Genomic DNA, 113,765 nt, shown 5'->3' on the forward strand with positions numbered 1-113,765 from the left:
TTTTGGATGCCCTGTGTGCCGGTTGGGATGCGGTGAACAGCGATGCCGATCTGCTTGTGGTCGGTGAAATGGGCATCGCCAACACCACGTCCGCCGCCGCTTTGGCCAGCGCGCTGTTGGGCGGGGGAAGCAGGTTCTGGACAGGGCGTGGCACTGGCGTCGATGACGCGGGCCTCTTGTTGAAAACCAAGGTTGTGGACGAAGGTGTCGCGCTTCATGCCGACCACGGTGATGGGCTGGAAACACTGCGCCGGTTGGGGGGGCGTGAGCTGGCGGCGATGGCCGGGGCCATGGCCCGCGCGCGTCAGTTGCGCATTCCTGTGATCCTTGACGGGTTCATCTGTTGTGCTGCCGCGCTTTGCCTTGTGCGCACAGCACCCGGCGCGCTTGATCACTGCGTGGCGGGCCACCTCAGCGCCGAAAGCGGCCACCGCCGACTGTTGGGCGCGATGGACAAAGAACCGCTGCTGGAGTTGAATCTGCGGCTTGGCGAAGGGTCCGGTGCAGGGCTGGCGATTGGCATCCTAAAGGCCGCGCTTGCCTGCCACGCGGGCATGGCGACCTTTGCCGAAGCAGGCGTAAGCGACGCATAAGACGGCGCAGAACGGCCCCGAAGGAAGGGGCAGTTTGCTTAGGTGCTTTCGTCTGCTTTTTCTCCGCCGAGGTTCAGAAAGGCCGTCTCAAGGTCTTTTTGCAGTTCCTTGGCGCGGGCGACGTAGGCGGCGTTCTGCGAGGGCGGCACATCCGGTCGCCAAAGCGCTGCCAATTCGCGCACAGACGAACGGTCATGCGCGTAAAAAAGCTTTTGCGCCTCATTGGCCTCAAAGTTGGAAAGCCCCATGTTTTCCAAGACATAGCGCCCGGCGCGCAGGGAACTGTCGAACATTTCCCGAACGATGTCATTGGACCCTGCTTGATAGTGGCGGTAGACCTCTTCGCGGTCCCGCGCGCGGCTGACGATATGCAAGGAAGGGTTCTCCTTGCGTGCGTAGGAAATTAGCGAAACCGCCGCTTTGGGGTCATCAAGGGCCACCACCAGCACGCTGGCGTCTGGCAGTCCAGCCTTGCGCAGGATGTCAGGACGGGTCGGATCGCCAAGAAACCCTTTAAAACCAAAGCGCCGCATGACGGCGATGGTTTCGGGGTTGTGATCAAGCACGACGGTTTCGAACCCGCTAGCCTGTACCATGCGGTTCACCATTTGGCCAAATCGCCCCACGCCCGCGATGATTACCGGGCCGCTGCTGTCGATCTCATCCGCTATCACAGGGCTGCTGTCATCCATGCGTTTGCTGATCAGGTCGTATAGGATGAACAGCAGCGGCGTGATCAACATCGTCAACGCCACGACCAACAGCAGCGTTTCGGCAATTGGGTCGGGCATGACACCGGTGGCGATGGAGAAGCTGACCAGCACAAAGCCAAATTCACCCGCCTGCGCCAGTGCCAGCGTGAACAGCCACCCATCGCGTCCCTTGAGGCGAAAGAGGCGGCCCAGCACCAGCAGGATCAGCGCTTTGACGATGATCACCAAAAGCGCCATACAGATCAGGATCAGCGGCTTTTCGAACAGCAGGACAAAGTTAATCCCCGCGCCCACGGTGATAAAGAACAGCCCCAGCAGCAGACCTTTGAACGGCTCAAGGTCGGTTTCCAGTTCATGGCGAAACTCGCTGCTGGCCAGCACCACACCAGCAAGGAAGGCGCCAAGCGCAGGCGACAGCCCGACCACCGTCATGAGCGATGAAATCCCCACGACGATCAGCAGGGCCAGCGCCGTATACATCTCGCGCAGTTTAGCAAGGTGGATATAGCGAAACACCGGGCGGGTTAGGTAGATGCCGACCAGAATGATCGCTGCCACGGCCCCGATAGTGACCAGTGTCACGCCCCAACCCGGCAGGCTTTGGACGAAAGTCTGCGCCGCATGTGCCGCGTCATGCGCCTCGGTGCTGAGATGCGCGTTCTCGACCTCTTGCGCGTTGAGAGAGATGGAGCCATCGGGCAGAAGCCCGCCAGAGACACCCGCCGCCAAAAGCGGGAGGAAAGCGAGTATGGGGATCACCGCGATATCTTGGGTGAGCAGTACGGAAAAGACCGACCTGCCGCCTTGGGTCCGCATTAACCCCTTTTCCGAAAGGGTTTGCAGCACGATCGCAGTCGACGAGAGCGCCAGCGTAAGGCCGATCGCCAGCGCCACGCGCCACGGCTGATCATATGCCATCGCGATTGCCATCAGCGCTGCTGTCGACAATAACACCTGTAAACCGCCCAAGCCCAATAGCCGATGCCGCATGTCCCACAAGGCGCGGGGTTCCAGTTCTAAGCCGATAAGGAACAACATCATCACCACGCCGAATTCTGCGAAATGCTGCACGTCTTTCGTCTCGGACCCGACCAAGCCCAGCACCGGGCCAATCAGGATACCAGCGGCGAGATAGCCCAAAACCGACCCCAGCCCCAATCGAGCGGCGATCGGCACGGCGATCACGGCGGCGGCCAGATAAACGGAAGCTTGGAACAGGAAACCTTCCATTGCGGTCCTCTCTTAGGGTCAGGTGGGCAGCGGCCCGTCCTGTTTCAGTTGATCCATGACGATCTGGCTATGCACCCGGCTGACGGCCTGATGTGGCAGAAGGACATCGTGAATAAGCCTGTTAAGGCTCGGCAGATCGTCACAATATACTCTCAAAAGATAGTCCGCATCCCCTGTCATCGTCCACGCGCTCACAATCTCAGGACGGGTGGCCATGAGGCGGGCAAAGCTGGCCGAATGTTCCGGCCCATGAGTGCCCAGATGGACTTGAATAAACCCCTGAACGTTCAGCCCCATCTGCACCGGATCAAGCCGCGCATGATAGCCGCGAATATAGCCTTCGGCCTCAAGCCGTTGCCGCCGCCGCCCCGCTTGGCTGGGGGAAAGGTTAAGCTGCTCACCAAGTTCCTGTGCGGTGAGATGGGCATTTTTCTGTAGCGCCGTAAGCAGCCGCCGATCAATATCATCCAGCATGATGCGTGGTTTCCGCGTGGTTTCACTTCAGTATGCGGCACTTCAGCATATTTGACCATAGTGACGCCGCAATACGCGCAACCTACGCAAAGATGAGGGCGTAGGATGTAGGAAATCCCAAAGCAGAGGAGATCAGACATGGGTCCTTTCCCACATGACGCCCCTAAATCGACCATCACGCCCGAGAACCCAGCAGGCACCGACGGTTTTGAGTTTGTCGAATTTGCCAGCCCCGATCCGCAGGCGCTGCGCGATGTCTTTACCAAGATGGGCTATGCCCATGTCGCCAATCACAAAACCAAAAAGATCGAGCTTTGGCAGCAGGGCGACATTACCTATGTGCTGAATTACGACACGGACAGCTTTGCCGCACGTTTTGTGGATGAACACGGCCCCTGCGCACCTTCGATGGGCTGGCGTGTTGTGGACGCGCAAAAGGCGCTGGACCATGCGGTGGCTAAGGGCGCCGAGGAATATAAAGGCGACGGCAAGGTGCTGGACGTACCCGCGATCATGGGTATTGGCGGGTCGCTGATTTACTTCGTCGACCAGTATTACGACACTTCGCCCTATAACTGGGAATACGACTGGATCGCCACTTCCAAGCCCGAGGGTGTTGGGTTCTACTACCTCGATCACCTCACGCATAATGTCCACAAGGGCAATATGGACGTCTGGTTCAAGTTCTACGGCGATTTGTTCAATTTCCGTGAGATTCGCTTCTTTGACATCGAAGGCAAGTTTACCGGGCTGACCAGCCGTGCGCTGACCTCGCCCTGTGGCCGCATTCGCATCCCGATCAACGAAGACCGCGGCGAGACCGGGCAGATCGTGGCCTATCTGAAGAAATACAACGGCGAGGGCATCCAGCACATCGCCGTGGGCGCGCGCGATATCTATAACGCGACCGATGTGATCGCCGACAACGGTCTAAAGTTCATGCCCGGCCCGCCAGAGACTTACTACAAGATGAGCAAGGACCGCGTGACCGGCCATGAAGAACCGCTGGACCGGATGCAAAAACACGGCATCTTGATTGACGGCGAAGGTGTCGTCGACGGGGGCGAGACGCGCATCCTGTTGCAGATTTTCTCGAAAACCGTGATTGGCCCGATCTTTTTCGAATTCATCGAACGCAAGGGCGATGACGGTTTCGGGGAGGGGAACTTCAAGGCGCTGTTTGAATCGATCGAGCAAGAGCAGATCGACAATGGCGAGCTTGAGGCCTCATAGAACATTCAGGGTGGTTGTGAGATCAAGGGGCGCTTTGGCGCCCCTTTTTGCTGATTGCGCGCCGTTGAGACGTAACCTTAGTTCGGCATCCTCAGCACGACATTTCGGCCCCGGCGGACATAACGCAATTCACTGTCGCCGATTGCCGAAACGCGGCCCCCATCAATGCGGTCGCCCACTTCGACTTTCTGGTAGCGTCCGTTGCTCAGCCGGATCAGTGCCCGGCGGTTCGACGGTTTGCCATAGACCCCGATCAGATTGACATCCCGCAGGTTGATCGCGTTTTTCACCGTGGCCTGTTTCGCGACCGACGTTTTCGACGGGAAGCGGGGCTGCACCGCTTTGGGGGCCACGCTGGCAACCTGCGCAGGTTCGGGACTGCGTGCAGCGCGTTTCACGATACGGTCAAAGTTGCGGGGCCGCGTATCAGGACGGCGCGACTGGGTGGTGGCCTGTTTCGTGGCATTCTGGATCGCTGGTAGCGGGGCAAGGGCGGCGGCAACCGCATCGCTGGTGTCGATCGGGTCAATCGCCACTTCGGGCGCGGCGGCGGCAAGCGCTTCTTCGGCCTCTTCCTGAACCGATTTGGGCCGCAACTGCGGCCGCAGACCTGCAAGTTCAGTGCGCGTCAGCCCATCAAGCTGCGCGCGTTCGTTGGTTTCTTCCAGATCGTCGGGGCGCGTGCGGGGGCGCGTCTCTGCCAAGGTGTTGTCGACCTCTGGAGCGGTCGGCGCAACCTCTGGCCGGGTTAATGTCGCGGGGGGCTCTACGGCGGGGCGCCCGAGGTAGACAAGATGCCCATCGGGGCTCATCGCGCCTTGGGCCGTGGGCTTAACCAGACCTTGGGCATCCAGCGCAAAAACTGTTCCGGCAGCGGCAGGAGAGCTTACCGTGCCGGGTGCCGTGTCCGTGCCAAAACCGCTGGCGGGTGGCAGGGCCACAGCGTCGGTCGTGGTGCTGATCGGGTCAATGCTGGTGAGGTAAAGATCATCAATGTCGATGGCTGCGGCAGGGGCCGGGGGCACATCTGGGGCACGCGCCCAAATGCCGGTTGTGGCATATTTGGCGTCAATCTCGGCCTCTGTCATCTCGGTGATGGGGCGCGGTTGGGGGTCGCGCAGCGCGTCGAGCACGGCCCCGTCTTCATCGGTCAGGCCTGCGTCCAATGCGGCGGTTTCGATTGCATCGGGTTCTGTAGGCTCAGGAGGAAGCGCTGTGATCGCGTCTTCGCTTGTCGGTGTATCAGCCGGGGCCAAAGCTTCGGCGGTACTGCGCGGGCTGCGATCACCGAAAAGCCGCGAAAGCGCGTTGCCTTCATCAAGGAAAATCGACGCCCACGCCGCCACGCCAGCAAGAAATACCAAAAGCGCCGCTGTCAGGATCAGCCCAAGGAAACGCGGTTTGCCACCCACCTCGTTACGTCGGCGCGCGCCAAAGACGGTCATCCGCTCGGCTTCAGAGGAGGGCGAGGCCGCGTTGGGGGCGGTGGCTGCTGACCGTCTGTCTTTTGATGGTTTGGGCTTGCGACGGCTTAGGAACCCGCCGACCGAAGACTGGGCATTGGGGGTCAGCGAACTGCTGTCAGGTGCGGGCGCTGCGGCCTCTGTGGCGGCCTCGACGGTGGCAGGCTCAACCGGCATCTGCGGCGCCAGTGGGGCGGCAGCGGGGGATGGCGCACCGACTGGCAGTGAGGCTGTGCTGGGCGCAGGAGTTGAATTGGGAGCCGTGTTCGGCCCCGCATTCGGTTTGGTGTCTGGTTTGGCAGCAGGCGGGGGCGGCGGTGTGGCCCGGCTCGCGCCGCCAAGGTTCGGAGCATTGTCCGTTCCGCCGCGACGGCTTGCAAAACCCGCAGCCGGGGCGCTGCGCGACGGCGGGGCCGAGAAATCCACCTTGCGCGAAGGCTCCGGCCGAGCGGTCGGCGGTGCGGGGGTTTCACTTTCGCCCTTAGCAGCCGCAGCGAGGGGCGCTGCGGATGCCGCAACGCTTCCGATCGCGGGCGGAGACGTTTCCTCGGGCTCTTCGGGCGTATCAGCCGCGGCCCCCGTCGTAGGGGCGTCAAGCTCTGGCAAATCCTCTTCCAGCGGTGGTGGTGTTTCCGCTGGCGTTGGAGCCAATTCAGGCCCTTTCGAACCGGCTGACGCCTCAGCTGTTTCTACCGGCGCATCCAGATCGGGCAGGTCTTCAACAAGGGGCGGGGGCACGTCATCTGGGGTCGCCTCTAGCTCGGCTGGATGCGAGGGGTCTGGCGCTTGTTCGGGCGCGGCCAATTCAGGCAGGTCTTCTTCAACCGGCGGAGGGGTGTCTTCGGGCGTGGGGGCAAGCTCCGGCTCCGGCTGCTGTGCTGCGGGCACGTCTGCGACGGCGGTCGTTGCATTCGTGTCGGCAATCGGTCCCTCTGGCGCGCTCATCACGCCGGTGATCACGATAGCGGCGGCTTCAGGTTCTACGGATTCGCCAGGCTCCAAAAGCTCTGATGCAGCTTTGGTCGCACCGAAATGGGGCGCACCGTCAAAGGGGTGGGCGGCAGGGGCGGCGGCAAAGCTGACGGGATGGAAACGATGCTCCACCGCGAAGGCTTCGGCCTCCTCCAAGGTTTCGCGCGCCACGGCGGCCACATGGGTTTGCGTGCCATCGGCGCTGACATCAAAGACCAGATCGGCCACAGCATAGGGCGTGGCCCCTTCGAGCGCAGCCGCTGCTGCGGCCCGGCGCGCGGCGCTGTCCGCGCCGGGCGTGTCGATGGTCAGATATTTGATCTGCGCGTCGGGGATCAGCAGCAGACTGCGCAGCCCACCGGAATCAAGCGCCGTGGCGGTTTTGCGCAAAACGGCGAGTTCAGAGGGCAAATCCGTACTGTCGAGCGCCACTTCACCAACAAGCCGCCAGCCGCCCGCCGTGCGGTGGAGCAAACGAATGCCGTCGAACGACAGGGAAAGGGTAAAATTCGGCTTCATCGTAGATGACTTTAGCATGGGGTCGGGCGCACTTACAGGCGCACCGCAGTCAATGCAAAGGATAGAGCAGGAGTTCGCCCAAGGGAAGGGTGTGCGCTGCTTGGGTGCTTGTCAGTGGCGGTATGGGGTGGGCAAATGGCGGCGCATAAAAGCACGGAAAGGGATGAACATGCGACTGATGAACTGGGTGGCGCTTGCGTGGATGGCGGGGGCGGGTATGGTCTCGGCCCAGCAAGGGCCAGAAGAGGGCATTATCGTTACCGGACAAGGCAGTATCGCCGCCGCACCCGATATGGCCACGATCACATTGGGCGTTACCGAAGAGGCCACCACCGCCAAGGCTGCGATGGACAAGGTGACCGAAGCCGTCGCTGCGATTCTCACCCAGCTTGATGCGCAGGGTGTGGCCGCGAGGGACCGTCAGACCAGTCGGTTCTATTTGCGCCCGGTGCATGACCGCCGCCCCGTTGAAGACGGCCAACCGCCCCGTATCACTGGCTATCAAGCGGGTAACTCGGTCACGGTCAAGGTGCGCGATCTGGACCGTCTTGGCGCAATGATGGATGCGGTGATCGACGAGGGCGCGAACGATTTCAACGGCTTGGACTTCGGTCTTCAAGATCCCAAGGATGCGCTGGCCGAAGCGCGCAAAGCCGCTGTTGCGGATGCCTCTGAACGCGCCCGGCAATTGGCGGAGGCTGCGGGGGTGAAGCTTGGTACGCTGATCCGCATGACCGAAAATTCACACTCCCAGCCCAAAATGTTCGAGGCAGCCCGCATGGGCATGGCGATGGATAGTGCCATTGCCGAAGGTGAGGTCGAGGTGCAGGCCGAGGTCTCAATGACCTTTGCGATTGCGCCGGGGCAGTAGGCCGCCTTGGATGAAAGTTCCCCCGCCAAGGTGATCGGCGGGGGGAGATGATTTAGCTGGTTGCTTTTGTCAGCGCTTGATCCAGATCGGCGATCAGATCGTCGGCATCTTCTGTCCCGATAGAAATTCGCACAACACCGGGTCCGGCGCCTGCCGCTTCCTGCTGCTCTTCTGTGAGCTGGCGGTGGGTGGTGGAGGCCGAGTGGATGATCAGCGAGCGCGTGTCGCCCAGGTTCGCCACATGGCTAAAGATATCAAGGCTGTTCACCAGCTTCACGCAGGCATCATAACCGCCTTTAACCGCAAAGGTGAAAAGTCCGCCCGCGCCTTTGGGGCAGACCTTTTGCATCCGCTCGTGATAGGGCGAGGATTTCAACCCGGCATAGGTGACGTAATCAACGCGGTCGTCCTGTTCGAGCCATTCGGCGACCTTTACCGCGTTTTGCACATGCCGATCCATCCGCAGTGACAGGGTCTCGATCCCCATAAGCGTGTAATGCGCCGCCTGTGGGTTCATCGTCATCCCCAGATCACGCAGCCCGATGGCGATGCCGTGGAAGGTGAAGGCCATCGCGCCGAAAGTCTCGTGGAACTTCATCCCGTGATAGGCTTCCTCGGGCTGGCTGAGCGAGGGGAATTTGTCATTCGCGGACCAGTCGAATTTGCCCGAATCCACGACGCAGCCGCCCATGACGGTGCCATTGCCGGTGAGGTATTTTGTTGTGGAATGCACCACCAGCGTGGCCCCATGCTCAATCGGGCGGCAGAGGTAGGGCGTGGCGCTGGTGTTGTCGATGATGAGCGGAATGCCCGCCGCATCGGCCACGTCGGCGATGGCACGTACATCCATGATATAGCCGCCGGGGTTGGCGATGGCTTCGCCAAAGACCGCGCGGGTGTCATCGTCGATGGCATCGGCCACGGCCTGCGGATCGTCGAAGTCGACAAACTTGCAGGACCAGCCAAAGCGCTTGATCGTATGGCTGAACTGCGTGACCGTGCCGCCATAAAGACGGGTGGAGGCGACGATATTCTTGCCCGGTCCCATCAGCGGGAACAGCGCCATGATCTGCGCCGCGTGGCCCGATGAGCAGCAGACAGCGCCGACACCGCCTTCGAGCGTGGCAATCCGCTCTTGCAGAACGGCATTGGTGGGGTTGGTCAGGCGCGAATAGATGTAACCCACCTCTTGGAGGTTAAAGAGCGCCGCCGCGTGGTCGGCATCGCGAAAGACATAGGCCGTGGTCTGGTAAATCGGCGTCTGCCGCGCACCGGTGGCCGGGTCGGGTGTGGCGCCTGCGTGAATCTGCAACGTATCAAATTGATGTTTGGGGCTGTCGGCCATTGGTCTGTCCTCTCAGAAAAATGGATTTCGCGCAGCCTAGGCGCAAAGAACCATCCAGACAACGGGGGACGCAGCCCTCAGCGCATCCAAAAGCCGTTGGATTTGATCCGGTTGCGGATCGCCTGCTCGCGCCGGGGCAGGTTGTCTTGATCAAAAAGCACGCGCACCTTGGCCCCGCGCCCTTGGTACACCATCCGCTTGATCGCATCGCGTTCTTTCAGCAGCTTTTTCATCCGGTTGGGGGCGGTTACGGCCTCTAGCACCTTAATGGCACGGTCGCTTTCACGGGCGTAGAGTAGCGGCAGAAAACGGTAGTGGCAGGACACCGTCCCATCCAGCAGGCCAGAGGGGAGGGCGTCACGCCCGCCGCCGAGGGCGTGGATCACCAGCGGCAGCACGATCTGGTCGAGCCATGGGTCAAAGCTCTGCGCGCAAAGCTCAACCGGAGGGTCGTCACGCACCGCAAGCGCGTAGCGCAAGAAAAGCTCCCCAAATTCGCGGGGGCAGCGGTAGTAGAAGAAGCCCGCGTTAAAATAGAGATAACGGCGCCAATATTCGTCCGGCTGGCTCAGGTCGAGGCTGCTTGCAAAGTCGAGGTCGAACTTGTCGTAAAGTGATTTCCACAGTCCGGTATAGCCCGGCCCGTACAACTGCGGCTCTGGCCATGTCCCCTCGCGCCGCAAAGAGGCGGAGGGGCGGTCAAAGTCGAAAGGCACGTCGTTAAGATCACCGGTGATCAAAGTGTCCGTGTCAAAGAAAACAAAGGGTTCGCCCGCAGGAAGGGCGCTGAGCATCTCGATTTTGTTGCCATAGGGGTAGGCGCTGCCGAAATGCTGGCTCTGGAAAGGGATGAACTCTGCCCCGAGGTCTATAAGTGCATCGCGCAGAGTGTCATTGGCGAGGCGCGGGTCGCCGTCCCAAAGCGGGCCGGGCTGCGGCTCCGCTATCAACAAACGCCCTTTGAAGTCGGGGCAGGAGTGCCTCAGGGAGGCCGCGAAAAGCAGCGCCTCATAGGCCAGACGCCCCTGCTGAGCCACGATGACGACGTTGAAAATTTGCGGGGTACGCGAATTGCGTGTCATACTTGGGCGCGGCCTCATGGTTTTGAACAGTATAGGGGCAAGCTTCTATCGGCAAAAGGTGGCAATTTACGCGGTGTTTTGGGGGGTGGCATGTTAGATTTCTTCTTCGCGGTGGTCGCAATCAGCATTGGGGTGCCTGCCGCGCCATTGGACGGGGTAGGTCGGCCCGGCGTCCTTCTAAGGGCGGAAGCACCAGCAAGCCCTGCAGCCCCGGCGCGACCTGCCGCCCCATCCTCCACCCGCCGCTCCGGCGCAGGGGTTGTATATGGATGTCGTGCCCACGGGATTGGTGGCCGAAGATCAAACGCCCACGGGGCGCTTTACCACTGCAACAGAGGTCAGGCCGATCCTGAACGCTACAAGGGGCAATTGGATTGCCGTGCGAGAGTATAACGGGAAAGATTACGTCTACGTTACCCATCTTTGGAGTTGGCGTTGCGGGTTGGCGGCGATTGCCATCGCCGTGAATGACACACCGTTTCGAGATTGGCCCATGCCGCCCTGCCACGAGGCGCTCTCAACCCCCAACGCGATTCTTCATGATGATCCGCAACCGTATCTGACCTTTGAGGCGGGGGCGGTTCAATCGGTTCGCGTGCAGCTGATCTATGACGATTTAGGTATGGATGCTGCAGGTTTTGCGCGGGGGGACGTGCTGATCCCGTGAGGGAGCAGAAATGCGAGGCAACGCTATCGACGATGGGGGTAAAGTGGTGGGCGACCCTGGAATCGAACCAGGCGTGCGTCTCCGCGAGGGAGTTACAGTCCCCTGCCACACCTTGCGGCCTGTCGCCCACTTTGCCCTGTGCATTGCACCTGACGTGGGGGCGTGATTACAAGCGACCCAAAGGACCGTCAAGGCGAATTCCCGAGAAATCTTGGGGAAATCGTGCGAAAGGATAAAGAGATGAAGAAACCCAAATGGGTCGTGCAAAAAGAGCAGGACAAAAAGGCCGACGCGGCGCAGACAGTTTGGCTTTTTGGCCTGCATGCGGTGCGCGATGCGTTGATGAACCCCAACCGCGAAAAACTGCAGTTGATGGTCACGCCGAATGCCCAAGCAAAGCTGGAAGATGCCATTGCGGAAGCGGGAATCACGCCGCAGGTCGTCGATCCGCGCAAGTTCCGTCCGCCGCTTGATCCGAATTCCGTTCACCAGGGTGCGGTGCTGGAAGTGAAGCCGCTGAACTGGGGGCGGCTAGAGGATGTAGCCATCGGCGATACCGCACCGCGCTTATTGCTGCTCGACCGAGTGACCGATCCGCACAACGTCGGCGCGATTCTCCGCTCGGCTGAAGTTTTGGGGGCGTCGGCGGTGATAGGCACGAAACATCACTCGGCGCCCGAGACGGGCGCACTGGCAAAGACCGCCAGCGGCGCGCTGGAGCGCCAACCCTATCTGCGGGTGCGCAACCTCGCCGATGCGATCCGCGCCCTGCAGGATATGGGGTATCTGGTGTTGGGGCTGGATGGGGAGGCTACGCAGACCATCGAAGGCGCGGTAGAAGGCCGCCGGGACCGCCCTGTGGCGCTTGTCTTGGGGGCCGAGGGGCCGGGGCTGCGTGAAAAGACCCGCGAGACCGTGGATGCGCTGGTGCGGATCGATGCGGCGGGCGGATTTGGGTCACTCAATGTCTCTAACGCCGCGGCGATTGCGCTATATGCCAGCCGAGTGGGGGGCTGAGAATCGGCAAGAACTGGCTCAAAACCGGGCAGGAGGCGGGGCGGCAGGACCCGGCCCCTTTGAAACCGGCTAAGGGTTCCTAAATTTAAAGGTGACCGCAGGCCCGGAACGCCTGCCGGCCACCTACTGTCCCTCGTTCCGTACCTTACGCCCCGTGTTCGTCATGGGGCGTTTTTTTATGTGGGGGCAAGATACACAAAAGCCGCCCCGAGGGGCGGCTTTGCGTTTCCTACGGGGTGGTAGGATCAACCTGGAGCGGGCGAGGCGATTCGAACGCCCGACCCTAACCTTGGCAAGGTTATGCTCTACCCCTGAGCTACGCCCGCATCCGGTTGGTGAGGGGGGAATACCCATTCGCGCGGGGGGCTGCAAGAGGTAAAATGCGGCGGCTTGGCCGGTTGCATGCGATTTTTTGGGCATTCGTCCCGGGCCTGAAAAACACAAAGGGCCGCATCCGAAGATGCGACCCTGTGAAGACCAGATGGAGCGGGCGAGGCGATTCGAACGCCCGACCCTAACCTTGGCAAGGTTATGCTCTACCCCTGAGCTACGCCCGCTTACCGTCTGGTGAGGGCGAAATACCCATTGGGGCAGGGGGCTTCAAGAGGGAAATGTGGTTTTTGGCGGAAAAATTTGCGCAGGGCGGGGGCGCTGCCCCCGGACCCCCGCGGGTATTTGAAAAAGGATGAATTAGAAGAGGGCGTGAACCAGTAAACCGAGGGCCGAGACGGCGATCATGGCGAGGGTCAGAACCATACCGACCTGACGCAGGATGAATTTTTGCGGGGTGGCGGAAAAGCCTAGAGGATGCAGGATGCGGCCCGTCAGCAACGCGAGGCCAAGGGCGTGGACAGCCAGTGCGGGGGCGCCATTGGCTTCTGTCAGCGCCAGCAAGATCAGCGCGATGGGCATGTATTCTGCCGCATTCGCCTGTGCGCGCATGCGTTTGAGCAGCGCTTTGTCTCCGGTATCGCCGAGAGAGATGCGATTGGCGCGCCGGTAGGCAATCACATGCCAGCTGAGGCCGAGGAAGACCAGCGCGCAAAGGGCTGCGTAGATCGGGGTGAGGGTGAGAGGCATGGGGTGACCTTTGTCTAGGGCTTTCGCCGAGTGCGACAGTGCAGCGGTGCAAAAGAAAAGGCCCCGCGTGTGGCGGGGCCTTTGAAATTGTGACGCAGCGCTTAGTGGCTGTGCTGTTTGTCCCAGTCTTCCTGTTTTGGAAGCTGCTCGAACGTGTGTTCGGGCGGCGGGCTGGGCAGGGTCCATTCCAGCGTGTCCGCGAACTCGTTCCACGGGTTGTTCGCGGTGGAGCGGGCGCCGCGTGTCAGCGTGTAGGCCATGATCCCGAAGAAGAACAGGAAGGAGGCGAAGCTGAGGAAGGCACCGATCGAAGACCATTGGTTCCAGTAGGCGAAGGCCTCAGGATAGTCGATGTAGCGGCGTGGCATGCCCTGACGGCCCAAGAAGTGCTGGGGGAAGAAGGTCAGGTTGGCGCCGATGAACATCGCCCAGAAGTGCAGTTTGCCTGCCCATTCGGGGTACATGCGGCCTGTCATCTTGGGCAGGTAGAAGTAGATACCCGCGAAGATGGCAAAGACGGCACCGAGCGACATCACGTAGTGGAAGTGTGCCACGACGTAGTAGGTGTCGTGATAGGCGCGGTCCACGGCAGCTTGGCTCAGCACGATGCCGGTGACGCCACCGACGGTGAAGAGGAACAGGAAGCCGAAGGCCCAAAGCATCGGTGTTTTGAACTCGATCGAGCCGCCCCACATGGTGGCGATCCAGCTAAACACCTTCACCCCTGTCGGCACCGCGATGACCATGGTGGCCAGCATGAAGTAGGCCTGCTGGTTCAGGGTCATGCCCACGGTGTACATGTGGTGCGCCCAAACGACGAAGCCCAGAGCGCCAATCGCGATGATCGCCCAGACCATCGGCAGGTAGCCGAAGACCGGTTTGCGCGAGAAGGTCGCAATCACGTGGGAGATGATGCCAAAGCCGGGCAAGATGATGATGTAAACTTCGGGGTGACCAAAGAACCACAGGATGTGCTGGTAAAGGATCGGGTCACCACCGCCTGCGGGGTCAAAGAAGGCAAAGCCGAAGTTGCGGTCCATCAGCAGCATGGTGATCGCGCCCGCCAGAACCGGCAGGGACAGAAGGATCAGCCAGCTTGTGACGAAGATCGACCATGCGAACAGCGGCACTTTGAACAGGGTCATACCGGGGGCACGCATGTTCAGGAACGTGGTGATCATGTTAATCGCGCCGAGGATCGACGAGGCACCCGAGACGTGGACCGCGAAGATCGCGAAGTCCATCGACATGCCTGCTTCGCGCACCGAGAGCGGCGGGTAGAGAACCCAGCCCACGCCAGAGCCCAATTGGCCGTTGCCGCCCGGTGTAAGCAGCGAGCAGACCGCCAGTGTCGTACCAGCGATATAGAGCCAGAAGCTGAGGTTGTTCATCCGTGGGAACGCCATGTCCGGCGCGCCGATTTGCAGCGGCATGAAGTAGTTGCCGAAACCCCCAAACAGGGCAGGAATCACAACAAAGAACATCATCAGGATGCCGTGGCCGGTGATCAGCACGTTCCACAAATGACCGTTTGGCGTACAGGCCGCAGCACTATCCGCGATGAAACGCGCGCCTTCCATACACATGTATTGAACGCCGGGATCCATGAGCTCGAGGCGCATGTAAACGGTGAATGCCACCGAGATAAGACCCACGAAGGCCGAGACAATCAGGTACAAAATACCGATGTCTTTGTGGTTGGTGGACATGAACCACCGGGTAAAGAACCCCCGGTCGTCGTGGTGATCTTGGCCGTGAATGGCTGCGTCTGCCATGCGGTGCCTCCTGCAAATGAATTGGACACATGGCGCCATAGGCGGCGCATGCGTAGTCGCGCCCGTTTTAGAGCGCTCGCTTCGCGGGGGCAATGGGCGCGATGGTCGCAGGGAGGGTATTTTTTGTGCTGTTGTTGTCGCGGCCAAAATGGGCTGTGGGGCCGTTTGAGGCGCAGGTTCGCGTGGTCAGGGGGCGGTATCGCAGCTGCCTGCCGGGTCGTGGGCAAAGACATCATCGAACGTGGCACGCAGTGCGAGATCTACATCATCCATTGTAACAGGCAGGCCAAGATCGACCAGTGAGGTCACCCCGTGATCGGCAATACCACAGGGAACGATCCCACCAAAATGGCTGAGGTCCGGCTCGACGTTGATACTGATGCCATGGAAGCTAACCCATTTGCGCAGCCTAATACCAATCGCTGCGATCTTGTCTTCGGCGGGGCTGCCATCCACCTGTGCGGGCTTTTCAGGCCGTTGCACCCAAACACCGACGCGACCGGGGCGAATCTCTCCGCGCAGGTTGAATTGATCGAGGGTGGCGATCACCCAATTCTCAAGCTGGCGCACAAAGCAGCGCACATCTCGCCCTCGCGCGGCTACGTTCAGCATCACATAGGCCACGCGCTGCCCCGGCCCGTGATAGGTATACTGCCCGCCGCGCCGGGTGGGGTAGACGGGGAAGCGATCAGGCTCTGTCAGGTCTGCGGCCCGCGCCGAGGTGCCAGCGGTGTAGAGCGGCGGATGCTCCACCAGCCAGATACATTCTTCGGCCTCGCCTGCCGCGATGGCGCTCGCGCGCGCCTCCATCCACGCCTCGGCGGTGCGGTAATCAGTCAAGCCGTCGGTGATAATCCATTCAACCATGGGGATGCCTTAGCAAGACCTGTGCCGCACCGCCAGAGGCGGCGCTTAGGCCGCCGAGTCGCGCTCTTGGAGAACCTTGCGCAGCATCTGCGCGTAATTATCGGCGCCCTGCGCACCGGTGACGAGGTATTTGCCCTCAAATACCATGGAGGGGACACCGGAAATGCCGCGTGAGGTCCAGAATTCCTGCGCTTCGCGGGTTTGTTCGCCCAAGCTGCCGCTGTTCAGAACCTCCAAGGCCTCGTCGCGGTCCAAACCGACGAGCGCGGCGACATCCACCAGCACGTCGGTATCATTTACATTGCGGCCTTGGGTGAAGTGCGCATCAAAAAGGGCCATTTTGAGCGGGTGCTGCAAGCCCTTGGACTGCGCCCATGTCAGCAATTGATGCGCGGCAAATGTGTTTTGCATCCGAGTTTCATCAGAAAAGTTGAAAGTGAAGCCCAGATCACGGCCCATATCCGAGAGGCGCTTGCGATTCTCGACGGATTGCGCGGGGGTGGAGCCATATTTCTCGGCCAGATGTTCGGCCATGTTCTGACCCTCGGCGGGCATCTGCGGGTTCAGCTCGAAAGGATGCCAACGGATGTAAGCGCCGACACCCACGGCACCAAGCGCTTGTTCTAGCTGCTTGTAGCCAACGATACACCATGGGCACATGACATCCGACACGATATCGATCTGCACGGTGGGAGCATCGGCTGGATTGGCTTGGGCGTTGGCGTGATCGGGGGCGGCGGCGTCTGCGGGCATGATGAAATCCTTTTTGCTTGCCCTATCAAATGGCCTGCCGGGCGCGGTGTTTCAACGGTTGAGGTACGAGATTGCGGCGCCCTAAAGGATTTGTGAATGGGGATGCGTTTTCTGGGAGATGGCCGAAGGTGCTGGGAAACTTATCGCCAACGGCGCGGGGGTAAGGGGTGCCAAACGGCCAAATAAGCGGTTCGGAAAAAGACTGAAGAAATTTGCCGATTGCCTCTTCACAAGCCTCTGGTCTTTGGCTAAACCCCGCCCACCAACCATGGCGTGCGGTCGTGGCGGAATGGTAGACGCGCAGCGTTGAGGTCGCTGTGGGGTAACACCCGTGAGAGTTCGAGTCTCTCCGACCGCACCACCTTATTTTGCGTTTGCAAAATGATGTTGGAAAAATCCTGATAAAATTTGCTCCTTTGGCTCGCTTATATCGGCGCGCAGCCTATCCTTGTGCTGCGCGGTATTTTGCCTGTTTTGCTGTAAATACGGCAAATGGGCATGGGAAACGCTGTTCACATCCGGGCAAGGCACCCCCAGAGTGTTTGCAGCCTAGGCGGTGATGCCGTTTAAAGGTGAGAGAATAATGCCCGTGTGCGGCGGGCAGAGCAGAACCGGCACGGAAACCGGGGCGACGGGATGCAGGAGGGTAGCGCGTGGCGCATCAAGGGCAGACTCAAGGGGCGGCGATTTATCTCGTTCTTGGACTACTTCTTGGCGGGGGCGCTGCTGCGCAAGCCGCAGAGCTGGCACTCACAGGGGTGGCTGAGGATTCAGAGCTTTATGCCACGCTGCGCGGTGGGTCCCTGTTGGCCGAGCAGACGGATCAGGATGAAGATGCCGAACCGGCTACGCCGCAGGAACTGGTCGCAGCGGCACAGGCCGACTACGGCAGGCTTTTGGCCCTTCTTTATGACAATGGGTACTTTGGGCCGACCCTGAAAATCACGCTTGATGGCATTGATGCCTCGGCAATTCCGCCAGTTCAGCCGCCGCGCCGAATTGATCGGGCGGTAATCACCGTCGATCCGGGGCCGAAATTCCGCTTTGGCTTGACCCGCATCGCCCCCGTCGCGCCAGAGACCGAATTGCCAGACGGCTTTGCCACCGGGGAAACCGCAAGCCTCGGCGTGCTGAAAGAGACCGTTTCCACCGGGATCAGCGGGTGGCGCGCCGTGGGCCATGCCAAGGCCGAATTGGCCGAGCAGGATTTGACCGCCAAACATCGGGAGCGTCTGATCGACGCTGATCTGCGCCTCGCTCCCGGCCCAAAGCTGCGCTTTGGCGCGCTTACCGTGACCGGAAACGAAGATGTCCGCACCCAACGTTTGCTCGAAATTGCAGGCCTGCCGGAGGGGGAGGTGTTCTCTCCCGAAGAGTTGGACCTGGCGACCGAACGTCTGCGCCGCACTGGCGCTTTCGACGCTGTAGCATTGATCGAAGCCGATCGGATCGGCCCCAATAACACGCTGCCGATCACTGCTCAGATCACAGAAGCGCCCAAACGCCGATTGGGCTTTGGTGCGGAACTGTCTTCGCTTGAGGGGCTGACGCTTAGCACCTTTTGGCTGCATCGCAATCTGTTGGGCGGGGCCGAACGGCTGCGCCTTTCGGCAGAGATTGAAGGCATTGGCGGGAACTCGGGGGGCGAAGACTATACGCTTTCGGCGCGTTTTGAACGGCCCGCGACCTTCAACGAAGATACAAATTTCTATGCGCTGGCGACGTTGGAGCAGTTGGACGAGGTGAATTACTTCTCTCGCCAATTGGACCTTGAAGCGGGGATCGAGCGGATCGCGAATGAAAACCGTACCTATTCCGCGGGCCTTGGTCTGCGCGTGGCGGAAACGGAAGACGCGTTTGGCACCAATAACTATACCTTGTTAACCCTACCGCTGGGCGCCGAATTTGACTATCGTGACAAAGAGTTAGACGCGACCGAAGGGTATTACATTGATGCCAGCATCATGCCCTTTGTTGCTGTCTCCGGCTCTGCAAGCGGGCTGCGAACCTATTTCGACGCGCGCTATTATCGGACCTTTGGGACTGAGCGTCCGGTCACCTTAGCCTTCCGTGGTCAACTGGGTTCTGTAGCCGGGCCAGACCTGTCAGAGGCGCCTGCGGATTACCTCTTTTATTCTGGTGGGGGCGGCAGCGTGCGCGGGCAACCCTATCAATCGCTGGGTGTTGATCTGGCCAGTGGCGACACCGTTGGCGGGCGCAGCTTCGCGGGCGTTTCGGCCGAGGCACGTGTTAAACTGACCGAGAAGATCGGCGTCGTGGGCTTTGCCGACGCGGGCTATATCGGTTCAGAAGAGTTCTATGATGGATCGGGCACTTGGCATTCCGGTGCGGGGCTTGGCCTGCGCTATGCAACGGGGATTGGCCCCATTCGGCTGGATGTGGCGGTGCCAACGTCGGGGCCGGAAGTGGATGAAGATTTCCAAGTCTATATCGGGATCGGGCAGGCGTTTTAATGCGACAGTTTCTCCAATTTCTCACCGCCAGCTTTGTCTACCTTGCCTGTCTCTCTCCGGCTTTCGCGCAGGATGATGACAAGGGCTTTTTGACGCGCACCATTCAGGACGCGCTTAGCGGGGCTGGGCGTACGGTCAGCATTGATGGTTTTGCCGGGGCGCTCAGCTCGGCTGCTTCTTTTGATCGGATGACCATTTCCGATGATGATGGCATCTGGCTGACGCTGGAGGACGTGGTGCTGGATTGGAACCGATCGGCCCTGCTGCGCGGTCGGTTAGAGGTCGAACAATTGACCGCCGGGCGGTTGGATGTTGAACGCCTGCCTGTCAGTGATGAGGTCGATCTGCCGGAAGCCGAAGCCAAACCCTTCGCACTGCCCGATCTGCCAGTATCCATTGAAATTGCGGACTTTTCCGTGGATGAGATTAACCTGGGTGAGCCGATCTTGGGGGAGGCGGCGCAGTTGTCGGTCAAGGCCAATGCACGCCTGACCGATCAGGTCGGTATCGTCGATTTTCAGGCCCGCCGCACGGACGGCACACGGGGTGAGTTTAACATTCAGGCTGATTTCGACCGCACGGAAAGTGTCCTTGATCTGCTGTTGGAACTTACCGAAGACCCCGAAGGCATCGCCTCCAAGCTGCTGAATCTGCCGGGTCAACCGTCTGTGCAGATGTCGGTTAAAGGCGCAGGGCCATTGGATGATTTCGCCACCGATGTGACAATCGCCACCGATGGCGAAGAACGTCTAGCAGGGCAGGTGACGCTAGGCGCGCAAAGCTCTGAGCGTACGGGCGACGGACCGGACCGTCGAATTCAGGCCGACATCGGCGGTGACATCACCGCACTGCTGGCCCCGCGCTATCGTGAATTTTTTGGCGAAGATGTGCGTCTGGCGCTGGATGCGCTGTTGCAAAGTAATGGTGCTGTTGATGTCAGCAGCTTCACCCTTGCGGCGAATTCCGTTGATCTTGAGGGTAAGGTCACGCTGAACCAAGAGAAATGGCCGACACTGATCGACATTTCCGGCCGTATTGCCAACCCCGATGGCACCTCGACGTTGTTGCCCGTGTCGGGTGATGGCACGCGGGTTGAGGCCGTGACCCTGCGGGTGGACTACGATGCCGCGGATGGGGACCGGTTTGAGAGTGCCTTTGACATTACCGGGCTGGACACTGGCGCGGTGCAAATTGCCGAAACCAAACTTGCCCTTGATGGGATCCTTGAGGGCGATCTGGGCAGCTTGGGGCAGTTTCTTGGCGATGTGACCTTTGCCACCGAGGGGCTGACGCTGACCGATCCGGCCAGTTCAGCGGCCATTGGTGACGCGATCACCGGCAGCGCCGAGATCCGTTTTGTCGAGGGAGAGTCGATTGAGATCAACGGTCTGACGCTTGCGGGCGAAGATTACGGTCTTACCGGTGAAGCGGCGATTGATGGTGTGGATGCCGGGCTGTTGACCCAGTTGAAGATGACCCTCGAAGCCAAGGATATCAGCCGCTTTTCCGCGCTTGCGGGCCGCGATATTTCTGGTGCCACGGCGCTTGCGCTGAATGGGACCGTGACCCCCTTGGGCGGTATGTTTGATCTGGCAATTGCAGGTGGTACGGATGACCTGCAAATCGGTATTGAACAGGCTGATGCGGTTTTGGCGGGGCGTACCAGCCTAAGCATGGTGGCAAAACGTAATGAAACCGGTACCTTCCTGCGCGAGCTTGATCTGAAGAATGACGCACTTGAGTTGACCGGCGATGTCGAACTGCGCAGTGAAGACAGCCGCGCCGCGCTCGATTTCGCATTGGCCGATATCGGTCTGGTGCTGCCACAATACGAAGGTCCAGTTTCAGTTAAGGCAACTGCGGTGCAAGAGGCGCGCGGTTGGGTTGTAGATGCTGTGACCGATGGCCCCTATGACGCCGTACTAACTGTCTCGGGCTTGGCCACGGGCGATAGTGCGCAGATTGATTTTACCGCTGATATCCCCCGAATCGAAGATTTTGTGCCGGATGCGGACATTACCGGGCCGGTCAGGGCCAAGGGCGATCTGCGCCAAACGCCGCAAGGCTGGCAGATCAATACAGACGCCAGTGGCCCGCTGAATGCGCAGGCGTCTGTCAGAGGGCTGGTTTCGCCCCGTGTTGATGTGGCCTTTGATCTGGCGCTTCCAGATATTCAGCCCCTCGTCCCGCAGGTTAACGGCGGGGTAGAGGCCAGCGGCACGGTGGAGCAAACCGATCAGGGGTTTGTCGTCGACACAATCGCGAGTGGCCCTTACGGCAGTCGCGTGTCGGTGGAAGGTTTGGCAACAGGCCCCGATATGGCGCTGAGTTTCGATCTTTCCGTGCCTGATGTCAGCCCGCTTGCCCCCGGCGTGAACGGCCCGCTATCGGCCAAGGGCAATGTCCGTCAAACAACTGACGGGATTGCCGTGGATGTAGATGCAAACGGCCCATATGGCAGTAGTGCCATGGTCGAGGGGCTGGTGACGGGAGAAGTGTCGCTGAAGTTCGACGTCTCTGTGCCGAACGTTAATCCATTGGTGCCAAGTGTCTCAGGGTCTTTCGCGGCCAATGGCACGGCGCGTAAGACGGATGCAGGTGTTGTGCTTGATGCCAGCGCAAGCGGCCCTTACGGCGCGCAGGCAACTGTCGAAGGGCTGGTGACCGGCCCCAACGCCGATGTCGACTTCCAGTTGAACGTGCCCGACATCGGCGCGCTGGTCGACCAAGTGAACGGCCCACTCAGTGTCGCAGGCTCGGCCCGGCGTGAGGGGGAGGCATGGCGGATCGACACCAATGCCAACGGCCCTGCTGGTACGCAGGCCAGCGTTGCTGGATTGGTGAATGCCGATGGCTCGCTAAACATTGAGATTGCAGGCAATGCTCCGCTTGGGCTGTCGCGGCCCTTCCTCGCGCCGCGCAACCTGCAAGGGCAGGCGCAATTTGATTTGCAGATCAATGGACCAGCGGCGTTGTCTTCGGTCAGCGGGCGTATCTCTACGAATAATGCGACATTCACTGCGCCGAACCTGCGGGTCGCCTTGAAGGGGATCGACGCTGACATTCAGCTTGGTAACAACCGCGCACAGTTAAATGTGACAGGCCAAGCGGTGGATGGCGGGCAGCTTAACGTGGCCGGAGCGGTCACCCTGACGCCTGCCTTGCCCGCGGATATCAACATCGCTGTGCGCAACCTCGTCTATGCGGACCCAAGCCTTTATAGCACCACGTTGAACGGGGATTTGCGTCTCGCTGGCCCGCTGAGCGGCGGGGCGCAGATTACCGGTGTGATCAACGCGGGCGAGACGAATATTCAGGTGCCCGCGACGGGGTTGACCTCGATCGGGGACATCCCGCAGATCACCCAGGTCAACGCGCCAGCCGATGTTTTGGCGACGCGCCGCAAGGCGGGGCTCGATGGCGCCAATGCGGGTGACGATCCGACCGAGACATCCTCTGGCGCTGGTTTTGGGCTCAATCTGCAGATCAATGCGCCGAACCGCATCTTTGTGCGTGGCCGCGGGCTGGATGCGGAACTAGGCGGCGCGTTGAACCTCAGCGGCACCACCAACCGCATTATCTCTGCCGGGCGGTTTGAGTTGATCCGGGGGCGGCTGGATATCTTGGGCAAACGTTTCTTGCTGGATGAGGGGTCGGTTCAGTTTCAGGGTGATTTCATTCCTTACATCCGGTTCGTTACCTCAACCGATACCGAGGCGGGAGAGGTGCGTGTGATTGTCAGTGGCCCCGCGAATGAGCCGGAGGTTACCTTTGAATCAACCCCCGCCGCGCCACAGGATGAAGTGCTGTCGCAATTGCTTTTCGGGCGTAACATCTCGGAAATCTCGGCCTTTCAGGCGCTGCAACTTGCCAGCGCCGTGGCGACCCTTGCAGGCCGTGGGGGCGACGGGATAATCGGCAACCTGCGCGAAGGCTTTGGATTGGATGATCTTGATGTGACCACCACCGACGATGGCGCCACGGCGCTGCGGTTGGGGAAATATCTGACGGACAATGTCTATACCGATGTCACGGCGGCCTCTGACGGGACCGGCGAGGTCTCCCTCAACCTCGACATCAGCGAAAGCCTGACGGCCAAGGGCACGCTCGGCTCCGATGGCGACAGCAGCATCGGGATTTTCTTTGAGCGGGATTATTAAGAACGAGGGCGCCTAGCGGGGCGCCCTTGGTTTCAGCGGCGCTTAAGCTTCGTCGCGTGGGGTAAAGCGGCCATAACGGCCTTGGTCAAACATCAACCCCGAGGCGCCGTCCTCGCGCAGCGCGGCCTGTCGGACATGGCCCAGGATCAGCGAATGATCGCCCGCTGCGTGCACCGCGTAGGTATTGCAGTGAAACCGCGCAAGGCAGCCTGCAAAAGTGGGCACGCCTGCTGCATCCTCGGTCCAGTCGAACCCGGCAAAGTCATGGCCCTGTGTGGCGAAACGCTGGGCCAATTCCTCTTGATCCGCGCCAAGTACATGAATGCAAAATGACGCCGCTGCGGTGAAACTATCGTGCCGCTTGGATGAAATCGCAGGCGACCACAGCACCAAAGGCGGATCAAGCGAGACAGAGGCGAAAGAATTCGCCGTCATCCCCATCGGGCCCTGCGTAGTTTTAACGGTGACCACAGTCACACCGGTGCCAAAACGTCCAAAGGCGCGGCGCAGAGCCGTGGCATCGCCGCTGTCGGGGGAGAAGGGGATCAGATCATCGTTCATAGCGACAAGCGGTGCCATGTGGACGCCGATTTGTCCAGCGGTGCCGGCGCGTTGTATCGCCATCTTACTGCGCGGATATCCGTTGTTTGCGAAACCCAAAGGAACCCTTTCTGGGGGCGGGCGTTGTGTCTGCGATGAGAGGCAACATCAGGGTCCAAGTGGCGTTGATGCTGGCTGTCGGAAGAAAGCGGTGCGCGTGATGTGTACCGTTCTACCGGGCACCCGAATGCCGTTCACAACAGATAGGTGCGCAAGATTGCACCGGAAAGTGACAGACAATGATGAATGCAACCAAACTGACCCTCGGCGCCGCCCTGTTGAGCGCCACCGCCTTTGGCTCCACCGCGATGGCCGATGACAATGAGACAGTCGATCACGCCGAAATCGGGTCGCTGTCTTGCGATGTGGGCGATGGTACCGGCTTTGTCTTTGGTTCTACCCGTGAACTGACATGTACCTTTAACCCCATCGAAGAAGGGCTCGAAGATGAGACCTATGTCGGTGAGATCAACCGTTGGGGCGTCGACATCGGCAAAACCCAGAACGGCCAAATGTCTTGGCTGGTGTTGGCCCCGACCGAGCAGGAGTATTCCGAAGGCGGCCTGAACGGCAGCTATAAAGGTGTGTCCGCAGAAGCAACCGTGGGTGTGGGCGCCGGCGCAAACCTGATGACGGGTGGGTCCGAGAACACGCTGGCGCTTCAGCCGCTTAGCGTGAACACCCAGACTGGCGTGAACTTTGCCGTGGGCGTGGGTGAGATCAATCTGCAGCGCGTCGAAGGTTGAGCCTGAGCGAAAGCGTTTGAAATGACGATCTGGGCCGTCCCTTGGGGGCGGCCCATTTGCATGTGCGAGACGTCAGAGCTTGGTCAGCCGGTCCCCACGCCGAACGGTGCCGTCCTGTACGATTTTGCACAGGACACCGCGCAACCGATGCGGGCGGTTTTCCTTTCGGTTGATCCAGCGCAGGCTATCTTGGCCATAGCGGTCGCGCCATTTGATGCAGCCGTTGTTGAACTTATCGCTCACCTCCAGCACCGCCGATCCAGCCTGTAGCCGTGTGCCGACGGGCAGGTTCTCGTGGCCGAGGTCCATGTCCACGATCATCGTATCGCCCGGGTGGACCGTATGGTCGCGATCACGCCAGCAGAGATCTATCACTCTTTTAGACAGGATCGACACTTGTATGCGCGGGTCTGGGCTGCCGTCGGGCAGGGTCAGCCAAGGTTTCTCGGTCCAACGTTCGCCAAGGATGCCTTGGGCCACGGTCAGCTCCAGTTCATCACGGAAATCCCGCTCCCCATAGTCGGGGCGAAAGCAAAGCTCTTCGATCACGGCGCCATCCTTGGGCGCGGCGAGGATATCCGGCAGGGCGGCGTCACATTCCGCAGCGGAGGCGGGCGGCGGCACTTGGGGGGCGGTTTGGTCCATGTCTCTCTTTCTCATGCAACGCGGCGCGGGGGCAGGTAGCCGCTCGCGCCGCGCAGCGTGTCAGCGATTCATGCGGTTGTCGATTAGATCGTCCACCACGGTGGGATCCGCCAGCGTCGATGTATCCCCCAAGGCGCCATAGTCGTTTTCGGCGATTTTGCGCAGGATGCGGCGCATGATCTTGCCCGAGCGGGTTTTCGGCAGGCCGGGCGCCCATTGGATCAGATCGGGCGAGGCGATGGGACCGATTTCCTGCCGCACCCAGTTGCGCAGTTCGCTGCGCAGATCATCGGAAGGCTCTTCACCGCTCATCAAGGTGACATAGCAATAGATGCCCTGACCTTTGACGTCATGCGGGTAGCCGACCACGGCGGCTTCGGCGACTTTGTCATGGGCGACCAGCGCGCTTTCGACCTCGGCGGTGCCCATGCGGTGGCCTGAGACGTTGATCACATCATCCACGCGGCCCGTGATCCAATAGTCGCCGTCGGCATCGCGCTTGCAGCCGTCACCGGTGAAGTAATAACCGGGGTAATCCGCGAAATAGGTTTTCTCGAACCGTTCATGATCCCCCCAAACCGTGCGCATCTGACCCGGCCAACTGTCGGCGATGCAAAGCACGCCCTCGGCAGGGTTGCCCTCGATCTCTTTGCCCGAGGTCGGGTCCAGCACCACCGGCTTGATGCCAAAGAAGGGCTTCATCGCCGCGCCGGGCTTCATGTCATGGGCGCCGGGCAGGGGGGTCATCAGATGGCCGCCGGTCTCGGTCTGCCACCATGTATCGACGATCGGGCAGCGGCCGTGGCCGACGACCTCGTGATACCAGTTCCACGCCTCGGGATTGATCGGCTCACCAACGGTGCCAAGGATGCGCAGCGACGACAGATCGCTTTTGGTGACGAATTCTTTGCCTTGCCCCATCAGGGCGCGGATTGCTGTGGGGGCGGTGTAGAACTGGGTGACCTTGTGCTTTTCACAGACCTGCCAGAAACGGCTGGCATCGGGGTAGGTGGGCACGCCTTCGAACATCAGGGTGGTGGCGCCATTGGCCAGCGGGCCATAGACGATATAGCTGTGCCCGGTGACCCAGCCCACATCCGCCGTGCACCAATAGATGTCGCCGTCGTGGTAGTCGAAGGTGACTTCGTGGGTCAGCGCCGCATAGGTGATATAGCCGCCGGTGGTGTGGACGACGCCCTTGGGCTGGCCGGTGGAGCCGGAGGTGTAGAGAATAAACAGCGGGTCTTCGGCACCGACTGCGGTGGGCTCGCAGGTGTCGGCGGCATCCTTGATCAGCGCGTTGTAATCGCGGTCGCGGGCGTCGTCCCACGCGACGTCTCCACCCGTGCGGCGCACGACAAGGCATTGAACGCTGGCATCACATTGCGCCAACGCCTTGTCGGCATTGGCTTTGAGCGGTGTGGCTTTGCCGCCGCGCGGCGCTTCGTCGGCGGTGATAACGACCTTGGCTTCGCAGCCGTTGACGCGGGCGGCCAGCGCATCCGGGGAGAACCCGGCAAAGACGATGGAATGGATCGCGCCGATCCGCGCGCAGGCCAGCATGGCATAGGCGGCCTCGGGGATCATCGGCATGTAGATGATGACGCGGTCGCCTTTATCGACGCCCAGATCGCGCAGCACATTGGCCATACGGCAGGTGGCGCTGTGCAGCTCGCGGTAGCTGATGTGTTTGGCGTCATCCTCGGGGCTATCCGGCTCCCAAATGATCGCGGTCTGATCGCCGCGCCTTTCTAGATGGCGGTCGATGCAATTGGCGCTGACGTTCAACTCACCATCCGCGAACCAGTTGATGCTGACCGACCCAAGGTCAAAGTTCACATCGCGCACTTGGGTGAAGGGTTTGATCCAGTCGATCCGCTGGGCCTGTTCGCGCCAGAAACCGTCGGTGTCGGTGACCGAGGCTTGGTACATCTTGTCGTAGGTCTGCGCATCCACATGGGCGCGGGCGGCCATGTCGGCGGATGGCGGATAGGTCTTGGCGGTGGCGTCGGACATGGTGGTTCCTCCCTAGATGTACGCGTCTTGCCACGGGGCGCGGGTCTCCCCTGCTTTCCGTGGCCTCCTCCTGAGCTGGATCATAACGGCCCGTGAAAAGAAGTGAATAAGCAACTGGATTACAAGGGCTTGCCTGTAAAGGTTTTTCCCGTCTGCCGGGATGTTTGTAAATTTTCTTTGGCGAAGAAGCGATTAGGAATATTTTTCAAAGCCTTGCCAGTCAAACTTGGCGCTACTGTCTTGCGGCTGTCGTATTTGCGCGGCATGACGGGGTTGGCAGGCCAGCCCCCGCGGGGTAGCCTGTGCGCCAATCCGCCCATCCAAGGGCGGCAACTATGGGAGAGAGCCATCATGAAAAAACTGCTGAGCGGTGCTGCCGCATGTGCGCTGAGCGTAGCTTTTGTAAGCGAAGCTGCCGCGACCGAATGGAACGCCTCGGTCTGGGGCAAGCGCCGCGCCTTCACCGAACATGTGGAAAAGATCGCCGAGCTGGTTTCGGAGAAGACCGACGGCGAATTCACCATCAACGTCAGCTACGGCGGCCTGTCCAAGAACCGTGAGAACCTCGATGGTATCTCCATCGGTGCTTTCGAGATGGCCCAGTTCTGCGCCGGCTACCACGCCGACAAGAACCGCGCGATCACCGTACTGGAACTGCCGTTTCTGGGTGTAAGCAACCTCGAAGAAGAAGTCGCGGTTTCCAAAGCGGTCTATGACCACCCCGCCGTCGCCAAAGAAATGGCACAGTGGAATGCGAAAATGCTCATGACTTCGCCCATGCCACAGTACAACCTTGTCGGCACCGGCGATCCGCGCACCACGTTGGAAGATTTCGACGGCATGCGCGTCCGCGCCACCGGCGGTCTTGGCAAAGCCTTTGAAGCTGTCGGCGCCGTGCCCACATCCGTGACCGCGACCGAAGCCTATAACGCGATGGAATCCGGTGTCGTTGACACCGTGGCCTTCGCCCAGCACGCGCATCTGTCCTTCGGCACCATTAACAAAGCCGACTGGTGGACCGCAAACCTCAACCCCGGGACCGTGAACTGCCCCGTCGTGGTGAACATCGACGCCTATGAAATGCTGAGCGACGAAGAGCGTGAAGCGCTCGACAGCTCGGTCGATGAGGCGCTGGATCACTACCTCGCCAACTACGCGGAACTGCTGGAGCGTTGGGATACCGTTCTTGAGGAAAAGGGCGTTGAGAAGGTCGAATTCACCCCAGAGGTAATCGCCGAGTTCAAAGCCAAAGCGGCTGACCCTGCGCGTGAAGCATGGATCAAAGACATGGAAGCCCAAGGCATTCCGGGTCAGGAACTTTACGATCTCGTGATCGAAACGCTGGAAAAAGAGCAGGCGTCGAACTAAACCCTGCTACGCATGACTGTGAGGGCCGTGCGGCAAACCGCGCGGCCCTTTCGACTTCTGAAACGAAACAATCAGACTTTCTGAAAAGGAGAGCCGATGGCCGGATCATCCGCCGTGCTGGAGGACAGCAGCCTCCTCAGCCGCCTCGACCGGGGCCTGCTGAAGCTAGAGACCATCTTTGCCCTGATCTCGGGGATTGCCGTTTTCATGTTGATGGTGCTGGCCGTTTGGTCCGTGGGGGGGCGCAAGTTCTTTGCCACGCCGCTGGCGGGGTATGTCGACTGGATCGAAGCGGCCATGCCCTTCATCGCCATCATGGGCATTGCCTATACCCAACGTATGGGCGGGCATGTGCGCATGGATATCCTGATCGGGCAGTTAAAGGGCCGTGCGCTTTGGGCGGCGGAACTGTTGTCGGTGGTGCTGATCCTTTTGTTGATGCTGGCACTCACGTGGGGCGCTTGGGCGCATTTTGACCGCAGCTTTGATATGGCCGCCCCGATGTGGAGCCGCGACAGCTCGATCGACATCGGCCTGCCGATCTGGCCCAGCAAACTGGTGGTGCCCGTGGCCTTTGCCGTGATCTCCTTGCGGCTTTGCCTGCAAATCTGGGGCTATGGCCGGGCCTTGGTGCTGGGGCTGGACCGCCCCGTGGCCGTGCCGCTGGTGCAATCGGCGGCAGAACAAGCAATGGCCGAGGCCGAACAACTGGATGGACGTGACTGATGGATCCTATTGAAATCGGCCTTTGGGTCTCGGGCGGCATGCTGCTCATGGTGGTGCTTGGCATGCGGGTGGCCTTTGCCGCCGCCATGGCCGGGCTTATCGGTCTTATCTGGATTTTCTGGGCCAAGAAGGGCATGGAGTGGGACCAGCTTGGCTGGGCATTGACCGTGGCAATCAAGACCGCCGGGCAGGTGCCGCACTCGAAAGTCTCGAGCCAGACACTCTCGCTCATCCCGACCTTCATCCTGATCGGTTTTCTGGCCTATTACGCAGGTCTCACCAAGGCGATCTTTGAATCCGCGAAACGTTGGTTCGCTTGGGTGCCGGGCGGTTTGGCGGTTTCGACCGTCTTCGCCACGGCAGGCTTCGCGGCCGTGTCGGGTGCTTCGGTTGCGACGGCAGCGGTCTTTGCCCGCATCGCCATCCCCGAAATGCTCAAGATCGGCTATAACAAGCAATTCGCCGCGGGTGTCGTGGCGGCAGGGGGCACGCTGGCCTCGCTGATTCCGCCCTCGGCGATCCTCGTGATTTATGCGATCATCGTTGAGCAGGACGTGGGCAAACTGCTGCTGGCGGGCTTCATCCCCGGTGCTTTTTCGGCGGTGGTCTATGCGGTGTTAATCATCGGCATCGCCATGATCTGGAAGAACGTCGGCCCGCCGGTGACCGGCTTTACATGGCGCGAACGCTTTGCCGCGTTGCCTGCCGCTCTGCCGATTGTCGCGGTGGTCGTGATCATCATCTTCTTCGTCTACAACCCCTTTGGCGACGCTTGGGGCACCCCGACTGAAGGTGGCGCCGTGGGTGCGTTTATCGTCTTCTGTATGGCCGTCTTCCGTGGGATGCGTTTGGCCGAGTTGAAGGACGCGCTGTTGGAGACCGCCAAGCTGACAGTGATGATCTTCACCATCATCTGGGGCGTCTTGATCTATGTACGCTTCCTCGGTTTCGCCGATCTGCCGGGCGCATTCGCCGATTGGATCTCATCGCTCGAAACCTCGCCTATGCTGATCCTGATCTGCATCCTCCTGGCCTATGCCGTGCTGGGCATGTTCATGGATGCGATCGGAATGTTGCTGCTGACGCTGCCCGTGGTTTACCCGGCGGTGATGGCGCTTAACGGTGGCGAATTCGTCTCGGCGGCGGACAGTGCCTTTGGCATGTCCGGCCCGATGTGCGCGATCTGGTTCGGTATTCTGGTGGTGAAGATGGCGGAGTTCTGTTTGATCACGCCACCCATCGGCCTCAACTGCTTTGTCGTCGCGGGCGTGCGCCCCGACCTCAGCGTGCAGGACGTGTTCCGCGGCGTAATGCCCTTCTTCGTTGCTGACGCGGTGACCATCGGCTTGCTGGTGGCCTTCCCGCAGATCGTGCTCTGGCTGCCGTCCCTCGCGGGCTAGGCAGGCTTAAGCAACAGGCTTGTCCGCGGCGGTTTCATCTGCCGCGGATGCGCCAAGTTCGGGGTTGGATTTATCCAGAAAATTCCCGACCATATTAAGGGCTGTGACATTCTCACAGATCACCTTGAACACCACGAGGAAGGGCACCGCCACCAGTGCGCCCGCAATCCCCCACAGCCAGCCCCAAAAGACCACGGTAAGGAACACGGCAACCGTGTTAATCTCTAGCCGTCGACCGACGAGGTAGGGGGTGACGAACTGGCCTTCGATCCCGGTTAGGATTTGATACCCGATTGGGGCAAGGATCGCGTAGCCAACGCTGTCAAATGTAGCAATGGCATAGGCGCCAACCAGCACGGCACCGATTACGCCGCCGATATAGGGCAAGAAGTTCAGCAAGAATGCGGCCATGCCCCAGACATAAGGCACCGGCAGGCCAAGCGCGAAAAGGTAAAGCCCGACAGAGATGCCCAAGCCCGCATTAATGACAGTGATGGTCAGCAAGTAGCGCGAGACGCGGCGCTCAACGTCATAGACCGCTTTCAATGCGCGTTTCTTGCCCGTGAAGGTCTGGAAAGATTGCACCAATTTGAGGTAGAACAAATCGCCAGAGGCCAGCAAGAACAGGGCCAATACCAAGGCCACGGCCACTGTACCACCGATCCTCGCACCTGTGTTCATGGCGTTGTTCAGCAGACCCGGCTGCTTCATTACCACCTCGTCGGGACTGCCGCCGCCATCTTCTGTGGTGATCTGTTCCACCTGTTCGGTCGCCGAGCGGACGTTCTCCACCGTTTGAACCCAGCCCTGTAGCTTGCGTCGGATTTCATTTCCCAAGGATGGAATTTCATCAGCCCAAGTGGCGACAGTACCCGCCGAGAGCCCTGCCAACAGGAAGATGATCAATCCGACAAAGCCAATCAACAGCACTGCACCCAGCGGGGCCGCGATGCCAAGTCTTTCCAGCGAGCGGATCAACGGGCTAAGTGTGAGAGCGAGGAGGAAGCCAAGCAAGATCGGCAGCAGTAGATCCTTGGCGAAATAGGCAGTTACGAAGAGGGCTATGAGTACCAACACTTCCAACAGCCGTCTGATCGCGGCGATATCGCTCAAAGTCTTCTCCCCAAATGCCCTGCGCAGGTGCTATCAAGGCAACGCGTGACAAAGGGAAAGGTTCATTCGACCCTAATAATAAACGCTCCGGTTGCGCGGGCAGTAGGCTGGGTGACTATTCCTTGACCATTTGCAGGCGCAAAGCCTGCCCCCCGAGCGCACGAAACGCCCGCTGTCGGCAGGTCAGTACGATGATCTGCATATCGCCCGCTTGTCGGTGAAGCGCGTCGAACATCCGCTCAATCCGGTCGTCATCGGTAAAGACCAGCGCATCATCCAAGATCACCGGCACGATGCGCCCCGCGCGGGCCAGCATTCGGGCAAAGGCAAGCCGCACCAGCAGCGCCACCTGTTCCTGCGTGCCGCCGGAAAGAACATCAATCGGCTCCTCCCGCCCACCACGGATAAGGGCATGAGGCAGCAGAGATTCTTCGCCCCACGTCAGTTCGGCGTCCGGCCAAAGCAGTTGCAGCAAGGGTTTGAGTTCTTTGACAATCGGGGTGAAATAGCGCTCGCGTGCCTCGTTGCGCGCATCCTGCAAGGCGGCCTCTAGCCGGGTGAGCACGGCGACCTCATGCGTGATCCGTGCAAGTTTATCTTCTGCGGCCTGCAATTGCTCTTGGGTCTCCGCCAGTCGCTCTTCTACCGCGTCGCCGGATGCGCGGGTGATCCGTTCGCTGAGCCGGGCGAGCAGGGGGCGCAGGCGGGCAATCTCATCGCGGGCTTGGGTTTCTACCGATTCCGCACGGGTAAGGGCGGCCTGAAGGCTGGCCGCATCGGGTGCGTCTTTTGCCTTTTCGGCATGGGCAAGCCGAGCAGCCTCTAGCGCTGCCGCAGCGGTGACGGTTTGGGTGGCAAGGTCTTCTTCGGCGACGTCACCCAGTTTCGCCTGCTGCGCCTCTGCGCGCTGCAGACGGTCGGTAAGCGAGGTTAGCAGCGCGTCACTCCGCGCGGCGTCGGCCTTGGCATCGGCCAGCGCTTCGGCTGCAGTTTCTCGGATTATGCGGCAGGCCTCGTGGTGGCTCTGCGCGGCTTGCAGGGCATTTTCGGCTGTTTCAATATCGGGTGCGTCGGTCTCGGTCGTTGGGGTCGGAATGGCGGCAAGCTCTTGGTGCAGCGCATAAATGCCGTTGGGCGCGAGGCTGGCCAACACGGCCTTTGCTTCCCCTTGTCGCGCGGCGGCTTCAGCGCGGGCGGCGGTGGCGGCGCGGGCCTCGGTAAGATTAGCCGCGCCGATTTGATCGAGGGCGGTTTGCAATTTCGCCGTTGCAGCCTCAACCGAGCCGTCCTCTTGCCCGGATGCCGCAGGGTGGATTTCCAAACTGCCGATCCCGTCGATCCGCAGCGTCGTGCTGCGCGGCAGGGGCAGGGCCGTCCCATCGGCTAGAGGGCCGTCATCGCCGTGGATCACCCCCGAGCTGCCGGACGCATAATGCACGATCACTTGGGTGGCGGTGGCATCGCGGGCGGCGCGGCTGGCGGAAAGTTCGGCAGACAGGGCTTCAAGCCGTTGCAGGGCGGCAGTATCGGGGCCGGAGCGGGCTGCGGCTGCTGCGGTCTCCATCCGGCGGCGCGCCTCTTCGGCCTCTTTGATCCGTGCCTCTAACGCGCGGCGGCGGTCTGCCCCTTCCCGTGCGGCGACTGCACGTTGGGCGCGCCTGCGCTGGTCTTCGGCCGTCTGTAGGGCGGTGCGCGCCTCTTGTGCGGATACTTCAGCGGCCTCAAGTGCGGTGCGTCGCTCCGCCAACGCAGAACGCGCGGCGTCGGTCGCTTGTCGGGCACGGGTTTCTTCCGAGAGGGCGGCTTTTTGTTCTGCCTCTGCGGCGCGGTAGCTGTCCAGCCGCGTGGTGGCGCTTTCGGCGTTAAGCCGGGCAAGGTCCATGGCGCGAGCGAGGGTTTCGACCTCTTCGGCGTGGCGTGTGGCTGCGGCATGGGCGGCACGCGTCATTTCAAGTTTTTGGCGGCGCTCTTCTACGACATCGGGGGCTTCCAACTCTGCCAAGGCACGGCGGGCGCGTTGCCGTTCGGCCAAGGCGTCATGCAACTCTCGCGCAGTGCTGGCGAGGTGATCGTGTTCGGCGCTGAGTTCCTCAACCTGATCTTGCGCCTCTTTCCATGGCCCGCCTGTGCGGGGACGCCCCGTAGCAGTGGCATAATGCGCAAGCTCGTCCCGGCATTGGGCCAAGGCTTTGTCCATGCGCCGCCCGCCGGTCATCGCCTCTACCTCGGCTCCGACCGAGGTCATGAGGTCACGGCGCGCCTCCAGCGCCAGTTTCTCTTCTTTGCCGGAGCCGCCAGTAAGCGCGGTCATCCCTTGCCGCACCCAGATCAACCCCGATGGTCCACTCGCATCGCCGCCCAAAAGCTGCGCAATCCATGCCTCGGCTTCGTCTGCCTGCGCAATCAGGGTGCCGCTGCGGTGGACAGTGGCGAGAGGTTTTTGAAACCAGCGCTTAAAAATCGAAAAACGACCCTCGTCGGTTTCGACCTCAACGGTCACCTCTGGTGCGCCGCCCGCATGGGGGCGCAACGCAGCGACATCTTTGTCGCGCGAGCCGAAGGGTTTGAAAAATAGTGCCTGTATCGCGTCAAAGAGCGTGGATTTGCCGTGTTCATTCGGCTCGCTCAGCACATTGATACCGTCGCCAATGCCCACCACCTGCGCAGGGTCGGTGAAACGGCGCACGTTATTGAGGGTGATGGCGCGGATTTTCATGTTTTTGCCCCCTGCACATAGGCATGCAACCGGGCAAGCGCATCGGCGGCCACGTCACGCTCTGCTTGCGAGAGGGTCTCTGATTCCGCTTCGGACACCAGTGCTTCTGCCGCCAGACGCAACGCGCCACCGCGGTCGATCTCATCAAGGTCGCCCGCCTCATATTGTGTGGCCAGCGCATCTGTCACCAGATCGAAATGCGCGAAATCCGGGGCGCAGGTTTCGGCTGCGCGGGCAAGGTCGGCGCGATCCGGCAGGCCCGCCCAGCCACGCGCCGTGACGCGCAGCAGGTGATCCCGGCGGCCCGTCGTGGGCAACAGGGCGTTCAGGGCCGCAGCGGCGTCTTGCCTCGGGTGGAGCGCAAGCTCGGCCTCTGACCAAAGAAAACTCCCGGTCTCTATCTCTTCGACCTTTGGTATGGCCCCCGGGCCTGCGATATCGACGGTAAGGCAGACACCACGTTGCCCATGTTTGAACCGATCCTGTTCGGGCGTGCCGCAATAGTGCACCCGTTCAGACACCGCCATGCGCCCATGCCAGTCGCCAAGCGCCAGATAGTCCAAACCCGCGCGGCGATCCCGGTCAGGCGCAATTGCGTCGCCGCTTTCGGTGAAATCTGTGACCCCACCATGGGCCAAGCCGATCCGTAGGTGGCCTTCGGGGCTCTGCATATGATCTAGGGGCGCGCTTGGATCACTGGCCCCGGCGCGATACGCTACGGGGCAGGGCAGCAGCGTGATGCCCTCGGCCATCTCAATAGCGGCAGCGTCGGTCAGGGCGCGCAGGTTGGTGGGTGCGTCACGGCTGATCACATCCCACAGGGGTTCGGCATCGCGCAGATTATCGTGGTTGCCAGGCAGGATCCACCATGTCACCTCTGGCGCTTCGCCCATTGCGGTCAGGGCCTGCCGCACCACGGCGGGCGAGGGGGTGGCGGTATCGAATGTATCCCCTGCCAGCAAGACATGCGCGGCACCGCGATCACGGGCGGCTTGGGCAAGCTTTGTGATCGCCCCATGCCGTGCCTCCATCAAACGTCCGCGAATATTGCCATCGGGTGGCTGCGGGATATTCGCGAATTTGCGCCCAATGTGCAGATCAGACGCGTGGATGAAGCGGAATGTCATACGGTTGTCCTGAATTGCTTAGGGCAGCACTCTGTCAATATGCGGCGAATGGCAAAGGTTTTTCAGATGCGAGGCAGCATCGGGCAGAGGAACTCCCCGGTCCATTCATCGCAAACTGAGCGCGGAGTTCAAGACGTTGTAAAATGCGTATCGAAGGCTGGTGCGGCCCTGCGTTCGGGCTATATGATATGGACCCGCGTTCAAAAGGCAGTGGATTTGCTCTGCCATGATCCGAATGTATCTGAGCTTTGTTAACATGCATAACGCCACCCGAGAGTCGCCGACGCGGCATTGTCATTGGTCTGTGCCACCCTCGGCGCGTGGGCTGACAACGGTTCTTGCCTGCCACCACAAAGCAGGATTGAATGCGCAGCAACGGTCTCCAACCCATATTTCCTATTTAGAAATGTAGATTTACACGCGATGAACCACGATTTTGAAAAGATTCTCCAAGCCGCGCCTTCGCCCTTTGTGCTGCTGGATCATGAACTGCGGGTGGTTTGGGCGAACGATGCTTATCTACAGGTCACAGACCGTCAGGCAGACAAGCTATTTGGCAAGATCCTGACCGAAGAATTCCCCTCTGACCCAGACAGCGAGTCAGGGCGTATGCTGCGCGGGTCTTTTGAACGCGTGTTCCGCGATGGTATCGCGGACCATCTTCCTGTCATCCCCTATCCGATTTCCGACGCTGATGGCAAAAGCGAAGACCGCTATTGGAGCGCGACGCATACTCCGATTTTGGGCGCTGGCGGCGAGGTTGAGTTCATCTTGCAGCACACGCAAGACATCACCGACATCTACAACGCCGAAGCGCTGTCGGACGGAAATTCAAATTTGGCTCAAACAGATGTGCTGCGCCGCGCCCATCTGGTCACACGCCAGAACCTTGAACTTGATTCAGGCATTAGTCTTTTCAAGATGATCTTTGAACAAGCGCCGAACTTCATGGTCACCCTGATGGGGCCGAACCATGTGTTCCGCACAGCCAATGCGGCCTATATGAAACTGGTCGGTCAGCGTGATTTGATTGGCAAACCACTGAACGAGGCCTTGCCGGAACTCAGGGGGCAAGGCTTTCCCGAAATGCTTGATGAGGTTTACCGCAGCGGCAAGGCCGTAACCCAACGCGGGGCCGAAGCGTGGTTGCAGCGTAGCGCCGAGGGGCCGCCAGAACGCGCCTTTGTGGATTTTGTGTTCCAGCCGCTCGACAATGTGCGCGGCGAAACCATCGGCATTATGGTGCAAGGCCATGATGTCACAGCTCAAAAGATGGCCGAAATGCATCTACGCGAAGCGGAAGAACGCTTTCGGACCATGGCGCATACCATGCCTGTGCATGTCTGGACTGCTACGGCCGACGGGCATTTGGATTGGATCAGCGAACAGCTTTATGCCTACTCCGGGGCGGAAAAAGGCAGCTTGGCGGGGGACGCTTGGCCGACTATCATACACCCCGAAGACCGCGCGGCCTCAATCGCCGCATGGGCCGATGCGATCAGATCCGAAACCATCTATGAGACAGAGTTCCGTCTGCGCCGCGCGGATGGGGCCTATTGCTGGCATCTGGTACGGGCAGCACCGATTATGGATGCGCAGGGCAATCTATTGCGCTGGGTCGGGACAAACTCAGATATCCACGAGCAGAAAGAGATGGCACGCGAACTCGCCAATCTGAACAGCACGCTGGAAGAACGGGTGGAGAAGCGCAACCGCGAGTTGGAAGAGCTTCATGACCGTTTGGCGCAAAGCCAGCGGGTCGAGGCAGTCGGCAATCTTGCCGGGGGCATTGCTCATGATTTCAATAATTTGCTGCAAGTTATGACCGGTAGCCTAACGATGGCCACGCGTGAACTCCCCGCCGAAGCCCCCGCACGCGGGCGGATAGATGCTGCCATGCGGGCGGTCGAACGCGGGGCGTCGCTGTCATCGCAACTGCTGGCCTTCAGCCGCCGTCAACCGCTGCAACCCCGATCAATCGATTTGCGCGACCTGTTGACCGATATCGATGACATCATCCGCAGCGCCTTGGGCGAAGGGATGGCGGTCGAAATAGACGCAGCCGACACGCTTTGGCCCGCCTATGTCGACGCCGCCAGCACTCAGAACGCCGTGCTGAACCTTTTGATAAACGCGCGCGACGCGATGGAGGGGCGCGGCAAGTTGAAGATCGCAATCGCGAACCGCCATTTCGGTCCAAAAGACCTGTTGGGAGAGCCTGACATGATGGCCGGCGATTACGTCGAGGTCAAAGTCATCGACCAGGGGCCCGGCATTCCTGCTGAAACACTGCCCAAGGTCTTTGATCCATTCTTTACCACCAAGCCCGTGGGTAAAGGCACCGGGCTGGGGCTGTCCACGGTCTATGGATTTGCACGGCAATCGGGGGGGCGGGTCACCATTAACAGTCGACCCGACATCGGCACCTCTGTGGTGCTGTTGCTGCCACGCGCAAAATCCGCGGCAGAGCCTGTGCAATGGCATGACCCATCAGATATCGCCGGCGGAACCGAGACGGTGCTGTTGGTCGAAGATGACGCCGAGGTGCGCGATGCCACAGCTGCCTTGCTGTCTGATCTGGGGTATCAAGTCCGCACCGCCGAAGACCCGTCCGCCGCGCTGAAAACCGTGCGGCAAGAGCCAAAGTTCGACCTTCTGGTCTCTGATGTGGTGATGCCCGGTGAGCTAAGCAGCCGCGATATGGCCGAAACCCTTCAAGCCGAACGGCCCGATCTGCCCATCCTATTCATCTCAGGCTATTCGCGCGATTCGATTGTGCGCGATGGCAAAGTGGATGCGGGGGTGCAGTTCCTTGCCAAGCCTTTCACCAAGGATGCTTTGGCGATCAAGGTGCGCGATGCGCTCTCTTCTGTGCCAGCGGCAGCAACCGCGCGTGGTGAAGCGCGGCCTAACAATGCCTGCCATGTGCTGCTTTGCGAAGATGACGCGCTGATCCGGCTTGATCTGGCCGATATACTTCAAGGCTTGGGCACTGAGGTGACCGAAACCGCCTTTGGTCAGGAAACATTGGACAAGCTGGAAACGGAACAGTTTGACGTGTTGCTAATCGACGTGGGCCTGCCTGATATCTCTGGCGAAGAGGTCGCCACCCGCGTGCGCAAGCAGCACCCCGATATGCCGATCGTCTTTGCCACGGGCCAAGCCGAAGTGCCCGTCGCTGAGACTTTGGGCCGCTGCGCCGTTGTGCAAAAGCCTTTCGGAGACCGCGACCTTGCCCGCGCTTTTGCGAGTTTGGGGATTTTGCCTCAAACGGAAGCGGCCGACGCGATGTAGTGCCATGCTGTTAAGGGGGTGCAGCACATCTGGCTCACATCGATTTTTCGATCGCGGAACCCTCTTAAACGAACTGATCGAAAGAAACATGCGTGGGAGGAGACAGAAGGGGGGACCTAAACATCGTGCAAAAGGTCCCATCTTCTCACCCTTCAAAAGTCGCCCGGCGCACATTGTAGGCACACCAGCCCTTCGCCGCGCCATGCGTCGACCACAGAGCTCCGGTCGTCGATCACCAGCCAAGGCTCGAAACCGTCCGCGTTCATCTCTTTTAATGCGCGGCGCTTTACTTCGGGGTCGGTGGCTTCGTCTTGATCTTCGGCACGCAGGTATATGCCGTCGAAGGGCAGGTCGTGTTTGCGCAGCCATGCGATTGTATGGTCAGCCCAACCCTTTGGTCGGCCAGAGCAAATCAGAATGGTCTCACCGCTTTCTTTCAACCGGCGCATCAATTTTGCGACCGGGCCAATCAGTGCAGCATCTGCCATTGCAAGGTGAAAGTCATCCCAGTGCTTTTCGACGCCATGAACAAGATGGCCCAGCCGCTCTGCGTCGAACTCGGCAAGGGTGCCATCGACATCGAAAACCACACATGGGGTCGCTTCTGCTGCTTGGGTCATAGGGTCTTCTCCATCATTTGTTCGCCTGTTTTTTCAAACAAAAGCGGTATTGCGTTGGGGGGGCGTTGGCCCACGTCGCCTGTTGTCCAGAGCACGCGCGCGGCGCGGATGATGCCGGAGTGGCAGACCAAAACAGGCAATGCCGCCGGAGACGCCGCGCAAATCTCTAGGATCGTTGTGTGCACGCGCATCAGCATGTCGGGCCAGCTTTCGCCTTGGTCTGGCGTGTCTTCTCTGACGGGTTGCTCGCTCAAGGATTGCCCTTCGAACACCCCCCAGTCACGCTCGCGCAAACCGTCGTTTAGCTCAACCGCTCGGCCCGGAAAGGCGAGTTCTGCGCTGTGCTGGGCGCGTGACATCGGGCTGGCGAAGATCGCTATCGGTTCTGACCATGTCCTGTGTGATAGGGCGTGCGCCTGATCGCGGCCCAACTGGGTGAGCGGCACATCCGTTACCCCGGCGATGATCTCGTCTGCGTTTGCCGTCGTCTCGCCGTGGCGGATCAGGCAAAAGCTGCGGGATGGTAAAGTCGTGGCGGTCATAGGCGCACCCGGTCGTGAAAGAACACCTCAGCATCGAGCCCTTCAATCAGGTAATCTTCAGGCTGGGTGCAGAACGCGGGGGCAAAGCGTTTGGCACCAAGGCGGTTAAGCATTTTGACTTGATCGCGCAGCGGTGGGTGGACATTCCAACGCTGGAAATACCCGCCCGGTACGCTGCAAATGCCCCGCGCATGGGCTGTCATGTGGCCGGTGAACACGACATGCGCGTCGCGCCCAAGACGCCCGCTTTCGTGCCATGCCCGTACATAGCCCCAAGCAGCGCCGCCATCGGCATTAGGGGTGTCGCAGATCAGAAACCGTGCCTGCTCCATCGGGCCGCGGTCCAACAGCGGGGCGATCAGATGGGCGTCGGCGCTGACGGCACCGCTGCTGAGTGCTCCGCGCAGCGTGTCTTGGCATTCAGGGTCCAGCATCACGCTTTCACAGCCGTAGCGCCGCACCAGATGCAGCGCCATTTCGCCCGCGCGGCCAGAGGGGGGGACGGGCAAAAGTACCTGACCCTCGACTCTATCCAACAGGGCATTCAGCGCCTCGAACCGATCCGATTGTGGCACGTCATCAAGGTGATAAGAGCAATCCAAAATCGCGGTCGCCGCAGGGGGTGGCACATCAAAGGTGAACCAATCGGATTCCTCTGACCAGTCGCCAGAATAAAACAGCCCTTCGCCCAGATCAAAGTGGAACCAGACGCCGCCCATCGCATGGCCGTTGCGCCCGGTGGTCAGGGTGACGCCATTGATCGCCGTCTGCCCCTGGTCGGGCAGCAGATGCACATTGGCCGCAGGGGGCAAGGCTTTGGCCGTTTGTGCCGTGGCATAGATCGGCAAGCCCGCCTCAACCGCATGAGACGCGCCGCCGATGTGATCGATGTGATCGTGGGTGATGAACACCGCCTCGGCCCCTTCGAGCCATGCAGGATCGAAATGCGCATTGGCTTCGGGGCCAAAACCGCAATCAAGCAGCCAGATCCGATCATCCACGGTCAATTGCATGCACGCAGGGCCTTTGTCCCCGATGCCGGAAAGTAGTCGTATGCTTTGCATTTAATCCTCTGAAAAGGCCCAAGGGGTGGTGATTGTCAGGCCCAATTGTGCGCCAACGTCAAAGCGGGCGCGGGTTTCTGCAAACAGGCGCGCGCCGCAGTCGGTGACTGTTTCCAACAGGTATTTGCCGCCCATATAGGTGACCCGCGCGACCTTGCTGCGCAGATCGCCACTCTCAGAAATGGTCAGGTTTTCGGGGCGCAAGCAGACATGGCTGACCTGCTTCTCGGCGCGTGCTGATTGCACCGCAACTTCGGCCCCCAGTATCCGCGCCTGCCTCGCCCCTCCGGCATGCGTGACCTCTTGCACGGGCACCACAGTCCCGCGCCCGACAAATTCGGCAACAAAGCGGTTTTTGGGCCGTTCATAGAGGGTTTGCGGCGTGTCGAACTGCTGAATGCGGCCCTGATCCATCACGGCGATCCGGTCGGCCATCGCCATGGCTTCGGCTTGGTCATGGGTGACATAGACCATCGTGGCCCCGGTGCGTTTGTGAAAATCGGTAAAGACGCCCTGCATCGTGGCCCGCAGCGCCACATCAAGGTTGGCCAAGGGTTCATCCAGCAGCACCGCGCAGGGATCAGAGACCAGACACCGTGCCAAGGCCACCCGCTGCCGCTGTCCGCCCGAAAGGTCAGAGGGCATGCGATCGGCGTAGGCCTCAAGTCCCGTGGAGGCGAGCGCCGCATCGGTTTGTCTGGCAATCTCGGACTTGGAGAACCTGCGGATCTCAAGCGGGTAGGACACGTTGCGCCGCACCGACATATGCGGCCAGAGCGCGTAGGACTGAAACACAAAGCCGATGTTGCGCTCTTCGGGGGGCAGGCTCACCCCTGTTTGAGCATTGGCCATTTCGCGGGCGCCGATGCGGATTTGGCCGCTGGTGGGGGTCTCGAACCCCGCCAAGATGCGCAGAAGGGTGGTCTTGCCACAGCCCGACGGCCCCAAAAGTGCGATAAATTCGCCATCGTCGAACCGGGTTGTGATGTCTTGTAGCGCAGGGGTGCCTGCGAATGTCTTGCCGACCGAGGACAGGTCTATGTCTGCCATGGGACAACTCCTTTGGGAAAGCGACGGGAAAACAGTTGGATCAGCGCCATGAGGACGATGACCACAAAGACGATGGTCATCGCCAAGGCGCTGGCCATGCCGGTTTCGCCACTGTCATCGAGGTTGAAGATCACCACGCCCAATGTCTCGGTGCCCGAAGACCACAAGAGCGCGGAAACCGTGAGTTCGTTAAACGCGGTAAGAAATACAAGGATCGCCCCCGCCGCCGCCGCCGGGGCCGAAAGCGGAAAGATCACATCGCGCAGGCGCCGGTAGAGTGAGGCACCAACCGATTGCGCGGCCTCATCCATAGCAGGATCGAACTGCTTCAGGCTTGCCTGAACCGGGCGGAACATCACCGCGAAGAACCGCGCGAGATAAGCCAGAAAGATGATCCAAATGGTGCCGTAGAGCGTGGCCTCGGTGAAAGGCAGCTTGATCAGCAGCAGGATCATCGCAATCGACAGGACAACACCCGGCAGCGCGTAAGGCAGATCAAGCAGGCTGTCGAAAAGCCGCGCAAGTCGCGTTTTGCGCCGCTCCATCAGCCACGCTAGGGGCAGGCAGATCATCACCAAAACGGCAGAGGCCCCCGCCGCCAGACCAAAGGAATTAACAAAGGCCCGCGAAGTAACGGGTTGGCGAAAGAGAACCTCATACCAAGATGCAAGCGTCACGGTGTCAAAGCGCAGGGTCACCCCATAGGCAGGCACCAATGATGTTGCCAATAGGCCGAACATCGGCAGGACGAGGATGGCAAAGACCACGGCCCATAGAAGTATCTCAACCGGTAGGCGGGCCGCGCCCAAGGGCAGGGCCAGCGGGCGGGAGGTGCTGCCCACAAGATGCAATCTCTGACGAGACTGGCATAGGCGCTGCAACAAGATGCCCGCCACGGCGACCGCCCCGATCAGCATCGCCAGAACCGAAACCTCGGCCAAGACGGTTGTCCCCATGCCAGCCAGCTTTTGATAGACCAGCGTCGGCAGCGTCGCATAGCCTGCGGGAATGCCCAGCATCGCAGGAATGCCAAAGTTGCCAAGTGCAGTCACAAAGGTAATCGCCGTGCCCGCCGCCAGACTGGGCAAGGTCAGGGGCATCACGACCTGCCACCATGTACGCAGCCCTTTGGCACCGCTGATGCGGGCGGCCTCAACCACGTCTTGGGGGATAGACCGCAGACCCGCGCGCAGGGTCAGGAAGATGATCGACATATGTTGGATTCCCAAAAGGAAGATGATCCCTTGCGGCGAATAAAGTGGCTGCGGCGCGCCAAGCGGGGGGGCAATGCCTAGCGTTTTTAGTAAGACCGACGACGGCCCCATAATCTGGGTCCAGGACAGCGCGGTGATCTGCGGCGGGATCATCATCGGGATCATCAAACAAAAGACCAAAGCCGCCTTGGCCCGTAGGTCTGTCAGTGCCACCAAAAAGGCAAAGGCCGCGCCAAGCACCAGCGATACCAAGGTGCCAAAGCCCGCCGTGACCAGCGAATGTTTTAACGCGCTCAAAGTAGAGGGTTGTGCCAGCACATCGCGCATAAGGGTCAGGCTGGGACTGCCCTGATCGGTGACGCCTTCGACAAACAGGCGCAGAACTGGGGCGAGCGTCAGGCAAATCGCGACGATCAGAATGGCAGAGAGCAGCCGGGCCTCGGACCGGCTGCCTCCATTTTGTTGTGCGACACTCATCATTCAGCGCCGAAAAGCTCTGCGAATTTGGCTTTGTTGGCTTCGGCATTTGCAAGGGCCTCGGCAGGGTCAAAGGCCATAAGCTTGATGTCTTCGCGGGCGGGGAACCCTTCGGGGACGCCCATACCGTCACGGGCAGGGATATAACCCATGTCCAGAACCAGTTCTTGGCCTTCAGTGCTGAGCAGAAAGTCGACGAATTTCTCTGCGCCTTCGACGTTCTTGGCGGAAGACATGATCGCCACAGGCTCGGTCACATAGGAAACACCTTCTTCAGGGAAGACGAAATCAACCGGGGAGCCATCGGCTTTGTTGCGGATCGCGAGGAAGTCGACAACCATGCCATATGGCTTTTCACCCGAAGCCACGGCCTTGAAGGTGCCGCCGTTGCCGCCCTGAGCGCGGGCCTCATTCGCGGCGAGGTTTTCGTAATACTCCCAGCCCAAAGTCTCATCGCCGGTCAGCGTGGCAAGGTGGATCAGCGCGGCACCGGAATAAAGTGGTGAGGGCATTGCGATTTGCCCTTTGATGGAAGCGTCTGACAGGTCTTTCCAAGAGGTCGGCGCGGTCTCGACTCCTGTGTTGTAGACGACCCCGGTGGTGATCAATTTGGTCGAATGGTAATAGCCTTCGGCAGAATGCAACGTCGCGTCATAGTCACCGGCTTCGGGCGATTGGTAAGCGGTCAAAAGACCTTCCTGTGCCATGCCTTCCAACGTCACCGTATCGGCGATCAGCAGGACATCGGGCTGGGGGTTGCCTGCCTCAATCTCGGCACGCAGGCGGGCCATCAATTTGGTTGTACCATCGCGGACCCAATCAACTTCGGTGCCGGGGTTGGCAGCCATAAAGGCGTCAACGGTCCGCTGCGCATCGGCATTGGGCTGCGAGGTATAAAGAGTGATCGTATCGGCCATGGCCGTGCTGGCCAAAAGCGCGAAAGCGGTGGATGTGACGAAGGACTTCATGGGGTGCTCCTGGGGTTTTAACTTTCGAACGAAAGCAGTTCACATGAGCCTTATCCCTGAGAAGTTTGACGGTTTTGTAACAGTTAGTTGAAACTTTTATTTATATTGCGAGATTCAAAAACTTTTCCTAACCTACCGAAAATTTTGAGAATTTTTCAAAGGAAATGACCGTGCGACGGGAAGTAACCCAGCGAAGAGATGAGATTATCGCGCTCCTGTCTAAGAGCGAGACCCTATCGGCGATTGAGCTTTCGTCCGAGCTTGCCGTTTCGGTGCAAACCATACGAGCGGACCTGCGCGATCTTGATGAAGCGGGGCTTATCCAGCGCCGCAACGGCAATGCGCGGCTGCGGCAGCAAAGTGAGAACATTGGCTATCTGCCTCGCGAAAGCATCGCGCGGCAGGAAAAGCAGCGCATCGCTTTGGCGGTCAAAAGCCTGATTCCAGATGGCGCACGGGTGGCGTTGGGGACCGGCACAACAGTGGAAACCTGCGCCCGGTTTCTGGCCTCGCATAATGACCTTTTCGTCGCATCCAATAGCATCCACGCCGTCTGCGCCCTGCAACAAGCCCCCGGCGTTGCCGTTGAACTGGCAGGCGGAACCGTAAGAATGCGCGATCTCGATATGATCGGCACGCCTGCGCTTGAATTCTTTGCAAAGTACCGCGTCGATTACGCGGTTTTTAGCTGCGGGGGTCTGTCCGAAGAGGGCATGGTGATGGACTATAACGCTGACGAAATGAGCGCACGCAAGGCCATCGCGAGCTGCGGCAAAAAGAGCATTCTGGTGATGGACAGCACCAAGAACCGATTAGATTTGGCATTTCAGATGGGCCACCTCTGGGACGTTGATATCGTGGTGACAGGCGCAAGGTTTTCGCCGCCTGTTATGGAAAGTTGTGCGCGGCATGGCTGCGAAGTCATTCGCGTATGACCGGGTTATTGGGCGGTTTCGCCCCGTCCGGCTGAAAGCAGAACGGGGCAGGGCCGCTAAACCGCAAAGCCTTAGTTCAGACGCAGCCCCGTATCGGGCGCAAAATACGAGACTTTACCCAGATCAAAGGCCAATCGCTGCTTTATGCCCGGCGCAGCGGTGGTTTCCGCGTGCAGCCGCGCGGTGACATGTTTGCCGCCCAACTCCATGACCGCATAGGTGTCTGCGCCCGCAGGCTCTACGATGTCGATGACGCAATCGGCCTCTTGCGAATCCGGGCGGGAATGCGCGTTTGCATCGGCGATGTTTTCGGGGCGGACACCGATAATCACATCCTCTGGCAGGCTGAGGTTTTTGCGGTCGGTCAAAACCATTGACCCGCCCGATTTGCGCGCGATTTCGATTGTTGTTCCGGCGCTACCGGACCGTGCCTTTGCCGGGATCAGGTTCATCGCCGGGCTGCCCATGAAATCTGCGACGAATAGGTTCGCCGGGTGGTTGTAGATCTCTGCAGGCGTGCCGATCTGCTGAATGACACCGCCCTTCATGACGACGATTTTGGTGGCCAGCGTCATCGCTTCGATCTGGTCGTGCGTCACATAGACCATCGACGCACCAAGCCGCTGGTGTAGGGATTTGATCTCGGTCCGCATCTCGACCCGTAACTTGGCATCGAGGTTGGAAAGCGGCTCATCAAAGAGGAACAGCTTGGGGTCGCGCACCAAGGCACGGCCCATGGCGACGCGCTGGCGCTGGCCACCCGAGAGATGGCCGGGTTTACGGTTAAGCAGTGGTTCGATCTGCAATTGCTGCGCCACATGGGCGAGCTTTTCGGCCTGCGTGACCTGATCAACGCCGCGCACCTTCATGCCGAAAGTGATGTTTTTTGCGACGGTCATCGTCGGGTAGAGCGCGTAGGATTGGAACACCATCGCGATGTCGCGGTCTTTGGGACTGACGCTGGTCATGTCACGCCCACCGATGCGGACCTCGCCGCCGCTGATCGGCTCCAGCCCAGCAATACAGTTGAGCAGGGTCGACTTGCCACAGCCCGAAGGGCCGACCAGCACAAGAAAATCCCCCTGTTCAATCGCCACGTTGATGTCCTTGAGGATCTCAACCGTGCCATAGCTTTTGAAGAGATTGTTGATTTCGAGGATTGGGGCCATTGATTTATCCTTTCACGGAACCGGCGGTCAGGCCGCGGACAAAGTATTTCCCGGCAATCACATAGACGAGAAGTGTCGGCAGTCCGGCGATGATCGCGGCGGCCATGTCGACGTTGTAGGCTTTGACGCCGGTGGTCGAATTGACGATATTGTTTAGCGCCACGGTCACCGGCTGCGTACCGGCCTGACTGAATGAGACGCCAAAGAGGAAGTCGTTCCAAATTTGGGTGAATTGCCAGATCACGGTCACCACGATGATCGGCAAGGACAGCGGCAGGAAGATCGACCAGAAGATGCGGAAAAACCCTGCGCCATCCACCTTGGCCGCCTTTGTCAGTTCTGACGGGATCGAAACATAGTAGTTGCGGAAAAACAGCGTGGTGAAACCCAACCCATAGATCACATGGACAAAGATCAGCCCCGGAATTGTGCCTGCCATACCGATCAGCCCCAGCACCCGCGCCATGGGCAGAAGCACCACCTGAAAAGGGATGAAGCAGCCAAAGAGCATCAGTGAAAAGAACAGGTTCGCGCCGCGAAAATTCCATTGTGCCACGACATAGCCGTTCATCGCGCCTAGCAGGGTGGAAATCACCACTGCCGGAATGGCGATGAGGACAGAGTTCCAGAAAAACGGCCGCACCCCTTCGCATTGGATACCGGTGCAGGCCTCTGACCATGCCGTGCGCCATGCGGCGAAGGTCACGTCGCGGGGCAGGGCGATCAGATCGCCTGTGCGGATTTCCTCAAGGCTTTTCAGTGAGGTGGTCAACATCACAAAAAGCGGTAGCAAATAGAACAGCGCAAAAAGCAGCAGCAAGATATACAGCATCCACCGCAGGATCAGCCTGCCTGTCCGGCCTTCAGCCTGATGCGGGGTCTGCGCGAGGGAAAGATCAACCATCTTTGGACCTCAATTCAGAATAAAGATAAGGCACGACGATAGAGAATACGACGAGCATCATAATCATGGCCGAGCTTGCCGCTTGTCCGATATCCCCGCGCGAAAACGCCATGGCGTACATGTAGGTGGCGGGCAGATCAGTGGCATAGCCCGGGCCGCCGCCTGTCAGAGCGATGACCAGATCAAAACTTTTGACTGCAAGGTGCGACAGCACGATAAAGGCCGACAGGAAAATCGGTGCCATCGCCGGGATGATGATCGCGGTATAAACGCGCCATGTCGGGATGCCATCGACCTGAGCGGCCTTGATGATTTCCCCGTCTACCGAACGCAGCCCGGCGAGAAATAGCGCCATGACGAAGCCGGAGCTTTGCCAGATCGCCGCAAGCACAATGGTGTAAATTGCCTTGTCGGGGTCAATCAACCAGTCGAAGGTAAAGTTCTCAAACCCCCAGCCGCGCACCATGGCCTCCAACCCCAAACCGGGGTTCAGGATCCATTTCCACGCGGTGCCGGTCACGATCATCGACAGCGCCATGGGGTAGAGGTAAATCGTACGGATCGCACCTTCGGTGCGGATGTTCTGATCCAGAAGGATCGCCAGCGCGAGACCCAGAACCATCGCAATCACGATGAACAGCGTCCCGAATACAAAGAGATTGCCAAAGGCCGTTTCCCACCGCGGCGAGGCAAAGAGCCGTTCGTATTGGATGAAACCTTCGATCTCATACTTCGGCAACAGCCGCGAGCGCGTCAGCGATACCCAGGCTGTCCAAGCGATAAAGCCGTAGACGAAGATCAGAACGGCGATGAACGAGGGCGCCAGAACCAGTTTGGGGGTGTTTTCTTCAAGCCACTTGATCATGTGAATGTTCCGAATTGGCCTGCCCCCACAAATGCGCGGGGGCAGGAGCAGGCGTTACATACTGTTGGCGATGCCGTCGGCAAGCATCTGGACTGCATCGGCAGATGACATGTCCGAGTTGAAATGCGCAGTCACGACATCTGTGATTGCACCAGCCTGCGCGCCGCGCAGCGCCATGCCATGGGCATAGCTTGGCAGCAGCGCATCACTGTCAGAACTGGCTTGCATGTCATCGGCGGACAGACGGGCGCAATCGTCAAATTCATCCAGCGCTACATCGGTGCGGGCAGGGATCGACCCTTTGTTGAGGTTGAACACTTTTTGAAAGTTCTGCCCGACAACCAATTCAGCCAGAAGTTCTTGGCCAGCCTTTTTATCATCGCCGTCCACGTCGAACATTGCAAAGCTGTCGACGTTATAAAGGAAACCTTCTCCCGGTGCAGAAGCACAGAGGAAGTCTTCGCCGGGCACCTTGCCCGCAGCCATGAATTCACCCTTGGCCCAGTCGCCCATGATCTGGAAAGCGGCCTCTCCGTTCATGACCATAGACGTGGCAAGGTTCCAGTCGCGGCCAGAGAAGTTGCTGTCGACATAGCCGCGCAGGGTGCGCATTTGGTCGAACACCGCGATCATCGCGTCCGACGTGAGGGTTTCGTTGTCGAGCTCAACAAAGGCTTTGCGGTAGCCGTCTGGCCCAAGGATGCCTAGGGCGACTGCCTCGAAAATCGTAGCGTCTTGCCAAGCCTGCCCACCGTGCGCGAGGGGGATGATTCCGGCCTCCTGCAGCTTGTCGGCGGCGGCGTTGAATTCATCCCATGTGGTGGGCATCTCGATGCCATTGGCGTTCAGCACCTCGGCATTCGCCCAAATCCAGTCGACCCGGTGCACGTTGACCGGCGCAGCACACCATGTGCCCTCGCATTTCATATGCCCAGCGATGGAGGCGGGCAGCACAGTTTCCCAATCGTTCGCCTCGGCGACCGAAGAAATATCGGCCAGAACGCCTTCTTCGTACCATTCCTGAATTGCGGGGCCCTTAAGTTGGACGGCCGTTGGTGCGTTGCCTGACAGCACTCGGGCGCGCAGAGCGGTCATTGCCGCGTCACCGCCGCCGCCAGCCACCGGCATATCGGTCCAGCTGCCGCCTTTGTCGGCGAATTCTTTTTGCAAAACGGCGACGGATTTCGCTTCGCCGCCAGATGTCCAATAGTGCAGCACCTCGGCTGTCGGTTCGGCGAGGGCCGAAGTCGCGACAATCATCGACAGGGCAGATACCGCCCCGGTTACATAGGTATTCATGATGTTTCCTCCCGTGGAAATGACGGCCCTCCCAGACCGGATGGCAGGAGATTGTCGCGGAAAAACACAGCTTGCAATGCGCAGGGCACAGCAAACCGGGCTCAACATGCAATTATCCTGCGCGCACGTTACAGCTTGTTACTTAGCCGTGGATTTTGTTGCATCATGGCGCTCAGACGGGGACAAGGCGGTAGTATCCCGCTGAGGGTAGAGGAGGAGAGTGGGTGGCGATTCCGCGGATTTTGGTGGTCGATGATGATGTAGAGATGCGGCAAATGATGACGCAATTTCTGCAAAAGCATGGGACGATCGCATTGCCCGCCGCAACGGAGGAAGAGCTCGCTGCTCATCTTGAGGGTGGGCGGGTCGATCTGATCTTGCTCGATGTGATGCTGGGGGATGAAAGCGGGCTCGATATCTGTGGGCGCTTGCGGCAGGATCAAGACGTGCCAATCATCATGGTCTCGGCCCTGTCGGCGGACCATCAGCGGATGGAAGGCTATGCGGTAGGGGCCGATGACTATATCGCCAAGCCATTCAACCCTGAACTGCTGCTCGCACGGGTGAAGGCCGTGCTGCACCGCACGCGGCGGTCCTCTTCGCTGGTGCACCGCCGCAATACCAAGACTTTTACATTCGCAGGCTGGACCTATGATGCAAAACACAATGAGGCGCGCGCGCCCAGTGGGGTGCAGGTTTCGCTGTCTCGGCGCGAGACGGCGCTTTTGCGGGTGCTGCTTGCAAATCCGCATATCCCCCTGACCCGCGAAGAGATCGCCGCAGCACTTGATGTAACAGGCGAGGCAGGACCGCAGGGCGATGGGCTGGGCCGCGCCATTGACGTTTTGGTCGGGCGGCTGCGCGCTAAAATCGAAGTGGACCCGAAACACCCCTTATTCCTGAGAACGGAACGCGGGGTTGGCTATGTCTTTGCCGTCGATGTGATGGAACACGACAGGTGATCCAGCGCCGCAGCCTACGGGTGATTGGCAGCTTGCTTGTCATCACGGCCTTTCTTTCCGGTGGGATTGCCGTGTGGCTATGGAGCCATTCTAACGCAAGCTGGCGGGCACATCAGGAACGTGCCTATGTCGCGGGGATCAACCTTTACTACGCCGTGCAAAACGGCACCGTACCGGCGGAGGAGGTACAAATCCGCCCCCTCAGCGCTGAGGATCAGGCCCGCGCCGCGCGCGGGGCCTTCCGTCAGATTTCTCACGCCCCTCTCGCAGCGCGAGTCACTATTGTCCTGATCTCTGCCGATAGCGCGAACAGCCAGACCGGGGCGCCCCTGACCATGGCGATCCTGTCGCCCGATCTTACCTACAAGCTGGCCGAGATGCCCAATCGCGCCGATCAAACCGCGGCGGAGAAGACCGGAGAGGTCTTTCGTCTGGTGGCGTCCTATTGCTCCGATCCGGTTGTGCTGACCCAGATGGGCAGTGCGCCGTGGTTTGAGATCGACGCCGCGTCCGTGCTTAGCTGCGCCGCAGCCCCGGCTGATAATCGCATGTGGGCTGTCCTATTGGCCGTGCTGGCGATGGGGGTGACCCTCACCGTGGTGCTGAACCTCTCGGCTGAGTTTTCGCAATTTGCCGAGCAATTGCGCAGCCGCCGCCGCATCGGCGGCCCGGCGAGCTATGATCTGCCCGGCCCACAGGAGTTGCAGGACATCGTTTCGGCCGTAAACAGCTTTCTTGAAGATGAACGCCAACAATTGTCGAGCCGCGCCGCCGTTCTTTCTGGCGTGAGCCATGACCTTGGCACCCCCGCAACACGCCTGCGCCTGCGCAGCGCGCTTATTCCCGATGCGGCACTGCGCCAGAAACTTGAGGCCGATATCGACAGTATGACGGGGATCATCGAAAGCGTGCTGACCTATACGCGGGTCGAGATGAACGTCGAAAAGCCACGCAAGCTTTCACTGGGCTCACTGATCGATTCCATCGTCGCTGATTATCAGGACACGGGCAGGGATGTGACCTTCCGCACAGGGTCGGACATTGTCGTGCAGAGCGCCCGTTCGGTCTTTAGCGCGCGACAGGGGCAAAGCGTGTTTGCAGCCGACCGGGACGTCACTGTGATCGGGCGGCCCGTCTCACTTGAGCGCGCGGTGACGAACCTGATTGAGAACGCGCTGAAATACGGTCGTCGTGCGATTGTCGCGCTCGAAGCTGACGCCCATACAGCGAGGATCATCATCGAAGACGAAGGCTCTGATAGCTCTGCTGAGGATATGGCGGCTCTCATGGCCCCGTTTCAGCGCGGGACCAATACGGCCACGATCGACGGCTATGGCCTTGGCCTTACGATTGTTGCGGCGATAGCGAAATTGCATGGCGGGTCGCTGTCCTTTGAGGACACGTCTAATGGCCTAGCTGCGTGCCTTGTGATCGACAGAGCGTGATTTCGTCTTGCGCCGAGAGGAATGCCAAATCTGTGTAGGTCGGTTCAGCATCACCGACAGGTGCTGGCCTGTCAGTGTGAATATGCTACAGGGTGGCAATCCAGAAACGAAGCACCGGAACACTCCGGTAACCACGCAAAGCGCGCCATATGAGATTTGGTCGGTGTTGAGGTTGAGATATTGACGTATAAAGTTGAAAGAGCGGCCCGCTTGAGCGTGGCCCCCATGATGGATTGGACCGACCGCCATTGCCGCTATCTGCACCGACTGCTTAGCCGCGAGACCCTGCTTTATACTGAGATGGTCACCGCGCCTGCGCTTGTGCGCGGTGGTGCGCTGCATCTGTTGGATCACGATCCATCTGAACACCCCGTGGCCCTCCAACTTGGGGGCTCGGACCCCACAGAGCTCGCGCAGGCAGCGCGGTTGGGGGCGGATGTGGGTTATGACGAGATCAACCTCAATTGCGGCTGCCCGTCTGACCGGGTGCAATCAGGTGCATTCGGCGCGGTCTTGATGCAGCAGCCGGGGCTGGTGGCGGACTGCGTGGATGCCATGCGCGCGGCCTGTGATGTTGAAGTGACGGTAAAATGCCGCATCGGTGTGGATGATCAGAACCCTGCGGAAATCTTGCCAGAATTCCTGTCGCGCATTGTGGCGGCAGGCTGCACCCGTGTCACGATCCATGCGCGTAAGGCGTGGTTGCAGGGGCTGAGCCCCAAGGAAAACCGCGATATCCCGCCGCTAGACTATGATTTGGTGCATCAGATGAAGGGGCTGTTCCCCAATCTGCATATCTCGGTCAATGGTGGCATTACGTCGTTAGAACAGGCCGAGGCCGTTCTCGACGCCGGGCTAGACGGCGTTATGGTCGGGCGCAGTGCCTATCATTCGCCGACCGACATCCTCGCCAGTGCCGATCGGCGTATCTATGGTAAAGAGATGGACAGCAGTGCAGAGGCGGCGGTGCAGGGGATGTTGCCCTATATCGAGGCGCATCTGGCCAGCGGCGGGCGTTTGGGGCAGGTCACGCGGCATATGCTGGGGCTTTTTGCCGGCCGTCCCGGCGCGCGGCAGTGGCGGCGTATCCTATCGGAGGGGGCGCATAAGCCCGGCGCGGGTCCGGAGCTGGTAGAGGCCGCTTTGGCCGAGGTCGCCGCGGCACAGGAAATCGCCGCGGCGGGGTAGGGTCAGGCAGTCGGTTCAATCACAGGGCGTGGGCGTAGGAGCGCTAAGGTAAGCACCGCCGCTACCAGACCGCAGGCTGCGATCGCCCCCAGCATCGGTGTGACAGAACCGTCAAAGAACGGCCCGGCCAGCGCGATGGAAAGGCCACCTGCTACCATCTGCAAGGTGCCGCCCAGTGACGACGCAAGCCCCGCGATATCGCCGTGATCGTCCAGCGCCACGACCATGACCGTCGGCACCACGACGCCAAGGCAGGCGTTGGCGCAAAACAGCCCCGCCATCACCAGATAGAGGCCCGGCTCGGTGACCAACGCGGTGATAAAGATCGCGGCGGAAAGGAAGACGAAGCCCGCTACCCCGCGCCGCACGAGGCTGCGCATGCCCCAACGTTCGCCTAGAAAACCGGCCAGTTGCGAGGCCGAGAAGAAGCCAACTGCGTTCACCGCAAAGGCCAGCGAGAACCCGGTCGGCCCCAGCCCGTATTGCCCGGTGTAGACGAAGGGCGCGAAGGCGATGAAGACAAAGAAAGACCCCATGGCAAAGCCGCCGATAAAGGTCAGCCCCATGAAGATCGGATCGCTCAGTAGTACCTTTGCCCCGCGTGCAAGGTTGCGCGGGTTGATCCGCACGCGGCGTTTTACAGGCAGCGTTTCGGGCTGAGCGAAGGCGGTGAGGGCCAGAGCGGCGATAGCCAAGACAGCCAAGGTCATGAAAATCGCGCGCCAATCGGCCAGCGCCATCACTGCGCTGCCAGCCAGAGGGGCCAGCATCGGCGAGATCGAGATCACCAGCATCAACATCGCCATCAACCGCGTGGCCTGCGTGCCAGTATATTGGTCGCGGATGATCGCACGCGGCACCACCATCAGCACCGCACCGCCGAGCCCTTGCAGCGCCCGCCAGCCGATCAGCGCCGTCATCGTCGGCGCAAAGGCGGCCCCGAAGGAGGCGATCAAGAAAAGCACCAGCCCCACCATGATCGGCAGCTTGCGCCCCGCCTGATCGGCCCACGGGCCATAGAAAAGCTGACCCAGTCCGAAGGCGATGAAATAGGCGGTGATGGTTGCCTGAACCGCCGTCTCAGACGCGCCATAGCTGGCGGCGATGGCGGGCATGGCGGGCAGATACATGTCGATGGCGAAGGGGCCGACCAGCCCCAGCAACCCGAGAATGAGCGCTGAACGTAGCACGTGATGTCCTTTCGGATGGGATGGCCGCAGCCATAGGAGGAGGCGGCAAGCGCAGACCGATATGCCCGCCTTGAACTTCGCGCGCAACCTAACCTTCCGTAGGGGAAGTGCAACCCCGCCTTTATGGCCTTGAACCCCCGGTAGGAAACGGCTTGAAAGAGCGCAGAAACCTCGGGGAGGGCTTCCATGCCAGAGTTGAACGTATTGCTGCCGATGCTGGCGCTTATTGTCCTGATCGGGGGGATTGCGGGTGTCTTGGCGGGGTTGCTTGGCGTGGGCGGCGGCATCGTCTTGGTGCCTGCCTTCTTTTATGTGCTGCATTCGTTGGGCTATGGCGGGCCGCAATTGATGCAGATCTGCCTTGCGACCTCGCTGGCGACCATCATCGTCACCTCGGCGCGGTCGGTGCATGCACATAACAAGAAGGGCGCGGTCGATTGGGAAATTCTGCGGACTTGGGCACCGGGTATCATGCTGGGCGCGGTTCTGGGCGTGATTTTGGTGTCACAATTGCGAACTGTGACGCTCCAGATGATTTTCGGCGGCTTGGCATTGCTTGTCGGGCTTTATCTTGGGTTCGGGCGCAGCGATTGGCGCTTGGGAGAGAACATGCCGCGCGGCATTAAACGTGCGGTTCTATCGCCAATGGTCGGGTTTCTGTCGGTTCTCATGGGGATCGGCGGCGGCAGCTTTGGCGTGCCGCTCATGACATTGCACGGGCGGCCGATCCACAAGGCTGTGGCCACTGCGGCGGGCTTTGGCCTATTGATCGCCGTGCCGTCGGTCATTGCATTTCTGTTTGTGGACATAGCCCAAAACCGACCACCGCTGACGATAGGCGCGGTCAATGTCGCAGCCTTTGGGATCGTTGTGGCGATGACACTGATCACGGCACCTTGGGGCGTGCGATTGGCCCACGCGATGGACCCCAAGCCGTTAAGGCGGGTCTTTGCCGTGTTTCTGATACTGGTGGCACTAAATATGTTGAGAAAGGCACTCTGGGGGTAGGGTCGTCCGGTTTTACACCTTAAACCTGCCGAAATTCGACAATTTACGCCCAATTTAAGCCCATTTTCATCAATTCGCCGCATTCTCGACACAAACTAGAGGTTGAATGCCCTAACGGCGGCAGAATCAGAGGAATCGATCTAATGGGCCAGTACCGGACCAAAGCAATCATTCTAAAAGGGCAGGGCGAGAACCTCGCTTATTGGCGGCCTGCGCGTAATGGTCGTCGGGCGTTCCGTTTTGATGGGATGTTCACCCGCGAAACCAGCTTGTCTTTCGCACGGGCGTCTTTCCCGGCGGCGAACTATAACGCTAGCCCCATTGGTTACCGCGACGGCACAGATAGCGACGCCGCGCTGATCTTTCTTAATCAGATCACCCAACGCCGCGGCGCGTGAGGCCGCGCTAATCGCGGCGTCGGGCCAGTTTCGCCGCGCGTCCCCCGCGCCGTTTTGTGTGGGCGCTGGCCCGTTCAGGCAATTCTTCCATGATGGCGCGGCGTTCGTCGCTGCTCATTGTTGACCAACGGCCAATCTCATCAATCGAGCGTAGGCAGCCGGTGCAGAGTCGACTTTCGGGATGCACCACGCAGATGTTGATGCAGGGGCTTTCAATCTCATCGCGCTGCCAGACCTTCTTACTCACGGCGCATCACCTGCAAGCGGTCCAAAAGCCCCTGTAAAATATAGCCCGCCGCCACATGGTCAATTACCTCGGCGCGGCGTTTGCGGGTGGTGTCGGCCTCTAGCAGCGCGCGTTCGGCGGCCACGGTCGACAGCCGCTCGTCCCAATAGGTGATCGGCAGCGGCGTGAGCCGGTCGAAGTTGCGGGCGAAAGCGCGGGTCGATTGGCAGCGCGGCCCCTCAGAGCCGTCCATGTTGCGCGGCAGGCCCAGAACGAGACCGCCGATACGGCGCTCGGCGATGATCTCGGCCAGACGCGCGGCATCCAGCCCAAATTTCTTGCGCCGCACGGTTTCCAGCGGGGTGGCGACAGATTGGAAACTGTCGCTTACCGCGACGCCGATGGTTTTCTCTCCCAGATCCAACCCGATCAGCGCCTGCATCGGGGGAAGGGCGGCGATAAAATCTGCGGTGTCGTCAAAAATCATCCTGCCACCCCTGCGCGTTCTCCGGCATTGCGGATCATATCCAACGCTGCGCTATCGCCCGAGAAGACCTCAAGCGCATTGTCATAGACTGCGCGTGCCTGATCGGTGTCGCCCAAGACGCCAAGCGAGGTTATCAGCCGCGCCCAGTCCTGCGGCGGGCCGCCTTCGCTGGCCAGACGGTCAGAGAGGCCCGCGACCATGCCGCCGATCATTTCCATCCGGTCGCCCGCGTCCATTTCCGAGGCGGCCTCGATGTCTTCGGCGGACGGCCCTCGGGCAGGCGCGCCGTTGCCTGTCTGAGGTATTTCGTAATCCACCCCGGCAAGGGCTGCGACCTGTGGGATCTGTACGCGGATCGGCTCAATCCATGCTGCATCCTCAGGCCCGCGCCGCAACAGCGCGTCCCAAATACGGAAACCGACATCTGGCCGCCCGGTCTGAACCATCATCAGCCCAAGGTAATAGCGCGCGCGGCCATCCTGCTCATCGCGGTTCAGCACTTCGCGCAGGGCCGTTTCCGCCTCGGGAGAGACATAGCCCCCCGCGGCCAACACCAGAAGTTCGGCGTAGTCGGCGATGTCCTTGGCGGTACGATCCGCGCCCTTAAGACGCAGCACATTGCCCTGCGCCTCGGCTGCGGCGGCGAAGTTCCCGACGCGGGCCTCGTTCTGCGCCAACAGGGTCTGGCCCTGCAAATCCTCGGGCCGTTCTTTGACCGTCGCGCGGAGCTGTTGCATCAGCGCGAGGTAATCCGCGCTCAGCCCCTCGGTACTGGGGCTGGCAGGCAGGCTTTCTTCCGCGCTTTGCTGGCTGGGGCGGTTGCGGCGCATGTCCTCGGCAAAGGCGATGCGGTCAGCAAGCGCCAGATCACCATAGCCGGGTTGGCCCAGATGCCAGTACAGCGCCAGTGACCCGGCACCCAAAGCGATAATCCCCCCGATTAGCACGAGCGGCGCGGGCCGCGACGTGCTTTGTACACGCGTGTCGCGCCCAGCATCGGCGGCGAGGATACGGCGCGAGATCTCGGTCCGGATTCGGGCGGCATCGGCCTCAGGCACCACACCGCGCGCTACGTCACGCTCCACCTCATCCAATTGGTCGCGGTAGACCTTGAGATCATAATCCGCCTGTACGGGCAGGGGCGTATCCGAGCCGCGCCATGCGGCCCGCGCCAGAGAACCACCTACGACAAGCGCCATCGCGCCAGAGAGAAACCAAAATATCATGCCCTCTACCTAACCTTTGCCCGACGCCGACAAAAGACCGCAATTGCCGCGCCCCCTGCGGCATTTTTCACCAATTGCACCACATGTCGCAAAACCGCGTCCAAATGCCGTGGTGGTCATTTCGAATATCTGCTCCTAGGCTCAGAAAAGACCACAGCCGCCCGCGCGGCCCGAATCCTTGCCGGGAAGTGACGTGATGAAGAAATACTCCGTTTTCGCAGTGGCCCGAGAGGCGATGCGCCATCATACGGGCTGGACCCGCGCGTGGCGCGATGCGCAACCGAAAAAACGCTATGATGTGATCATCGTCGGTGCCGGCGGGCATGGGCTGGCGACGGCCTATTATCTGGGCAAGAATTTCGGCATCACCAATGTCGCGGTGCTTGAGAAGGGCTGGCTGGGCGGCGGTAACACCGGGCGCAACACGACGATCATCCGCTCGAACTATCTGCAAGACCCCTCTGCCGCGATCTACGAAAAGGCGCGCAGCCTTTATGAGACGATGAGCCAGGATTTGAACTATAATGTCATGTTCTCCCCCCGCGGGGTGATCATGCTGGCACAGACCGAACATGAGGTGCGCGGCTATAAGCGCACCGCGCATGCCAACGCGCTTCAGGGCGTCAGCACCGAATTCATCGGCCCGGACCGCGTCAAACAACTGGTGCCGATCATCAACATAGATGGGCCGCGCTATCCGGTTCTGGGTGGGCTCTGGCAAGCGCGGGGCGGCACGGCGCGCCATGATGCGGTGGCTTGGGGCTATGCGCGGGCCTGCTCGGATATGGGCATGGACATCATCCAGAAGTGCGAAGTCACCGGCGTGCGCCAGACAGGCGGCAAGGTGACCGGCGTCAGCACCACGCGCGGCGATATCGACTGCGACAAACTGGGGATCGTCGTGGCCGGACACTCGGGGCAGCTGGCAAATATGGCGGGCTTCCGTCTGCCGATCGAAAGCGTGGCCTTGCAGGCGCTGGTCTCGGAGCCGGTCAAACCCTGTATGGATGTCGTCGTCATGGCCAATACGGTGCATGGCTATATGAGCCAGTCCGACAAGGGCGAGATGGTCATCGGCGGTGGTACGGACGGGCATAACAATTACACCCAACGGGGCAGCTTTCACCACATCGAAGAGACGGTGCGCGCGCTGGTTGAGACTTTCCCGATGATCTCCCGGCTCAAGATGCTGCGGCAATGGGGCGGCATCGTGGATGTCACCGGCGACCGCTCTCCGATCCTTTCCAAGACACCGGTCGAGGGGGTGTTTATCAACGGTGGCTGGGGCACGGGCGGGTTCAAGGCGATCCCCGGGTCGGGCTGGGGTTTTGCCGAGTTGATGGCCAAGGGGCATTCGCCGCTGACCGATGCCTTTGGGTTGGAGCGTTTCGCCGAAGGGCGCTTTATCGACGAATCCGTGGCTGCCGGGGTGGCTCATTGATGTTGCCGGTCAGCCACAATCCGCTCTGTGAGGTCGTCGGGGGGAACGAGTTTGCGTTCAGCCGCGTTGCCTGTTCAGACATTGAATTAAACGGAGCTGAACAATGGCAACCCCGGAAAACAATCACACCGACCATACGAACACGACCACAACCACAACCACGACAGACCGCGGCGGCAATGGCCTCGCGTTTATCGTTGGTGCGGTTGTCGTTGTTGTGGCTCTGCTGGCCTATTTCCTCTTTGCCGGTGGCGACTTGGATGGCGCAGATGACGTCAACGTCAACATCGAAGGTGCCGCAGAAAGCACAGGCGAAGCGGTTGAAGGCGCTGCCGAAGGCACTGCAGATGCGGTCGAAGAGACAGCAACCCCGACTGAGTAAATCCACTCCGGCAATGCCCCGTGTGGCGCTGCCTCGACACGGCGAACGCCGCTCCGCGCTATTGCGCAGGGGCGGCGTTTTGCTGTCTGCCCCGTGCTTAGGAGCCTGCCCATGCTGATCCTTACCTGTCCTTGTTGCCATGTCACAGCCGAAGAAACAGAGTTTCACGGCGGCGGTGAGGCACATTTAAAGCGTGTGGGGCCGGACGGAGCTGAAGGTGAGTTTGAAAGCTACCTGTTCATGCGCCAAAATCCGAAGGGTGTGCATCTAGAGCGTTGGCGTCATGTCTATGGCTGTGGCAAGTGGTTCCACATGGCGCGTGATACCGCCACGCTTGAGGTCTTTGGCAGCTATGCGGCCCAGACCCTCGCGCCACCGGATCATATCGTTGACGCGATCCGCAAACGCCATCCCGATTGGCAATGGCCCGCAGCCAGCTAACCCCGCCTCGGCCCCAACCCAACCGGGAGGCATCCGCCCTCCACCAGCCCGCAAGGTTTCCCAAGATGAGCACAAGACTGGCCACAGGCGGCCGCCTGCTGAACAAAAGCAAACCGCTGAATTTCACCTTCAACGGCAAGCAAATGCGCGGCTATGAGGGCGACACGCTGGCCTCGGCCTTGCTGGCCAATGATCAGGTGCTGGTCGGGCGTTCGTTCAAATACCACCGTCCGCGCGGCATCGTGACCTCCGGCCCCGAAGAGCCCAACGGTCTGGTCGGCCTTGGCCAAGAGGGGCGGTTTGAGCCCAACGCCCGCGTCACCACGACCGAGCTTTACGAGGGGTTGGAGGCGGAAAGCCAGAACCATTGGCCGAGCCTTGAGTTCGATGTCGGGGCGCTTAACAAACACCTCAGCCGCTTTCTGCCTGCGGGCTTTTATTACAAGATGTTCATGCATCCGCGCCCGCTGTGGAAACACCTCTATGAGCCGATTATCCGCCATTCCGCCGGTCTGGGCAAAGCGCCCAAGGCGGCGGATGCCGACACCTATGAACACTTCCACGCCTTCTGCGATGTGCTGGTCATCGGCGGTGGTGTCGCGGGGCTTCAGGCTGCTTTGGCGGCGGGTTTGAGCGGTGCGCGGGTCATCGTGATGGAGCAATCGGCCCATTGGGGCGGGCGTGCGCCGGTCGACGGCGGCACAGTGGACGGCGCCCCGGTTGAGACGTGGATCACCGCGACTCTCGACCGGCTCCGCGGCATGGAGAATGTCGATCTGCGCGACCGCACCATGGGTGCGGGTGTCTATGACCATGGCTATGTGCTGGGCTATGAAAGGTTGCGCGATCATGCGCCCGAGGTTGCCGGACCACGCCACCGCCTCTGGCGCGTCCGCGCGGGCCACGTGATTACCGCGACCGGAGCAATTGAGCGCCCGCTCAGCTTTGCTGGCAATGATGTGCCCGGAGTGATGCTGGCCTCAGCCATGCGCGACTATGTGGGGAATTTCGGCGTCTCGCCCGGTGACCGCACGGTTCTAGTGACGAATAACGACAACGCCTATCTTACCGCCATCGCGCTGAAACAGGCGGGGCTGGAGGTGCCTGCGGTGCTTGACGCACGCGTGCTGCCGCAAGACAGCGAGCTGGTGGCGCAGGCCAAGGCGCTCGGCATTCGGGTGGTCATGGGGCAGGGGATCTCTTCGGTTCTGGGCGGTAAGCGGGTGACGGGGGTCGCCGTTTGCTCGCAGGCCGGTGAGGGATCGGTGTTGGAAGAGATCGCCTGCGACGCCGTCGCCATGTCGGGCGGCTGGTCGCCCGTGGTGCATCTGTGGTCCCACTGCGGCGGCAAACTGACGTGGGATACTACCCATGCCTGTTTCCGCCCAAATCAGGATCATCCACCAACTGGCGCTGACGGCCATGGTTTCGTCACGCCCGCCGGGGCTGCGGCTGGGGTGTTCCCCTTGGACGATGTGCTGCATGACGCCCATGTCGCCGCTGACGGGGTGGCCACGTCGCTTGGTTTCAAACTGCCGCGCGATTTTACATCGCCCGAAGCGCTGCGCCGCGAAGAGGCGCCGATGATGCCGGTCTGGCAGATGCCGCAGGGTGCCAGTGTGAAACTGCGCGAAAAGACCTTTCTGGACTATCAGAACGACGTGAAAGTCTCGGACGTGCGGCTGGCCGCGCAAGAGGGCTTCGTCTCGGTCGAACATGCGAAACGCTATACCACGCTTGGCATGGCGACGGATCAGGGAAAGCTCAGCAATATCAACGGGCTGGCCACGCTCGCGGGGGCGCTGGACGCCGAGATTCCCAGCGTCGGCACCACCACCTTCCGCCCGCCCTATCACCCGATTTCGATGGGCGCGATTGCGGGGGCTGCGCGGGGCGACACTTTCCAGCCGATCCGCCGCACGCCGCTGCATGATTGGCACGAAAGCAACGGTGCGATCTGGGAGCCGGTCGGCCAATGGCGGCGGCCCTATGCCTATGTGCAAAGCGGCGAAAGCACCCATGACGCGGTGATGCGCGAGGTGACGAACACGCGGCAAAACCTCGGCCTGCTGGATGCCTCGACCCTTGGCAAGCTGATCGTGCGCGGCCCGGATGCAGCGCGGTTCCTCGACATGCTTTACACGAACATGATGTCGACGCTGAAACCCGGCAAATGCCGCTATGGATTGATGTGCAACGAAAACGGCTTCCTGATCGACGACGGCGTGGTCGCGCGTTTGGATGAACAGACCTTCCTCTGCCACACCACTACAGGCGGGGCCGACAGCATCCACGCGCATATGGAGGAATGGCTCCAGACCGAATGGTGGGACTGGAAGGTTCATGTGGTGAACGCCACCGAGCATTACGCGCAGGTGGCCGTGGTCGGGCCGAATGCACGGAAGTGTTTAGAGAAACTCGGCGGCATGGACCTGAGCCGCGAGGCGCTTGGCTTCATGGAGTGGACCGAGGGCGAATTGGGCGGCTTTGAGGTGCGGGTCTTCCGTATTTCTTTCTCGGGCGAGCTTAGCTATGAGATCGCGGTGGAGGCCGGGCAGGGGCAAGCCTTTTGGGACGCGCTGCTGATCGCCGGGCATGACTTGGGCTTGATGCCCTATGGCACGGAATGTCTGCACATCCTGCGCGCCGAAAAAGGCTTCATCATGATCGGGGATGAGACCGATGGCACGGTGATCCCGCAAGACCTCGGCCTCAACTGGGCGATCTCGAAAAAGAAAGACGACTATCTTGGCAAACGCGCCCAGCAGCGCAGCCATATGCAGGATCCGTCCCGGTGGAAGCTGGTGGGACTGGAAACCACCGATGGCAGCACCCTGCCGGATGGCGCGTATGCGCTCGGCGAGGGCGAGAACGAGAACGGCCAGAAGGTGATGCAGGGGCGTGTGACCTCGACCTATCATTCGCCGACGCTTGATCGGGGTATTGCCATGGGGCTGGTGCTGCATGGGCCGGACCGGATGGGCGAATTGCTGAGCTTCCCCGGCACCGATGGCAAGACCTATGAGGCCAGAATCGTCGATCCCGTATTTTACGATCCCAAGGGGGAGAAGCAAAATGTCTGAAGCCGTTACCGCCCTGAAGAACGCGCGTTATGACGCGGGAATTGCAACGATTTCTGAGATTGGCCCTCTGGGGATGATCACCATTCGTGGCGATTTGGAAGCGGCCTTTCTGCGCAAGGTCATCAATAAAACCGTCGGGCTGGAGCGCCCTGAAAGCGGCATGTGCAACAGCGATGGCACGTCGGCGGTGGCATGGATGTCGCCGGATGAATTGCTGCTGATTTGCCCCCATGCACAGGTGGCTGAGGTGCTTTCGCGGCTGCATGCAGCCTTTGAGGATACCCATACGCTGGCCGTCGATGTATCGGGCGCACGGGCGGCATTTCGTATCGAGGGCACCCATGCCCGAGAGGTCTTGGCCAAGCTTGCGCCGGTTGATCTGGCCCCCGCGAAATTCACACCCGGCATGTTTCGGCGCACCCGCGTGGGTCAAATCCCGGCAGCCTTTTGGCTCCGCGAAGATGGGGCCTTTCAAGTGGTCTGCTTCCGCTCTGTCGCGCAATATATGTTCGATCAGCTTAAAGTCGCAGCGCAGCCGGGCAGCGCGGTGGGGCATTTTTCAGCGCCGTAAACCGGGAAGAAATCCGACTAAATCGCTCGGAACAGATATGATTTGCGGACGTTGATCTTGACGTTACCGCTTGATGCACATCAAGTGGCCGCAGCGAAATTCCAAAATGAGGAGGCCCCCGAAATGGCTTTTCAACTTCCCGATCTTCCCTATGCCCATGACGCGCTTGCATCCAAAGGCATGTCCAAGGAAACGCTGGAATACCACCACGATAAGCACCACAACGCCTATGTGACCAACGGCAACAAGGCGATTGAAGGCACCGAGTGGGAGGGCAAGACCCTCGAAGAGATCATCAAAGGCACCTATGACGCGAATGCTGTCGCCCAGAATGGCATCTTCAACAACATCAGCCAGCTGTGGAACCACAACCAGTTCTGGGAAATGATGACCCCGAACGACAGCAAAATGCCCGGTGAGCTGGAAAAAGCGATCACCGAGAGCTTTGGTTCGGTCGACAAGTTCAAGGACGAGTTTAAAGCCGCAGGCGCGGGCCAGTTCGGCTCAGGTTGGGCATGGCTGGTAAAAGACAAAGACGGCGGCCTGAAGGTCACCAAGACCGAAAACGGCGTGAACCCCGTTTGCTTCGGCCAGACCGCGCTGCTTGGTTGTGACGTGTGGGAGCACTCCTATTACATCGATTTCCGCAACGCGCGTCCCGACTACCTGTCGAACTTCCTCGACAATCTTGTGAACTGGGACAACGTCGCCTCGCGTCTGTAATCCGACGATGCGACCGTCATCAACGTCCGCGTTTGAAGCGGACGTTGCTCTCCCAGTCACCGACGCCCGCGGCACGCCGCAGGCTGGGTGAACTGGGACAACGTCGCCTCGCGTCTGTAATCCGACGATGCGACCGTCATCAACGTCCGCGTTTGAAGCGGACGTTGCTCTCCCAGTCACCGACGCCCGCGGCACGCCGCAGGCTGGGTGAACTGGGACAACGTCGCCTCGCGTCTGTAATCCGACGATGCGACCGTCATCAACGTCCGCGTTTGAAGCGGACGTTGCTCTCCCAGTTACCGACGCCCGCGGCACGCCGCAGGCTGGGTGAACTGGGACAACGTCGCCTCGCGTCTGTAATCCGACGATGCGACCGTCATCAACGTCCGCGTTTGAAGCGGACGTTGCTCTCCCAGTCACCGACGCCCGCGGCACGCCGCAGGCTGGGTGAACTGGGGCAACGTCGCCTCGCGTCTGTAATCCGACGATGCGACCGTCATCAACGTCCGCGTTTGAAGCGGACGTTGCTCTCTCAGTCACCGACGCCCACGGCACGCCGCAGGCTGGGTGAACTGGGCAACGTCGCCTCGCGTCTGTAATCTGACCATCGCAGCCTTTGAGCTGATTGCGATTAAGACCCAAACCCCGCAGTTCGCTGCGGGGTTTTTCGTTGGAACCTAAGACCCTTCGGAATGGTTTTTCCCCTGACACTTCACGTCATAAGGAGGACAACATGGCCGAGCGTAAGAGATCAAACGACGGTACGCAGGAGACGGAAAAATTCGTTTCTGATACCGAGACGCCATCCCAAGGCGGACGCGCCGGAGGGGACCTGCAAAAGGACGTAGGCACTCAAGACGCAGAGCGCCGGGCCGAGAAAGGCGATGACGGGATTACCCGTGTCACGGGCGAAGACAAACGCAATCACGGAGAGGCTTCATGACCAAACTCAGCCAAGACACATGGGTGCTGATCGCGGATGGCGAAAAGGCATTGTTCCTGCAAAACCATACTGATGGTGATGACCCTTATCTTCAGGTTGTGCGCAAGGAAGAGCAGGAAAATCCACCCGCGCGCGAACAAGCCGCCAACCGCCCCGGACGGATGAGCGATGGGCCAAGCGGCCATCGGTCTGCCTTTGATGATACGGACTGGCATGAGTTGGAAAAAGAGCGTTTTGCCAAGGATTTGTCCGATATTCTTTACAAACTCGCGCATAAAGGTCGCTATGACCGGATCGTTCTAGTGGCTCCGCCTGCGGTGCTTGGGGATCTGCGCGACAATCTGCACAAAGAGGTGCAAAGCAAGGTCGTGGGAGAGATTCCCAAGACCCTGACGAACCATCCCATTGATGAGATCGAAAAGATCGTCGCGGGTGAGTTGGCCGAGGCCTGACTTTTCCCTTGGCGCGGGTATTGATTGCCGCCACAAGGAAGGCACTCAACCGCGCCAAGGATATTCCATGACAGACACAACCAAAGGGTTCGCCGCCATGATCGCGGCCTGCTGCGTTTGGGGGTTGTCGTCAATTTTTTACAAGTTACTCGCGCATGTGCCCGCCGCCGAGGTCCTAGCCCATCGTACCCTGTGGTCATTGGCCTTTTTTGTGGTGGTTCTGACAGTGCAGGGGCGGTTACGGTCCATCTTTTCTGCCATGGCCGGGCCGCGTGCATTCGGCCTGCTGGCCATCGCTGCGATAATGATCGCGACGAATTGGTATATTTTTATCTGGTCTGTGCAGAGTGGGCAGGCGACAGAGGCCGCTTTAGGCTATTACATCTTTCCACTAGTGTCTGTGCTGCTGGGGCGATTGGTCTTTGCTGAGCAGCTAAACCGCGTGCAGCTTTCTGCGGTGGGGCTGGTGACCGTCGCAGTGGGGCTGCTGACCTTTGGGCTGGGAAGCGCGCCTTGGCTGGCGGTGATGATCGCGGCATCATTCGGGCTTTATGGCCTTGCGAAAAAACGGCTGGCCGTGGGGCCGGTGATATCTGTCACCGCCGAAGTGCTTTTGCTGTCACCGCTTGCAATCTTGGTCCTGTGGCAAACGGGTGACAATGGTGCCGGGGCTTTTGGCGCGTCATTTCGCGATACCGCGCTGCTGATGTTGGCCGGCCCGATCACGGCAACACCGCTGATCCTGTTCAGCTATGCTGCCCGACGGCTGTCGATGGCGACCGCAGGATTGTTAAGCTACATCAATCCGACCCTACAGTTTTTCTGCGCCGTGGTCTTGTTCCGCGAGCCATTTACCGGGTGGCATGTGCAAGCCTTCGTGCTGATCTGGTGCGCGCTAGCGCTTTATTCCGTGACCACGTTCCGTCAAGACAAAGCGCGGCGCAGGGCGCTGAGGGCGGCATCCGCATCCGCAACTACAGTCACGTAATCCAGCAGGGTTCTATCCGCGAAACCATGGTCAACGACATGGTTCATCAATGACATGAAGGGATCCCAGTAACCGTTTGTATTCACAAGGAAGATAGGTTTTTCATGGAGGCCTAATTGTCGCCATGTCAGGACCTCGAAAAGCTCATCCAGTGATCCTGCGCCGCCCGGCAAAACCGCCACGGCATCGCTGTTCATGAACATCACCTTCTTACGTTCATGCATCGTTTCAGTCACGATGTAGCGGGTCAGATCGGTCTTACCGACTTCCCATGCCACTAGATGTGCGGGGATCACGCCAAAGGTATCGCCACCTGCCTGCTGCGCCGCCCGTGCGACACTGCCCATCAGGCCGACATCACCCGCACCATAGACCAGCCGCAGCCCGGCTTCAGCCAAACCACGGCCCAGTGTTTCGGCATCCCGGGTAAAGGCCTCGTCGTCGCCGGGGCGAGAGCCGCAATAGACACAGACAGAATGTTGCATGTTAAAGTGTCCTGATGATTAGGAAAAATCTGCGCGGATCGTCTGCGCTTTTGACCCCTGTTAGCCTGCTTGCTAAAAAGGCTCAACCACAGGGGAAGTAGAAGATGTTCAAGGGACTTGGCCGGTTTGGCGGCATGGGGGCGATGGCGGCGGGCGCCTTTGCGGCGGCGGTGCTCGCACTTGGGGCGTGGATCGGCAGCAAACGCGCCGGGCCGGAAGACGCGCCGCAAACCGCTGTTGCCGTGGTGCCCGAACGCGATGCCACGCCAGAAAATGCCACGCTTGCCCCGAATGCCGTTCAGGGCGTTTCTCTTGGCCCTAAGGGGGAGGCCGCGACAGAACCCCAGCCAGATGCGCCCGTGAAAACCGCTGAACAACCCGCAGCGCCTGCCTTTGACGAAGTGCGCCGCGAAAGCGATGGCATGACCGTGATCGCAGGCCGCGCGACGCCGGGCAGCACCGTGTCTGTGCTGAAAGATGGCAAAGAAGTCGCCAGCGCGACCGCTGATGGAGCCGGGAAATTTGCAACCCTTGCGATCATCCCGCCCAGTGAGGCGGGTCATGTGCTGACCCTTTTGGAGCAGGATGGTGAGACCAAGATTGCATCGGAAGAAGAGATCATCCTTACCCCCTCCGCCCCAAAGAATGCACCAATTGAGATGGCAGAGGCGAACCCCGCGCCTGAGGAAAACCCGGTTGATCTGATACAGAACGATGCAGAGCAGGTGGCCGGAGAGATAGACCGCCAGAGTGTAACTGCTGAGGTTGCCACGGAGGATACGGCTGAGGCAGAGGTTAAATCTGAAACCTCAGACGCTATGCCGCGCGCTGGAACTGACGTGGTTGCGTCCGAAACGACGGCCCCGAAAAACAGTGACGCAGAGACGATGGCTGCGACGGATGGCAATGCAGTACCTGTGGGTTCAATATCTGACCAAGCGACTCCTTTAGCGGGCACTGCGACCGCTGGACCTGAAGACACCGATGCGCAAACCCAGACACCTGCAACCACTGCCACGCCGCTGGCCGGGACAGGCACCGCTGGGCCTGAAGCAGAGCTTCCGAAAACGCAAGGCAGTGCGACTGGGGTGTCAGGCCAAACAGATCGCGCCACTGCAACGGCTCAAGCGACACCGCTGGCAGGGACCGGAACCGCTGAGGCTGGCGAGACTGCGCCATTGAAGCAAGACCGCGCCGAGGGTGAGGCAGGCGAAGCCCGCGGCACGCCCGCTCAGGCCCAGGCAACACCGCTTGCAGGTACCAGCGCTGCCGAGGGCGAGAGCACCGCGCCTTCGGAACCAGACAGCGCTGCTGAAATGGTGGATCAGCCTGCTGTCGCCTCGGCTGAGGTTACACCATCGGCTGAGACAGGAACCGCAGAAGAAAACGATGCGGCAGAGGCGGCGCCGAATGCGACGCCCGAACCCTCCAGCGTCGCGGAAAACACCATCCCTCAACCCGCAGAGCCGACCCCTACACCAGAGCGGGATACCGGGACCGCCCCGGCTCAGCCATCTGCGCCAGCCCCGGTGCTGAAATCCACGGCCGAGGGGGTGGAGCGGCTCGACACCGCGCCGCCGCAGGTGATGACCAATGTTGCGCTTGATACCATCGGCTATTCCGATCAGGGTGACGTGCAGCTTGCAGGCCGTGCGCAGCCGGACACCAGCGAAGTGCGGGTCTATCTGAACAATAACGCGGTGATCAACCTGCCGGTCGATCAAGAGGGCCGCTGGCGGGGCGATCTGCCGAACGTCGATGAGGGCGTCTATACCCTGCGCGTGGATGAGCTTTCCCGCGCGGGCGATGTGACGAGCCGGGTGGAGACACCCTTCAAGCGCGAATCCCCTGAGGTGCTGGCCGCTGCCACCGAGGGGCTGAGCGGCCCGCTGAGCGCTGTGACGGTCCAGAAAGGCGACACGCTCTGGGCAATCTCACGTGACCGCTACGGCGACCCATTGCTCTACGTGAAAGTGTTCGAGGCCAATAGCGCCAATATCCGCGACCCCGATCTGATCTACCCCGGACAGGTCTTTGACCTGCCAGAAGAACCCGCAACGGAGTGATCTGACGCCCGACCTCAGGGGCCCAAACCGGGGTGGCATTCGCAGCGCGCAGAGCGGCTGTGCGCCGCCCCGCACTGGCAACCCTCGGCTTTGGAGCCTATGTAGCCTGTAATCACTTCAGGAATTCCCATGCCAGCCGATACAGACCAAACGCCCGCCGCGCGTCGGCGCGACCGCAAAACCCCAAAGCCTGAGCGCATCCCCACAGAGGCCGAAATGATCGACGCCGCCGAGCGTCAGTCGGGCTTTTTGGTGCTGCGCAAGGTGGCGCCCTACCTTTGGCCCAAGGACATGCCATGGGTGAAACGCCGGGTGGTACTGGCGATGTTGGCGCTTTTGGTGTCGAAACTAATTATTGTCGCCACGCCGTTCTTCTACCGCGACGCGGTGGATGCACTGGCGGGCGAGGGCGCGCCGATGCTGGCGCTTGGGGCGATTGGTCTGACCATCGCCTACGGCATGGCGCGGCTGATGGGCGTGGGCTTTCAGCAGGTGCGCGATGCGGTCTTTGCTCGCGTCGGGCAGCGCGCCCTGCGGATGTTGGCGCTTGAGACCTTTCAACACATCCACAAACTGTCGATGCGCTATCACATCACCCGCAAGACCGGGGGCTTGAGCCGGATCATCGAGCGTGGTGTCAAAGGCGTCGATTTTCTGCTGCGCTTTTTGCTGTTCTCCATCGGGCCGCTGATCCTTGAATTGATCCTTGTCGGCGTAATCCTCGCCGTATTGTTCGACATTTGGTATCTGGTGGTCGTGACCGTGACCATCGCGATCTATGTCTGGTTCACCTTTGCCGTCACCGAATGGCGCGTGCGCCTCCGGCGGCAGATGAACGACAGCGACACCGAGGCCAACCAACGCGCGATCGACAGCCTGCTGAACTATGAAACAGTGAAATACTTCGGCGCCGAGGGCCGCGAGGCCGCGCGTTATGACTTGGCGATGGCCGACTATGAGAACGCGGCGATCAAGACGAACTATTCGCTCGCTTTCCTGAACTTTGGCCAAGCGCTGATCATCACCGCCGGGCTGGTGGGGGTCATGGTGATGGCCGCGATGGGCGTGCAAAGTGGCGAGCTGAGCGTCGGCGACTTCGTCATGGTGAATTCCTACATGATCCAACTGACCGTGCCGCTGAACTTCCTTGGCACCGTTTACCGCGAGATCCGTCAGGCGCTGGTGGATATGGGCCAGATGTTCGGCCTGCTCGAACAACCGGCAGAGATTGACGACAAGCCCAATGCGCCAGACCTGAAGGTATCAGGCGGGCATGTGACGCTGGAGAATGTGCGCTTTGCCTATGATACCGACCGGGAAATCCTCAAAGGCGTCTCGCTTGAGGCGCGGCCGGGAGAGACGGTGGCGATTGTCGGCTCGACCGGCTCGGGCAAATCCACCATCGGGCGGCTGTTGTTCCGTTTCTACGATGTCGCAGGCGGCGCGCTGAAGATCGACGGGCAGGACGTGCGTGATGTGACCCAGCATTCGCTGCATATGGCGATCGGCGTGGTGCCGCAGGACACGGTGCTGTTCAACGACACCATTGGCTACAACATTGCTTATGGCCGCGACGGCGCGACGCAGGCCGAGGTCGAGGATGCGGCCCGCGCGGCACAGATCCACGATTTCATCATGTCGCTGCCGCAGGGCTATGAAACCACAGTCGGCGAACGCGGTCTGAAGCTTTCAGGCGGGGAGAAGCAGCGCGTGGGCATCGCTCGGACGTTGTTGAAAGACCCGCCAATCCTGTTGCTGGACGAGGCGACCAGCGCGCTCGACAGTGAGACGGAGCATGAGATCCAAGACGCGCTGCGCCGCGCGAGCCAAGGGCGCACGGTGCTAACCATCGCCCACCGCCTGTCGACCATCGCAGAGGCGGATCGCATCGTCGTGCTGGAAAAGGGTGAGATCGTCGAACAGGGCAGCCATGAAATGCTCTTGGCGCACGGCGGGCGTTATGCCCAACTCTGGCAGCGCCAGCAGGCAGAGGAAGAACAGAACTAACGCAAACCTCGCCCCTCTCTTCAGCAGGGGGGCGGAGCATTGCCGCCGATGGCGTTTTTGACGATGATCTGCTCTTGCGTTGTGCCAAGCGGCACACGATATCTACCGCCATGACTGATCTCTCCACCCCCTCTCAGACGTCGCTGCGCGCCCGCGCGGCACGATTGGCTGACCGCCCCTCGTTCCAGAATTTCATTTTGGCCGTGATTCTTTTTAACGCTGTCATTCTGGGGCTTGAGACCTCGGATGAGGTGATGGCGCAGGTAGGGCCGTTGATCCTGCTGCTCGATAAGATCTGTCTCGGCATCTTCGTCATTGAGATCGCGATCAAGCTCTACGGTCGGGGGATGGATTTCTTCAAACGCGGCTGGAGCATTTTTGACTTTGTGATCGTCGCCATTTCGCTGATCCCCGCCACCCAAGGGCTCAGCGTTCTGCGGGCGCTGCGCATCTTGCGTCTGCTGCGCGTCGTCTCCGTTGCCCCCTCGCTGCGCCGCGTGGTTGAGGGGTTGGTCAACGCGCTGCCCGGTATGGGCTCGGTTTTCTTGCTGATGGGGGTGATCTTTTACATCGCCTCTGTCATGGCCACCAAGCTCTTTGGCGCTGATTTCCCGCAGTGGTTCGGCACGCTGGGCCGGTCGGGCTATTCGCTGTTCCAAATCATGACGCTTGAGTCGTGGTCCATGGGCATCGTCCGCCCGGTGATGGAGGTTTATCCCTTTGCGTGGATGTTCTTCGTGCCCTTCATCATGGTCACGACCTTCGCGGTGGTGAACCTGCTGGTCGGTCTGATCGTGAATTCGATGCAAGACGCGCATCATGAGGAAAGCAACGAGCAGACCAACACCTACCGTGATGAGGTCATGTCGCGGCTAACCGATCTTGAAAACCTGATCAAAGCGCAGAACACCCCGCCCAAACGTTAAGGTCCGGGCGGGGGAAAGGCGTTATTCTTCGCCAATCGCCTTGGCGGTCAGGTTATCCAGCGCCTCGGTCATCTTGGTGATATATTCCGCGTCTTCGGGCAGGCCGTGGGCCGTAACCAGTGTTTCAGGGTCGGCATAGGTCACATGCACCGCTCCTTCGCCATCGGCATAGACCAGCACCCGCATCGGCAGATCAAGTCCGGCGGTCTGCGCATCCTGCATCGCGGGCGTGCCGAGCTTGGGGTTGCCAAAGATCAAAAGCTGCGTCGGGCGCAGTTCCATCTCGACCTTCTCGGCCCCTGCTGCGTGATCGACGCGGGCGAAAACCTCGGCCCCTGCCGCCTCAACAGCACTTTCCAGTCGGTCCATCGTCGTCACCACGTCATGAGGTGAGACTTTGGCTACCAAATCCTGCGCCATGGCAGGCATCGCTGCCATGATTGCACCTGCGGCCATTGCTATCGCTCTCATCATCGTCTCCTTTTTCGCTTTATCCTACCCCTGACCTAGCATGACCTAGCGCACTGCCAAGCAGGCATCGCGGAGCCGGACCCGTACGCTGGGTCTTGGCTTGGCTGCTCACGCGCGGTAAGAGGGGCAAAATCAGGCCGGGGGCAGGGCGCGATGAGCGATACCGACAGTTTTATTGACGAAGTGAACGAAGAGGTCCGCCGCGACCGGCTTTATGGGTTGATGCGCCGCTTTGGCTGGATTGCCGTGGTTGCTGTGATCGCCATCGTCGGCGGTGCTGCGTGGAACGAATACACCAAATCCCAAGAGCGGGCAGAGGCCGAAGCCTTGGGCGATGCGATGCTTGGCGCATTGGAAGCAGACGCCAGCAATGCCCGCGCCGAAGCGCTTGCCCCGATTGAGGCCGAAGGCCCCGGTGCCCGTGCTGTGCTGCATTTCATGCGTGCTGATGCCCTCGCCGAAGCGGGAGAGACTGATGCCGCCGTAGAACAGCTCGACGCGATCGCGGTTGATGGTGATCTTGCGCCGATCTACCGCCACTTGGCGCAGTTCAAGGCTGTCACGCTACAGGGCCAGTCGGTGCCCGTGGCAGAGCGCCGTCAGGCGTTGGAGGCGTTGGCCCAGCCCGGTGCGGCGCTGCGTCTGCTGGCGGAAGAGCAATTGGCCCTGATCGACATCCAAGAAGGCGAGACCGACAAGGCCGTCGCCCGCTACCAATCCATTCTTTCCGATGCGGAAACCACCCCAGACTTGCAACAACGCGCCCTTCAGGTGATTGTGGCCTTGGGTGAAGAACCGGGGCTGGATGGCGCCGCCGCAGAGGCTGAGCTAGAGATCCCCGAAGCAACGGGTAACTGACACATATCCACCCGCCGAAAACGGCGGGGGCTTGAAGGTTGAGGAAAGACAGAAAGTGAGCAGGTCCATGACAAAGCATCGCGAAACCAAGCCCGGACGTCCGGGTCTGCGTGGTCTGGGCGTGGCGGGGGCCATTGGCACCGCGCTGCTGCTAAGTGCCTGCGAAGACCAGCAGACCTATCTGCCGGGCAAGCGCGAAGATGTGCGTGCGGTCCTGCAAAATCCAGGTCTGCAAGATCCGGCCTTTGACGCCATTGATGGCCCCGTGCCCGAAAACACCAGCCGCGCCATTGCTTTGGGCGGCACCGTGAACAACGCCAACTGGACCCATAGCATCGGCACCGCCGCGACCCGCATCAGCCACCCGGCGCTGCGCAGCGCGTTGCAACCGGTCTGGAGCGCCAAGATCGGCGCGGGCGACAGCCGCAAACAGCGCATCACCGCCGATCCCGTAGTCGCAGGCGGGCGTGTCTTTACGCTTGATGCAGGGGCGCAGGTCACGGCGACCTCGACCTCGGGCCAAACGCTCTGGACCCGCGAGCTCACCCCCGCGTCCGACCGCGAAGGCCAAGCGACCGGTGGCGGGCTCGCCGTGGATGGCGAAACGCTCTATGTCTCCGTGGGCTTTGGTGTTTTGGCCGCGCTCGACGTAACAACGGGCGGTGTGCGTTGGACCCAAGACCTTGACGCCACCGGTTCGGGCACACCGACCGTGTCGGGCGATCTGGTCTATCTCACGGCGGGCGACGATACCGGCTGGGCGTTGGACAAGGCGACTGGCCGCATCCAATGGCAAACCGGTGCGGTCACCAGCCTTAGCAACGTGCTGGGTGCGCCTGCGCCTGCTGTCACCAGCGATCTGGCGGTCTTCGCTTTTGGGTCGGGTGAGGTGCAGGGGCTGTTCCGCCAAGGCGGGCTTGAGCGTTGGTCGACCTCTGTTCTGGGCAAACGCCCGGGCCGCGCGCTGAGCTTTGTAGGCGATGTGACAAGCGCGCCGGTGGTCTCGGGCGGGACCGTTTATGTGGGCAACCACTCGGGCCGTTTGGCGGCGCTGGACGTCAACAGCGGCGATCGTAAGTGGGTCGCACGCCATGGCGCCATAGGCCCGGTCTGGCCTGCGGGCGATTCTGTCTTTGCGGTGACCGACCTGAACGAACTTGTGCGGCTTGATGCCAGCACCGGCCGTCGCATCTGGGGTACGCCGCTGCCGAATTTCGTCAAGGATAAGCCGAAACGGCAATCCGAAGTCGTCGCGCATTACGGCCCGATTATCGCTGGGGGCCGGGTGATCGTAGCCTCCAATGATGGCGTTCTGCGCAGCTTTAACCCCACCAATGGCGGGTTGACCGGCACCACCGAAATCCCCGGCGGCGCGACCACTGCGCCCGTCGTGGCGGGCGGTACACTGTATGTCGTCTCGTCCAAGGGGCAATTGCACGCTTTCCGTTAGGCCGCAAATAGGCTAAGGCGCGTGTCTGAACTGGCCCAACCGGGGCCCGGAGCCTGAATTATGTCCTTTACCCTTGCCATCGTGGGCCGCCCGAACGTCGGCAAATCCACGCTGTTCAACCGACTTGTCGGCAAGCGTCTTGCGCTGGTCGACGACCAGCCGGGCGTGACCCGCGACCTGCGCGAAGGTGCCGCCAAACTTGCGGACCTGCGTTTCACCGTGGTCGACACCGCGGGTCTTGAAGAGGTCACCGACGACAGCCTTCAAGGCCGTATGCGTCGCCTGACAGAGCGCGCGGTTGATATGGCCGACATCTGCCTGTTCATGATCGACGCCCGTGTTGGGGTGACCCCATCCGATATGGTTTTTGCTGAGATTCTGCGCAAGAAATCCGCGCATGTGATCCTTGCCGGCAACAAAGCCGAGGGCAAAGCCGCCGATGCCGGAATGATCGAAGCCTATTCGCTGGGTCTGGGAGAGCCGATCCGAATGTCAGCCGAACATGGTGAGGGGTTGAACGACCTTTACACAATGCTGATGCCGCTGGCTGACGAATACGAAGACCGTGCGGTCAAGGACGCACCTGAAACGGATGTGGACCTGCCCGAGGATGACGACGATCTTGAGGCCGAAATCGTCCCGATGCCGACGCGAGCCAAACCTTTGCAGGTCGCCGTGGTGGGCCGCCCCAATGCGGGTAAATCGACGTTGATTAACCAGATTTTGGGCGAAGACCGTCTGCTGACAGGACCAGAGGCTGGGATCACCCGTGATGCGATTTCACTTATGACCGATTGGGCAGGGCCGGACGGTGATCCGGTGCCGATGCGCATTTTCGACACTGCCGGGATGCGCAAAAAGGCCAAGGTTCAAGAAAAACTTGAAAAGCTGAGTGTCAGCGATGGCCTGCGCGCGGTGAAGTTTGCCGAAGTTGTGGTGGTCCTGCTTGACGCCGAAATTCCCTTTGAGCAGCAAGACCTGCGCATTGCCGATTTGGCCGAGCGTGAGGGTCGTGCGGTCGTTGTTGCCGTGAACAAATGGGACATAGAAGAAAACCGCCAAGAAAAGCTGCGCGATCTCAAAGAGAGTTTTGAGCGTCTGCTGCCGCAGTTACGCGGAGCGCCACTGATTACCGTCAGTGCGAAAACGGGCAGGGGGCTTGACCGCCTTCAGGCCGCGATCATGCGTGCCTATGAGACATGGAACCGCCGTGTGACCACTGCGCAACTGAACCGCTGGCTCTCGGGCATGTTGGAGGCGCATCCGCCCCCCGCACCGCAGGGCAAACGGATCAAGCTGCGCTATATGACCCAAGCCAAAACGCGCCCGCCGGGTTTTGTGGTGATGTGCAGCCATCCCGACAAGGTGCCAGACAGTTATTCTCGCTATCTTGTCAATGGGTTGCGGGTGGACTTTGACATGCCCGGCACGCCGATACGCCTGTGGATGCGCGGCCAATCCGATGCGAATCCCTATAAAAACCGCAAGAAGGCGGCCCCATCAAAGCTGCGCAAGCACACGGCCGGGCGACGTAAAGACTAAGCGGCGGGGTCAACCCCGCCGAAAGGCACGCAGGGTGGGCAGCGCTACGGTAACGCTGCCCGCAAGCGCCAGATAAGCGACCACGGGTGTCTCACCCCAATTGGTCACCACAACCCCCATCAGCCCCCAAATCACGGCTATTCCATAGGTGGGCGTGCGGCCCAAAGCCGTTTGGATGATAAGCCCAAGCGCGGCTGCGAGCCCGACAAAGACCAGCGCCGCCGTCTGCCCATCTAGATACCCGTAGCCTGCCGCCAACAGCGCCAGCGATACGCAAGACGCAGCAGAAAGCCATCCTGCATAGAGCCCCACCGGTGCGGCGGCCCATAGCGGGTCTTCGACCGGAGAGAGAAAAAGCGCCAGCAGCGCCGTGACCAACATGATCCAGATCAGCACCGCCGCCCAGACCGGGCTCATAACAGCGACGGCAAGCCATGTGGTGCCAACCGCCAGTGACAGGCACAGCGGCACCCGCATGTCATGCCACTGCGCGTCGCGCGGTGCGCGCAGCAGACCGTAGCCCAAGCCGACGATCAACCACAGATAGATCAAACCCCAAACCGAGAACGCATAGCCTGCAGGCTGCGCAGGCGGATTGTCTTGCGGGATCGGGAATTGGTTCGGATCGAAACCGGCAAAGCTTGGGACAAAGAAAGGGGAAATTGCGAAGGCGATGCTGAGCAGCAGAGCAAGCGCTGCGATCAGGGTGCGGGATGATTTGGGCAAGCGGGGCCTCGCGGGATAAGATGTAGCGGTACATCTAATCTTAGAGCGCCCGCCCGCTACGGCAACCAGGGGCCAGCGCCTGACCGCGGGTCGGCGATCCTGACCATGATTTATGCCACTTTATGGTTCAGCCGTGGTGTGCGTGTTCTATGTCGCCCCCAGCCTCACCAAATCGCCTACCCGCCGCGCTAAACGTGCGCCAATATGTATTGGCACGCCTATGGCGTGACGGGCGGGCAGGCGATGGCCCGGCGCCTGCGGCGCGGATCGGGCCTTGCGATAGCCTTAGGCGAGCACACCCTCCGCCGTCAGTGTCGTCTTGCCGCCTAGATATGGCGCAAGCACCTCGGGCAGTATCACTGACCCGTCGGCCTGCTGGCCATTCTCAAGCACCGCAATCAGGCAGCGCCCAACAGCCAAGCCGGAACCGTTCAGCGTATGCACGAACTGCGGCTTGCCGCCGCCCCCAGGCTTGAACCGCGCATTCATCCGCCGCGCTTGAAAATCGCCAGTGGTCGAGACCGACGAAATCTCGCGGTAACAATTCTGCCCCGGCACCCAAGCCTCGATGTCATAGGTGCGGCGCGCGCCAAAGCCCATGTCACCTGTGCAGAGGATCACGGTACGATAGGGCACGCCGAGTTTCTCAAGGATACCTTCGGCACAGCCGACCATGCGCTGCTGCTCGGCGTCGCTTTCATCGGGATGGGTGATCGACACCATCTCGACCTTCTCAAACTGGTGCTGGCGCAACATGCCTGCCGTGTCACGACCAGCACTCCCGGCCTCAGAGCGGAAGCAAAGCGTATGGGCAGTCATGCGCATGGGTAGTGATCGTTCTTCGAGCGTTTCCCCGGCAATGCTATAAGTAAGCGTGACTTCCGAGGTTGGGATTAGCCAATAGTCTTCTTGCGTATCAGCTTTTTCGTAAGCCTCTGCGACAATGTCGGCAAGAGAGGCGTCAGAAAGCATATCCAAAATTTCGCGTTCAGAGTGACTATAGTCTTCCAAGGCCATTTTGCTCAGTCGAGCTCGGCTAGCCATTGAAGCGGCTACGAATGAATCGCCGCCAAACTTCGGCAGTTTATCTGTACCGTACATTGCTGCATTGTTGACAAGAACAGGGGTGTTGTATTCCGTCAGCCCGTTCTCGTCTACATGGGTATCGATCATGAATTGCGCCAATGCCCGGTGAATACGGGCCACGCCGCCTTTCAGCATGACAAAACGCGCCCCCGATGTTTTCGAGGCCGTCTCGAAATCCATGCCGGGTTTGACGCTTGCGATCTCGTAATGCTCAACCGGGGTGAAATCAAAACTGGGTTTATCGCCCCAGACCTTCACCTCAACGTTGTCTTCTTCGTTCGCGCCCTGCGGCACATCATCGGCGGGGCTGTTCGGGATGCGCGCCAGCATGTCCGTCAGCTTTGCATCCAACTCCTGCGCCTCGGTATTCATCGCGGCAACTTCGGCCTTTTTGTCGCTGACCAAGGCCCGCAGACGGTCAAACTCTGCCTCGTCGCCTTTGGCTTTTGCTGCGCCGACTTCCTTGCTGGCCTTGTTTTGCTCAGCTTTCGCCGTCTCAGCCGCAGCGATCTTGGCGCGGCGCGCGGCATCAAGGGACAACACAGCCTCAGACATCGCAGCTTCGCCCCGGCGGGCAAGAGCGGCATCAAAAGCCTCGGGATTGTCGCGGATGGCGCGGATATCGTGCATATGTCTGTCCTCGGGATCGGGTGAGTCGGTTTAGCTGCGTTATGCCTCAAAGCGTGGCAGGGCGGTAGGGGCCGCAACCATGCGGCGATATGCGCCAGCCTTGGCCCATATAAACCACGGGGCTTTGCACCTTGCACCCGGCTGTCACCGCGCTTAGGTTCTGGCCAAATTCTCAAGGCCCATTTGCGGCCCAATACCCATCGAAAAGGACGACCCCCATGGAAGGCATCCAGCAATTTGTGCCGCTGATCCTGATCTTCGCGATCATGTATTTTCTGCTCATCCGCCCACAGCAGAAGAAGGCGAAGGAACATCAGGCAATGGTTGCCGGTCTGCGCCGGGGCGATCAGGTCGTCACCCAAGGCGGGATCATCGGTAAGGTGGTTAAGGTCAAAGAAGACGGCGAAGTCGAAGTCGAAATCGCTGAAGGCGTGAAAATCCGGGTGGTGCAGGCCACCATCGCGACCGTCGTTTCCAAAACCGAACCGGCGAAATAAACCCTACCCCGAGGCCGCAACCCAAAGGCGGAACTATGCTACAGATTGATCTGTGGAAGCGGATTGTCATTGTCCTGACCTGTTTGGCAGGGCTTTGGCTCGCGCTTCCCAATGCCTTTTACGCTCCTGTTGAAAAGCACAATGACGCGGTTGCGGCCATCGACGTGCAGGGCAGCACGCCTGAGTTGGAAGCGCAGCGCGCGCTTTGGCCCGAATGGATGCCCTCGGGGCTGGTGAACCTTGGCCTTGACCTGCGCGGCGGTGCGCATCTGCTGGCCGAAGTGCAACTGGCCGATGTCTATGCCTCGCGTATGGAAGCACAATGGCCCGAGGTTCGTGACGCTCTGCGCAGCCTGACCCCGGTCCGGCGCGAAGAAGCGCCAGCGGGTGAATTGCGGGTCCGTCTGAACGATCCGTCGAAAATGGCCGAGGCGCTGCAAATCACCCGTGATCTGGCCCGCCCCGTCACCACCGTGACTGGCGCAGGCGGCAGCGACATCAACGTAAGCGGGGCCAATGGCACCATCACCATCACCCTGTCGGATGCCGAAAAACAGGCGACCGACGAACGCACCATGCAGCAGAGCCTCGAAATCGTGCGCCGCCGCATTGACGAGGTTGGTACACGCGAACCAACGATCCAGCGTCAGGGTGCAGACCGCATTCTGATCCAAGTGCCGGGCATTGGCTCGGCGGCTGAGTTGAAAGCCATCATCGGCACCACGGCGCAGCTGACCTTCAACCCAGTGGTTAACCGTGGCTCCAATGAAGCCGACAACCCCGGCATCGGCAACGCGATCCTGCCTGCGGCGGATGAAGAGGGGGTCTTTTACACCATTGAGACCGCTCCCGTCGTCACCGGCGAACAACTCGTCGACGCGCAGCCAAGCTTTGACCAGAACGGGGCACCTGCCGTGTCGTTCCGCTTTGACACCTCCGGCGCGCGCAAGTTCGGTGATTACACGGCCGAGAACATCGGCTCGCCCTTTGCCATCGTGCTCGACAACGAAGTCATCAGCGCGCCCACCATCCAAAGCCATATTCCCGGCGGCTCAGGCATCATCACCGGGCGTTTCTCGGTTGAGGAAAGCACCAACCTTGCGGTGCTGCTGCGGGCAGGTGCCTTGCCTGCGGGGCTGAGCTTTGTCGAAGAGCGCACCATCGGGCCGGAACTGGGCCAAGACAGCATCGACGCGGGCAAGATCGCCACGATGGTGGCCTTTACCGCCGTGCTTTTCTTCATGTGGGCGTCCTATGGGCTCTTCGGGTTCTTCGCCAATATCGCGCTGATCATCAACGTCGGGCTGATCTTTGGCCTGCTAAGCCTCATCGGCGCCACGCTGACCCTGCCGGGCATTGCGGGGATCGTGCTGACGGTCGGCATGGCGGTCGACGCCAATGTGCTGATTTTCGAGCGTATCCGCGAAGAGCAGCGCAACGCCAAAGGGGCCGCGCGGGCGATCTCGCTGGGCTATGAGCGCGCGCTGAGCGCCATTCTGGATGCCAACATCACCACTTTCATCGTGGCGGTCATCCTCTTTGCCCTAGGCTCTGGCCCGGTGCGCGGCTTTGCCGTGACGCTTGGTCTTGGCATCGTCACATCGGTATTCACCGCCTATTTCGTCACCCGTTTGCTGGTGGTGATCTGGTTTGAACGCCGCCGTCCCAAGACAATCGAGGTTTGACATGCGACTGAAGCTGGTACCCGACAACACGAACTTCGATTTCTTTGGCTATGCCAAGATCACCTTTGGCGCTTCCGTGGTGGCGATGATCCTGTCGCTGATCGCTTGGGGCGTGATGGGGCTGAACTTTGGCATCGACTTCCGCGGCGGCACGACCCTGCGGACCGAAAGCTCTGAGGCCATCGACGTGGGCGCCTACCGTGATGCCCTCGGCCCTCTGGAACTGGGCGACGTGACGATTTCCGAGGTCTTTGACCCCGGTTTCGGCGCGGACCGCCATGTGGCGATGATCCGCGTTCAGGCCCAAGAGGGCCAAGAAGCGGCGACCACCGACACCATCGAAACCATCGAAGCGGCGCTGCAAAGCGTGTCTCCGGACATCAAATTCACCTCTGTCGAATCCGTCGGGCCCAAGGTCTCGGGCGAATTGATCCAGACGGCGTTCCTTGCCGTCGGCGGGGCGCTGGCGGCGATCCTGATCTACATCTGGTTGCGGTTCGAATGGCAGTTTTCGGTGGGCGCGGTGGTGGCGCTGTTCCATGACGTTGTGCTGACCATCGGCCTGTTCTCGATCCTGCAAATCCGTTTCGACCTGCCGGTGGTGGCCGCGATCCTGACGATCATTGGCTATTCGATCAACGACACCGTGGTGATCTTTGACCGCCTGCGGGAGAACCTGCGCAAATATAAGAAGCGCCCTCTGCGTGAGGTGATGAACCTATCCGTCAATGAAACGCTGAGCCGGACGCTGATGACATCGGGCACCACGTTGCTTGCGCTGATCGCGCTGCTGATCTTGGGCGGCGATGTGATCCGGGCCTTTGTTTTTGCGATTACATGGGGCGTGATCGTCGGCACCTATTCCTCGGTCTATGTAGCCAAGAACGTGGTGCTCTACCTTGGCGTGAAACGCGACTGGTCCAAGCCTGACGCGGGCGCGGGCACGCAATTCGCCAATATTGATGCCTGACCTGCTGGCGCAGGCCATGGCCACCCCCGGGGTGGCTTGGCTTGCGCTGGCCGTGATCGTGGCGGGGCTGGTTCGCGGCTTTGCGGGGTTTGGTTCTGCCATGATTATCATGCCGGCGGCGGCCTCTGTGCTCTCTCCGGTCGAAGCGATCCTGTTCATGACCGCTGCCGAGTTGATCGGCCCCCTGCCAAACCTCCCCGATGCCCTGCGCGAAGGTGCCCCCCGTGAAGTGGGGCGGTTGTTGCTGGGGGTGTTGATCGGGATGCCGCTGGGGCTCTGGGGGCTATCGCTCATGTCGCCCGAGGGATTCGGCTGGATTGTCTCCGGCGTGGTTCTGGGGCTTCTGGTGCTGCTGCTTGCGGGCTGGCGCTATCACGGACCACTGGGTGCGAAGCTGGTGACGGCCACCGGCGCTCTGGGCGGCTTTATGACCGGTTTCGCGGGCATCGCCGGGCCGCCGGTGATCCTGCTCTATATGGCTAGCCGGCGGCCCGCTGCGGTCATCCGCGCCAATTTCCTGCTTTATCTTCTCGGGCTGGACCTGATGCTCTTTGTGATGCTGGCAGCGACGGGGCAGGTGGTCTGGCCGGTGCTGATGCTGGGCCTCTTGGCCGGGGTGCCGAATGTCATCGCCAATATCATCGGGGCGCAGCTATTTGATCCGGGCCGAGAGCGGCTTTTTCGCGCGGTGGCCTATATCGTCATCGCCGCATCGGCTATCCTTGGGCTGCCGCTGTGGAATATCTGAGCCTGAGAGGGACATGACATGCGATTGAACGAAATCACCTATACCGACGCCAAACCGATTGATGGCTATGGCCCCGGCTTTTTCCGCATTGGCGGAGAGGTCGTGCAAGGCCCGCAGGTGATCGGCCCCGAAGGCATCACCGGCTGGGGCGGTCTGGCTGATCCCGCGCCAGTGCTGGCACTGGCGGGCAAGGTCGATGTGGTCTTCCTCGGCACCGGGCCGGAGGTGGCGCATATACCCGACGACCTGCGTGAGACCTTGGAAGAGGCTGGTCTGGGGGTCGAGGTGATGTCTTCTCCCGCCGCTTGCCGCACCTACAATATTTTGCTGAGCGAGGGGCGGCGCATCGCGCTAGCCCTTTTGCCGGTCTAAGCGCGGAGCGGCGCGGCCAGTGAAAGTGAGCGATCTCAGCGTGGCACGCGGCGGGGTGCCGGTGCTTTCGGGCGTATCCTTTGCTCTGGAGGCGGGGGAGGCCTTGGTGCTGCGCGGCCCGAACGGGGCCGGAAAGACGACGCTGCTGCGCTGCATCGCCGGGCTGCAAGCGCCGCTCACGGGGCAGATCGAAGGGGCGGAGGACCGTGTCGCCTATGGCGCCCATGCGGATGGGCTGAAATCCATGCTGACCGTGCGCGAGAACCTGAGCTTTTGGGCGCAGGTCTTTGGAAATGTTGATATTGCGCAGGCGCTTGATGGTTATGCGCTGCGGCCGCTTGCAGATCGTTTGGCAGGGACGCTCTCTGCCGGGCAAAAGCGGCGACTGGGGCTGGCGCGGCTGTTGGTGACCGGGCGGCCGATCTGGGTGCTGGATGAGCCGACGGTTTCGCTCGATGCGGATGCTGTCGCGCTCTTCGGCAGCGCCCTGCGTGGGCATCTGACGGCGGGGGGATCGGCGCTGATGGCTACGCATATTGATCTGGGGGTCGATGCCCGCGTGCTTGATATCAGCGCCTACCGCGCGGCCCCCGATGCCTATCTCGGCGCCAGCGACGCGGCGTTTTTATGAAGGCGCTGTTGCTACGGGATCTGCGCTTGGCGCTGCGGGCAGGCGGGGGCTTTGGCCTTGGGTTGGCGTTTTTCCTGATCGTGACCATGCTGGTGCCCTTCAGCGTCGGGCCGGAGGCCGCGCTGCTTAAGGCGATTGCCCCCGGTGTGCTTTGGCTCGGGGCGCTGTTGGCCTGCCTATTGTCGCTCGACCGTCTGCTGGCGCTCGACCTTGAAGACGGCTCTCTCGAACTGCTGCTCACCGCACCTTTGCCCCTCGAAGGGGCGCTGGCGATCAAGGCTTTGGCGCATTGGCTGACCACGGGTCTGCCGCTGGTGCTGGCGGCGCCTTTCCTTGGGGTGATGCTGCAACTCGCGGCACCCGGTCATCTGTGGCTGCTGGCGTCGCTTGCTCTTGGCACCCCGGCGCTGTCGGTTATCGGCATGTTCGGCGCGGCGCTGACGGTGGGGATCAAACGCGGCGGCTTGCTGCTGTCCCTGCTGGTGCTGCCGCTCTATATCCCGACGCTGATCTTCGGGGCCGAGGTTGCGCGGCGTGGGGCGGCGGGCTTGGATGCAAGCACCCCGCTTTTGATGCTGGCGGGGCTGACGCTGGCCGTTGTGGCCTTGATGCCATTTGCCGCAGCGGCGGTGCTTCGGATGGGGTTGCGATGACCCCAAGAAATCGTGCATTGAGCACCACCCACCCGCGCGATAGGTAAACCGCATGTCCCTTTGGCAATACGCAAACCCGGTCAAATTCCTTGCGCTATCAGAGCGTGTGCAACCTGTGCTTTGGGCGCTGGCGGCTGTTTTTGTAAGCGTCGGACTGCTTTGGGGGTTCTTCGGCACGCCCGATGACGTGCGGCAAGGCAGCACGGTCAAGATCATCTATTTGCACGTGCCTGCCGCCCTGATGGCGATCAACGCGTGGTTCATGATGCTGGTCGCCTCGCTGATCTGGCTGATCCGTCGGCACCACGTCAGCGCGCTGGCGGCCAAGGCCGCGGCCCCCGTGGGGCTGGTCATGACGTTAATCGCGCTGGTGACGGGTGCGATCTGGGGCCAACCGATGTGGGGCACTTGGTGGGCGTGGGATCCGCGGCTGACGTCGTTCCTGATCCTGTTCCTGTTCTATCTGGGCTATATCGCGCTGTGGCAGGCGGTCGAAGACCCGGATACCGCCGCCGATCTCACTTCGGTGCTCTGCCTCGTTGGCTCAGTCTTCGCGGTGTTATCGCGCTATGCGGTGCAGTTCTGGAACCAAGGGCTGCATCAAGGCACCTCGATCCCCGTGGCCACCGGAAACCGCAGCGTAGCGGATGTGTTTTTCTACCCATTGGTGCTGGCGATGATCGGCTTTGGCCTGCTGTTTCTGGCGCTGGTCGTTTACCGGACGGGCACCGAAATTCGCCTGCGCCGCACGGCGGCGCTGCGGGCGCGGATGAACAGGGGGGCGTGATGCCGGAACTTGGAAAATATGCGGCCGAGGTGCTCTCGGCCTATGGCGTGTCGCTGCTGCTGTTGGCCGCATTGGTGGGGCTGACCCTGCTGCGAGGCCGGGCGGCACGCCGCGCTTTGGAAGAAACCGAAGCGGAGGCCGGACGCCGTGGCTAAACTCTCTCCCATGATGATCGCCCCGCCGCTGATTTTCGCGGCCTTCGTGGCACTGGCGGCGGTCGGCATGTACCGCGATGACCCCGAGGGGTTGCCCTCTACGCTGGTCGGGCAACAGGCACCCGCGATGCCTGAGGCGGCGCTGCCGGGCTATCCGCAGGCGACGGACGACATGCTGCGGGGGGGAGAGGTCAGCCTCGTGAACTTCTGGGCAAGCTGGTGCCCGCCCTGCCGTGCTGAGCACCCCAAGCTGCTGGAAATGCAGGCCGAGGGGATGAACATCATCGGTGTGAACTTCAAAGATACCGAGAAGAACGCCACTGCCTATCTGGAAGACGAAAAAAGCCCCTTTGCCGGGGTTGGTTTCGACCCTCAAGGGCGAGTGGCGATTGATTGGGGCGTGACCGCCCCGCCTGAGACTTTCATCGTTGGCGGGGACGGCACGGTGCTGTTCCGCTTTGCCGGGCCGCTGGTCGGCAGCGACTACGAACAGCGGTTTCTCCCGGCACTACAAGACGCGCTTAGCCGCTGATCTTGCCTGCGAATTCGACCAGACGTTTGGCTTGGAAGGCGACGGATTTCTTGCCGGTTTCATCCAGCGGGCCGGGTTCGCAGGAATAGCCGTAGGGGTTGCCGCCGTCTTCGAACTTCACCCCATCGGCATAGCCCGGCGGCACGATGATTGCGCCCCAGTGCATGGCGGTGACATAGATCGATTGGATCGTGGTTTCTTGGCCCCCGTGCGGGTTCTGCGCAGAGGTGGTCGCGGTTACTGCCTTATTGGTAAGCGCACCTGATTGCCACTGTGGCCCCAGCGTGTCGATGAAGGCGCGGAACTGGCTGGCGGCGACGCCAAAACGCGTCGGGGCAGAGATGAAATACCCATCGGCCCATTCCATGTCTTCGGGCTTGGCCTCGGGGATGTCCTTCATCTTCTCCAATTGTTCACGCCATGCATCCTGTCCATCGACAACGGCCTGTGGGGCGGTTTCCGCGCAGCGGCGTAGACGCACCTCTGCGCCAGCCTCGTCGGCGGCGCGGGCGGCCTCTTGGGCGATAGCGTGGTTGGTGCCGTAGGTGGAATAAAAGAGAACGGTGATTTTCGGGCTCATTATGCGTCCTTCCGCTTGGAGTGGTTCAGGATCAACGAACTCGATCGTTTTGTGTTCCTCAGCTTAGGTTCAGGCGTGCTCTGCATAGAAAAGGGAGCGGCCCATTACAGGCCGCTCCCCCAATCTTAACCGCGATGCGGTGTCCGGCGCTTAGGCCGATTTCGCCAAGTTGCGCAGCACGTAGTGCAGCACGCCGCCGTGTTCGATGTATTCGATCTCAATCGCGGTATCGATGCGGCACTTCAGCGTGATCTCTTTGGTGCTGCCATCGGCCATTGTGATCGTGCAAGGCACTTCCTGCAGCGGCTTGATCGTGTCCAACCCGCTGATCGACACGGTTTCTTCGCCGGTCAGGCCCAGCGATTTGCGGGTGTCGCCGCCGGTGAACTCAAACGGGATGACGCCCATGCCAACGAGGTTGGAGCGGTGGATGCGCTCAAAGCTCTCGGCGATCACGGCTTTCACGCCCAGCAGGGCAGTGCCTTTGGCAGCCCAGTCACGCGAAGAACCCGCGCCGTACTGTTCACCACCGAAGATCACCAGCGGCGTGCCGTTCTCCTGATGCGCCATGGCGGCATCAAAGATCGAGGTCTGCTGACCATCGGGGCCCTTGGTGTAACCGCCCTCAACGCCGTCCAGCATCTCGTTCTTGATGCGGATGTTGGCGAAGGTGCCGCGCATCATGACCTCGTGGTTACCGCGACGCGAACCGTAGGAGTTGAACTCCCGCACCGGCACCTGACGCTCTGTCAGGTACTGACCCGCAGGGGTGGTTTCCTTAAAGGAACCGGCAGGCGAGATGTGGTCGGTGGTGATCATGTCACCCAGCACCGCCAGCACTTTCGCGCCGTCGATGTTTGAGATCACGCCCGGCTCTGGCGACATGCCTTGGAAGTAGGGCGGGTTTTGCACGTAGGTCGAGGTTGGCGGCCAGTCGTAGGTCTTGCTGTCCGTGGTTTCGACCGACTGCCACTTTTCGTCGCCTTTGAAGACATCGGCGTATTTCTCTTGGAAGGCTTCGCGCGTCACGGTCTGTTCGACCAGTTCAGCGACTTCCTGCGTCGAGGGCCAGATGTCTCTGAGGTAGACGTCGTTGCCGTTCTTGTCCTGACCCAGCGGGCTGTTTGTCAGGTCGTGGTTCATGTCACCCACCAGCGCATAGGCCACCACGAGGGGCGGGGAGGCGAGGTAGTTGGCGCGCACGTCGGGGCTGATGCGGCCTTCGAAGTTACGGTTGCCCGAGAGGACCGAGGTGCCGATCAGATCGTAGTCGTTGATCGCCTTGCTGATTGGCGCTTCCAGCGGGCCGGAGTTGCCGATGCAGGTGGTGCAGCCGTAGCCCACGAGGTTGAAGCCGATCGCATCTAGGTCTTCTTGCAGGCCAGCGGCCTCAAGATAATGCGACACGACCTGCGAGCCTGGGGCCAGCGATGTCTTGACCCAAGGCTTGCGGGTCAGGCCCAATTCACGCGCTTTGCGTGCCACGAGGCCCGCGCCGATCATGACATAGGGGTTCGAGGTGTTGGTGCAGGACGTGATCGAGGCGATCACGATGGAGCCGTCATGCAGCTGGTAGTTGCCATCTTCAGTGGCGACATAGCCGCGGTTGTGGTGGCCTTCGTCACCGGGGATGTCGCGCGGCTCGGGCTGGCCGCCTTCGCCTTCCCAACGGATTTCCGAGTTCGCGGAGGTGTCTTTGCCTTCGCGGATGCCTTTGACGTATTCGCCAAATGCGGTGTGCGCACTGTCGAGGGCGATGTAATCCTGCGGGCGTTTCGGGCCGGAGATCGCAGGCACGATGGTGCCCATGTCGAGCGACAGCGTGTCGGTGTAGACCGGTGCATAATCCGCATCGCGCCACATGCCGTTCTCTTGGGCATAAGCTTTGACCAGCGCAACACGATCCTTGTCGCGGCCTGTGTTGGTCAGGTAACGCAGGGTCTCATCGTCGATTGGGAAGAACCCACAGGTGGCACCGTATTCGGGGGCCATGTTGGCGATGGTTGCCCGGTCCGCCAGCGGCAGGTGATCCAGACCTTCGCCGTAGAATTCGACGAATTTGCTCACCACGCCTTTTTCGCGCAGCATTTCCACGACTTTCAACACGAGGTCGGTGCCGGTGGTGCCTTCCATCATGCGGCCTGTCAGCTCAAAGCCGATGACTTCGGGGATCAACATAGAGATCGGCTGCCCCAGCATCGCGGCTTCGGCTTCGATCCCGCCAACGCCCCAACCCAGAACGGCAGCGCCGTTGACCATGGTGGTGTGGCTGTCGGTGCCGACGAGCGTGTCGGGGTAGGCGACTTCCTCGCCGTTTTGGTCTTTGTCGGTCCAAACGGTCTGGCTGAGATACTCAAGGTTCACTTGGTGGCAGATGCCGGTACCGGGGGGCACAACGCGGAAGTTGTTAAACGCCTTTTGGCCCCACTTGAGGAATGTGTAACGCTCGATGTTGCGCTCATATTCGCGGTCGACGTTCATCTGGAAGGCGCGCGGGTTGCCGAATTCGTCGATCATGACCGAGTGGTCGATGACCAGATCAACGGGGTTCAGTGGATTGATTTTGTCGGCGTCGCCGCCAAGCGCCACCAGACCATCGCGCATCGCGGCAAGGTCAACGACCGCCGGCACGCCAGTGAAGTCCTGCATCAGCACGCGGGCAGGGCGGTAAGCGATTTCACGCGGGTTCTTGCCGCCTTTGGTCGCCCATTCGGCAAATGCCTTGATGTCGTCCACGGTGACGGTCTTGCCGTCCTCGAAACGCAGCATGTTTTCCAGAACGACTTTCAGCGCCGCTGGCAATTTGGAGAAATCGCCCAAGCCCGCAGCCTCGGCAGCAGGAATGGAATAGTAGGCGATGTTCTGGCTGCCAACGGAGAGGGTCTTGCGTGTCTTGGCACTATCGTGACCGACTTGGATTGTCATGGCGGGCTCCCTTCGGGGTCTGATGGGTGGCTAGATTGACGTCTCAATGCCACTAGAGGCGCGGCGGTTCAACTGTTATCAAGCGGGTTCGGACAATTTTGTATACCATTGTGTACCGAATTTGAAGGGGGAGGCCTATTGGTAATGTGATGAGGGCGCTAACGGGCGTTTCAACAAAGGTTGATTAGCGTTTTACGATGGCGAAGGATAAACCTTGGCCATCACCTCGAATTTTTTATCCGTCTGGAATTTTATGAAGCCGCTGATTTATCCCGTTCTCGCCGCGCTGTCGCTGCTGGCCGCTCCTTTGCAGGCTCAGCAGGATCAGCCTGTGGTCGTTGAACTCTTTACCTCTCAGGGCTGTTCATCCTGTCCTGCTGCCGATGCAATGCTGGCCGAAATTGCGGGGCGCGACGATATTATCGCGCTGGCGCTGCATGTGGATTATTGGGATTACATTGGCTGGAAAGACCCGTTTGGCGACGCATTGCATGCCGAGCGACAGCGCGGGTATGCCGCCGTGGGGCGGCGGCGCAGCATTTTCACGCCTGAACTGATCGTGCAGGGGCAGACCGATATCGTCGGTGCCAAGCCGATGAAATTGATGGATGCGGTCGAAAAACATGCAGAGGTTGCGCCCAGCATTGCGTTGAACATTGAGCATTCCGGCGATGCTGTACAGATCAAGGCGGAGCCCTTGGCCCAGCCCTCTGGCCTGATGCAAGTTCACATGCTGCGCTATTCGCCAATGGAACGGACCAAGGTCACCCGAGGCGAGAATGCAGGCCATGTCATGGAACACAGCAACGTTGTTCAAGGTTGGCAGGTTTTGGCCAAATGGGACGGCTCGACACCGCTATCACTCACGGCAAAAGCCGAGGGCGATTTACCTGTTGTGGTGATCATCCAGCAGCAAGAACCGGGCGGTCCGGGGGCGATTCTAGCGGCAGCACGCAGCAGATAGGGCCGAAGCGCGGCTCAATTTTTGCGTTACTTTTCGTGAGGTCGCCAGCGGCGGTGAACCCAAAACCACTGTTCGGGCGTTTTGGTGATCTGCGCGGTCAGACTGTCGTTCAGCGCCTGCGTCATGGTCATCGGATCGCTATGTGGCACGGGCGCCTCTAGCACCACGTCAAAGCTTACCCCGTCGTCTTGGCGAATGCCGTAAAAGGGGATCAACAGCGCGTCATAGCGCAACGCCAGCTCCGCGGCAGAAACCGCGGTGCGGGCGGGTTTGCCGATGAAATCTAGGATCGGCGCGTGGATGACATGCTGGTCAAACAGCAGCACCAGCCGACCACCCTGTTTCAGATGCCGCACAAAACCTGCCGTGCCGCGCCGCCCCTGCGGAAACACCGGCCCGCCGAAGGCTTCGAGTGTCTTGACGTAATGGGCGTTGAAATAAGGGTTCTTCATCTCTCGATAAAGCCCGCCGATGTCATAGCCCCGCGCCACGAGGGACGCCCGAGCCGCTTCGTAATTGCCGTAATGCCCTGTCACAAGGATCACCGGCTGGCCGGTGTGATTGGCCTCTTCCAGCGCTGCCATGCCCGGGCCACGTGGCTCGGCCTCGGCCATGCGTTTGGGGAAGTCATCGGCCGAGTAGTTTTCGATAAAGGATCGGCCGAGGTTGTTGAGGCAGCGCGTCGCGATTTCCTCGCGACGGGCAAGGGGCATTTCGGGCCAGACATGCTCAAGGTTATTGAGCGCGCGACGACGGTAGCCTGCAAGCGGTGCCAAGATATGCTGCACCAAGCTGCCGACAAAGCTGAGCCGAGTCTTATAAGGCAGAGCTAAAGCGGTGCGAATAATTCCCACGATCAGCAGATTGCTTAGGTAGTGCCGCGCGCGGCGACCAAAGGAATAGGGACGCTTTTTCTTTTGTTTGGGTTGGTCTGACATGTGCTCTGACAGGCTGTTAAACTTTTCCTGACATAGCCTGAGCAGGCTTGCGCAACAAGCCATGGCATGGGCGTAGGCCGGGGTCAGCCGGTGCGACCCGTGCAACAAGGCACAAGCACCGGCCAGCAAAGGCCGGATCAGACAGTGTGAAGCAGGCGCAAAAGGCCAGAGCCTTAGGCGGTGGCGTCCGGCACGCAGGTGCCACTGCTGATGTCGAGTTTCATTCCCTCGGCGCAGGTCATGACCTGTTTGTCATGGACGCAGCCCGATGCAAGGGCGAGGGAGGGGGCCGAAAGCGCCATGAGGGCGCCGAGTGTCAGTGCGAGTTTCATGTCGTTTGCTCCTTTGACAGGCGCAGACAGGATACACCCGTCTGCGCCAATCTCAAAGCGTTACGATTCTCAGATCAGTCGCCAAAGACGCGCTTGAAGATCGTGTCGACATGTTTGGTGTGATAGCCCATGTCGAATTTCTCGTTGATGCCGTCTTCGCCAAGGGCCGCGACGACCTCTTTGTCGGCCAGCAGCAATTCGCGGAAATCGAGGCGTTCTTCCCAGACTTTCAGGGCATTGCGCTGCACCATGGAATAGGCATCCTCGCGGCTCACGCCCGCTTGGGTCAGGGCCAGAAGCACCCGCTGGCTCATGACCAAGCCGGGGAATTTGTTCATGTTGTCCAGCATGTTCTCGGGAAAAATCAGCATTTTGTCGATCACGCCAGCCAGACGGTGCAGGGCAAAGTCCAGCGTGACAGTCGCGTCAGGCCCGATGCCACGCTCAACGGAGGAGTGCGAGATGTCGCGTTCGTGCCAAAGTGCTACGTTCTCCATCGCCGGAACCACGGCCATGCGCACCAGACGGGCAAGCCCGGTGAGGTTCTCGGTCAGCACCGGGTTCTTTTTGTGCGGCATGGCCGAGGAGCCTTTTTGCCCCATGGAGAAGAATTCCGCGCCTTCCAGTACTTCGGTGCGCTGCATATGGCGAATTTCAATCGCCACGTTTTCGATGCTGCTGGCAATGACGCCGAGGGTGGCAAAGAACATCGCGTGACGGTCGCGCGGGATGACCTGGGTCGAGATCGGCTCGGGGTTGAGGCCCAGTTTCTCGCAGACATGCTCTTCGACGCGCGGGTCGATATTGGCGAAAGTGCCGACAGCGCCCGAGATCGCGCCGGTGGCGATTTCCTCACGCGCGGCGACGAGGCGGGCGCGGTTGCGGTCCATCTCGGCATAGAAGCGGGCAAAGGTGAGGCCCATGGTTGTCGGCTCGGCGTGGATGCCGTGGCTGCGGCCCACGCGGACGGTGTCTTTATGCTCAAGCGCGCGTTTCTTCAGCGCGGCGAGCAGCTTGTCCATGCCGACCAGCAGCAGATCAGCGGCGCGGGTCAGTTGTACGTTGAAGCAGGTATCGAGCACGTCCGACGAGGTCATGCCCTGATGCACGAAACGCGCCTCATCGCTGCCGACATGTTCGGCGAGGTGCGTGAGGAAGGCGATGACGTCATGTTTGGTGACAGCTTCGATCTCGTCGATACGGGCCACGTCGAATTCAACGTCTTTGGCTTTCCACACGGCGTCGGCATTCTCGCGCGGGATGGTGCCCAGATCGGCCATCGCGTCGCAGGCATGGGCCTCGATCTCGAACCAGATGCGGAATTTCGTTTCCGGCGACCAGACGGCAACCATATCGGGACGGGAGTAGCGGGGGATCATGCGCGCACCTTTTTAGGACAGGGGATGGGTCAGGGGCGGCATAGACTGACTTGGGGTTAAGGACAAGTCTGGGGTGGTGAGGGTGACGAGGGCCATCGCCTACCGGCGGGTCGGTGATCATAGGTAAGTCGGCGCCACTTTATGGCTCAACCATGATGTGCGCTCGCGAGGTTACGCCCAGTCTCTCCAAATCGCCTACCCGTCCGGGCGGGCAGACGCTGGACCGGCGCCTGCGGCTTGATTCCGGGCTGGGGTGGTCAAGTCATCGTACCTAGAGGAGTTCCGTCACCACCGTCGAACTCCGCTCCAACGTCCGATGCACCGGGCATTTATCCGCGATCTCCAACAACCGCTGGCGCTGCTCCTCGCTCAAATCCCCTTCTAACCGGATACGCCGCCGCCACGTGTCAATCTTCTCCGCAGCCCCGGTGCCCGCATCCTGCGCATGCACCTTGTCGTGGCAAACATCGACGCTCACCCCCGTCAGCGGCCATCCCTTGCGCCGGGCATACATGCGGATCGTCATCGACGTGCAAGCGCCTAAGCCTGCGGACAAAAACCCATAGGGCGACATGCCGCGATTGGTGCCGCCATAGGCCAGTGGTTCATCCGCCAGCGCGTGGTGGTGGGGGCCTGCGTTCACGTCTTGCAAGAACCCATTGGCGTCGGCCTCGGTAACACGCACGATCCCCTCCGGCGCGCCGGGGGGCGGGGCGGGGGATTTCAGTGTCATATAGCGATCCGCCCATGTGGCGATGATCTCTGCCGCATATTCGGCATCGCCCGCGCGGGTGATGAGGTGGTCGGCATCGTCCAGCGTGACAAAGCTTTTGGGATGTTTCGCGGCCAGAAAAATCTGGCCCGCGTTGTCGATGCTCACAATCTCATCGCGCGGGGCGTGGAGCACCAGCAGCGCGGCTTTCAGCTTGCCGATATCAGGGGCGAGGGAGGCGCCCTGCACATCGTCGATAAAGCCCTGACTGATGGTGAAAGGCCGCCCGCCAAGGTTGACCTCAGCGCTGCCGTTGGCCGAAATCTTAGGCAGGCTCTCGGCGAAATTATGGGTGACATGGGCCGGATCGAAGGGCGCGCCGAGCGTGGCGACCGCTTTGACATGGGCCAGCTGCGCTGCGGCTTTCAACACGGCCGCCCCGCCCAGCGAGTGGCCGATCAGCAGCGCCGGGGCCATGTCGCGGCTGGAAAGATAGCTACAAGCGGCGATCAGATCATCAACATTTGAGGAAAACGATGTGTTCTCAAACTCGCCCCCCGAATGGCCCAATCCGGTGAAATCAAAGCGCAGCACGGCAATGCCCATCGCCGCCAGACGCCCGGCGATGCGCCGCGCGGCGGGGATATCTTTGCCGCAGGTGAAACAATGCGCAAAAAGCGCGGTTGCCAGATGCGGCCCGTCGGGCAGGTCCAGCCGTGCGGCGAGTTCCGTGCCATCGGGGCCGGGGAAGGTTATGCGTTCGGTGGCCATATGGCGCTCCTGAATGGGTTGCGTCAAAGGTGACATTTTCTACCGTTTGATCAAGGGCTGCGGCCGTCTGCTCACCCAACCGTGACGCGAAAGCATTGCGCGTGATCGCATTTGCTCCGGGTTGTTGCTTTGTATACCACTCTTTTAAAACACCTGTCGGAGAACAACCTTGGCCCAGCCCCCCAAACCAAATCTGCACCCTGCCACCATCGCGGCCCAAGCCGCCGGGGCCATTGATCCTGCGTCCGGCGGGGTTGTGCCGCCAGTGCAATTCGCCACCACCTATCTGCGCGATGAGAACTACGCGCTGGTGAATCCCGATAACGTCTATCTGCGTTCGCATAACGAAAATACCCGCGTGGCGGAGCGTATCCTGAATGCGCTCGAAGGGGCCGAAGAGACGCTGATCTTTCCCTCCGGCATGGCGGCCATCGCGGCGGTTTTCCGCACCGTGCCCAATGGCGCGAGCGTGGTGGTGCAAAGCCAGATTTACTGGGGCACAACCAAATGGATCCGCGATTTCTGCACCCGTCGGCAAATTGCGTTGCATGAGGTGGATGCGAGCAATCTTGACGCCTTCGCCGCCCTGTGCCGCGCCGAAAAGCCTGACCTGTGTTTGATAGAGACGCCCTCGAACCCGTGGCTGCGGATCACCGATATCGCCGGGGCCGCCGCCGCCGCGCATGAGGTGGGCGCGACACTGGTGGTCGACAGCACGGCGGCCTCGCCCGTGCTGAGCCATCCGCTGGAGCATGGTGCGGATATCGTGATGCATTCGGCGACCAAGGGGATCAACGGCCATTCTGACGTATTGGCTGGTTCCTTGGCCACCAATGACGCAGGCGCGGCACGCTGGCAGATGATCCGCGATGACCGGAATGAGGCAGGCGCGGTAATCGGCCCGATGGAGGCATGGTTGCTGGCGCGCGGCATGCGGACCCTACCGCTCAGGATGCGCGAGATGTCTCGCAATGCCATGACATTGGCGGAGTTTTTGGCGGATCATCCGCAGGTCGAACAGGTGATGTATCCGGGTCTGCCAGACCATCCCGGCCACGCCCTTGCTGCGCAGCAGATGAGCGGAGGCTATGGCGGGTTGTTGTCCTTTGTCGTCAAGGGCGGGGCCGAGGCGGCGCTTAAAGCGGCGGGGCGGTTGCAGCTTTTCCACCGGGCGACTTCGCTTGGCGGGGTGGAAAGCCTTGTTGAGCATCGCCACACCATCGAGCCCCACACCGGGATCCCCGAAGGGCTGCTGCGACTGTCGGTCGGGATCGAGGATGTCGACGACCTTGGTGCCGATCTGGGCCAAGCGCTCGGTCAATAGACGGGTGGGCTGGCAGCCGTCCTTTGAGGGTCAAATTCGCACAGGGCGGCCCTGTTCCCACGATGCGGCCTGTGCCACTCTGACGTGAAACCTTGACCGATGTGCAAGCAGGATGACGGAGCCAACACCATGCGCCTGATGCTGATCTGCCTAAGCTTTCTGGCTCTATCGGCCTGCGAAGGCCAGCAATCGGTGTTGAGCCCCGCCGGGCGCGATGCGCAAGACGTGCTGTCGCTCATCTGGGTGATGTTCGGCGGCGCGGTTCTGCTTTGGCTGCTGCTGGCAGCAATTTTTGTCTATGTGACCCGCGTGGAGCCGCGCGAGATGCCGCGCCGTTGGGGGGAGATGCTGATCGTCGGCGGCGGGGTGATCTTTCCGGTCATCCTGCTGGGGGCGCTTTTGACCTACAGCCTGCCGATGATGAAACCACAACGCGAGGCCGATCCGGGTCTCAAGGTCCACATCACTGCAGAACAATGGTGGTGGCGGGTGGATTATGAATTGCCCGATGGCAGCCGCGTGACCTCGGCCAATGAGTTGCGGCTGCCTACGGGGCGGCGCACCGGGTTGGTGCTGAACGCGCATAAGGTGATCCATGCCTTCTGGGTGCCCGCCCTTGGCGGCAAAGTTGATATGATCCCGGGGCGCGAAACCTATCTGTCGTTCTTCCCTGAGGAGCCGGGCGTTTACCGGGGTCAATGCGCTGAATTCTGCGGTGCGTCCCATGCGCTGATGGCGTTTGAAACGGTGGTAATGCACCCCGAAGACTTTGCCGAATGGTTGACGGCTGAGGCCGAAGCAGCCACCGCGCCCGCCAGTGGAGAGGCCGTTCGTGGGGCGCAGGTCTTTGCCCGCGAGGGCTGCGGCGCTTGCCATAGCGTGCGCGGCACACCGGCGGTGGGGCAGGTGGGGCCGGATTTGACCCATGTCGGCAGTCGCAAAAGCATCGGTGCTGGCATTCTGAACGGCAGCGAAGAAGATTTCGCCCGGTTCATCGCGCATACCGAAAGCCTGAAACCCGAGGTGGCCATGCCAAGCTATGACCATATTGCGCCCGAAGACCTGCGCGCGCTGGTCGCTTATCTCAAGGGGCTGACATGACAAAACCCGCAACGCTTCCCGTGGCCGAAGGGCCATATCCGCCAAGCGAGGCGGCCTTGGCCGAACCGGTATCGCAGGCCGAGCAGCAGCGCGGCGCCGAGGAGTTGCGCGCAGCGTGGAAGACGCCGCAAGGCTGGCGCTATGTCACCGCCGTCAATAACTCTGAAGTGGGCAAGTGGTATGCGCTGACGGCGCTGGCCTTCATGCTGATCGCAGGGGTGCTGGCGCTCTTGATGCGGGTGCAACTGGCCTTTCCGGACATGACCTTTTTGGACGCGGACCGGTTTAACCAGTTCTTCACCATGCACGGCTCGGCGATGATGTTTCTCTTTGCCGTGCCGATGTTCGAGGCAATCTCGATCCTGCTGCTGCCCGCCTTCCTCGGTGCTCGGGACATGCCGTTTCCCCGGCTATCTGCTTACGGATATTGGTGTTTTCTGATCGGTGGCTGCTTTGTGCTGGGCTCGCTTCTGTTCGATTCCGGCCCCAAGGCGGGCTGGTTCATGTACCCGCCGCTGGCCACCAAAGAAGAGGGGATCGGCCCCGATGTCTGGCTTTTGGGGCTGAGCTTCATCGAAGTCGCCTCTATCGCGGCAGCGGTTGAGTTAATCGTCGGTGCGCTGAAATGCCGTCCGCCGGGGATGCGCGTTAACATCATGCCGCTCTATGCGTGGTATGTGCTGGTTGTGGGGGGTATGATCCTGTTCGCCTTCCCGCCGCTTATCGCCGGGGATTTCCTCTTCGAGCTGGAGCGGTCCTTTGACTGGCCGTTCTTCGATCCGACACGTGGGGGCGATCCAATCCTGTGGCAGCATCTGTTTTGGATTTTCGGGCATCCGGAGGTCTATATCGTCTTCCTGCCCTCCATTGCCATCGCCGCGATGATTGTGCCGACCGTCGCGCAGCGGCCCATCGTGGGCTATTCGTGGATCGTGTTGAGCGCTGTTGGCACCGGGTTCCTCAGCTTCGGGCTCTGGGTGCACCACATGTTCACCACCGGGCTGCCGCAGATTTCACTAGGGTTCTTCTCAGCGGCGTCTGAGGCGGTCGTGATCCCCACGGGCATCCAAATCTTCGCCTTTGTCGCCACGCTGATGGTGGGGCGGGTGAAGTTGACACTGCCGATGCTCTGGATCGCGGGGGCCTTGGCGATCTTCGTCGCGGGCGGTCTAACGGGGGTTATGCTGGCGATCGTGCCGTTCAACTGGCAGGTGCATGATACCTACTTCATCGTAGCACATCTGCATTACACGCTTTTTGGCGGCATGGTTTTCCCGGTGATTGCGGGGGTCTATTATTTCTATCCTTTCATTGCCAAGAAACTGCTGAGCGAGCGGCTGGGCCTCTGGGCCTTCTGGCTGATCTTCTCGGGCTTCAACATCACCTTTCTGCCAATGCACCTGACCGGGTTGATGGGGATGCCGCGCCGGGTGTTTACCTACCCCGAAAGTTCCGGTTGGGGTTGGCTGAACCTGATCTCAACATTGGGGGCTTTCATCATTGCGGCGGGTTTTGGGGTGTTCCTGTATGATTTGCTGCGCCCGAAAAAGGCCCAAGGCCGGATCCCTCGAAACCCTTGGGGTGCGGGCACGCTTGAGTTTTCCCATGAGGTGCCAGAGGAGGCGTGGGGCGTGCGCTCTGTCCCACATGTCACCTCGCGCTATCCGTTGTGGGATCAGCCGCAATTGGTCAACCGAATGGACGCGGGCCGCTACTATCTGCCCGATGCGCCAGATCATCAGCGCGAGACCATTGTGACCAGCGTGATCGACGCCAAGCCTGTGCATGTGCAGCGTGTCACCGGGCCTGCGTGGATCACCATCCTTGCTGCTGGTTTCACCGGCGGGGCGTTCATCTTTCCCACCTTTCACATCTACACACCTGCCATCATCTGCGGGGCCTTTGCCATCGTCTGCATCATGTATTGGCTCTGGACCACCACCGCCCGCCCTCCGAAGGAAGAGATGCGCGATGCGGGGCTGAGCCTGCGCCTGCCGACCTATGCGTCTGGCCCGGATTCTGTCGGTTGGTGGGCCATGTGGATCACCATGTTGGGTGATGCCACGGCCTTTGCCAGTGTGGTTTTCGGGTTCTTCTTCTACTGGACCGCACGGTCTGATTTCCCGCCCGAGGGGGCACTGCACCCTCTGGGCCTTTGGGTCGGGGTGGCAGCGCTGGCGGGTGTGGCAGCATGGGCGCTGACGCTCGCGGCACGCGAAGCGAATATGCGCGGAAAGCTGGGATTGGCCCGCGCCGCGCTGGTCTTGGCACCATTGGCCGCGGCTGTGGCGGGTGTGGCCGCTTGGACCGCCGTTCGTGATCTGGACCCGACCTCTCATGTTTACCCGGCAATTCTCTGGGCGCTGATGGTGTGGTTGGGGGCGCATCTAAGCGTGGGTGTGTTGATGCAGGGCTATTGCTTGGCCGCGAGCGTTTTTGGCAAGCTGACTCCGCGCTATGATGCCGATCTGCGCAATGTCACACTTTATTGGCATTTCATGGCCGTAAAAGTGGTGGTGACCGCCGCGATCCTGGGGCTTGCACCGGGGTGGCTGTCATGAGCGACATTCGCGACGAACAAGACGCCCATGAGTTTCGCGCCGAGGCGCTGAGCCTGTGGCGGATCACCTTCAGCCCATTGATCTGGGCGGTGCATTTCACGGTGTCTTATGGGACGGCAGCTGTCGTCTGTGCCAAGGGCGGGGCCGGGGCGGTGGCGCTGCTGCGGCTGGGCATTGGGATCGGCACGTTGATTGCGCTGGCGCTGATCCTTTGGCTGGCGTGGGGCGCATGGCGGCAATGGGATATGCCCCGCGACCGCGAGTGGGAGAATGACGCGGGAACAAGCGAAGACCGGCATCAATTCCTTGGTCACGCGGCGTTTTTGCTGGCGGTAATCTCTTTCATCGGAGTGGTCTATGTATCGCTGCCTGTGCTGCTGATCGGCAGCTGCGGATGAGGGTAGGGCTGGGATATGCCGGGCTGGCGCTGCTGGCTGTGCTCTGGATTTTGCCTCTGGGGCAATGGCTCGGCGCGGATTTTCCGCATCACATGCTGCGGCATATGGGGCTGGTGGCTGTGGTGGCGCCGCTGCTGGTGCTGGGTTTTCCAAAGGTCACAGCGATTTTCGCCCTGTCGCCGCTTTTGGGCGCGGTGGTTGAGTTCGTCGTCGTCTGGGGCTGGCATTTGCCCGCATTGCACGGCTGGGCCGATGGCGGCTGGCCGGGGCTGGTGCTTGAACAGCTAAGTTTTGCGCTGGCCGGACTGCTGGTCTGGGCCGGATGTCTGCGTGGGGAGTCGCTGGCCGGAGCAGGCGGGCTGCTGCTGACCTCCATGCATATGACGCTGTTGGGGGCGTTGATTATCCTTGCCCCACGCGATCTTTATGCTGCGATCTGTGGCCGTGCGCCGGATTTGGATGCGCAGCAGTTGGGTGGGCTATTGATGCTGGGGATCGGCACGCCGATTTATCTGGTCGCAGGATTGGCGCTGGTCGCTAAGGCGCTGCAAGACAAAAGGGAAATGGCATGAAACGGGTGATCCAGACCCTCGCCGCAGTAGCGGCAACTGGTGCCGTGTTGGCAGTTTCTGTCGTCGCGATCGGGCTTTACAATGTCTCGGCCCGCGAGGGGCATATATGGGGGGTGACATGGTTGATGCACACGACTTTTAAACAGTCGGTCAAACTGCGGGCGCCGGGGCCAGACGAGGTGCCAGATGATCTAGGCTCGCCAGATCGGGTGAAGCTCGGCGCGTTGCATTTCAGAAACGCCTGCGCCTTCTGCCACGCGCTGCCCGGCCAGCCGCAAAGCGCCACGGCTCAGGCGATGGAACCGACGCCGCCGCATGTCAGCAGCATTACCGGTTGGACACCGGGAGAGATGTTTTGGATCGTCAATGAGGGCGTAAAAATGACCGGCATGCCGCATTGGCCTGCCAAAGATCGCGACGATGAGGTTTGGTCGGTCGTGGCCTACTTGAACGCGCTGCCCGATGGGGCGGGGCAGGTGGCGCTGGCAGGCGAAGGGCGCGGGCGGGCGAGCTGTGCACAATGCCATGGCGAAGGTGGTGAAAGTGGCAACAGCCATATCCCGCGCCTTGATCTGCTTACCCCCGGCCAGATCGCCGAGGCGCTGCGACAGTACCGTGGCGGTCAGCGGCCCAGCGGGATCATGCGAGAGGCGGCGATGGCGCTGAGCGACAGCGAGATCGCCACGCTGGCGCAGCAGTTCGGTTCTTCCAAAGGTCCGCGGCGGCAGTCTGAACCTGCGCCTGAGGCCACAACCCCCGGCGCGCTGCTGGCGCAACGTGGCACTGGTGACGTGCCCGCCTGCACCGTTTGTCACGGGCCGGGACGGCAGGCCGATGCGCCCATCGCGCCGCTGCTGACCGGGCAAAGCCGCAACTATCTGGCGGGGCAACTCAGACTATGGCGTGACGGTCATCGCGGTGGGGGGGAGAGGGCGCATCTGATGCGCAAGGCCGCGCAGGATTTAAGTGGCGCGGATATCGCAGCCTTGGCGGACTACTTCGCGGGGCTTCCGACTGAGTAGCCCTTAGCCCTCAGACCATGTCTGCAATTTCTCGATCACCCCATCGGTCAGCGCTTGCAGATCGTTTTGCACCGCCATCGCCGGGCAGGGCTGATCCAGCTGCGCAGCCATATCGCCCACGCGGAAACCATTGGCGCTGTCGAGTTTCTCTAATTCCTCCCAAGTCACTGGCACGGCCACCGGCGCGCCGGGGCGGGCGCGGAGAGAGTAGGGCGCGATGGCCGTGGCGCCGCGTTCGTTGCGCAACCAGTCGATGAAAATGCGGCCCTTGCGCTTGGCCTTGGACATGGTCGCGACATAGCGGTCAGGGTTTTGGGCGGCCATGACATGGGCGAAGGTTTTTGAGAAAAGCTTGACCGTGTCCCAGCCGCGTGTTCGGCGCAAGGCCAGCCAGACATGCACGCCCTTGCCGCCAGTGACGATGGCCCCCGATTGCAGGCCCAGAGCCGTCAGCGCATCGCGTACCTCGAAAGCCGCAGCGCGCACATCGGGCCAATCCAGCCCCTCATCGGGGTCGAGGTCAAAGACCAGCCGGTCAGGGCGGTCCAAGCGATCCACCCGCGCGCCCCAGATGTGATACTCAATGCAGCCCATCTGCGCCGCCGCGATCAGGCTGTCGGGCCGTGTGGCATAGAGGTAGTCCGCCGCGTCGCCGTCGCTTTCTTCGATTGAAACCCGCGACAGCGCATCGGGCATCCCGCCGCTGTCGTGCTTTTGAAAGAAGCACTGTCCGTCGATCCCCGAAGGGCAGCGGAACAGCGACAGCGGACGGTGGCCCATGAGGTCAATCATGCGCGGACCGACACGCTCGTAGTGTCGCGCCACATCGCCCTTGGTGCAGCCCGCATCCGGGAAAACTTTGCGGTTGGCATTGCTGATCTGAACGCCGCCAACCTTGCTGTCATCGGCCCTCTGCGGCTCCTCTTGCGGTTCTTCCACGGTCACTTGGGTCGCGTCCTTATCGTGGCGCAGGCCCAGAAAACTGCCGTGCCGGATCACGCCGTCGGCGGTGAACTCGGTGAAATCCACCTCCGCCACTAGATCAGCGCGGACCCATTTCGCATCGCGGGCGACTTCAGGCGGAACGTCCCGCGCGGGCGGGGTCTTGCGGGCGGTCATGGCGCGGGCAAGGTCATTCATCATCTCTTCGGAGAACCCCGTGCCGACGCGCCCCTTGTAGCGCAACTCTCCCCCCTCTTGGCTGCCGAGCAGCAGTGAAGCAAAGGCGCGGCCTTTTTTGTCAGAAGGGGAATAGCCGATGATGACAAACTCCTGCCGCCGGGTGCATTTGATCTTGAGCCAGTTCTTGCTGCGTCTGCCAGAGTAGGGCGCGTCGATGCGCTTGCTGATGATCCCTTCCGCTCCGGCTTCACAGGCACGTTTGAACACTTCGGGGCCGTGGCCGACCACATGCTCGCTCAGCCGCAGCGGTCCGCCTGCGGGGAGGCCAGAAAGCAGTTTGGCCAGCCGTGCGCGGCGGTCGTCTTGTGCTGTGTCGCGGAAATCCTCACCATTAAGCGACAACAGATCGAAGGCGTAGAAAACCAGCGGATGCCCCTCTTTCAGCGCCCGCTGCAACGATGAGAATGCCGAACCTTTGATCTTGGCTGCCATGACCTCTCCATCTAGGAGGGCACGGTCGCAGGGCAGAGCGTCAAAAGCATGAGCCAGCCCGTTGAACTTCTCGGTCCAATCCTTGCCTGAGCGGGTGTAGAGCCGCGCACCGCCCTTGCCGAGGGAGACAAGACAGCGGTAGCCGTCGAACTTGGTTTCATGCATCCAATTCTCGCCCTCTGGCGCATCGCTGACGAGGGTGGCGAGTTGTGGTTTGACGAAGGCCGGGCGTTTGCCTTTGCGTTTGGGGCTTGGGTCAGCCAGTTTTTTCGCGGGGGCGTCCTTGGCGATCTCGGCCATGGTGCGACCCGTGGTGATCGACCGGGCGGTGCCCTTGGTCAGGCCGTCGGGCTGATCTCGGGCATAGTCATCGCGCTCCTTGATCAGCAGCCAATTCTCCCGCTTTTCGCCGCCCCGCATCCGCACCAGCGTCCAACCGCCCTGCATCTGCTGGCCTTGCAGCGTGAACTTGAGCTTGCCGTCTTTCAGCCCCTTGGCGACATCGCCCTGTGGCATCCAAGTGCCACGGTCCCAAAGCATCACCGTGCCGCCGCCATATTGGCCCTTGGGGATCGTCCCCTCAAAGCCGCCATAGTCAAGCGGATGATCCTCTGTCCGCACGGCGAGGCGCTTTTCCGAGGGGTCGGGCGAGGGGCCTTTGGTGACTGCCCAACTCAGCAGCACCCCTTCCCATTCAAGGCGAAAGTCATAGTGCAGGCGGGTGGCATCGTGTTTCTGAACGACGAAACTCTGCCCCGCACCACTGCCGATTTGGCCGCGCGGTTCTGCGGTCGCCTCGAAATCGCGTTTGGCATTGTAGCTGGCGAGCCTGTCGGGGGATTTGGCCATTACGAAGCCTTTTTACGCGGTGCCTTTTTCTTGGCGCTGGATTTCGCGCCGCCCGCTTCTTTCAGGCTCTCTTTCAGCGCGCTCATCAGGTCGATGACGTTCTCGCCCTCAGCAGGGCCATCATCGCCGGTCTGCACGCGCGGGGTCTTTTTGTTCTTCACCTTCGCATCCAACAGCTTTTGCATCGCCTCGGCATATTTGTCGGTATAGGCAGAGGCATCGAAGGGTGCGGTCTTCTTGTCGATGAGGGAGGTGGCGACCTCAAGCAACTCCTTGTCGGTCTCATCATCTTCGATATCAGTGAAAATCTCATCCGCCTCGCGCAGTTCATCGGCGTAGTGCAGCGTCTCCATCAACAGCCCGTCGCCGCAGGGTTTGACGCAGGCAAGGTATTCCTTGCCACGCATGGTGACCTGACCCAGCCCCACTTTGCCCGCCTGCCGCAGCGCGTCGCGCACCACGCGGTAGGCGTCTTGTGCCAGATCGTCAGAGGCTGTGATGTAATAGGGTTTGTCGAAATAGAGCGGAGAGATTTCGCAGGCGTCGACGAATTGCACCAACTCAAAGGTCTTTTTCGTCTCCAGTTTGATCTCATCGACCTCGTCAGGATCGAGCAGGATATATTCGTCACTGCCGACCTCATAGCCTTTGACGATATCCTCGGCCTTTACCGGGCCGATGCCGGGCACGGATTTCTCATAGCGCACGCGTTTGCCGGAGGGTTTGTGGATCTGCCGAAAGGACACCTTGGAACTTGTCTTGGTGGCCGAGAATATCTCGACCGGGATCGACACCAATGAGAGGCGAAGCTGACCCTTCCAAAGTGCGCGCGGTGCCATGATCTTTTCTCCTACTTACCCTTGGCGCGGCCCAGCCGGTCTGCCTTGACCGCATCGCGCTGGCCCATCGGTTCATCCGGTCCGGTGGTGCTGTCTTTGCGGGTCTGGGCTTCCATCTCGGAATTGAACTCTGCGCCCAAGAGCACGATGAATGCCGAAATCCAGAGCCACATCAGCAGGATGATCGCCCCGGCCATGCTGCCAAAGCTTTCGTTGTAGCTGCCAAAGTTGCTGACGTACATCGAAAAACCGACCGATGCGACGATCCACAGGATGCAGGCGATGACAGAGCCGGGGGTGAGCCATTTCCATTCGGCATTGTCGCGGGCGGGGCCATAGCGGTAAAGCACGGCCAAGGCGAGCGTCGTAAGTGCGGCGAGCAACACCCAACTGCCGTAAGTAAGCAGCGTCTCGAACCAACCCGGCAGAGCGAGGAAGGCCACGATAGCTGGTACTGCCAATGTCGCGCCGAGGCCCAGAAGCAGCACGCCGATTAACATAAGGGTAAGACCCAGTGTCCAGATCAATTTCGCGACGAACCCGCGGGTTTCATTTTCGTCATAGGCGACATTCAGCCCTTCCATCAGGCTGCCTACACCTTTGGAAGCAGAGTATAGGGCAAGGCCCAGGCCAATCAGGAAAGCCCAGCCAAGGCCGGTCTCTTCAGAACCGGTGACGGCGACGGCCTGATCTAGAATGATGTTGGCCGCTTCTTCGGGGATGAGGTTGATAAGCGTTTCAAGTTGCGCAGTCACCTCGGCAGGTTCCATCACCAGACCGGCGAGCGCCATGAGGGCGGTGACAGCAGGAAAAATCGCCAATAACGCGTAGAATGCCACGCCAGCAGCAACCAGCGACACGTGGTCCGTCGCGATTTCGTCCTTGACCCGCAGCAGGATGTCTTTCCACCCGGGGGCCGGTATCTCCATCGGCGTTTCCGCTCCACGTCCGCGCGCCATAGGTAAACCTCTGTCTGTTGATAATATCTAAAAAATGCCCGCCCCCATTTGTGGGGACGGGCCGTTGGGTAGGTCAGCTGTTGACGTCGCCGAGCTTTTGCTTGTCGGCTTCGCTTTTGGCAGCGTCAGCGACGCGCTGGCCGCTCTGCTTGGCTTTCTTGACTGCCGCATCGGCTGCGGTGTCTTCATCGGCTGCAGCATCGGCATTATCTTTGGTCTCTCTCAAAACCTTGCCAGCTTCGTCAGTCGCAGCCTTGGCAACTTTGCCTAGTTTCTCACGCTCTTCCGAATAGATACGCTCGGCTTCGTTAAAGAGCGCGTCACTGTGTTCGCCCATATAGGCGTCTTCGGTGCGGCTACGGGGCAGGGCGGCGCCGATCGCGGCTCCTACGGCCAACGCAAGTGCACCGGCGACAAAGGGATGCTCTTCGAAGAGGTCCGAGGCGCGTTCGCTGCCCTGTCGGGCATAGCGGCCACTGGCGTTCCAAGCGTCAACTGCGGCGGCACGGGCCATGACGATCCGTTCACGTGCTTCGGCGCTCATATGCTCGGTTCCTTCGGACAGACGGTCACGCAGGGCATGGGCACGTTCATTCGCGGCGTTTGCACTGTCACGAACACTGTGTACGGCGCCGCTGGCGGTGTTGCGCACGCTGTCGACTGCCGAACTTGCGCCGTATGCCGCGCGGTCGCGTGCATAGCGTGCACCGCTGGCAACAGACGATCCAGCAGAGCGGGCCCGACCGGCGGCTGAACTAGCGGCGCCTTTTACGCCACCCGCAGCAGAGCTTGCGGCGCTGGATACGCCACTTGCAGCGGAACCTGCGGCCCCCGAAACGCCGCTCACCGCAGAGCCCGCGGCCCCTTTTACGCTGCCAGCGGCAGAGCGGGCACGGTCGCCTAGGCCACGGCCATCGTCGTCATCGTGGTGCACATCGCGCGCCCATGCAGGGACGTTATCGCTAGCGCCACGGTCGGCGCCGTAGTTGGACGCATATGCGCTTGCCGGGGCTGTCGAGCGGTGTGCGTCGCGCACAGCGGGACGGTTTTGCGTGTTGGTGACAGGGACGGGCACAGGATGCGCACGATCCCGGTCGAGCCCCTCATAGCTACGGCTGTCACGTTTGTTCCCGCTGCCGAACATCATCCATGCGAGGCCTGCACCCGTTAGGGCCAAAGCCACCGGGTTACGCTTGGCCGCATCTGAGACGGACCGACCCCAATCGCTGCCATGTTCGCGGAACTGGTCTGAGAACTGGCGGGCAATGCCTTCGATCGAGAAACGGTCCTGAAGGTCGTCTAGCGTACTGGCCAAACCGGCACGCTCGTGTTCGATTTCGCGTTCAATTTCTTCGGGGTTTCTGGAGTCATTTGTCATCGTAAACCTCCTTCATGGTCTGTGCGTCACGCTTGACGTTTTTGGCGGTGCGGGTTGGTGCAAGGCTGTTCAACTTCAGATCATTGGTGCCTTTCTGGACCATCACGTAAGCGACGATGGCGAGCAGAACGCCGACAATCACAGCCGACCAGCCAGCGGCGATGCCTGCTTCGGTCAATGCGGCCACCAGTGCGGCGCTGAGAACGTTAAGCGCGGTCAGCGCCACAACCACAGCACCAACGATCAGACCAATGGCCACGCCCGCATGCTTCAGGTTTTCATTCACTTCCGCGCGGGCCAGATCGACTTCCTTGCGCATCAGTGAACTGACATGGGAAAGCGCTTCGGTCAGAAGGCTCCCGGCGGATTTATTGCTTTCAGTGGTCATGCTTTCTCTCCTGTTACGACGTGGGGCGCGGCAGGTTGCGTGGCAGTGCGGCCGGGAACGGTGCTGGCTGCACCGGTCGGCGGCGTTCCGGGCATGGGCGGATCAATACGGTCGTCATCGTCATATTCGACGCCTGAACCGCCATAGCCACCGCTGGGGCGCGAACCGGACGCTTTGGCAAAGCGGGTAGCAACAAAGCCAAGCAGCGCAGCACCACCAAGGAAGGTCAGCGGATTACGCTTGGCAAAGCCATTCAGGTCGTCGACGACTTCGCCCAGGTCTTTGTCACGCATCGTTTCCGACACGTCGGCTAAACCATCCGCAAGCTGGCTAAAGCTGCGTTCTTGCGGGGAGCCGCTGCGCAGTTCATCGGCAGCCGTGCGCAGGGCAGAGGACACGCTTTTGACTTCGTCGGCAGCGGTGTCGCGGGCTTGGTAGGCATAGTTGGTCGCTTCGGCAGAAACGGTGTCGGCCACGTCGCGGGCCTGTGCCTTGGCGGATTCTGCGGCGCTGCTCGCGGCGGCGGCAGCTTTGTCTTTTGCAGCGGCGGCCTGCTCTTTAACGGCAGCAGTTTGGGTCTGTGTATTCTTGTCTTCGGGCATGGTGACCTCCATTAAAATACGAGATTCAGGATCGCGAGAACGACCACGATCAGGCCGATAAGGTAGAAAATTCCGTGCATGGGTCTCTCCATTCGTCTGCGTCGATTATCTAATCTACAGACCAACGACTGACGCTGCGGGCAGTTCCGCGAGGGCTTCAAAAGAAAGCTGGGAACCCTTTGGCATGCGGCGATTAAACGAGGGCAGAACCAAGGCGGAGGCCATAAACGCAAGCGGCGCGCCCCATCAGGACGCGCCGCTGCTTAACAAATTTTAAGAAGTTCAGCCGTCGATGCGGCTGGCCATGATGGCGATGGCCTTTTGATAAACGCCCGCTGCGTTCCACGCCTGAATGACGCGGAAATTCGGTTGGCCTTCTTGATATCCGGCGCCGGGCTGCCAGCCTTTTTGGCGCAGGAAGTTGGCGGTGGAGGCGATGGCATCCGCTTCGCTATAGAAATCCACGCGGCCGTCGCCGCTGCCGTCCACGCCGTAGTTCAATGCGTTGCCGGGCAGAAACTGCGTGTGGCCCAACTCACCATGTTTCGCGCCTTTGGTGTTTGGCGTGATAGCGCCCCGATCCACCAGTTTCAGCGCGCCGATCGCATGGGGTACGAAAAAGTCAGAGCGGCGGCAGTCATAGGCCAGCGTCGTGATGGCCGAGACGACAGCACTATCGCCCATGAAACCGCCAAAGCCCGTCTCCATCCCATGGATCGCCAAAAGAACGCCCGCGGGCACGCCGTAGCGCTGTTCTAGCGAGCTATAGAAACCGGCATTGCGCGCTTTACGTTTGCGGCCCTGGGCCACAATCGTATCTGCGCCGCGCACTTGCATGAACTTGGACAGAGAATATTTGAACGATTTCTGATTGCGGTCTGCGGCGATCGTGCCGTTGGCATAGCGCGCACTTGCCAAAGCGTTTAGGCCGGGCTGGCCGACACCAGCGGCGCGGGCCTCTTGGGCAAAGGCACCTTTCCAAGCTTCAAATCCATTGGCCGTATTGCCGCATTGCGCGGCCAAAGTAGGCGCGGCCACGAACGTGCAGATGGCCGCGGTGGTGGTGAAAAGTGTTCTGAACATGAGTTTGACCCTCTGCGTGTGTATTACCGGGCAGAGGTTAGCCCAAACGGGCAACGGTTCAACTAAGTTGGTATATGAAGCGGAAAATCTTTTTGCCGTCACCGGGGCAGAAGTGCGCGCACATAGCCAAAGACGACATCCGCCCATGCGTCGACCTGTGGCACGCTGCCTTGCGCTAAACTCGCCCCGCCAAAGAGCATGCCGATGGTCACTAAAAAGATTAGCCCCTTGCGGCTTCGCTTTGCACCGCGACGTTTGCTCTCCACGCGCTTGGCGCGTTCTTGGATGCGCATCACCCGATCGTCAAATGTGGTCGTTGAAATCGCCATCGAATCTGCTTCCTTTGCAGGGTTTCGTGACAACTTGGTCAAGCGGTGTGGCTGTTTTGTGGCGGTGAAGGGGCGCGTAGATGGTTAACCCGCAAAAAACAGGTTTGCCCCGGCAAAGGCCGCAATGCCCGCGCCGATAAAGCCCAAGAGCATCAACAATCCATCCCGGTACAATAACGCAAGTCCAAAGATCGAGATGACGATCATCGGGGCCGAGGTTGCAAATGGCACCACCTCCAACGGGGGCACCGAGAGGCAGAGGCATAAGATCACAGCGCAGGCAAGCTTTTGACCGGTGGGGCCAGCGACGCGCGAAAGACGGGCGTGAAGCTTTTCGTCAATCCATTCCGAGATGGGGCGTAGCCATTCGACGGATTTCAACACCTTCGACGCCCCCAGATCCCGCCGACGCAGCCAATTCGGGGCCCAGAAATGCGCATAGCCCATCAACATGCGCAGGGCGAGGATCGCTACCAGCAGCGCGAGCAAGGTCGGAAAGCCGGGAATGCCACCCAGTGGTGTCAATTCGATTAACGGAAGGACGGCGAGGGCAGGGCCATATCCGCGCTCATCAAGTGCGTCGATCAACTGGCCCACTTCTACGGTGTCTTTGCCTTCGGAGGCGTCTTTGATCTCTCCAATCACATCCATAAGCGCTGACGATTGATCTGCCATAGTACGCACCTTAATCCCTGTGCTTCCTTGGCAAGCCAACGCGGGGCGGAAGCCTCTGTTCCACGCCTCAATAGCAAAAGGGCGCGGTGTGATCCGCGCCCTTTCAAAACTTATCTAACTGCCCTGAGGGCCAGAAAGATTAGCAGCTGTAGTACATGCCGAATTCAACCGGGTGCGGGGTCTGTTCGAATTTCAGAACCTCTTCGGTTTTCAGCGCGATATAGCCTTCGATCTGGTCGCGGGTGAACACGTCACCGGCCAGCAAGTAATCCATGTCCTTGGACAGTTCGTCCAGCGCTTCGCGCAGCGAACCGGCCACTGTCGGGATGTCCGCCAGCTCTTCCGCGGGCAGGTCATAGAGGTTCTTGTCCATCGCCTCGCCCGGATCGATCTTGTTTTTGATGCCGTCAAGGCCAGCCATCAAGAGGGCCGAGAAGGCCAGATAGGGGTTCGCTGCCGGATCGGGGAAACGGGCCTCAACGCGCTTGGCTTTGGGGCTTTCGGTCCATGGGATACGCACGCAGCCCGACCGGTTGCGCGCGGAATAGGCGCGCAGAACGGGGGCTTCGAAACCGGGGATCAAACGCTTGTAGCTGTTGGTCGTCGGGTTGGTGAAGGCGTTGAGCGATTTGGCATGGCTCAGGATGCCGCCGATGAACCACAGGGCTTCTTGGCTCAGGTCAGCATATTTGTCGCCCGCAAACAGCGGCTTGCCGTCTTTCCAAATCGACATGTTAACGTGCATGCCAGAGCCGTTGTCACCAAAGATCGGCTTGGGCATGAAGGTCGCCGACTTGCCATAGGCATGGGCCACATTGTGAACAACGTATTTGTACTTCTGGATTTCGTCAGCTTGCTTGGTCAGCTCACCAAATATCAGACCCAGTTCATGCTGGCAGGAAGCAACCTCATGGTGGTGCTTGTCGACCTTCATGCCAAGGCGCTTCATGGTCGAAAGCATCTCAGCGCGCAGGTCTTGCGCTTCGTCCACCGGGTTCACCGGGAAGTAGCCGCCCTTGAGGCCCGGGCGGTGGCCCATGTTGCCCATTTCATACTCGGTGTCGGAGTTCCACGAGCCGTCGGATGCATCAACTTCGTAGGATACTTTGTTGACCTTGTTGGAGAACTTCACATCGTCAAAGAGGAAGAACTCAGCCTCGGGGCCAAAATAAGCGTTGTCGCCAATGCCGGAAGACTTGAGGTAAGCTTCGGCCTTTTCGGCGGTGCCGCGCGGGTCGCGCTCATAGCTTTCGCCGGTGTCGGGCTCAGCGATCGAGCAATGCACACAGATGGTGGTTTCGGCATAGAAAGGGTCGACATAGGCGGTGCTCACATCGGGCATCAGCTTCATGTCGGAGGCTTCGATGCTTTTCCAACCAGCGATGGACGAGCCGTCGAACATAAAGCCTTCTTCGAGGAAGTCTTCGTCGACCAGATCGCTCACGATGGTAACGTGCTGCAAAGCGCCGCGGGTGTCAGTGAAGCGGATGTCGACATATTCAATGCCTTCATCCTTGATTTTGCTCAGGAATTCCTGGGTATCCATCGTGTAGGTCCTTTATGGTCTATTCGTAGTCTGGGCCCGAGGGCCGTTGTCAAAGTGCGTCTGAACCGGATTCACCGGTACGGATGCGAATTGTTTGTTCTACAGGGGAAACGAAGATTTTGCCGTCACCGATTTTCTCCGTCTTGGCGGCGTCGACGATGGCTTCAATAGCAGCATCGACCTGATCGTCATCCAATACCACTTCGACCTTCACTTTGGGAAGGAAATCTACAACATATTCCGCACCCCGGTAGAGTTCGGTGTGGCCTTTTTGACGGCCAAAGCCTTTGACTTCAATGACGCTGAGGCCTTGAACACCCACATCTTGAAGGGCTTCTTTGACTTCGTCGAGTTTGAACGGCTTGATGATGGCTTCGATCTTTTTCATGGTATTCCCCTGACAATTCCCGCGCATTTATGCTCTGGTTTTTGACAGAGCATCCCGCCCGCGTAACGTCCAGCGCCGGGCAGGGGGTTACATGGCGCGACGGAAGCATTTGCCAAGGGTCGATTAGAATTTGCGCAGGTTGCCTAAAGATCGGGCAGTAATGAATCGGATGTTGGGCTGTACCTTTGCGGGGTGGTTGCTACTTCTCTCACTATGCAGATTTCACAGATCACCCGCGACACCCTTGATGTCACATTGCTGGGCAAAAAGCCGGGGCATAAGTATGACCACGGCCATGCGCTGGTCCTGTCAGGCGGGCCGGGGAAAACCGGGGCCGCGCGCATGGCGGCACGGGGGGCATTGCGGATCGGCGCAGGGGCGGTAACACTGGGCGTGCCGCCTGCCGCTCAGCTTGAAGTGGCGGTGCAGGTCACGGCGATCATGCTTGAACGCATTCCCGACGGCGCGGCACTTGCTGACGTGCTAAAAGATAACCGTATCAGCGCGCTCTGCCTCGGCCCGGCTTTGGGGTTGGGCGCGCGGGCTGCCGGATTGGTGAAGGCGGCGCTTGCCGCGCCATCTGTGGTGTTGGATGCCGATGCGCTGACCTTGATGTCGCAAGATGCTGAGATATGCGCGGGTCTTCATCCCCGGTGCATCCTGACACCGCATATGGGTGAGTTCGCGCGGCTGGCCCCCGATCTCGCCGAGGCTGCCAAGGCCGAACGGCCCAGCGCAAAGGCATGGGCGGCCCGCGAAGCGGCAGCGCGCTTTGGTTGTGTGGTTTTGCTCAAAGGGCCAGAGACGGTCATCGCCACGCCGGAGGGGCATGTGCGGCGTCACTGCGCCACTCACGACCGGGCAACCCCATGGTTGGCCACGGCAGGGGCCGGGGATGTGTTGGCAGGGTTCATCACAGGATTACTGGCGCGGGGGATCGACCCGCTTGAGGCGGCATC

102 protein-coding genes and 4 tRNA genes (2 of these 106 cut by a window edge) are annotated in these 113,765 nt (G+C 60.6%); 52 read left to right on the plus strand and 54 right to left on the minus strand.

What is annotated here, in order from left to right:
* A protein-coding gene (gene cobT, locus ACSQ16_RS08550) for a nicotinate-nucleotide--dimethylbenzimidazole phosphoribosyltransferase (protein WP_243260946.1) crosses the window boundary here: on the plus strand, window positions 1-593 show its 3' portion. It extends 421 nt beyond the left edge of the window; 593 of the gene's 1,014 nt are visible here — the last part of the coding sequence; the start codon falls outside the window, past its left edge; its stop codon occupies window positions 591-593.
* A 38-nt stretch (window positions 594-631) separates the two neighbouring features.
* On the opposite strand, the gene ACSQ16_RS08555 is transcribed toward cobT, so the two are convergent.
* Window positions 632-2,536, minus strand: coding sequence for a monovalent cation:proton antiporter-2 (CPA2) family protein (locus ACSQ16_RS08555; RefSeq protein WP_243260945.1), 1,905 nt, complete (start codon window positions 2,534-2,536; stop codon window positions 632-634).
* Window positions 2,537-2,554: 18 nt separating this feature from the next.
* Window positions 2,555-3,010, minus strand: a complete 456-nt coding sequence (locus tag ACSQ16_RS08560) for an Lrp/AsnC family transcriptional regulator (protein ID WP_093925774.1) — start codon at window positions 3,008-3,010, stop codon at window positions 2,555-2,557.
* Window positions 3,011-3,148: 138 nt separating this feature from the next.
* Here ACSQ16_RS08560 and hppD point away from each other — a divergent pair, with 138 nt between their 5' ends.
* Window positions 3,149-4,243 carry a 4-hydroxyphenylpyruvate dioxygenase gene (gene hppD, locus ACSQ16_RS08565; protein ID WP_243260944.1) on the plus strand — a complete coding sequence of 365 codons (1,095 nt, stop codon included), beginning with the start codon at window positions 3,149-3,151 and terminating at the stop codon, window positions 4,241-4,243.
* A gap of 77 nt (window positions 4,244-4,320) precedes the next feature.
* Here the strand turns inward: hppD and ACSQ16_RS08570 are convergent, their stop codons facing one another.
* On the minus strand, window positions 4,321-7,197 hold the full coding sequence (locus ACSQ16_RS08570) for a hypothetical protein (protein WP_243260943.1): 2,877 nt from the start codon (window positions 7,195-7,197) through the stop codon (window positions 4,321-4,323).
* Window positions 7,198-7,366: 169 nt separating this feature from the next.
* Here ACSQ16_RS08570 and ACSQ16_RS08575 point away from each other — a divergent pair, with 169 nt between their 5' ends.
* On the plus strand, window positions 7,367-8,068 hold the full coding sequence (locus tag ACSQ16_RS08575; protein WP_243260942.1) for an SIMPL domain-containing protein: 702 nt from the start codon (window positions 7,367-7,369) through the stop codon (window positions 8,066-8,068).
* Window positions 8,069-8,120: 52 nt separating this feature from the next.
* On the opposite strand, the gene ACSQ16_RS08580 is transcribed toward ACSQ16_RS08575, so the two are convergent.
* A complete protein-coding gene (locus ACSQ16_RS08580; protein ID WP_093925778.1) occupies window positions 8,121-9,413 on the minus strand; it encodes an O-acetylhomoserine aminocarboxypropyltransferase/cysteine synthase family protein in 1,293 nt (430 codons plus the stop codon).
* 77 nt (window positions 9,414-9,490) lie between these two features.
* Entirely contained in the window at window positions 9,491-10,495 is a 1,005-nt protein-coding gene (locus tag ACSQ16_RS08585; protein ID WP_243260941.1) for a hypothetical protein, read from the minus strand.
* Between the two features lie 265 nt (window positions 10,496-10,760).
* Here ACSQ16_RS08585 and ACSQ16_RS08590 point away from each other — a divergent pair, with 265 nt between their 5' ends.
* Entirely contained in the window at window positions 10,761-11,162 is a 402-nt protein-coding gene (locus tag ACSQ16_RS08590) for a hypothetical protein (RefSeq protein ID WP_243260940.1), read from the plus strand.
* A gap of 44 nt (window positions 11,163-11,206) precedes the next feature.
* Here ACSQ16_RS08590 and ACSQ16_RS08595 read toward each other — a convergent pair.
* Window positions 11,207-11,290, minus strand: a tRNA-Tyr gene (locus ACSQ16_RS08595).
* 112 nt (window positions 11,291-11,402) lie between these two features.
* Between ACSQ16_RS08595 and rlmB the strand changes: the two genes are divergently transcribed.
* Window positions 11,403-12,179, plus strand: a complete 777-nt coding sequence (gene rlmB, locus ACSQ16_RS08600; protein WP_317406004.1) for a 23S rRNA (guanosine(2251)-2'-O)-methyltransferase RlmB — start codon at window positions 11,403-11,405, stop codon at window positions 12,177-12,179.
* Between the two features lie 251 nt (window positions 12,180-12,430).
* Here the strand turns inward: rlmB and ACSQ16_RS08605 are convergent.
* From ACSQ16_RS08605 to ACSQ16_RS08630, 6 genes are all read right to left on the minus strand, one after another.
* A tRNA-Gly gene (locus ACSQ16_RS08605) sits at window positions 12,431-12,505 on the minus strand.
* 156 nt (window positions 12,506-12,661) lie between these two features.
* A tRNA-Gly gene (locus ACSQ16_RS08610) sits at window positions 12,662-12,736 on the minus strand.
* Between the two features lie 133 nt (window positions 12,737-12,869).
* Window positions 12,870-13,259 (minus strand): MAPEG family protein, encoded by a 390-nt coding sequence (locus tag ACSQ16_RS08615; protein WP_243260938.1) that lies wholly within the window; start codon window positions 13,257-13,259, stop codon window positions 12,870-12,872.
* A gap of 101 nt (window positions 13,260-13,360) precedes the next feature.
* Entirely contained in the window at window positions 13,361-15,034 is a 1,674-nt protein-coding gene (gene ctaD / locus ACSQ16_RS08620) for a cytochrome c oxidase subunit I (RefSeq protein ID WP_093925782.1), read from the minus strand.
* A gap of 186 nt (window positions 15,035-15,220) precedes the next feature.
* Window positions 15,221-15,901, minus strand: coding sequence for a lipoyl(octanoyl) transferase LipB (lipB, locus tag ACSQ16_RS08625; RefSeq protein ID WP_093925783.1), 681 nt, complete (start codon window positions 15,899-15,901; stop codon window positions 15,221-15,223).
* 45 nt (window positions 15,902-15,946) lie between these two features.
* A complete protein-coding gene (locus tag ACSQ16_RS08630) occupies window positions 15,947-16,654 on the minus strand; it encodes a DsbA family oxidoreductase (RefSeq protein WP_243260937.1) in 708 nt (235 codons plus the stop codon).
* Window positions 16,655-16,929: 275 nt separating this feature from the next.
* Between ACSQ16_RS08630 and ACSQ16_RS08635 the strand changes: the two genes are divergently transcribed.
* From ACSQ16_RS08635 to ACSQ16_RS08645, 3 genes are all read left to right on the plus strand, one after another.
* A tRNA-Leu gene (locus tag ACSQ16_RS08635) sits at window positions 16,930-17,015 on the plus strand.
* Between the two features lie 292 nt (window positions 17,016-17,307).
* Window positions 17,308-19,128 carry an autotransporter assembly complex protein TamA gene (locus ACSQ16_RS08640; RefSeq protein WP_243260936.1) on the plus strand — a complete coding sequence of 607 codons (1,821 nt, stop codon included), beginning with the start codon at window positions 17,308-17,310 and terminating at the stop codon, window positions 19,126-19,128.
* On the plus strand, window positions 19,128-23,288 hold the full coding sequence (locus tag ACSQ16_RS08645; RefSeq protein ID WP_243260935.1) for a translocation/assembly module TamB domain-containing protein: 4,161 nt from the start codon (window positions 19,128-19,130) through the stop codon (window positions 23,286-23,288). Before ACSQ16_RS08640 ends, ACSQ16_RS08645 begins: the two co-directional genes overlap by 1 nt.
* A 42-nt stretch (window positions 23,289-23,330) precedes the next feature.
* Here the strand turns inward: ACSQ16_RS08645 and ACSQ16_RS08650 are convergent, their stop codons facing one another.
* The gene (locus tag ACSQ16_RS08650; RefSeq protein ID WP_093927163.1) at window positions 23,331-23,867 is read right to left on the minus strand and encodes a flavin reductase family protein; all 537 of its coding nucleotides are present in this window, start codon (window positions 23,865-23,867) and stop codon (window positions 23,331-23,333) included.
* Window positions 23,868-24,127: 260 nt separating this feature from the next.
* Here ACSQ16_RS08650 and ACSQ16_RS08655 point away from each other — a divergent pair, with 260 nt between their 5' ends.
* Complete coding sequence (locus ACSQ16_RS08655) at window positions 24,128-24,634, plus strand: DUF992 domain-containing protein (RefSeq protein ID WP_243260934.1); 507 nt, start codon at window positions 24,128-24,130, stop codon at window positions 24,632-24,634.
* Window positions 24,635-24,706: 72 nt separating this feature from the next.
* Here ACSQ16_RS08655 and ACSQ16_RS08660 read toward each other — a convergent pair whose 3' ends face one another.
* From ACSQ16_RS08660 to ACSQ16_RS08670, 3 genes are all read right to left on the minus strand, one after another.
* Window positions 24,707-25,279, minus strand: a complete 573-nt coding sequence (locus ACSQ16_RS08660; RefSeq protein ID WP_093925788.1) for an MOSC domain-containing protein — start codon at window positions 25,277-25,279, stop codon at window positions 24,707-24,709.
* A 60-nt stretch (window positions 25,280-25,339) separates the two neighbouring features.
* Window positions 25,340-27,295 carry an acetate--CoA ligase gene (gene acs / locus ACSQ16_RS08665; protein WP_243260933.1) on the minus strand — a complete coding sequence of 652 codons (1,956 nt, stop codon included), beginning with the start codon at window positions 27,293-27,295 and terminating at the stop codon, window positions 25,340-25,342.
* A 119-nt stretch (window positions 27,296-27,414) separates the two neighbouring features.
* Complete coding sequence (locus ACSQ16_RS08670) at window positions 27,415-27,648, minus strand: hypothetical protein (protein ID WP_243260932.1); 234 nt, start codon at window positions 27,646-27,648, stop codon at window positions 27,415-27,417.
* Between ACSQ16_RS08670 and ACSQ16_RS08675 the strand changes: the two genes are divergently transcribed.
* From ACSQ16_RS08675 to ACSQ16_RS08685, 3 genes are all read left to right on the plus strand, one after another.
* Entirely contained in the window at window positions 27,647-28,663 is a 1,017-nt protein-coding gene (locus ACSQ16_RS08675) for a C4-dicarboxylate TRAP transporter substrate-binding protein (protein WP_243260931.1), read from the plus strand. The two genes, ACSQ16_RS08670 and ACSQ16_RS08675, sit on opposite strands and share 2 nt — an antisense overlap.
* A gap of 96 nt (window positions 28,664-28,759) precedes the next feature.
* The gene (locus ACSQ16_RS08680) at window positions 28,760-29,389 is read left to right on the plus strand and encodes a TRAP transporter small permease subunit (RefSeq protein WP_093925791.1); all 630 of its coding nucleotides are present in this window, start codon (window positions 28,760-28,762) and stop codon (window positions 29,387-29,389) included.
* Entirely contained in the window at window positions 29,389-30,789 is a 1,401-nt protein-coding gene (locus tag ACSQ16_RS08685; RefSeq protein WP_243260930.1) for a TRAP transporter large permease, read from the plus strand. The genes ACSQ16_RS08680 and ACSQ16_RS08685 overlap by 1 nt, the downstream gene beginning before the upstream one ends.
* A 6-nt stretch (window positions 30,790-30,795) precedes the next feature.
* Here the strand turns inward: ACSQ16_RS08685 and ACSQ16_RS08690 are convergent, their stop codons facing one another.
* The 3 genes from ACSQ16_RS08690 to ACSQ16_RS08700 form a co-directional block, all read right to left on the minus strand.
* A complete protein-coding gene (locus ACSQ16_RS08690) occupies window positions 30,796-31,902 on the minus strand; it encodes an AI-2E family transporter (protein WP_093925793.1) in 1,107 nt (368 codons plus the stop codon).
* Window positions 31,903-32,017: 115 nt separating this feature from the next.
* On the minus strand, window positions 32,018-34,618 hold the full coding sequence (locus ACSQ16_RS08695) for an AAA family ATPase (protein WP_243260928.1): 2,601 nt from the start codon (window positions 34,616-34,618) through the stop codon (window positions 32,018-32,020).
* The gene (locus ACSQ16_RS08700; protein WP_243260927.1) at window positions 34,615-35,745 is read right to left on the minus strand and encodes a metallophosphoesterase family protein; all 1,131 of its coding nucleotides are present in this window, start codon (window positions 35,743-35,745) and stop codon (window positions 34,615-34,617) included. The genes ACSQ16_RS08695 and ACSQ16_RS08700 overlap by 4 nt, the downstream gene beginning before the upstream one ends.
* Window positions 35,746-36,168: 423 nt before the next feature.
* Between ACSQ16_RS08700 and ACSQ16_RS08705 the strand changes: the two genes are divergently transcribed.
* A complete protein-coding gene (locus ACSQ16_RS08705; protein ID WP_243260926.1) occupies window positions 36,169-39,039 on the plus strand; it encodes a hybrid sensor histidine kinase/response regulator in 2,871 nt (956 codons plus the stop codon).
* Window positions 39,040-39,191: 152 nt separating this feature from the next.
* Here ACSQ16_RS08705 and ACSQ16_RS08710 read toward each other — a convergent pair whose 3' ends face one another.
* From ACSQ16_RS08710 to ACSQ16_RS08735, 6 genes are read right to left on the minus strand one after another with little or no spacing between them, the layout of a single operon-like run.
* On the minus strand, window positions 39,192-39,659 hold the full coding sequence (locus tag ACSQ16_RS08710; protein ID WP_243260925.1) for an HAD family acid phosphatase: 468 nt from the start codon (window positions 39,657-39,659) through the stop codon (window positions 39,192-39,194).
* Entirely contained in the window at window positions 39,656-40,201 is a 546-nt protein-coding gene (locus tag ACSQ16_RS08715; RefSeq protein WP_243260924.1) for a histidine phosphatase family protein, read from the minus strand. Before ACSQ16_RS08715 ends, ACSQ16_RS08710 begins: the two co-directional genes overlap by 4 nt.
* A complete protein-coding gene (locus ACSQ16_RS08720; RefSeq protein WP_435988728.1) occupies window positions 40,198-41,214 on the minus strand; it encodes an MBL fold metallo-hydrolase in 1,017 nt (338 codons plus the stop codon). The genes ACSQ16_RS08715 and ACSQ16_RS08720 overlap by 4 nt, the downstream gene beginning before the upstream one ends.
* 51 nt (window positions 41,215-41,265) lie before the next feature.
* On the minus strand, window positions 41,266-42,315 hold the full coding sequence (locus ACSQ16_RS08725; RefSeq protein WP_243260922.1) for an ABC transporter ATP-binding protein: 1,050 nt from the start codon (window positions 42,313-42,315) through the stop codon (window positions 41,266-41,268).
* Window positions 42,303-44,006 (minus strand): ABC transporter permease, encoded by a 1,704-nt coding sequence (locus ACSQ16_RS08730; protein WP_243260921.1) that lies wholly within the window; start codon window positions 44,004-44,006, stop codon window positions 42,303-42,305. The genes ACSQ16_RS08725 and ACSQ16_RS08730 overlap by 13 nt, the downstream gene beginning before the upstream one ends.
* Window positions 44,006-44,974, minus strand: coding sequence for an ABC transporter substrate-binding protein (locus ACSQ16_RS08735; protein ID WP_243260920.1), 969 nt, complete (start codon window positions 44,972-44,974; stop codon window positions 44,006-44,008). The genes ACSQ16_RS08730 and ACSQ16_RS08735 overlap by 1 nt, the downstream gene beginning before the upstream one ends.
* 170 nt (window positions 44,975-45,144) lie before the next feature.
* Here ACSQ16_RS08735 and ACSQ16_RS08740 point away from each other — a divergent pair, with 170 nt between their 5' ends.
* Window positions 45,145-45,909, plus strand: coding sequence for a DeoR/GlpR family DNA-binding transcription regulator (locus ACSQ16_RS08740; RefSeq protein ID WP_317406015.1), 765 nt, complete (start codon window positions 45,145-45,147; stop codon window positions 45,907-45,909).
* Window positions 45,910-45,980: 71 nt separating this feature from the next.
* Here ACSQ16_RS08740 and ACSQ16_RS08745 read toward each other — a convergent pair whose 3' ends face one another.
* From ACSQ16_RS08745 to ACSQ16_RS08760, 4 genes are read right to left on the minus strand one after another with little or no spacing between them, the layout of a single operon-like run.
* Window positions 45,981-47,078 carry an ABC transporter ATP-binding protein gene (locus tag ACSQ16_RS08745; protein WP_243260918.1) on the minus strand — a complete coding sequence of 366 codons (1,098 nt, stop codon included), beginning with the start codon at window positions 47,076-47,078 and terminating at the stop codon, window positions 45,981-45,983.
* A gap of 4 nt (window positions 47,079-47,082) precedes the next feature.
* Window positions 47,083-47,982 (minus strand): carbohydrate ABC transporter permease, encoded by a 900-nt coding sequence (locus tag ACSQ16_RS08750; RefSeq protein WP_243260917.1) that lies wholly within the window; start codon window positions 47,980-47,982, stop codon window positions 47,083-47,085.
* Window positions 47,975-48,847 (minus strand): carbohydrate ABC transporter permease, encoded by an 873-nt coding sequence (locus tag ACSQ16_RS08755; protein WP_243260916.1) that lies wholly within the window; start codon window positions 48,845-48,847, stop codon window positions 47,975-47,977. The genes ACSQ16_RS08750 and ACSQ16_RS08755 overlap by 8 nt, the downstream gene beginning before the upstream one ends.
* 54 nt (window positions 48,848-48,901) lie before the next feature.
* A complete protein-coding gene (locus tag ACSQ16_RS08760; protein WP_093925807.1) occupies window positions 48,902-50,146 on the minus strand; it encodes an ABC transporter substrate-binding protein in 1,245 nt (414 codons plus the stop codon).
* 224 nt (window positions 50,147-50,370) lie between these two features.
* On the opposite strand from ACSQ16_RS08760, the gene ACSQ16_RS08765 reads away from it, so the two are divergent.
* From ACSQ16_RS08765 to dusA, 3 genes are all read left to right on the plus strand, one after another.
* The gene (locus tag ACSQ16_RS08765; protein WP_243260915.1) at window positions 50,371-51,108 is read left to right on the plus strand and encodes a response regulator; all 738 of its coding nucleotides are present in this window, start codon (window positions 50,371-50,373) and stop codon (window positions 51,106-51,108) included.
* Complete coding sequence (locus tag ACSQ16_RS08770) at window positions 51,105-52,553, plus strand: sensor histidine kinase (RefSeq protein WP_243260914.1); 1,449 nt, start codon at window positions 51,105-51,107, stop codon at window positions 52,551-52,553. The genes ACSQ16_RS08765 and ACSQ16_RS08770 overlap by 4 nt, the downstream gene beginning before the upstream one ends.
* Window positions 52,554-52,778: 225 nt before the next feature.
* On the plus strand, window positions 52,779-53,741 hold the full coding sequence (dusA, locus tag ACSQ16_RS08775; protein ID WP_243263193.1) for a tRNA dihydrouridine(20/20a) synthase DusA: 963 nt from the start codon (window positions 52,779-52,781) through the stop codon (window positions 53,739-53,741).
* A gap of 2 nt (window positions 53,742-53,743) precedes the next feature.
* On the opposite strand, the gene ACSQ16_RS08780 is transcribed toward dusA, so the two are convergent.
* Entirely contained in the window at window positions 53,744-54,931 is a 1,188-nt protein-coding gene (locus ACSQ16_RS08780; RefSeq protein WP_243260913.1) for a multidrug effflux MFS transporter, read from the minus strand.
* A gap of 186 nt (window positions 54,932-55,117) precedes the next feature.
* Here ACSQ16_RS08780 and ACSQ16_RS08785 point away from each other — a divergent pair, with 186 nt between their 5' ends.
* Window positions 55,118-55,939, plus strand: coding sequence for a sulfite exporter TauE/SafE family protein (locus ACSQ16_RS08785; protein ID WP_093925811.1), 822 nt, complete (start codon window positions 55,118-55,120; stop codon window positions 55,937-55,939).
* Window positions 55,940-56,082: 143 nt separating this feature from the next.
* Complete coding sequence (locus tag ACSQ16_RS08790; RefSeq protein ID WP_093925812.1) at window positions 56,083-56,337, plus strand: hypothetical protein; 255 nt, start codon at window positions 56,083-56,085, stop codon at window positions 56,335-56,337.
* A gap of 7 nt (window positions 56,338-56,344) precedes the next feature.
* Here ACSQ16_RS08790 and ACSQ16_RS08795 read toward each other — a convergent pair whose 3' ends face one another.
* The 3 genes from ACSQ16_RS08795 to ccmI are packed head-to-tail and all read right to left on the minus strand — an operon-like array spanning window position 56,345 to window position 58,276.
* Window positions 56,345-56,584 carry a DUF1289 domain-containing protein gene (locus tag ACSQ16_RS08795; RefSeq protein WP_243260912.1) on the minus strand — a complete coding sequence of 80 codons (240 nt, stop codon included), beginning with the start codon at window positions 56,582-56,584 and terminating at the stop codon, window positions 56,345-56,347.
* Window positions 56,577-57,050, minus strand: coding sequence for a Holliday junction resolvase RuvX (ruvX, locus tag ACSQ16_RS08800; protein WP_093925814.1), 474 nt, complete (start codon window positions 57,048-57,050; stop codon window positions 56,577-56,579). Before ruvX ends, ACSQ16_RS08795 begins: the two co-directional genes overlap by 8 nt.
* Entirely contained in the window at window positions 57,047-58,276 is a 1,230-nt protein-coding gene (ccmI, locus tag ACSQ16_RS08805) for a c-type cytochrome biogenesis protein CcmI (protein ID WP_435988729.1), read from the minus strand. The genes ruvX and ccmI overlap by 4 nt, the downstream gene beginning before the upstream one ends.
* A gap of 196 nt (window positions 58,277-58,472) precedes the next feature.
* Here ccmI and ACSQ16_RS08810 point away from each other — a divergent pair, with 196 nt between their 5' ends.
* From ACSQ16_RS08810 to rarD, 9 genes are all read left to right on the plus strand, one after another.
* Window positions 58,473-59,717 carry a sarcosine oxidase subunit beta family protein gene (locus tag ACSQ16_RS08810; protein WP_243260910.1) on the plus strand — a complete coding sequence of 415 codons (1,245 nt, stop codon included), beginning with the start codon at window positions 58,473-58,475 and terminating at the stop codon, window positions 59,715-59,717.
* Between the two features lie 103 nt (window positions 59,718-59,820).
* Window positions 59,821-60,099: a hypothetical protein gene (locus ACSQ16_RS08815; protein ID WP_243260909.1), complete on the plus strand. Its 279-nt coding sequence runs from the start codon at window positions 59,821-59,823 to the stop codon at window positions 60,097-60,099.
* Window positions 60,100-60,210: 111 nt separating this feature from the next.
* The gene (locus tag ACSQ16_RS08820; RefSeq protein WP_243260908.1) at window positions 60,211-60,540 is read left to right on the plus strand and encodes a sarcosine oxidase subunit delta; all 330 of its coding nucleotides are present in this window, start codon (window positions 60,211-60,213) and stop codon (window positions 60,538-60,540) included.
* 65 nt (window positions 60,541-60,605) lie between these two features.
* Window positions 60,606-63,623, plus strand: coding sequence for a sarcosine oxidase subunit alpha family protein (locus ACSQ16_RS08825; protein WP_243260907.1), 3,018 nt, complete (start codon window positions 60,606-60,608; stop codon window positions 63,621-63,623).
* Window positions 63,616-64,194: a sarcosine oxidase subunit gamma gene (locus ACSQ16_RS08830; protein WP_243260906.1), complete on the plus strand. Its 579-nt coding sequence runs from the start codon at window positions 63,616-63,618 to the stop codon at window positions 64,192-64,194. The genes ACSQ16_RS08825 and ACSQ16_RS08830 overlap by 8 nt, the downstream gene beginning before the upstream one ends.
* 123 nt (window positions 64,195-64,317) lie before the next feature.
* A complete protein-coding gene (locus tag ACSQ16_RS08835) occupies window positions 64,318-64,917 on the plus strand; it encodes a superoxide dismutase (RefSeq protein WP_243260905.1) in 600 nt (199 codons plus the stop codon).
* A gap of 733 nt (window positions 64,918-65,650) precedes the next feature.
* A complete protein-coding gene (locus ACSQ16_RS08840) occupies window positions 65,651-65,860 on the plus strand; it encodes a hypothetical protein (protein WP_243260904.1) in 210 nt (69 codons plus the stop codon).
* Window positions 65,857-66,312: a host attachment family protein gene (locus ACSQ16_RS08845; RefSeq protein ID WP_093925823.1), complete on the plus strand. Its 456-nt coding sequence runs from the start codon at window positions 65,857-65,859 to the stop codon at window positions 66,310-66,312. The genes ACSQ16_RS08840 and ACSQ16_RS08845 overlap by 4 nt, the downstream gene beginning before the upstream one ends.
* 67 nt (window positions 66,313-66,379) lie before the next feature.
* A complete protein-coding gene (rarD, locus tag ACSQ16_RS08850) occupies window positions 66,380-67,300 on the plus strand; it encodes an EamA family transporter RarD (RefSeq protein WP_243260903.1) in 921 nt (306 codons plus the stop codon).
* On the opposite strand, the gene ACSQ16_RS08855 is transcribed toward rarD, so the two are convergent.
* The gene (locus tag ACSQ16_RS08855) at window positions 67,237-67,785 is read right to left on the minus strand and encodes a TIGR00730 family Rossman fold protein (RefSeq protein ID WP_243260902.1); all 549 of its coding nucleotides are present in this window, start codon (window positions 67,783-67,785) and stop codon (window positions 67,237-67,239) included. The two genes, rarD and ACSQ16_RS08855, sit on opposite strands and share 64 nt — an antisense overlap.
* A gap of 104 nt (window positions 67,786-67,889) precedes the next feature.
* On the opposite strand from ACSQ16_RS08855, the gene ACSQ16_RS08860 reads away from it, so the two are divergent.
* The 3 genes from ACSQ16_RS08860 to ACSQ16_RS08870 all read left to right on the plus strand — a co-directional run bounded on the left by ACSQ16_RS08860 (window position 67,890) and on the right by ACSQ16_RS08870 (window position 72,784).
* The gene (locus ACSQ16_RS08860) at window positions 67,890-69,851 is read left to right on the plus strand and encodes a LysM peptidoglycan-binding domain-containing protein (RefSeq protein WP_243260901.1); all 1,962 of its coding nucleotides are present in this window, start codon (window positions 67,890-67,892) and stop codon (window positions 69,849-69,851) included.
* 129 nt (window positions 69,852-69,980) lie between these two features.
* Window positions 69,981-71,858 carry an ABCB family ABC transporter ATP-binding protein/permease gene (locus tag ACSQ16_RS08865; RefSeq protein ID WP_276521336.1) on the plus strand — a complete coding sequence of 626 codons (1,878 nt, stop codon included), beginning with the start codon at window positions 69,981-69,983 and terminating at the stop codon, window positions 71,856-71,858.
* A gap of 110 nt (window positions 71,859-71,968) precedes the next feature.
* A complete protein-coding gene (locus tag ACSQ16_RS08870) occupies window positions 71,969-72,784 on the plus strand; it encodes an ion transporter (RefSeq protein ID WP_243260900.1) in 816 nt (271 codons plus the stop codon).
* A 21-nt stretch (window positions 72,785-72,805) separates the two neighbouring features.
* On the opposite strand, the gene ACSQ16_RS08875 is transcribed toward ACSQ16_RS08870, so the two are convergent.
* Window positions 72,806-73,255, minus strand: coding sequence for a DUF302 domain-containing protein (locus ACSQ16_RS08875; RefSeq protein ID WP_208604003.1), 450 nt, complete (start codon window positions 73,253-73,255; stop codon window positions 72,806-72,808).
* Window positions 73,256-73,408: 153 nt separating this feature from the next.
* Here ACSQ16_RS08875 and ACSQ16_RS08880 point away from each other — a divergent pair, with 153 nt between their 5' ends.
* From ACSQ16_RS08880 to der, 3 genes are all read left to right on the plus strand, one after another.
* Window positions 73,409-74,113, plus strand: a complete 705-nt coding sequence (locus ACSQ16_RS08880; RefSeq protein ID WP_243260899.1) for a hypothetical protein — start codon at window positions 73,409-73,411, stop codon at window positions 74,111-74,113.
* A 67-nt stretch (window positions 74,114-74,180) separates the two neighbouring features.
* The gene (locus ACSQ16_RS08885) at window positions 74,181-75,563 is read left to right on the plus strand and encodes a PQQ-like beta-propeller repeat protein (RefSeq protein ID WP_243260898.1); all 1,383 of its coding nucleotides are present in this window, start codon (window positions 74,181-74,183) and stop codon (window positions 75,561-75,563) included.
* A gap of 60 nt (window positions 75,564-75,623) precedes the next feature.
* Window positions 75,624-77,105 (plus strand): ribosome biogenesis GTPase Der, encoded by a 1,482-nt coding sequence (der, locus tag ACSQ16_RS08890; RefSeq protein ID WP_243260897.1) that lies wholly within the window; start codon window positions 75,624-75,626, stop codon window positions 77,103-77,105.
* A 9-nt stretch (window positions 77,106-77,114) separates the two neighbouring features.
* Here the strand turns inward: der and ACSQ16_RS08895 are convergent, their stop codons facing one another.
* On the minus strand, window positions 77,115-77,831 hold the full coding sequence (locus tag ACSQ16_RS08895; RefSeq protein WP_243260896.1) for a hypothetical protein: 717 nt from the start codon (window positions 77,829-77,831) through the stop codon (window positions 77,115-77,117).
* 285 nt (window positions 77,832-78,116) lie between these two features.
* Entirely contained in the window at window positions 78,117-79,547 is a 1,431-nt protein-coding gene (gene serS, locus ACSQ16_RS08900) for a serine--tRNA ligase (protein WP_093925831.1), read from the minus strand.
* Between the two features lie 218 nt (window positions 79,548-79,765).
* On the opposite strand from serS, the gene yajC reads away from it, so the two are divergent.
* Genes yajC through ACSQ16_RS08950 form a run of 10 tightly spaced genes read left to right on the plus strand, consistent with a single transcriptional unit; the run spans window position 79,766 to window position 86,577 of the window.
* A complete protein-coding gene (yajC, locus tag ACSQ16_RS08905; RefSeq protein ID WP_093925832.1) occupies window positions 79,766-80,044 on the plus strand; it encodes a preprotein translocase subunit YajC in 279 nt (92 codons plus the stop codon).
* 35 nt (window positions 80,045-80,079) lie between these two features.
* Window positions 80,080-81,729: a protein translocase subunit SecD gene (gene secD / locus ACSQ16_RS08910; protein WP_243260895.1), complete on the plus strand. Its 1,650-nt coding sequence runs from the start codon at window positions 80,080-80,082 to the stop codon at window positions 81,727-81,729.
* Window position 81,730: 1 nt separating this feature from the next.
* Entirely contained in the window at window positions 81,731-82,699 is a 969-nt protein-coding gene (gene secF / locus ACSQ16_RS08915; protein WP_067627537.1) for a protein translocase subunit SecF, read from the plus strand.
* Window positions 82,692-83,447, plus strand: coding sequence for a sulfite exporter TauE/SafE family protein (locus ACSQ16_RS08920; protein WP_243260894.1), 756 nt, complete (start codon window positions 82,692-82,694; stop codon window positions 83,445-83,447). Before secF ends, ACSQ16_RS08920 begins: the two co-directional genes overlap by 8 nt.
* Window positions 83,448-83,465: 18 nt before the next feature.
* A complete protein-coding gene (locus ACSQ16_RS08925) occupies window positions 83,466-83,819 on the plus strand; it encodes an Mth938-like domain-containing protein (protein WP_243260893.1) in 354 nt (117 codons plus the stop codon).
* A 19-nt stretch (window positions 83,820-83,838) separates the two neighbouring features.
* Window positions 83,839-84,450: a heme ABC exporter ATP-binding protein CcmA gene (gene ccmA / locus ACSQ16_RS08930; protein WP_243260892.1), complete on the plus strand. Its 612-nt coding sequence runs from the start codon at window positions 83,839-83,841 to the stop codon at window positions 84,448-84,450.
* A complete protein-coding gene (gene ccmB / locus ACSQ16_RS08935) occupies window positions 84,447-85,103 on the plus strand; it encodes a heme exporter protein CcmB (RefSeq protein ID WP_243260891.1) in 657 nt (218 codons plus the stop codon). Before ccmA ends, ccmB begins: the two co-directional genes overlap by 4 nt.
* A 52-nt stretch (window positions 85,104-85,155) precedes the next feature.
* On the plus strand, window positions 85,156-85,890 hold the full coding sequence (locus tag ACSQ16_RS08940; protein ID WP_243260890.1) for a heme ABC transporter permease: 735 nt from the start codon (window positions 85,156-85,158) through the stop codon (window positions 85,888-85,890).
* Window positions 85,890-86,045, plus strand: coding sequence for a heme exporter protein CcmD (gene ccmD, locus ACSQ16_RS08945; protein WP_243260889.1), 156 nt, complete (start codon window positions 85,890-85,892; stop codon window positions 86,043-86,045). Before ACSQ16_RS08940 ends, ccmD begins: the two co-directional genes overlap by 1 nt.
* 13 nt (window positions 86,046-86,058) lie before the next feature.
* On the plus strand, window positions 86,059-86,577 hold the full coding sequence (locus ACSQ16_RS08950) for a DsbE family thiol:disulfide interchange protein (protein ID WP_167360215.1): 519 nt from the start codon (window positions 86,059-86,061) through the stop codon (window positions 86,575-86,577).
* Here ACSQ16_RS08950 and ACSQ16_RS08955 read toward each other — a convergent pair.
* A complete protein-coding gene (locus tag ACSQ16_RS08955) occupies window positions 86,567-87,157 on the minus strand; it encodes an NAD(P)H-dependent oxidoreductase (protein ID WP_243260888.1) in 591 nt (196 codons plus the stop codon). The genes ACSQ16_RS08950 and ACSQ16_RS08955 overlap by 11 nt on opposite strands.
* Before the next feature lie 150 nt (window positions 87,158-87,307).
* Complete coding sequence (acnA, locus tag ACSQ16_RS08960; protein ID WP_243260887.1) at window positions 87,308-90,082, minus strand: aconitate hydratase AcnA; 2,775 nt, start codon at window positions 90,080-90,082, stop codon at window positions 87,308-87,310.
* A 253-nt stretch (window positions 90,083-90,335) separates the two neighbouring features.
* Between acnA and ACSQ16_RS08965 the strand changes: the two genes are divergently transcribed.
* A complete protein-coding gene (locus ACSQ16_RS08965) occupies window positions 90,336-91,046 on the plus strand; it encodes a DUF1223 domain-containing protein (RefSeq protein WP_243260886.1) in 711 nt (236 codons plus the stop codon).
* A 26-nt stretch (window positions 91,047-91,072) separates the two neighbouring features.
* On the opposite strand, the gene ACSQ16_RS08970 is transcribed toward ACSQ16_RS08965, so the two are convergent.
* The 4 genes from ACSQ16_RS08970 to ACSQ16_RS08985 all read right to left on the minus strand — a co-directional run bounded on the left by ACSQ16_RS08970 (window position 91,073) and on the right by ACSQ16_RS08985 (window position 95,178).
* A complete protein-coding gene (locus tag ACSQ16_RS08970; RefSeq protein ID WP_243260885.1) occupies window positions 91,073-91,984 on the minus strand; it encodes a lysophospholipid acyltransferase family protein in 912 nt (303 codons plus the stop codon).
* A gap of 173 nt (window positions 91,985-92,157) precedes the next feature.
* A complete protein-coding gene (locus ACSQ16_RS08975) occupies window positions 92,158-92,316 on the minus strand; it encodes a hypothetical protein (RefSeq protein ID WP_243260884.1) in 159 nt (52 codons plus the stop codon).
* Window positions 92,317-92,390: 74 nt separating this feature from the next.
* Window positions 92,391-93,695 (minus strand): adenylosuccinate lyase, encoded by a 1,305-nt coding sequence (gene purB / locus ACSQ16_RS08980; protein WP_243260883.1) that lies wholly within the window; start codon window positions 93,693-93,695, stop codon window positions 92,391-92,393.
* Window positions 93,696-93,966: 271 nt separating this feature from the next.
* Window positions 93,967-95,178 carry a bifunctional alpha/beta hydrolase/OsmC family protein gene (locus tag ACSQ16_RS08985; RefSeq protein WP_243260882.1) on the minus strand — a complete coding sequence of 404 codons (1,212 nt, stop codon included), beginning with the start codon at window positions 95,176-95,178 and terminating at the stop codon, window positions 93,967-93,969.
* Window positions 95,179-95,347: 169 nt separating this feature from the next.
* Here ACSQ16_RS08985 and ACSQ16_RS08990 point away from each other — a divergent pair, with 169 nt between their 5' ends.
* From ACSQ16_RS08990 to ACSQ16_RS09015, 6 genes are all read left to right on the plus strand, one after another.
* Window positions 95,348-96,502 carry a trans-sulfuration enzyme family protein gene (locus ACSQ16_RS08990; RefSeq protein ID WP_243260881.1) on the plus strand — a complete coding sequence of 385 codons (1,155 nt, stop codon included), beginning with the start codon at window positions 95,348-95,350 and terminating at the stop codon, window positions 96,500-96,502.
* A gap of 129 nt (window positions 96,503-96,631) precedes the next feature.
* Complete coding sequence (gene coxB / locus ACSQ16_RS08995; protein WP_243260880.1) at window positions 96,632-97,603, plus strand: cytochrome c oxidase subunit II; 972 nt, start codon at window positions 96,632-96,634, stop codon at window positions 97,601-97,603.
* Window positions 97,600-100,164 carry a cytochrome c oxidase subunit I gene (gene ctaD, locus ACSQ16_RS09000; RefSeq protein WP_243260879.1) on the plus strand — a complete coding sequence of 855 codons (2,565 nt, stop codon included), beginning with the start codon at window positions 97,600-97,602 and terminating at the stop codon, window positions 100,162-100,164. The genes coxB and ctaD (ACSQ16_RS09000) overlap by 4 nt, the downstream gene beginning before the upstream one ends.
* A complete protein-coding gene (locus ACSQ16_RS09005) occupies window positions 100,161-100,562 on the plus strand; it encodes a hypothetical protein (RefSeq protein ID WP_243260878.1) in 402 nt (133 codons plus the stop codon). Before ctaD (ACSQ16_RS09000) ends, ACSQ16_RS09005 begins: the two co-directional genes overlap by 4 nt.
* Window positions 100,559-101,134 (plus strand): cytochrome c oxidase assembly protein, encoded by a 576-nt coding sequence (locus ACSQ16_RS09010; protein WP_243260877.1) that lies wholly within the window; start codon window positions 100,559-100,561, stop codon window positions 101,132-101,134. Before ACSQ16_RS09005 ends, ACSQ16_RS09010 begins: the two co-directional genes overlap by 4 nt.
* Entirely contained in the window at window positions 101,131-102,156 is a 1,026-nt protein-coding gene (locus tag ACSQ16_RS09015) for a c-type cytochrome (RefSeq protein ID WP_317406036.1), read from the plus strand. The genes ACSQ16_RS09010 and ACSQ16_RS09015 overlap by 4 nt, the downstream gene beginning before the upstream one ends.
* 3 nt (window positions 102,157-102,159) lie before the next feature.
* On the opposite strand, the gene ligD is transcribed toward ACSQ16_RS09015, so the two are convergent.
* The 11 genes from ligD to ACSQ16_RS09070 form a co-directional block, all read right to left on the minus strand.
* A complete protein-coding gene (ligD, locus tag ACSQ16_RS09020; protein WP_317406038.1) occupies window positions 102,160-104,619 on the minus strand; it encodes a DNA ligase D in 2,460 nt (819 codons plus the stop codon).
* The gene (locus ACSQ16_RS09025; protein WP_317406039.1) at window positions 104,619-105,458 is read right to left on the minus strand and encodes a Ku protein; all 840 of its coding nucleotides are present in this window, start codon (window positions 105,456-105,458) and stop codon (window positions 104,619-104,621) included. Before ACSQ16_RS09025 ends, ligD begins: the two co-directional genes overlap by 1 nt.
* A gap of 11 nt (window positions 105,459-105,469) precedes the next feature.
* On the minus strand, window positions 105,470-106,417 hold the full coding sequence (locus tag ACSQ16_RS09030; protein WP_243260874.1) for a YihY/virulence factor BrkB family protein: 948 nt from the start codon (window positions 106,415-106,417) through the stop codon (window positions 105,470-105,472).
* Between the two features lie 73 nt (window positions 106,418-106,490).
* Complete coding sequence (locus ACSQ16_RS09035) at window positions 106,491-107,795, minus strand: DUF3618 domain-containing protein (RefSeq protein WP_243260873.1); 1,305 nt, start codon at window positions 107,793-107,795, stop codon at window positions 106,491-106,493.
* Window positions 107,785-108,183: a phage holin family protein gene (locus tag ACSQ16_RS09040; RefSeq protein ID WP_243260872.1), complete on the minus strand. Its 399-nt coding sequence runs from the start codon at window positions 108,181-108,183 to the stop codon at window positions 107,785-107,787. The genes ACSQ16_RS09035 and ACSQ16_RS09040 overlap by 11 nt, the downstream gene beginning before the upstream one ends.
* Entirely contained in the window at window positions 108,180-108,785 is a 606-nt protein-coding gene (locus tag ACSQ16_RS09045) for a hypothetical protein (protein ID WP_243260871.1), read from the minus strand. The genes ACSQ16_RS09040 and ACSQ16_RS09045 overlap by 4 nt, the downstream gene beginning before the upstream one ends.
* A 282-nt stretch (window positions 108,786-109,067) precedes the next feature.
* Window positions 109,068-109,868 carry a lytic murein transglycosylase gene (locus ACSQ16_RS09050; RefSeq protein WP_243260870.1) on the minus strand — a complete coding sequence of 267 codons (801 nt, stop codon included), beginning with the start codon at window positions 109,866-109,868 and terminating at the stop codon, window positions 109,068-109,070.
* Between the two features lie 98 nt (window positions 109,869-109,966).
* Window positions 109,967-110,197 carry a hypothetical protein gene (locus ACSQ16_RS09055; RefSeq protein WP_093925859.1) on the minus strand — a complete coding sequence of 77 codons (231 nt, stop codon included), beginning with the start codon at window positions 110,195-110,197 and terminating at the stop codon, window positions 109,967-109,969.
* A gap of 84 nt (window positions 110,198-110,281) precedes the next feature.
* Window positions 110,282-110,872 (minus strand): exopolysaccharide biosynthesis protein, encoded by a 591-nt coding sequence (locus ACSQ16_RS09060; protein WP_243260869.1) that lies wholly within the window; start codon window positions 110,870-110,872, stop codon window positions 110,282-110,284.
* 139 nt (window positions 110,873-111,011) lie between these two features.
* Window positions 111,012-112,418 carry a type I glutamate--ammonia ligase gene (gene glnA / locus ACSQ16_RS09065; RefSeq protein ID WP_093925861.1) on the minus strand — a complete coding sequence of 469 codons (1,407 nt, stop codon included), beginning with the start codon at window positions 112,416-112,418 and terminating at the stop codon, window positions 111,012-111,014.
* A gap of 49 nt (window positions 112,419-112,467) precedes the next feature.
* Complete coding sequence (locus ACSQ16_RS09070; RefSeq protein WP_067266338.1) at window positions 112,468-112,806, minus strand: P-II family nitrogen regulator; 339 nt, start codon at window positions 112,804-112,806, stop codon at window positions 112,468-112,470.
* A 213-nt stretch (window positions 112,807-113,019) separates the two neighbouring features.
* Here ACSQ16_RS09070 and ACSQ16_RS09075 point away from each other — a divergent pair, with 213 nt between their 5' ends.
* Window positions 113,020-113,765 carry the 5' portion of an NAD(P)H-hydrate dehydratase gene (locus ACSQ16_RS09075; RefSeq protein WP_317406041.1) on the plus strand. It continues 118 nt past the right edge of the window, so 746 of the gene's 864 nt are visible here — the first part of the coding sequence; the start codon lies at window positions 113,020-113,022; its stop codon lies beyond the right edge, outside the window.

Source organism: Sulfitobacter sp. SH24, from assembly GCF_965641895.1.
Taxonomy (GTDB): Bacteria; Pseudomonadota; Alphaproteobacteria; order Rhodobacterales; family Rhodobacteraceae; genus Sulfitobacter; species Sulfitobacter dubius.

Coding starts and splice junctions, on each gene's coding strand:
- ACSQ16_RS08555 (WP_243260945.1), bottom strand. CDS start 2,536: ATGGAAGGTTTCCTGTTCCAAGCTTCCGTTTATCTGGCCGCCGCCGTG.
- ACSQ16_RS08560 (WP_093925774.1), bottom strand. CDS start 3,010: ATGCTGGATGATATTGATCGGCGGCTGCTTACGGCGCTACAGAAAAAT.
- hppD (WP_243260944.1), top strand. CDS start 3,149: ATGGGTCCTTTCCCACATGACGCCCCTAAATCGACCATCACGCCCGAG.
- ACSQ16_RS08570 (WP_243260943.1), bottom strand. CDS start 7,197: ATGAAGCCGAATTTTACCCTTTCCCTGTCGTTCGACGGCATTCGTTTG.
- ACSQ16_RS08575 (WP_243260942.1), top strand. CDS start 7,367: ATGCGACTGATGAACTGGGTGGCGCTTGCGTGGATGGCGGGGGCGGGT.
- ACSQ16_RS08580 (WP_093925778.1), bottom strand. CDS start 9,413: ATGGCCGACAGCCCCAAACATCAATTTGATACGTTGCAGATTCACGCA.
- ACSQ16_RS08585 (WP_243260941.1), bottom strand. CDS start 10,495: ATGACACGCAATTCGCGTACCCCGCAAATTTTCAACGTCGTCATCGTG.
- ACSQ16_RS08590 (WP_243260940.1), top strand. CDS start 10,761: ATGGATGTCGTGCCCACGGGATTGGTGGCCGAAGATCAAACGCCCACG.
- rlmB (WP_317406004.1), top strand. CDS start 11,403: ATGAAGAAACCCAAATGGGTCGTGCAAAAAGAGCAGGACAAAAAGGCC.
- ACSQ16_RS08615 (WP_243260938.1), bottom strand. CDS start 13,259: ATGCCTCTCACCCTCACCCCGATCTACGCAGCCCTTTGCGCGCTGGTC.
- ctaD (WP_093925782.1), bottom strand. CDS start 15,034: ATGGCAGACGCAGCCATTCACGGCCAAGATCACCACGACGACCGGGGG.
- lipB (WP_093925783.1), bottom strand. CDS start 15,901: ATGGTTGAATGGATTATCACCGACGGCTTGACTGATTACCGCACCGCC.
- ACSQ16_RS08630 (WP_243260937.1), bottom strand. CDS start 16,654: ATGCCCGCAGACGCCGCCGCCCCCGATCACGCCAACGCCCAAGCCAAT.
- ACSQ16_RS08645 (WP_243260935.1), top strand. CDS start 19,128: ATGCGACAGTTTCTCCAATTTCTCACCGCCAGCTTTGTCTACCTTGCC.
- ACSQ16_RS08650 (WP_093927163.1), bottom strand. CDS start 23,867: ATGGCACCGCTTGTCGCTATGAACGATGATCTGATCCCCTTCTCCCCC.
- ACSQ16_RS08655 (WP_243260934.1), top strand. CDS start 24,128: ATGATGAATGCAACCAAACTGACCCTCGGCGCCGCCCTGTTGAGCGCC.
- ACSQ16_RS08660 (WP_093925788.1), bottom strand. CDS start 25,279: ATGGACCAAACCGCCCCCCAAGTGCCGCCGCCCGCCTCCGCTGCGGAA.
- acs (WP_243260933.1), bottom strand. CDS start 27,295: ATGTCCGACGCCACCGCCAAGACCTATCCGCCATCCGCCGACATGGCC.
- ACSQ16_RS08675 (WP_243260931.1), top strand. CDS start 27,647: ATGAAAAAACTGCTGAGCGGTGCTGCCGCATGTGCGCTGAGCGTAGCT.
- ACSQ16_RS08670 (WP_243260932.1), bottom strand. CDS start 27,648: ATGATGGCTCTCTCCCATAGTTGCCGCCCTTGGATGGGCGGATTGGCG.
- ACSQ16_RS08680 (WP_093925791.1), top strand. CDS start 28,760: ATGGCCGGATCATCCGCCGTGCTGGAGGACAGCAGCCTCCTCAGCCGC.
- ACSQ16_RS08685 (WP_243260930.1), top strand. CDS start 29,389: ATGGATCCTATTGAAATCGGCCTTTGGGTCTCGGGCGGCATGCTGCTC.
- ACSQ16_RS08695 (WP_243260928.1), bottom strand. CDS start 34,618: ATGAAAATCCGCGCCATCACCCTCAATAACGTGCGCCGTTTCACCGAC.
- ACSQ16_RS08700 (WP_243260927.1), bottom strand. CDS start 35,745: ATGACATTCCGCTTCATCCACGCGTCTGATCTGCACATTGGGCGCAAA.
- ACSQ16_RS08705 (WP_243260926.1), top strand. CDS start 36,169: ATGAACCACGATTTTGAAAAGATTCTCCAAGCCGCGCCTTCGCCCTTT.
- ACSQ16_RS08710 (WP_243260925.1), bottom strand. CDS start 39,659: ATGACCCAAGCAGCAGAAGCGACCCCATGTGTGGTTTTCGATGTCGAT.
- ACSQ16_RS08715 (WP_243260924.1), bottom strand. CDS start 40,201: ATGACCGCCACGACTTTACCATCCCGCAGCTTTTGCCTGATCCGCCAC.
- ACSQ16_RS08720 (WP_435988728.1), bottom strand. CDS start 41,214: ATGCAATTGACCGTGGATGATCGGATCTGGCTGCTTGATTGCGGTTTT.
- ACSQ16_RS08725 (WP_243260922.1), bottom strand. CDS start 42,315: ATGGCAGACATAGACCTGTCCTCGGTCGGCAAGACATTCGCAGGCACC.
- ACSQ16_RS08730 (WP_243260921.1), bottom strand. CDS start 44,006: ATGAGTGTCGCACAACAAAATGGAGGCAGCCGGTCCGAGGCCCGGCTG.
- ACSQ16_RS08735 (WP_243260920.1), bottom strand. CDS start 44,974: ATGAAGTCCTTCGTCACATCCACCGCTTTCGCGCTTTTGGCCAGCACG.
- ACSQ16_RS08745 (WP_243260918.1), bottom strand. CDS start 47,078: ATGGCCCCAATCCTCGAAATCAACAATCTCTTCAAAAGCTATGGCACG.
- ACSQ16_RS08750 (WP_243260917.1), bottom strand. CDS start 47,982: ATGGTTGATCTTTCCCTCGCGCAGACCCCGCATCAGGCTGAAGGCCGG.
- ACSQ16_RS08755 (WP_243260916.1), bottom strand. CDS start 48,847: ATGATCAAGTGGCTTGAAGAAAACACCCCCAAACTGGTTCTGGCGCCC.
- ACSQ16_RS08760 (WP_093925807.1), bottom strand. CDS start 50,146: ATGAATACCTATGTAACCGGGGCGGTATCTGCCCTGTCGATGATTGTC.
- dusA (WP_243263193.1), top strand. CDS start 52,779: ATGATGGATTGGACCGACCGCCATTGCCGCTATCTGCACCGACTGCTT.
- ACSQ16_RS08785 (WP_093925811.1), top strand. CDS start 55,118: ATGCCAGAGTTGAACGTATTGCTGCCGATGCTGGCGCTTATTGTCCTG.
- ACSQ16_RS08790 (WP_093925812.1), top strand. CDS start 56,083: ATGGGCCAGTACCGGACCAAAGCAATCATTCTAAAAGGGCAGGGCGAG.
- ruvX (WP_093925814.1), bottom strand. CDS start 57,050: ATGATTTTTGACGACACCGCAGATTTTATCGCCGCCCTTCCCCCGATG.
- ccmI (WP_435988729.1), bottom strand. CDS start 58,276: ATGATATTTTGGTTTCTCTCTGGCGCGATGGCGCTTGTCGTAGGTGGT.
- ACSQ16_RS08810 (WP_243260910.1), top strand. CDS start 58,473: ATGAAGAAATACTCCGTTTTCGCAGTGGCCCGAGAGGCGATGCGCCAT.
- ACSQ16_RS08815 (WP_243260909.1), top strand. CDS start 59,821: ATGGCAACCCCGGAAAACAATCACACCGACCATACGAACACGACCACA.
- ACSQ16_RS08820 (WP_243260908.1), top strand. CDS start 60,211: ATGCTGATCCTTACCTGTCCTTGTTGCCATGTCACAGCCGAAGAAACA.
- ACSQ16_RS08825 (WP_243260907.1), top strand. CDS start 60,606: ATGAGCACAAGACTGGCCACAGGCGGCCGCCTGCTGAACAAAAGCAAA.
- ACSQ16_RS08830 (WP_243260906.1), top strand. CDS start 63,616: ATGTCTGAAGCCGTTACCGCCCTGAAGAACGCGCGTTATGACGCGGGA.
- ACSQ16_RS08835 (WP_243260905.1), top strand. CDS start 64,318: ATGGCTTTTCAACTTCCCGATCTTCCCTATGCCCATGACGCGCTTGCA.
- ACSQ16_RS08840 (WP_243260904.1), top strand. CDS start 65,651: ATGGCCGAGCGTAAGAGATCAAACGACGGTACGCAGGAGACGGAAAAA.
- ACSQ16_RS08845 (WP_093925823.1), top strand. CDS start 65,857: ATGACCAAACTCAGCCAAGACACATGGGTGCTGATCGCGGATGGCGAA.
- rarD (WP_243260903.1), top strand. CDS start 66,380: ATGACAGACACAACCAAAGGGTTCGCCGCCATGATCGCGGCCTGCTGC.
- ACSQ16_RS08855 (WP_243260902.1), bottom strand. CDS start 67,785: ATGCAACATTCTGTCTGTGTCTATTGCGGCTCTCGCCCCGGCGACGAC.
- ACSQ16_RS08860 (WP_243260901.1), top strand. CDS start 67,890: ATGTTCAAGGGACTTGGCCGGTTTGGCGGCATGGGGGCGATGGCGGCG.
- ACSQ16_RS08865 (WP_276521336.1), top strand. CDS start 69,981: ATGCCAGCCGATACAGACCAAACGCCCGCCGCGCGTCGGCGCGACCGC.
- ACSQ16_RS08870 (WP_243260900.1), top strand. CDS start 71,969: ATGACTGATCTCTCCACCCCCTCTCAGACGTCGCTGCGCGCCCGCGCG.
- ACSQ16_RS08875 (WP_208604003.1), bottom strand. CDS start 73,255: ATGAGAGCGATAGCAATGGCCGCAGGTGCAATCATGGCAGCGATGCCT.
- ACSQ16_RS08880 (WP_243260899.1), top strand. CDS start 73,409: ATGAGCGATACCGACAGTTTTATTGACGAAGTGAACGAAGAGGTCCGC.
- ACSQ16_RS08885 (WP_243260898.1), top strand. CDS start 74,181: ATGACAAAGCATCGCGAAACCAAGCCCGGACGTCCGGGTCTGCGTGGT.
- der (WP_243260897.1), top strand. CDS start 75,624: ATGTCCTTTACCCTTGCCATCGTGGGCCGCCCGAACGTCGGCAAATCC.
- serS (WP_093925831.1), bottom strand. CDS start 79,547: ATGCACGATATCCGCGCCATCCGCGACAATCCCGAGGCTTTTGATGCC.
- yajC (WP_093925832.1), top strand. CDS start 79,766: ATGGAAGGCATCCAGCAATTTGTGCCGCTGATCCTGATCTTCGCGATC.
- secD (WP_243260895.1), top strand. CDS start 80,080: ATGCTACAGATTGATCTGTGGAAGCGGATTGTCATTGTCCTGACCTGT.
- secF (WP_067627537.1), top strand. CDS start 81,731: ATGCGACTGAAGCTGGTACCCGACAACACGAACTTCGATTTCTTTGGC.
- ACSQ16_RS08920 (WP_243260894.1), top strand. CDS start 82,692: ATGCCTGACCTGCTGGCGCAGGCCATGGCCACCCCCGGGGTGGCTTGG.
- ACSQ16_RS08925 (WP_243260893.1), top strand. CDS start 83,466: ATGCGATTGAACGAAATCACCTATACCGACGCCAAACCGATTGATGGC.
- ccmB (WP_243260891.1), top strand. CDS start 84,447: ATGAAGGCGCTGTTGCTACGGGATCTGCGCTTGGCGCTGCGGGCAGGC.
- ACSQ16_RS08940 (WP_243260890.1), top strand. CDS start 85,156: ATGTCCCTTTGGCAATACGCAAACCCGGTCAAATTCCTTGCGCTATCA.
- ccmD (WP_243260889.1), top strand. CDS start 85,890: ATGCCGGAACTTGGAAAATATGCGGCCGAGGTGCTCTCGGCCTATGGC.
- ACSQ16_RS08950 (WP_167360215.1), top strand. CDS start 86,059: ATGATCGCCCCGCCGCTGATTTTCGCGGCCTTCGTGGCACTGGCGGCG.
- ACSQ16_RS08955 (WP_243260888.1), bottom strand. CDS start 87,157: ATGAGCCCGAAAATCACCGTTCTCTTTTATTCCACCTACGGCACCAAC.
- acnA (WP_243260887.1), bottom strand. CDS start 90,082: ATGACAATCCAAGTCGGTCACGATAGTGCCAAGACACGCAAGACCCTC.
- ACSQ16_RS08965 (WP_243260886.1), top strand. CDS start 90,336: ATGAAGCCGCTGATTTATCCCGTTCTCGCCGCGCTGTCGCTGCTGGCC.
- ACSQ16_RS08970 (WP_243260885.1), bottom strand. CDS start 91,984: ATGTCAGACCAACCCAAACAAAAGAAAAAGCGTCCCTATTCCTTTGGT.
- ACSQ16_RS08975 (WP_243260884.1), bottom strand. CDS start 92,316: ATGAAACTCGCACTGACACTCGGCGCCCTCATGGCGCTTTCGGCCCCC.
- purB (WP_243260883.1), bottom strand. CDS start 93,695: ATGATCCCCCGCTACTCCCGTCCCGATATGGTTGCCGTCTGGTCGCCG.
- ACSQ16_RS08985 (WP_243260882.1), bottom strand. CDS start 95,178: ATGGCCACCGAACGCATAACCTTCCCCGGCCCCGATGGCACGGAACTC.
- coxB (WP_243260880.1), top strand. CDS start 96,632: ATGCGCCTGATGCTGATCTGCCTAAGCTTTCTGGCTCTATCGGCCTGC.
- ctaD (WP_243260879.1), top strand. CDS start 97,600: ATGACAAAACCCGCAACGCTTCCCGTGGCCGAAGGGCCATATCCGCCA.
- ACSQ16_RS09005 (WP_243260878.1), top strand. CDS start 100,161: ATGAGCGACATTCGCGACGAACAAGACGCCCATGAGTTTCGCGCCGAG.
- ACSQ16_RS09010 (WP_243260877.1), top strand. CDS start 100,559: ATGAGGGTAGGGCTGGGATATGCCGGGCTGGCGCTGCTGGCTGTGCTC.
- ACSQ16_RS09015 (WP_317406036.1), top strand. CDS start 101,131: ATGAAACGGGTGATCCAGACCCTCGCCGCAGTAGCGGCAACTGGTGCC.
- ligD (WP_317406038.1), bottom strand. CDS start 104,619: ATGGCCAAATCCCCCGACAGGCTCGCCAGCTACAATGCCAAACGCGAT.
- ACSQ16_RS09025 (WP_317406039.1), bottom strand. CDS start 105,458: ATGGCACCGCGCGCACTTTGGAAGGGTCAGCTTCGCCTCTCATTGGTG.
- ACSQ16_RS09030 (WP_243260874.1), bottom strand. CDS start 106,417: ATGGCGCGCGGACGTGGAGCGGAAACGCCGATGGAGATACCGGCCCCC.
- ACSQ16_RS09035 (WP_243260873.1), bottom strand. CDS start 107,795: ATGACAAATGACTCCAGAAACCCCGAAGAAATTGAACGCGAAATCGAA.
- ACSQ16_RS09040 (WP_243260872.1), bottom strand. CDS start 108,183: ATGACCACTGAAAGCAATAAATCCGCCGGGAGCCTTCTGACCGAAGCG.
- ACSQ16_RS09045 (WP_243260871.1), bottom strand. CDS start 108,785: ATGCCCGAAGACAAGAATACACAGACCCAAACTGCTGCCGTTAAAGAG.
- ACSQ16_RS09050 (WP_243260870.1), bottom strand. CDS start 109,868: ATGTTCAGAACACTTTTCACCACCACCGCGGCCATCTGCACGTTCGTG.
- ACSQ16_RS09055 (WP_093925859.1), bottom strand. CDS start 110,197: ATGGCGATTTCAACGACCACATTTGACGATCGGGTGATGCGCATCCAA.
- ACSQ16_RS09060 (WP_243260869.1), bottom strand. CDS start 110,872: ATGGCAGATCAATCGTCAGCGCTTATGGATGTGATTGGAGAGATCAAA.
- glnA (WP_093925861.1), bottom strand. CDS start 112,418: ATGGATACCCAGGAATTCCTGAGCAAAATCAAGGATGAAGGCATTGAA.
- ACSQ16_RS09070 (WP_067266338.1), bottom strand. CDS start 112,806: ATGAAAAAGATCGAAGCCATCATCAAGCCGTTCAAACTCGACGAAGTC.